Source organism: Mycobacterium sp. NGS49, from assembly GCF_059812565.1.
On sequence record NZ_JCALCX010000001.1, the window covers coordinates 1 to 115343 of the forward strand.

Here is a 115343-nt window from a genome sequence, read left to right on the forward strand (position 1 = left end):
TAGGCGAGCACCGCAGCGATCTCGGCCGCCGCGTCCTCGCCGTACGCGCCGGCCAACCGGGCTGTGGCGGTCGACCGGTCCCACTGCCATTCCTGCGTCCCGGTCGACTCCAGCACCAGCACGGCTACCAGCGACCCGAGTTGGGCTGAGCGCTCCAGGTTCAGGCCCGCGCTGCGTCCGGTCAGGAAACCTGCGCGGAAGGCGTCGCCGACACCGGTGGGGTCGGTCTGGCTGGTCTCCGGCACCACGCCGACGTGCACTTTGGCGCCGTCACGTTCGAAGATGTCGACGCCGTCAGCGCCCAGCGTGGTCACCCGCAGATCCACCTGGGCCATCACGTCTGCTTCGGTCCAGCCGGTCTTGGACAGCAGCAGGTCCCATTCGTAGTCGTTGGTGAACAGGATCGTGGCGCCGTCGATGAGCTGCTTGATCTCCTCACCGGACAGCCGGGCCAGCTGCTGAGACGGGTCGGCGGCAAAGGGCAGGCCGAGCTTGCGGCACTCCTCGGTGTGCAGGGCCATCGCCTCGGGATCGTTGGCTCCGATGATCACCAGCTCCGGCGTACCGATGGCCGTCACCACGTCCGCCAGCTTGATATCACGGGCCTCGGACATGGCACCCGGGTAGAACGACGCGATCTGGGCCATGTCGACGTCGGTGGTGCAGGTGAAGCGTGCGGTATGCGCGGTCTCCGAGAGCCGGACGTGGTCGCAGTTGACCCCGTGGGCTTTCAGCCAGTCCCGGTAGTCGGCGAAGTCGGCACCGGCGGCACCGATCAGTGCGACGTCACCGCCCAGCACACCGATGGCGAAGGCCATGTTTCCGGCCACTCCCCCGCGATGCACCACCAAGTCGTCGACCAGGAAGCTCAGCGACACCTTGTGCAGGTGTTCGGGCAGCAGCTGCTCGGAGAATTTGCCGGGGAAGCGCATCAGATGGTCTGTCGCAATAGAACCGGTCACCGCGATGGTCACGAAAAATCCACCCTTCGTTTGTCAGTCGTATAGCCTCTCACGAACGTCAGCCCGGCGACGAACGCTGTCGCAGCAAGGCTGACACTCGAGGCGGCCCGCAGCCCTTGCGCTAGCCTGCCTAGAGACTCACCTGGTTGCCGCGGCTGGACACTCGGACGGCAACCCCTTCGTCGCCTCGTCCACCAGCGTAGGAGAACACCCATGGCCGGTCCGCACCCGCCGAACCCTGCTGCTGGCGGTGAGGGCACTCGACAAGTGCAGCCCTACCCGGGGCCGGGCGCGCCCGAGACTCTGGACTTTCCGCACAACGAACCGGCCTACGGTTCCCGTGACGCGGGCGGACCCGCGGCCGGCTACGGCCCGCCGCCCCCGGCGAAGCGACGGCCCAGGCGCCTGCTGATCGGCATCCTGCTGGCACTTGCGCTGGTCGCCGCGTTGACCGCCGCCATCGTGTACGGGGTGCGCACCAACGGGGCCAGCGCCGGCGGCTCCCTGTCGGAAGCATCCGCCAAGACCGCGGTTCAGAATTACCTCAACGCGCTGGCCCACAAGGACATCGACGTCATCGTGCGCAACACGTTGTGCGGCATCTATGACGCCGTCAAGGACAAACGCTCCGACCAGGCCCTGGCCAAGCTGAGCAGCGACGCCTTCCGCAAACAGTTCTCAGAGGTCGCGGTGACCTCGATCGACAAGATCGTCTACCTGTCGCAGTACCAGGCCCAGGTGCTGTTCAGCATGCAGGTGACCCCTGCCACCGGCGGGCCGCCGCGCGGTCAGGTGCAGGGCATCGCCCAGCTGCTGTTCCAGCGCGGGCAGATCATGGTCTGCTCCTACGTGCTGCGCACCGCCGGTCAGTACTGACGCAAACGGCCCGGCGGCGTCAGTTGAACGAGTCCCCGCACGCGCACGAACCGGTGGCATTCGGGTTGTCGATGGTGAAGCCCTGCTTCTCGATGGTGTCCACGAAGTCGATCGACGCACCTTCGACGTAGGGGGCGCTCATCCGGTCCACCGTCAGCGTCACGCCGCCGAACTCCACCGTCAGGTCGCCGTCCAGGGTGCGGTCGTCGAAGAACAGGTTGTAGCGCAGCCCTGCGCATCCGCCCGGCTGGACGGCGATGCGCAGCGCCAGGTCGTCACGTCCCTCCTGGTCCAACAGCGACTTCGCCTTCGCAGCAGCAGCCTCGGTCAGGATCACGCCGTGGGTCGCGGCGGTCGGCTCGTTCTGCACCGTCATTGCTTCTCCTACATGCTCATTGTCGGGTGGGCCTGGCCAGCGATAAGTCTGCGGCCTGCTCACGGGAAACCCACTACGTCAACGGTACCCTGGCGGGCCGCTATTCCCGAGTCGTGCCGCGGTCTCAGAGGCCAGTCCCATCAGCTGATTGGCCGCATCGGCCAGCGCCAACCGCACCGAGCCAGCGTATTCGCTCATAGCCAGGGCGGACATGATTCCCGACACGCGGGTAGTCGCCTTGTCCACCGAGACCTGACCGGCCAGCACGATCACCGGGATACCGAGCTGACGAGCGGCCGCGGCGATCTCGCCGACCACCTTGCCGTGCAGCGACTGCTCGTCGAAGTGACCTTCGCCGGTGACGATCATGTCCGCATCTTCGAGATCGTCGGCGAAGTTGGTGAGTTCGGCGAAAATCGCGGCACCGGATTCGCAACGGCCCCCCAGGGCGAGTAAGCCCGCTCCGATTCCCCCGGCGGCACCTGCGCCGGGCTCGGCACTCACGTCGCGTCCGGCGACCGTGTCCAGCACCAACGCCCACGCCTCGAGGCGGAGCTCCAACTTGGCGACTGTGGCCGAGTCCGCGCCTTTCTGCGGAGCGAACACCCGCGCGGCGCCCCACGGCCCCAGCAGCGGATATTCCACGTCTGAGGCGGCGATCAGCTCGATACCGGACAACCACTGCCGAGCGGTGTCCAGGCCGCCCAGCTCATGGATCATCCCCTGGCCCCCGTCGGTGCACGCACTGCCGCCCAGTCCCACCACGATCCGCACCGCGCCGGCCTTCAACGCGGCAGCGATGAGTTGACCGACGCCCTTGCTGTGCGCGGCCATCGCGGTCTCCGGGGTCGGCGGACCGCCCAGCAGCGCCAACCCGCACGCCTGGGCACACTCCAAGTAGGCCGTTCTGGAGCGCTCGTCGAAAACCCATTGGGCGCTGACGTCGGTGTCCAGCGGCCCGGACACGCGCAGCCGCCGCAATCCCCCGATCCGATTGGCCAGCACTTCGACGAACCCCGGACCGCCGTCGGATTGAGGTGCGACGATGAAGGAGTCACCCGGGCGGGACCGAGTCCAGCCGGTGGCGATGGCCGCCGCGGCCTCCACCGCCGACAGGCTGTCGCCGTAGCAGTCCGGAGCCACCAGCACCCGCATGGCGGGCAACTGCAGCCTGCCGGGCCCGAAGCCACCGGCAGCACCATCCCCCGCCTGCGCCCCGTTCATCAAGGCCAGCGTAGGTGTACCGGCAGATTGCCGTAGGCAATACAGCCGCAATTAAGCAGGCTCACACCGGCGAAGTAACCTGACGACTGTGAAGCTGCTGGGCCGCAACAAAGGCCAGGACGATGGTGACGACGCGCCTTCCGCACAGGACCGGGACTCCCTGTCGGAGGAGGCGGCGTCCCGGAATACCCGCACCGGCCCCAAGGGGCGGCCGACACCCAAGCGCAACGAGGCTCGTCGTCAGGGCAGGAAAGGCCCCGTCGCGCCGGCGCCGATGACGGCGGCCGAGGCCCGGGCCCGGCGCAAGTCGCTGGCCGGCCCCAAGCTCAGCCGCGAGGAACGTCGCGCCGATCGCACGGCCAGCCGGGCCCGCATGTCGGAGCGCCGGGAACGAATGATGGCCGGTGAAGAGGGTTACCTGCTGCCGCGCGACCAGGGGCCGGTACGCCGCTATGTCCGCGATGTGGTGGATGCCCGACGCAACGTCCTGGGTTTGTTCATGCCGTCGGCGCTGGTGTTGCTGGCCGTCATGTTCGCGGTGCCGCAGCTGCAGTTCTACATGTCCCCGGCCATGTTGCTGCTGATGGCGCTGATGACGATCGACGGCATCATCCTGGGACGCAAGGTGGGCCGGATGGTGGACGCGAAGTTCCCGAAGAACACCGAAAGCCATTGGAAGTTAGGTCTTTACGCCGCCGGGCGCGCTTCGCAGATGCGGCGGATGCGGGCTCCGCGACCCCAGGTCGAACGCGGTGCCCATGTCGAGTGATCAATTGAAAGCCGCCTGATCTGACGTGCGCACGCTGGTACTCGGCGGCATCAGGTCGGGAAAGTCCCGGTGGGCGGAGGACGCCATCGCCGGCGCGGTCGCGCCCGATCAACCGGTCCGCTATCTGGCCCCCGGCCCGCTCGACGGGGCCGACCCGGACTGGTTGCAGCGGATCGCCACGCATCGCGACCGTCGCCCAAAGCACTGGACGACGGAGGAAAGCGACGACATCTCCCGGATCCTGCGGCAACCGCCGTCGGTCCCCACGCTGGTCGACGACCTCGGCACGTGGCTTACCGGAGCGCTCGATCGTCACCACGGGTGGGACGGCGGCTCAGTGGACGCGCCGGTCCAGCAGTTGCTGTGCACGCTCGACGCCTTCGCGGCGACGCTGGTGCTGGTCAGTCCGGAGGTGGGGTTGACCGTCGTGCCCGCCACGGCCTCCGCACGCCGTTTCGCCGACGAGTTGGGCCGCCTCAACCAGCGGGTGGCCGCGCTGTGTGACCGCGTGGTGCTCGTGGTGGCGGGACAGGCGCTGACGATCAAGGCGCCGGCATGATCGGGTTCGCGCCGGTGTCGCCACCCGACCCGGGCGCCGAAGCAGCCGCCCGCGCCCGCCAGGACACGTTGACCAAGCCGCGCGGTGCGCTGGGCCGGCTCGAGGACCTGGCGGTCTGGGCCGCGGCATGCCAGGGCGAGTGCCCGCCGCGGCAGTTCGAGCGGGCGCGAGTGGTCGTCTTCGCCGGGGACCACGGTGTGGCCCGCTCGGGAGTATCGGCATATCCGCCCGAGGTGACCGCGCAGATGGTGGCCAACATCTCAGCGGGCGGAGCGGCCATCAATGCGCTGGCTGACGTCGCGGGCGCGACGGTGCGAGTGGTCGACATCGCCGTCGACTGCGAGGACCACCTGATCGCGGCGTCGGACAAGTTCAGCGACAAGATCCGTCGTGCCAGCGGGGATATCGCCGTCGAAGACGCCCTGACCGAAGACGAGACCGCGCGGGCTATCGCGGCCGGTCAACAGATCGCCGACGACGAGGTCGACGCCGGCGCCGATCTGCTCATCGCCGGCGACATGGGGATCGGCAACACGACTCCGGCCGCGGTTCTGGTGGCAGCGCTGACTAACGCCGAACCGGTGGCGGTGATCGGCTTCGGGAGCGGGATCGACGACGCCGCCTGGTGCCGTAAGACGGCCGCGGTGCGCGACTCCCTGTTTCGGGCGCAACCGATCATCGATAACCCGGTGGCGTTGCTGCGCTGCTGTGGCGGCGCGGATTTCGCGGCGTTGGCCGGCTTCTGCGCGCAGGCCGCGGTACGACGAACCCCGCTGCTGTTGGACGGCATGGCCGTGACGGCCGCGGCCCTGGTCGCCGAACGGCTGGCGCCCGGTGCGCGGCAGTGGTGGCAGGCCGGCCATCGGTCCACCGAGCCGGGCCACACGCTGGCGCTGGCGGCCCTCGAGTTGGAGCCGATTGTGGACCTGCGGATGCGGCTCGGCGAGGGCACCGGCGCCGCGCTCGCATTACCGGTGCTTCGCGCCGCGGTCGCCGCACTGTCCTCGATGTCCACGTTCACCGAGGCCGGGGTCGCCGGTGCGGTCGACCCCGCCGACCCCGAAACCCCGTGATCCGTTCGCTGGCAACGGCTTTCGCCTTCAGCACGGTGCTGCCAATCCCTGGTCGGGCGGCCGGTTCGATGGGGCGAGGCGCGCTGACCGCACTGCCGGTGGTCGGCGCCGCGCTTGGCGCGCTCGCCGGCACCGTGACGTGGGGCGGCGCGGCAGTATTCGGCCATTCCAGCGCAATGCCGGGCCTGCTCGCCGTGGCAGCGCTGCTACTGGCCACCCGCGGCCTGCACATCGACGGGGTGGCAGACACCGCGGACGGACTGGGCTGTTACGGACCGCCGCAGCGCGCGCTGGCGGTGATGCGTGACGGGTCCTGCGGGCCGTTCGGCGTCGCCGCCGTCGTCTTGGCGATCGCCTTGCAGAGCGCGGCGTTCACGACACTGGGTGTGCCCGCGATCGTTCTGGCGGTGTTCGCCGGCCGGGTCAGCGCGGTGCTGGCGGGTAGACGCTCGGTGCCCGCGGCCGAGGGTAGCGCACTGGGCGTGCAGGTTGCGGGGACCCAGCCGGCGCCCGTGGTGGCGGCGTGGCTGGCCGTTCTGCTCGCCGGTTCCGTGCTGGCCGGTACCCGGCCGTGGCAGGGACCGGTGGCTGTGCTGGTCGCGGTGAGCTGCGGGGCGGGTCTGGTAGCGCATTGTGTGCGACGATTCGGTGGCATCACCGGTGACGTGCTGGGCGGCACGATCGAGCTGACGACGACGGTCTGCGCGGTGCTGCTGGCGGGCCTCACGCCCCTGTGACGCTTGCCGAGCGTGAAGCCGGCTGCACGTTCGCGTCTCAGCGTGAAGCCGGCTTCACGCTCGGCGAGACGGACTAATCGAGTCGCGACATCCAGCCGTGGGTGTCGGCGAAGGTGCCGCGCTGGATCCCGGTCAACGTGTCGCGCAGCGCCATCGTCACCTCGCCGGAGTGTCCGTCGGCGATGGTGAACTCGCCGTCGCCGTACTTCACCCGCGAGACAGGTGTGATGACCGCCGCGGTGCCGCAGGCGAACACCTCGGTGATCTCACCGGAGGCGGCCTTCTTCTCCCACTCATCGATGTCGATCCGACGTTCCTCGACCGCAAATCCGGCATCAAGGGCCAACTGCAACAACGAGTCTCGGGTGATGCCGGGTAGCAGCGAACCGGACAGCTCGGGGGTGACCAGGCGCGCCGAACCACCACTGCCGAGCACGAAGAACAGGTTCATCCCGCCCATCTCTTCGACGTAGCGGCGTTCCACGCCGTCCAGCCACACCACCTGGTCGCAGCCGTGTTCGGCGGCCTGAGCCTGAGCCAGCAGCGAGGCGGCGTAGTTACCACCGAACTTGGCGGCTCCGGTGCCGCCCGGACTGGCCCGCACATACTCGGTGGAGACCCACACGGTCACTGGACTGATGCCGCCCTTGAAGTACGCGCCGGCCGGCGAACCGATCAACAGGTAGCGGTACTCCTTTGCCGGCCGGACGCCCAAGCCGGGCTCGGTGGCGATCATGAACGGCCGCAGATAAAGCGCTTCCTCGCCGCCGGCCTTGGGCACCCATTGGTTGTCGACGGCGATGAGCTGGCGCAACGATTCGAGGAACAGCTCGTCGGGCAACTCCGGCATCGCCAGACGCCGCGCCGACGAGCGCATCCGCGCGGCGTTGGCGTCGGCCCGGAACGCCACCACGGACCCGTCGGCCCACCGGTAAGCCTTGAGCCCTTCGAACACTTCCTGCGCATAGTGCAGCACGATGGCCGACGGGTCCAGCTCGATGGGGCCGTAGCCGAGGACGCGCGCGTTGTGCCAACCCTGGCCTTCGACGTAGTCGATCGAGACCATGTGGTCGGTGTGGTAATTGCCGAAACCCGGGTCCGAAAGGATCGCTACCCGCTCGGCCTCGGAGGCGGGATTTTCCGCGCGCGAAACCGTGAACTCGAGTGGGCCGCTGGTCATGAGGCTGATTCTATAACCGCACGCGAACAGGTTTTTGCCACGCGAATCGGGCTCTACCGCGTCTTCAGCTCGACGAACGGCGGACGTACCACTTCACACTCGACCGCTCGTCCGCGGACGTCGACGGTGATTTGCTGGCCGTCCTGTACGCCGGCGTCGGAGTCGATCAGTGCCAGCGCGATACCCAGCTGCAGGGTCGGCGAAAACGTGCCCGAGGTCGTAATGCCGATTGCCTTGTCGGCATCGAGCACGGTGAGGCCGGGCCGCAGCACCCCGCGGCCGGTGGTGCGCAACCCGCGCAACAGCCGTCGCGGACCGGCTTCCTTCTCGGCCAGTAGCGCCTCGCGGCCGAAGAACGCGTCCTTCTTCCAGCCAATGGCCCAACCGCAGCGGGCCTGCAACGGCGAGATGTCCAGCGACAGTTCGTGCCCGTGCAGCGGATAGCCCATCTCGGTGCGCAGGGTGTCGCGTGCGCCCAGACCGGCCGGCTGGCCCCCGGCTTCAGCGACGGCCGCGACCAAGGCGTCGAAAACGACTCCCGCCGAGTCCCACGGAGGCAGTAGTTCGTAGCCGTGTTCGCCGGTGTAACCGGTGCGGCAGACCCGAACGGGCACACCGGAATACGTCGCGTCGGCGTAGCCCATGTAGTCCATCTCGGTCGGCAGCCCCAGCTCGGCGAGTACCTCGGCGGACCGGGGCCCCTGAACGGCCAGCACCGCATAGTCGCGATGCAGGTTGGTGATGGTGAGTTCGGCGGGTGCGGCCCTGCGCAGCGCCTCCACCACGGCGGCGGTGTTGGCCGCGTTGGGCACCAGGAAGATCTCGTCGTCGTCGACGTAGTAGGCGATCAGATCGTCGATGACCCCACCGGTGTCGGTGCAGCACAAGGTGTATTGCGCCTTGCCCGGGCCGATTCGGCTCAAGTCGTTGGTGAGCGCGGAGTTGACGAAGTGCGCCGCACCCGCGCCGCGCACCGATGCCTTGCCCAGGTGGCTCACATCGAACACCCCGACGGCGTTGCGGGTGGCGTTGTGCTCGCCGACGGTGCCGGCGTACGAAACCGGCATCAGCCAGCCGCCGAACTCGGCGAAACTCGCACCAAGCTCGCGGTGGCGTTCTTCCAACGGTCCATGTAGCAGATCTGCGGCGTCGCTCACGGCGTCCCACCCTAGCTCGGCGACGATGGCCGCCGCGCAGCGGCGGCAGGAGGAGCCGGGCATCTCACCAATGCGCGTCGCTGCTGGCACACTTGGGCAGGTGTTCGATTGGGATGCGATGGAAGCCGCCGGAATCGCTAACCCGCGTGAGCGCGCCGATCTGATCAAGTATCTGGACGACCTCGGCTTCACCTTGGATCAGATGGTGGAGGCCGAACGGCGTGGCCGTTTGTTCGGGTTGGCCGGTGACGTTCTGCAATGGTCCGGCGCCCCGGTCTACACCGTGGCGGCGGCCGCCGAACAACTCGGATTGTCGCCCGAGCAGGTCGCGCACGCCTGGGCGCTGCTGGGCCTGACGTTTGCCGGTCCCGACGTTCCGGCGCTGAGCCAGGCTGACGTCGACGCGCTGGCGACCTGGGTCGCCCTCAAGCAGGTGGTGGGTGAGGACGGTGCACTGGGCCTGCTGCGGGTGCTCGGTGCCGCGATGGCCCGGCTCGCCGAGGCCGAGTCGACGTTGATCCGCGCCGGCACGCCGGATATCCAGATGACCCACACCAACGACGAGTTCGCCACCGCGCAGGCCTATCGCTCGGTCGCCGAGTTCGTTCCCAGATTGGGAGCGCTGATCGACATCGTGCACCGTCACCATCTGACCAGCGCACGTACCCACTTCGAGGGCGTCATTCGTGACTCGTCGTCAAGTGTGGTGTGCGGCATCGGTTTCGCCGACCTGTCAGGTTTCACCGCACTCACCCAAGCACTCACGCCCGCCCAGCTGTCGGCGTTGCTCAATGAGTTTGCCGGTGCGGTGTCTGACGTCGTCCATGCCGACGGCGGCCGGGTGGTGAAGTTCATCGGTGACGAGGTGATGTGGGTGAGTGCCTCGCCCGAACAGTTGGCCAACGCCGCCGTCGATCTCGTCGACCACCCAAAGGCGCGCGAGGAAGGCCTGCAGGTTCGCGCCGGCCTTGCCTACGGCACGGTCCTGGCCATCAACGGCGACTACTTCGGCAACCCCGTCAACCTGGCCGCCCGCCTGGTGGCAGCCGCCGCGCCCGGGCAGATTCTTGCCGATTCGGCGCTACACGACCAGCTGCCGAATTGGCCCGCGACACCACATGGGCCGTTGACACTCAAGGGCTTTGACCAGCCGGTGCCGGTCTTCGAACTCCGCGCGGGCGGCGGGGAGCACGACGACGGCCAGGCAGGGTTGCGCTGTGCCAGGTAGCCACATCGACTCGCACGACTAGTCCCGACTGTCGGGCTCCTCACCGGCCGCTCACGCGCCCGCCTTCGTCGCACGACTAGGCCCGACTGTCGGGCTCCTCACCGGCCGCTCACGCGCCCGCCTTCGTCGCACGACTAGGCCCGACTGTCGGGCTCCTCACCGGCCGCTCACGCGCCCGCCTTCGTCGCACGACTAGGCCCGACTGTCGGGCTCCTCACCGGCCGCTCACGCGCCCGCCTTCGTCACACGACTAGGGTTATTCGCCGTGACCACCACCGCTTCGGGCTACCAGGCTCCCACCGTCAACGTCGCGACCTCCCTGCCCAAACGGGGTGTGGGCGCCTCGGTCCTGCTGGTGCCGGTCGTCTCGACCGGAGAGAAGGACGAACCGGGCGCCACCGTCGCCGCCGGCTCTTCGCTGCTGCCCGCCGATGCGGTCGCCGAAATCGAGGCCGGCTTGCGGGCTCTGCGCGCCACCGGCAGCGCCGAGCAGGTGCACCGGCTGGTGGTGTCGTCGCTGCCGGTGGCCAGCGTGCTCACGATCGGGCTCGGTAAACAGCGCGAAGAATGGCCGAGCGATCTGATCCGTCGCGTAGCCGGCGTCGCGGCCCGATCCCTCGGCACCGCCGACGCCGTGATCACCACGCTGGCTGACCTGCCCGGCGCAGAGATCTGCGAGGCCGTGGTCGAGGGCCTGATCCTGGGCAGCTACCGCTTCAGCGCCTTCCGCAGCGCCAAGACGGCACCCAAAGACGCCGGGCTGCGCAAGATCACCGTGCTGTCGTCCGCCCGGGACGCCAAGAAGCAGAGCGCGCACGGCGCGGCCGTCGCCACCGCCGTCGCCACCGCCCGCGACCTGGTCAACACCCCGCCCAGCCACCTGTTTCCCGCCGAATTCGCAACGCGGGCAAAGGCTTTGGGTGAGTCGGCGGGCCTCGAGGTGGAGGTGCTCGACGACAAGGCCCTGAAGAAGGCGGGCTTCGGCGGCGTGATCGGGGTGGGTCAGGGTTCTTCGCGGCCACCACGCCTGGTACGGCTGATCCACCGTGGTTCGCGACTGACCAAGAACCCTAAGCGGGCGAAGAAGGTCGCGCTGGTGGGCAAGGGCGTCACCTTCGACACCGGCGGGATCTCGATCAAGCCGGCCGCGCAGATGCACCACATGACCTCAGACATGGGCGGCGCCGCGGCGGTCATCGCGACGGTGACGCTGGCTGCCCAGCTGCAGTTGCCGATCGACGTGATCGCGACGGTGCCGATGGCCGAGAACATGCCGTCCGGGACGGCGCAGCGACCTGGGGACGTGCTGACCCAGTACGGCGGAACCACGGTCGAGGTGCAGAACACCGACGCCGAGGGCCGACTCATCTTGGCTGACGCCATCGTGCGGGCATGCGAAGACAACCCCGACTACCTGATCGAGACCTCCACACTGACCGGCGCACAGACGGTGGCGCTGGGCGCCCGAATCCCCGGGGTGATGGGCAGCGACGAATTCCGCGACCGCGTTGCCGCGATCTCCCAGCGGGTGGGCGAGAACGGCTGGCCCATGCCGCTGCCCGACGAACTCAAGGACGACCTCAAATCGACGGTTGCCGACCTCGCCAACATCAGTGGTCAGCGTTTCGCCGGCATGTTGGTGGCCGGGGTGTTCCTGCGTGAGTTCGTCGCCGACTCGGTGCAGTGGGCGCATATCGACGTAGCCGGGCCGGCCTACAACACCGGCAGCCCCTGGGGGCACACCCCCAAAGGCGCCACCGGCGTGCCTACCCGCACCATTTTCGCGGTGCTGGAGGACATCTGCCAGAACGGTTAGCAACGCGTCACTTGGTCAGCAGCGAGAAGACGGCGCGCCTCGCCGTGCGCCGCGGCCACCCGTGCCAACCGTCGGCGGCCAGGGCCGCGTTGGCCGCATTACGCCCGCACGCGCCGTGCACCGAGCCGCCGGGCGTCGCCGACGCGCTGCCCAGATAGAGGCGTTCGATCGGCGTTTCGGCTCGGCCCATGCCGGGAGCGGGACGGAAGATCAGCATCTGCTGCAACTGCGCGGTACCGCCGTTGAGCGCACCTAGGTGCAGGTTGGCGTCGCTGGCTTCCAGGTCCGACGGACGTTGCACGAACCGGTGCACCACACGGGCCCCGAAGCCCGGCGCATGCTCCTCGATGACGTCGTCCATTGCGTTGGCCAACTGTTCGGCCGACTCGTCGTCGTGCACATTGCGCGGCAAATGCGTGTAGGCCCAGACGCTTTCGGTGCCCTTCGGCGATCTGCTCGGGTCGGCGGTGGTGGTCTGGCCCAGCAGCATGAACGGGCGCTGGGGCACCATGCGGGTGTTGATGTCGGCCATCCAGCGGACCAGCCCGTGCCCGTCGGCACCCAGGTGAACGGTGCCGACGCCGGCCAAATTTGTGGCGCGCCAGGGGACCACGCCGTCCAGGGCGTAATTCACCTTGACTACCGGCGGATCCCAGACGAAATGCTCGAGATCGCTGAGCAACGAACTCGGCAGCGCGTCCGCCGGCAGCATGTCGCAGAACAGGCGCGGCGCGGTCACGTCAGCTACGACTGCGCGGCGGGCCTTGACCACCCGACCTCCGGTGGTGGTGACACCAACCGCCCGCCCGCCCCGCACCTGGATTCGGGATACGTTCTGGGCGTACTCGATTCGGGCGCCCGCCGCACAGGCCCGGTTCACCAGGGCCGCGGTGAGCTGACCGGAACCGCCGACGGGTACCGGCCAGCCACAATCCTGGGCAAGCATGCACATCAGAAAGCCCATCACACCGCTCCCGGGTGCATCGAGCGGAATGTCGGCGTGCAACGCGTTGCCCAGCAGCAGGGTCTTCGGCGCCTCGCCGTCGAACAGTCGATCCGCCATCGTGTTCGCCGGCTGCACAAGAAGATTGGCCAGCCGGATCGCCTCGGCGCTGCCGAGCTTGGTGAGCAGCTGAGCAAGCGGGAGCATCGGCGGGAAGGGCGCCAACAACGCCTTCATCAACGGAGCCTTGATCTTCTCCCACAACTCCACCGCGCGTAGCCAGTTGTCGCCATCGGCTCGCTCGCGGCGACCGAATTCCGCCGCGGTGCGGGCGGGGTCGTGGTAGATGATCGCCGGATCCTCATCGGCGGCATTGAGTGGATGACCCACCACTGCCGGCGCGTGCGACCACCGCAGTCCGTGATCTTCCAGCTGCAGGGCCGCGATGGCCGGCGAGGCCACCGTCATCGGGTAGAACGAGCTGAACAGATCGGTGATGTAGCCCGGGGTCAGCTCGGCGCTGCGCACCGCGCCACCGGGTTCGGGCTGGGCTTCGAGCACCAGCACGTCCCAGCCGGCATCGGCCAGCATCGCCGCGGCAACCAGTCCGTGGTGTCCCGCCCCGATGACAACCGCGTCCACCGCGTCCACTGTTACTTGACCTGGCTGGTCTTGAGGCGTTCGGCCAGGGCACCGAGACGCCACAGGCATTCGCGGTTGCGTGGATATACCGCTGCCAGGGCGACCCGGTCGGGCAGCAGGCTGGCCGGCCCGTTCACTGGCACCTCGATCATCTCGATCCGGCACCCGTCGGGAATATCGCTGAGGCGCAGGGTGATTCGTGCTGCACCAAAAAGTCCGACGCGAGCCTTGAGCACCAGTTCCTCGCCCGGCGTGCAGCTTTCCGACTCCGTCTTGTCGTTGATCACCAGAGGCCAGACACCCACCGAGTGCTTGATCGCGGAGCCGGGCTCCGGCCAATTCGAGTCGACCGCACGCGTACGGCTGTTGCCGACCACCCATTGCGAGTAGGTCCAGCCATTGGCGATCACCTCCCACACCGCCTCGCGGGACGCCGAGACGTCTCTGATAGTCGCCAATTCCTTCGTCAGTGTCATGACAAGTCCTTCCGCATCAGAATCACCAACGCGGAGTACCCCCGCCGCCGGAAACTACCGCGCCAAGTGCGCTGGGTAACGCGCCACCGTGGCACCAGGCCAACCGCCGGCAAACATCTGCCGGTTTAGCTGCAGACGGCCGCGGCTATTAATGCAGCAGCAAGATCCGCCTCGGGAAAGGTCGAAAAGTGACAGTACGACGGTTGATCATCGCGGTAAGCGCCGTGTTGTTGGTGGCCGGCGTGATTGGCTTGCTGGTGCCGGTGCAGGTATCCAACAGCAACGGCGGAACCGTTTCCTGCGGGAACGGGATTGCCACGGACCTGTCCGGAGCCCGAGCGGCCAACGACCGTAACGGCGCCAACATCCCGATTCTCAACGAGATCATTCCGCACACCGACTTCGTGGCTCAGTGCGAGTCTGCGGTGTCGAGCCGACGAATGTGGACGATCCCGCTGACGGTGATCGGCATTGCCGGCATCGCCGGGGCGCTGCTGGTGCGACGCACCCGGGGCGCACCGGTTGAGGTTTAGATCACCTTCATTCGGGCGGTGCTGCGCAAAGCCTGCGGCAACGCCCGGGACACGCCATACAGGGCATAGGCCTCGAAGGTGACCGGCCGTATCGGCTTGTTCTTCTTGACCGCGGACACGATGGCGTTGGCGACCTTGTCGGGCCCGTAACTGCGCAGGTCGAACATTCTGTCCAGCTGCCCGCGTCGGCCGTCGACCTTGTCGTCGTCCTTGCCTGCGGCGTCGAACCGGGTGGTCGCGACGATGTTGGTATCGATGACGCCAGGGCAGATCGTGGTCAGCCCGACATCGGCGGCGTCCAGTTCGGCCCGCAGGCAGTCGGAGAACATGAATGTCGCCGCCTTGGAGGTGCAGTACGCATTGAGCGACTGCAACGGCGCGTAAGCCGCCATTGACGAGACGTTAACGATGTGACCGCCGGTGCCGCGCTCGACCAGGCGCTTGCCGAAAGCCCGGCAGCCGTTGACCACTCCGCCCAGATTGACATCCAGCACGCGGTCGAACTGCTCGGCCGGGGTGTCCAGGAAAGCGCCGGCCTGGCCGATGCCGGCGTTGTTGACGACGATGTCGGGCACCCCGTGCTCGGCACAGACCCTTTCGGCGAAGGCCTCGACCGCGTCGGAGTCGGACACGTCGAGCACGTAGGCGTGGGCGACGCCGCCGCGCGCGGCGATCTGGGCGGCGGTGTCCTTGACGGTGGCCTCGTCGATGTCGCTGATGACCAGCTCGGCGCCCTCCCGGGAGAAGGCGATCGCGGTTTCACGGCCGATGCCGCTGCCGGCCCCTGTCACCGACACCAGTGTGTCGCCGAAGTAGCCGCGCGGGCGGCCGACTTGTGCCCGCAACATCGCCCGGCTCGGTTGCTTGCCCTCGCTGAAGTCGGCGAAGTCGTGCACCGCGGCGGCCATCACCTGTGGGTGCGACATCGGCGAGAAATGGCCGGCCCGGATGTCGCGCCGCCACAGCCGCGGCACCCAGCGGGCCGTCTCGTCGTATCCGTGCGGCCGCACGTACTTGTCCTTGGTGTTGACGATGAGTTGCACCGGCGTGTCGATGATGTGCACACCCCGGCGGCGGAAGTCACCGGAGAACGAGCGCCAGTAGTTGGCGGGATACGTCTTCACCGACGTCGCAGCGTCACTGGGCAACTTGTCGGAGTGGTGTATCTGTTCGGCGGGGATGTTGTCGACGATGTTGCGCCGCACGGCCGCGCTCGACAGCGCCAGCCGCAGCACCAATGGGGCCAACACCGGGATCGAGAAGAAAGCCATATAGGTCAAGCGCAGCACCTGACTCACCGCCCGGCCCAGACGCCGCACGCGCCACGGCCGGCGCAGAGCACCGAAGATGAAGCTGACCAGTTGGTCCTGAGCCGGGCCGGACACCGATGTGAACGACGCGACGCGATCGGCGGCGCCGGGACGGCTGAGGTATTCCCAGACCGCCACCGAGCCCCAGTCGTGGGCCAGCACGTGCACCGGCTCACCGGGACTCAACTCGGCGATGACCGCGGCGAAGTCGTCGGCCATCCGGGCGGTGCTGTACGCGGACACCGGCTTGGGCGCCGAGGACAGGCCGACCCCGCGGTTGTCGAACCGCAGAATCCGAAACCGTTGAGCCAACAGCGGAACCACGCCGTCCCACAACACATGTGAGTCCGGCCAACCGTGCACCAGCACCACGGTCGGTCCTTCGCGTTTGCCCTCCTCGTAGACAGCGATGCGGACACCGTCCGCGCTGTCGACGAACTGCTGGGGTGCATGTTGTGTTGCCGGCATCGAACCTCCGCCGCCTGCGACTTGCCGTTGGGGAACAGTTGCCACACCGTAGCAAGCCCTACCGTCAGGACACGCCCCCGAAGTCGCCGCGCCCTGAATGTAGGTCGCCGGTGGCAGAGTGAAAGGATAAGTTTTGACCTCGGCATGGGTTGCCCACCTGTTTCTTGACGGTGTGGTAAGCCAGAGGTCGACCTGCGCCGATCCGACGACCGTCCGAGGAGTCAACAGAGATGGCCTTCTCCGTCCAGATGCCGGCACTTGGTGAGAGCGTCACCGAGGGAACGGTCACCCGCTGGCTCAAGCAGGAAGGCGACACGGTCGAGGTCGACGAGCCACTCGTCGAGGTTTCGACGGACAAGGTTGACACCGAAATCCCCTCGCCCGCTGCGGGCGTGCTCACCAAGATCATCGCCCAGGAGGACGACACCGTAGAGGTGGGTGGCGATCTGGCCATCATCGGCGACTCCGACGACGACGGGGGCCAAGACGAGGGCGACCAAGAAGGCGGCCAAGAATCATCGCAGCCGGCCCAGGAGCAGTCTCAGGATGAATCCGAGCCGGCGGCCGAAGAGGAACCGGCACCCGAACCCAAGCAGGAGAAGGCCAGCGGGTCGGGCGGCGGCGACGGGACGCCGGTGCTGATGCCGGAGCTGGGCGAATCGGTTACCGAGGGCACCGTGACCCGGTGGCTGAAGAAGGTCGGCGACTCGGTCCAGGTGGACGAGCCGCTGGTGGAAGTGTCCACCGACAAGGTCGACACCGAGATTCCCTCGCCAGTGGCCGGTGTGCTGGTCAGCATCACCGCTGAAGAGGACGACGTCGTGCAGGTCGGCGGGGAGCTGGCCAAGGTGGGGAGTTCCGATGCCGGCGGGGGTTCGGCCAAGCCGAAAACCCAGCCGAGTGAGGAAAAGGCAGCGGCCGAGCCCGAGCCGGAACCGGAAAAGCAACCCGAGCCAGAGCCAGAGCCAGAACCAGAACCAGAACCAGAACCAGAGGCCAAGAAAGAACCGGAACCCGAGCCCGAACCCAAGCAGGAGCCCAAGCCGGAACCACAAGCCGAAGCCGCGTCCGACGGCGGCCCGTACGTCACGCCGCTGGTACGCAAACTGGCCGCGGAACACAACGTCGACCTGTCCGAAGTCACCGGCACCGGTGTGGGCGGGCGGATCCGCAAGCAGGACGTTCTGGCAGCCGCGGAGAAGAAGAAGCAACCGAAGGAAGAGGCCAAGCCGGCCGCCCAGCCCTCGGCTCCCCCGGCAAAGCCGGCTGCCGCGGCCGCACCGGCACCGTCGCTGGCCCATCTGCGGGGGACCAAGCAGAAGGCCAGCCGGATCCGTCAGATCACCGCCGCCAAGACCCGCGAGTCCCTGCAGGCCACAGCGCAGCTCACCCAGACCCACGAGGTCGACATGACCAAGATCGTGGCGCTCCGGGCCCGGGCAAAGACAGCGTTTGCCGAGCGTGAAGGGGTGAACCTGACGTACCTGCCGTTCATCGCGCGGGCTGTCATCGACGCCCTGAAGATCCACCCGAACATCAACGCCAGCTACAACGAGGAAACCAAGGAGATCACCTACTACGACGCCGAGCACCTCGGATTCGCCGTCGACACCGAACAGGGACTGCTCTCCCCCGTCATCCACAACGCCGGCGACCTGTCCCTGGCCGGCCTGGCCCGCGCTATTGCCGACATCGCCAACCGCGCGCGATCGGGCAACCTTAAACCCGACGAGTTGTCCGGTGGCACCTTCACCATCACCAACATCGGCAGCCAGGGCGCACTGTTCGACACGCCGATCCTGGTGCCGCCGCAGGCCGCCATGCTTGGCACCGGCGCCATCGTCAAGCGTCCGCGGGTGATCGTCGACGACATGGGCAACGAATCCATCGGTGTCCGGTCGGTCAGCTACCTGCCGCTGACCTACGACCACCGGCTCATCGACGGCGCCGACGCCGGACGGTTCCTGACCACGATCAAGCACCGGCTCGAAGAGGGCGCCTTCGAGGCCGACCTGGGGCTTTAAGGGAGGGCTGCCGAACCGTGGCCAAACCGGTTATCGCGATTGCGGGTTCGTCTGGCTTGATCGGTTCGGCTTTGACCGCGGCGCTGCGCGCGGCTGACCACGACGTGCTGCGGATCGTCCGTCGCACCCCGGCGAACTCCGAAGAGCTGCACTGGAACCCCGAAAGTGGCGGGTTCGATGCCGACGCCCTCGTCGACGTCGATGTGGTGGTCAACCTGTGCGGAGTCAACATCGGCCAGCGCCGATGGTCGGGAGCCTTCAAGCAAAGCCTGCGCGACAGCCGGATCGCGCCGACCGAGGTGCTGGCCGCCGCGGTCGCCGATGCCGGGGTCGGCACGCTGGTCAACGCCAGCGCGGTGGGTTATTACGGCGACACCAAGGACCGTGTGGTCGACGAAACCGATGCCGCCGGGCGCTCCTTTCTCGCCCAGCTGTGCGTGGACTGGGAGGCCGCCACGCTGCCGGCGCAGTATGAAGGCACCCGGGTGGTGTTGGCCCGCACCGGCCTGGTGCTGGCGCCCTCCGGCGGGGCCCTGCGGATGATGCGGCCGGTGTTCTCGCTGGGCTTGGGCGCCCGGCTGGGCAGCGGCCGTCAGTACATGTCGTGGATCAGTCTCGAAGACGAGGTGCGGGCGCTGCTCTTTGCGATCTCGCATCCGAGCTTGTCCGGCCCGGTGAACCTTACCGGCCCCGCGCCGGTGACCAACGCGGAGTTCACCACCGCGCTGGGCCGGGCGATCAACCGCCCCACTGCCATGGTCATGCCGGGTTTCGCCGTGCGCGCAGCACTCGGCGAATTCGCCGACGAGGGCCTGCTCACCGGCCAACGCGCCATTCCGACAGCGCTCGAGGATGCCGGTTTCCACTTCCACCACAACACAATTGGCGAGGCGCTGGACTACGCGACCGCACGTCGCGAGCAGGACTGAACACCCGTGCCGAACCCATTTCGCGGCCGCGCGTATTGAGGTATCTTGCTTCCGGCGCGTTACCAGCCGACACGACCGACGATGGAGAAGCGTGACTGCCTCGATTTTCCATGACATGAAATCAGAGGGCCCGCTCTATGCGCTCTTTCTGAATTGCACTTTGAAGAAGGGTCCGGAGGTCTCCAACACCGAGGCACTGTGCAATCTGCTTATCGAACGTCTGCGGGCCCATGAACCGGACATCGAAACCGAAATCGTCCGAGTGGTGGATTACAACGTCAAGCCCGGCATCGGGAACGATGAGGGCGAGGGCGACGAGTGGCCGGCGATCTTGGAAAAAGTCAAGCGCTGCAACATCATCGTGCCCGCGATGCCGATCTGGATGGGGGTGCGTTCATCGGTGATGCAGCGGGTGATCGAGCGTCTGGACGGCACCACGAAAACGGTGATGTGCGAACGTACCGGGCAATTCCCGCTGTATGGATCGGTGGCCGGCTGTGTGGTGACCGGCAACGAGGACGGCAGCCACGACTGCGTCGCCAACACTTTCGCCAACCTGTTGCATTTCGGCGTGACGGTGCCACCCAACACCGACGTCTACTGGGTCGGTGATGCCGGGCCGGGTGCCAGCTATATCGAGGCGGGCGGCGAACTGTCGCCCTATGTGCGGCGCAACGCCGAACTGGCGGCGCTGAACCTGCTTTTCGGCGCGAAGCTGCTGAGAGACAACCCCTACACCATCAACATCGCCGAGCACAACGCGACGATGATGCGGCGCAACGAGGTCAAGGCTGCGGCGATGAACCTTGCCATCACATACATGCGCGACAACATGCCGAACTGATCGTTTGCCGACTGACCGACACAGCAATGCAGGGCGATCCGCTCCCCAGTATCAGCGAGGCCGAAGCGACCGGGCACATGGCCGAACTTTACGACGACATTCGGAAGACACTGGGGATGTCATTCGTCAATCTGGTGTGGCGCCACCTCGCATCGATCCCCGGCGGCCTGGACTGGACCTGGGCGACGATGAAGCCGCTGTACGGCAACGGCGCCGTGTACTCGGAGGCCGACGCGCTGCGCGCCGCCCCCGAACTGCCTCCGGTGCCCCGGTTCACCACTGCAGCGCTCCGGTCGATCGGCATCGAGGAAGATCACGAAACAACGATCAGGGCAACGCTTTTCGGCTACGACAGGGGCAACCCTTTGAACACCGTGGCGTTCTGCGCGGTCCTGGCCCGTCTGCACGGAATCCCACCACCGCCGTGCCCGCCGGTGCGCCCGCCGTCCCGTGCGCCCTCGGCATCACCCGTGCTTCCCCCGCTGAACTTCGACGAGATGCCACCCCACGTCGCGGAAATGGTGCGCAGCGTCAACCTGATCGGAGCTCGCGGGCAGGGGCGGGCCCTGCAGGTCAGCCTGCCCCGAAATCTGGCTCGCTGGCCCGCCATGTTGGTCCTCTACTACGCAGCCCTGCAGCCGCTGCATGACAGCGGATCGCTGCTGGCCGCCGTGGACTGCGTGGTGCAGGACGGCAGACGGCGCGGCGCCGCAGTCAGCGGAGCCCTGGGCCCTACCGGCCTCCCCGATGTCGCGACGGCGGCGGCCGTGCGAACTTCGCTGGAACAGCTGATACCCCACGCGATGGGGCGCATGATTCCCGTGGTGAGCCTGCTGCTTCGGATGCTGCCCGTTGGTCCGACAGGATTTATCCGTTGATTGGAGAGGTGAAGGCATGAAGCTGACCGAGTTGGTTGCGGGTCTCGGAGTCGCCGATGTGGTCGACGCGATGACGATGACGCACGCGCACCGCGCGCACATCATCGAACTCGACAGCCCAGATCCCAGCCGGGTACTCATCGGCCCGGCGGTGACGATCTCCTACCTTCCGGTGCGCAAGGACCTGATGGACCCGGAGAAGCACAGCCTCGGGCCGGCCATCTACCGGGCCGTCGCCAAGCATGACCCGGCCGGAGCGGTGCTGGTCATGGCGTCCAACGGCTACCCGCACACGTCGCTGGGTGGCGGCACCAAGCTCAGCCGGGTGGAAAACCTCGGTATGGCAGGCATTCTCGCCGATGGCAAACTGCGGGACTACGAAGAGCTGAACACCTATCGGTTCGCCACCTACAGCCGGGGCGAAACGGTGCGCGCGGGCGGCAACGAAGTCCAGCCCTACCTGGCCGACGTCCCGATCGCCGTGGGTGGGGTCACCGTCGTGCCCGGCGACGTCATCTTCGCCAAAGGTTCTACGGCCGTGGTGATCCCGGGCGCAGAGGCCGAAGCCGTCCTGACCAAGGCGCGCAACATCATGCACAAGATGGACGCCGCCAAGGAGAGCCTGAAGAACGAAGACCCCCGGACCGTCCTCCGTCAGGGCAGCGGCGAACTGTGAACACACCGGCTGACACCAGCGAGCAGTTGGTCAGCGCGCTGGTTGCCGAAGGAGTCGAATACGTCTTCGGGATCCCCGGCGATGAGAACCTGCACTTTCTGGAGGCACTGCGCAAAGACGGGCGGATCACCTTCATCCTGTTCCGCCACGAGCAGGCCGCGGGCTTCGCCGCGGCAGCGTACGGGCGGCTGACCGGCAAGCTGGCAGTTGCCATGTCGACACTCGGCGCCGGTGCGATGAACCTGACCACGCCAGTGGCGCACGCGTATCTGGCGGCCATGCCGATGCTGGTGCTCACCGGCCAGAAGGCGGTGCGCGACAACAGGATGGGCCAGTATCAGCTGGTCGACGTGGTCGACGTGATGCGCCCCATCACCAAGTTCGCCGCCAAGATCCCGTCCGGCGCGATGGCCGGGTCGCTGCTGAGGCAGGCAATGATGTCTGCGCTGGGCGGGCGACAGGGCCCGGCGCACTTGGAGCTGCCCGAGGATGTGGCCCGCGACACCGACCTCGGCCCGTCCGTTGCGTGCCGGCACAGCGACATACCCGTCGCCACACAGGAGAGCATCGACGCGGCAGCGGATCTGATTCAGCGGGCCGCCCGGCCACTGATCATGGTCGGCGGTGGCACCCGCGCCAATCGACCGGAGGTCGCGGCGGCGGTGCGTGCGCTGATCGACAAGACCCAGATCCCTTTCGTCGTCACCATGATGGGCAAGGGGGTCGCCGACGAGGACCACCCGCTGTACGTGGGTTGTTCGATCATGCCCGCCGATTATCCGAACTGCGCCATCCAGGCGGCCGACCTGATCCTCAACGTCGGCCATGACGTCATGGAAAAGCCCACCCTGTTCATGCAGGCCGACGGCAAGCAAACCGTCATCCACCTCAATCCCTTTGCCGCCCAAGGCGACAACAGCTACTTCCCGCAGGCTCAGATCGTCGGCGAGATGGCCGACGCGCTGCGCCGGCTCACCGCGCAGCTGACCCCGAATCCCGCCTGGGACCACGCCGAGTTCCACCAGTTGGCCGAGGCGACGCGGCACAGCATCGCCCGCTCGGCGACCGACACGTCATTCCCTGCCAAACAGGGCCACCTCATCGCGACGCTGCGCGAGTTCATGGCCGACGACGACATCCTGTCCCTCGACAACGGCATCCACATGATGTGGGCGACAAGGAATTTCAACGCCCGCCAGCCCAACACCATGCTGATCGATCACGCGCTCGGATCGATGGGCATCAGCCTGCCCGCGGCGATCGCGGCCAAGCTTGTGCATCCGGAACGCAAGGTGGTGGTGCTGACCGGCGACGGCGGTTTCGCGATGAATGTTCAGGATCTCGAGACCGCGGTGCGGCTACGGCTGGACCTGATCGTGGTGGTGTTCAACGACAAGAGCCTGGGCATGATCGCGATGAAACAAGTCGCCGATGGGTATCAGCGCTACGGCGTCGACTTCGGCAATCCCGACTTCGTCGCCCTCGCCCGCAGCTACGGCGCCACCGGACATCGCCTCGACGATCCGGCACAGTTCGGTGCCCTGCTCGACGAGGCTGCCGCCGCGGGCGGCGTGCACATCATCGACGCCCCGGTCGACCCGCACGCGAACATGGCCCTGATGCAGGAGATGCGGTCGGTCGACTGTTCGCGCGCCGGCGGTTAGCTCACGCGACGTCCGCCTTCGCATCGGCCTCCCGCCACGGCCATTTGCCGGTCATTTCCACGGTCAGCGAGAGGCTGAGGAAAGTCCGGATCGCCACGACGCCGGCCAGGGCCGCGACGTGTTGCGCGTTGGGCGTGACGACGATTGTCTTGACGATGTCGCCGGCCACCAGGAATTCCAGCCCGATCAGAATCGACCGTCCCAGGTTGTTGCGCAGGTCGCGATAAGCCTCGTCCGGCTGTCGCGCCACCCGGGCAAGGAACAGCGAACAGGCGATTATGCAGCCGATGACGATCACCGAGACACCTGCGACATCGATGGCCGAACCGACGTGGTCCACGATCTGCAGCAGACTCATGGCAGGCAGATTAGCTGCTGGTCGAGCCGTCGGGGCAGCGCTTCGCGTAACGTCGCTGAGGTGACGGGTTCAATCCGGTCCAGCGCCGCCACGATCGACGTACGGCAGCTCGCAACCATCGACTACCAGGACGCCTGGCAGCTGCAGCGCGACCTGGCCGATGCCCGGGTCGCCGGCGGAACCGACACCCTCCTGCTGCTGCAGCACCCGGCCGTCTACACCGCCGGCCGGCGCACCGAACCGCACGAACGTCCGTTGGATGGCACCCCCGTCGTCGACACCGACCGGGGCGGCAAGATCACCTGGCACGGCCCCGGGCAATTGGTCGGGTATCCGATCATCGGTTTGGCCGAGCCCCTCGACGTGGTGAATTACGTTCGGCGTCTCGAGGAGGCCCTGATCAAGGTGTGCGGCGATCTAGGCCTGGAAACCGGACGGGTGGACGGACGCTCCGGGGTCTGGGTTGCCGGCCGGCCCGCCCGCAAGGTCGCCGCGATCGGGGTGCGGGTGGCGCGCTCGACGACGTTGCACGGGTTCGCGCTGAACTGCGATTGTGAACTGTCGTCGTTCACTGCGATCGTGCCGTGCGGCATCAGCGATGCCGGCGTCACCTCATTGTCCGCCGAACTCGGCCGTCACATCGCGGTGGACGACGTCAGAGCCGCCGTTGCCGATGCCGTGTGCGAGGCCCTGGACGGGTCGTTGCCGGTCCGGGATCAGTTGCCCGGCCGCGTAGCATCGAGCATGTGACTGTCGCTCCCCAGGGTCGGAAACTGCTGCGCCTCGAGGTGCGCAATGCCGAGACTCCGATCGAGCGCAAGCCGCCGTGGATCAAGACTCGGGCCCGGATGGGACCGGAGTACACCGAGCTCAAGAGCCTGGTCCGGCGCGAAGGCCTGCATACCGTGTGTGAGGAGGCCGGCTGCCCCAACATCTTCGAATGCTGGGAGGACCGGGAGGCGACATTCCTGATCGGCGGCGACCAGTGCACCCGCCGCTGTGACTTCTGCCAGATCGACACCGGCAAGCCCGCCGAGCTGGACCGCGACGAGCCTCGCCGGGTGGCCGAGAGCGTGCAGACCATGGGGCTGCGCTACGCCACCGTCACCGGTGTCGCCCGCGATGACCTGCCCGACGGCGGGGCCTGGCTGTACGCCGAAACGGTACGGGCCATCAAGGAGCTCAACCCGTCGACCGGCGTTGAACTGCTGGTTCCGGACTTCAACGGCGAACCCGCCCGGCTCGCCGAGGTGTTCGAGTCCCGCCCGGAAGTGTTGGCGCACAACGTCGAAACGGTGCCGCGCATCTTCAAGCGGATCCGTCCCGCTTTCACCTACCAGCGCAGTATGGATGTGCTCACGGCGGCGCGGGACTTCGGCCTTGTCACCAAGAGCAACCTCATTCTGGGCCTGGGGGAAACTCCCGACGAAGTGCGCACGGCGCTGGCCGACCTGCACGACGCCGGCTGCGACATCGTCACCATCACGCAGTATCTGCGGCCGACGGCGCGGCATCATCCGGTCGAACGCTGGGTGACACCGGATGAGTTCGTCGAGTTTGCACGGTTCGCCGAGGCTCTGGGCTTCGCCGGCGTTCTGGCGGGGCCGCTGGTTCGCTCGTCCTACCGGGCCGGCCGGCTCTACGAGCAGGCCCGCGCGGCGCGAACCTCGACGCCTGGATAACCGGCGCGTACGTATCCTTAGTGACTATGGCGAAATCCCGATCTGCTGCGGAGAACAAGGCCGCCAAGGCCGAGGCGGCGGCCGCCCGAAAGGCGGCCGCCAAACAACGCCGGGCTCAGCTGTGGCAGGCGTTCAACATGCAGCGCAAGCAGGACAAGCGCCTGCTGCCATACATGATCGGCGCCTTCGTGTTGATCGTGGCCGTCAGCGTGGCGATCGGTGTCTGGGCCGGCGGGCTGACCATGATCATGATGATCCCAATCGGTCTGCTGCTGGGCGCACTGGTGGCGTTCATCATCTTCGGCCGACGGGCCCAGCGCAGCGTCTTCAAGCAGGCCGAGGGCCAGACGGGCGCCGCCGCATGGGTGCTGGACAACCTCAGGGGCAAGTGGCGGGTGACCCCCGGGGTGGCCGCCACCGGCCACTTCGACGCGGTGCACCGGGTGATCGGCCGACCCGGTGTCATTCTGGTCGGCGAGGGTTCGGCCACGCGCGTCAAACCGTTGCTCGCTCAGGAGAAGAAGCGCACGGCGCGGGTGGTCGGGGAAGTGCCGATCTACGACATCATCGTGGGAAACGGCGAGGGTGAGGTGGCGTTGGCCAAGTTGGAGCGCCACTTGAACCGCCTTCCCGCCAACATCACGGCGAAGCAGATGGATACATTGGAGTCCCGGCTGGCTGCGCTCGGTTCGCGGGCCGGCGCCGCGATGATGCCTAAAGGGCCGCTGCCCAACTCCGGCAAGATGCGCGGGGTTCAGCGCACGGTGCGCCGTAAGTAATTAGCGCTGTCCCGCTGGGCCTGCCGACAATTCGGTGAATTTAAATCAATCGACCGAAATGCGCCATGCCCCAGTGGTCGTCCGCGCGCCGGCAGTCGCGGCCACCGGCCTGCGACCGTGCTGCCAGCAGGTTCTGTGACCGCCGGGCTCTATCGCGTTGTAAAGCTGATTTACAGGGAGTCCCACAAATGGCGACTATTCGCCATTCTGTATAACGACTTAACATTGACGACGAGGGAAATAAATAGCTTTATAACAGTTTGATAAACAAGCGTGAATTACGTCATACTCCCCCGTACGTTTGCCCGTGATATTCCGGGCAATTCAGCGCGACTCGTCGGAAGCCGGGTCTCGACGGTGGGAGGACAGCAGTGTCGTTTGTGATCGTGTCGACGGAGACTGTGGCAGCGGCGGCGTCGAATCTGGCAAGTATCGGGTCGGCCGTCAGCACGGCCAACGCAGCGGCGACGACATCGACGACAGAGCTGGTGGCAGCGGGTGCCGATGAGGTGTCAGCGGCCGTGGCGGCGCTGTTCAACGGGCACGGCGAGATGTATCGCTCCGTCAGCGCCCAGGCGACGGCCTTTCACGAAGAATTCGTGCGCATCCTGAGCGCGGGCGGGATCGCCTACGGCAGCGCGGATGCGGTGAACGCCTCGTTGCAGACGATCCAGCAGAACCTGCTCGGCGCGATCAACGCCCCCACCCAGACGCTCTTGGGACGCCCGCTGATCGGCAACGGCGCCAACGGATTGCCCGGTACCGGCCAGAACGGCGGAGCCGGTGGGCTGCTGTTCGGCAACGGCGGCAACGGCGGATCGGGGGCGGCGGGCCAAAAGGGCGGCAGCGGTGGTGCTGCCGGCCTATTCGGCAACGGCGGGTCCGGCGGCGCCGGCGGCACCGGTGCGAACGGTGGTGCCGGAGGCGCCAGTGGGTGGTTGTACGGCAACGGTGGGTCCGGCGGTATCGGCGGACTGGGCCTCGGTGGATCCGGCGGGGCCGGTGGTGCCGGTGGCAACGCGATGGGGCTGATCGGAACCGGCGGCGCGGGCGGAACCGGCGGGCTCGGCACCGTCGGGGGCGCCGGCGGCAGCGGCGGCAGCGGCGGCCTGCTCTTCGGTGTCGGGGGCAACGGTGGCGCCGGCGGGGTCGGAGCCGGTGGGGTCGGCGGAGCCGGCGGTCACGGCGGCAACGTCTTCGGGCTCATCGGCAACGGAGGCGCGGGAGGTGTCGGCGGACAAACCGGCGACGGGACCGTCGCGGCGCCGGCCGGTGGCAACGGCGGTACCGGCGGCTGGCTGTTAGGCAACGGCGGCGCGGGCGGCGCGGGCGGATACAACATCTTCGGTGGCCCGGGTGGCGCAGGTGGCGCCGGTGGCAACGTGCTCGGCCTCATCGGTGACGGCGGCGCCGGTGGCGCCGGCGGATACACGACGACCGGCGTGGCCGGGGCCGGCGGCGCCGGCGGCGGCGGCGGGCACCTGCTGGGCAACGGCGGAAGCGGGGGAAACGGCGGCATGGCGACCGCCGCCGGCGGCACCGGCGGGGCCGGCGGCGCGGGCGGCAACGCGCTCACCGTCATCGGCAACGGCGGAGCCGGCGGTCTGGGCGGCAACGGTGTCGCGGGTAGCGGTGGAGCCGGCGGCAGCGGCGGCAACGGCGGCCTGGTGATCGGCTTCGGCGGTAACGGCGGAGCCGGCGGCCTCGGTGCCGCAGGGGTCGGTGGTGCCGGCGGCAACGGTGGCAATGCCATCGGGCTGATCGGCGACGGCGGCGCCGGTGGCGTCGGCGGGCAGAGCGCTACCGCGGTCACCCAGGCGGCCGCCGGAGGTAATGGCGGCACCGGCGGCCTGCTGTTCGGCAACGGCGGCACCGGAGCCGCCGGCGGGTACAACACCCTCGGTGGCGCGGGTGGCGCCGGCGGTCGCGGCGGCAGCGTGCTGGGGCTCATCGGCGACGGCGGGGCCGGCGGCGCCGGCGGGGCCACCACGAACGGAACGGGCGGCACCGGCGGCGGCGGTGGCGTCAGCGGGCGGCTGTTCGGCAACGGCGGACTGGCCGGCAACGGCGGCACCGCAACCAGCGCCGGAGGCACCGGCGGGGCCGGCGGCACCGGCGGCGACTCCGTCGCGCTCGTCGGCAACGGCGGAGCCGGCGGGGTCGGCGGTTACGGCGTCTTCGGCAGCGGCGGGGCCGGCGGCAGCGGCGGCACCAGCGGTCTGTTGTTCGGCTTCGGCGGCAACGGCGGACTCGGCGGACTCGGCGGCGGCGTAGCCGGGGTCGGCGGGGCCGGCGGCAACGGCGGCAGCGCGGTCGGGCTCATCGGCAACGGTGGCAATGGCGGGCTGGGCGGCTTCGGCTTCACCGGCGGCGCGCACGGCGGTGGCGGCGGCAACGGCGGCGTGCTGTGGGGCAACGGCGGTGACGGTGGCGGCGGCGGCCAACTCGGCGGTGCCGGCGGCAACGGCGGCAACGCCGGCATGTGGTTCGGCAACGGCGGGGCCGGCGGTGACGGCTATGCCGGCGACAACGGCGTCATCAAGGGCGGTAACGGCGGCAGCGGCGGTCGTGCCGCCTCCGGCATCGGCTTCGGTGGCAACGGCGGCAGCGGCGGTCTCAACGGGGGTGCCGGCGGCGGCACCGGGGGTGCCGGCGGCCAGGGCAGCGCGCTGCCGGGCACATCCGGCAGCGCCGGCGCCAACGGGTGAGTTTCAGCGGCGTAGCACCGCGGTCCTGGTCAACCGGTCCTGCAAGCCTCGGCCGTCCGTATCGGTGAACAGCGGCGGGACCACCAAGAAGATCAGCAGTCCGCGGGCCAAGGCGCGACCGATGCCGATCGGCAATCGGCCATCGGTCGCCGCCACCTGGATCCGCAGCGCAAGCTGGCCGGGCGAGAACCCGAACAGTCGCACCGACACCGCGCCGATCACCAGCCACACCACCGCTTGCACCGTCGACAACAACGTGTCGGAGATCGCGCCGAACGTCAGCGCCAACAGCGCCAGCCCGCCGGCGATCAACCAGTCGACCAGCAACGCCAACAGGCGGCGTCCCATCGGCGCCACCGAACCCGGACCGGTCTGCGGCAGGCCGAGCGTTTCGCCGGGGTAACCGGCAGATGATTGCGGTGTCATCGCACATGTCCGGTGATCTCGGGTGTCCCCGGATGGCATAGCCCATTCAGCATCGGCGGCGGACCAGTTACGATCTTGCGGGCCATGGCCTTCACAATAGGGCCCGGCGGTCACCCGGGTGCTGTTGCGGCCGCCGTGGTACGTAACGTCTGCGCAACACGGGGTTGACTGACGGGCAACAACTGCTCCCTAGCGTCGGCCGCGAATCACCAAGTAAAGGAGCCTTCCTGTGACGGATAAGACGCCCGACGACGTCTTCAAACTTGCCAAAGACGAAAACGTCGAGTTTGTCGACGTCCGTTTCTGCGACCTGCCCGGCATCATGCAGCACTTCACCATTCCGATCTCGTTCTTCGACGAGAGCGTGTTCGAGGACGGCCTGGCCTTCGACGGCTCGTCGATCCGTGGTTTCCAGTCGATCCACGAGTCCGACATGTTGCTGCTCCCGGACCCGGAAACCGCGCAGGTCGACCTGTTCACCCAGGCCAAGACGCTGAACCTCAACTTCTTCGTACACGACCCGTTCACCCTCGAGCCCTACTCCCGCGACCCGCGCAACGTCGCCCGCAAGGCCGAGAACTACCTGATCAGCACCGGCATCGCCGACACGGCGTACTTCGGCGCCGAGGCCGAGTTCTACATCTTCGACTCGGTGAGCTTCGACTCGCGCACCAACGGCTCGTTCTACGAGGTCGACGCGATCTCGGGCTGGTGGAACACCGGTGCGGCCACCGAGGCCGACGGCAGCCCCAACCGCGGGTACAAGGTGCGCCCCAAGGGTGGCTACTTCCCGGTGGCGCCCGTCGACCACTACGTCGACCTGCGCAGCAAGATGCTGCAGAACCTGATCGCGGCCGGCTTCAGCCTGGAGAAGGGCCACCACGAGGTGGGCACCGGCGGACAGGCCGAGATCAACTACAAGTTCAACACCCTGCTGCACGCCGCCGACGACATGCAGCTCTACAAGTACATCGTCAAGAACACCGCGTGGGCGAACGGGAAGACCGTCACGTTCATGCCCAAGCCGCTCTTCGGTGACAACGGCTCCGGCATGCACACCCACCAGTCGTTGTGGAAGGACGGCAGCCCGCTGATGTACGACGAGACCGGGTACGCCGGCCTGTCGGACACCGCCCGCCACTACATCGGTGGCCTGCTGCACCACGCACCGTCGCTGCTGGCTTTCACCAACCCGACGGTGAACTCCTACAAGCGACTGGTGCCCGGCTACGAGGCCCCGATCAACCTGGTGTACAGCCAGCGAAATCGGAGTGCGTGCGTCCGTATTCCGATCACGGGCAGCAACCCCAAGGCCAAGCGGCTGGAGTTCCGCTGCCCCGACTCGTCGGGCAACCCGTACCTGGCGTTCGCGGCGATGCTGATGGCCGGACTGGACGGCATCAAGAACAAGATCGAGCCGCAGGCTCCGGTCGACAAGGACCTCTACGAGCTGCCGCCGGAGGAGGCCGCGAACATCCCGCAGGCCCCCACCCAGCTGTCGGCGGTGATCGACAAGCTCGAGGAGGACCACGAATACCTCACCGAGGGCGGCGTGTTCACGCCGGACCTGATCGAGACGTGGATCAACTTCAAGCGGGAGAACGAGATCCTGCCGGTCCAGATCCGGCCCACCCCGTACGAGTTCGCGCTCTACTACGACGTTTAGAGGACGTCTGAAGACGGCTGAACGGGCCCGCCCGCTCGGCGACGAAACCGGTCGCTGAGCAGGCGGGCCCTTCGGCATCTGCAGCAGATCGCACGATTTCTGAGATTGCCAGGCAAGTTGGCGTTAGTTTGGGTGCTGCCCTGTTGGCATCAGCTGCCGCGGTGACGGCTTCTCGCATGGAGAGTGATCGTGCCCAATTTCGCCATACTGCCACCCGAGATCAACTCGGCGCTCATGTTCGCCGGCGCCGGGTCCGAGCCCTTATTGACGGCAGCGGTCGCCTGGCAGTCGTTGGGCGATCAGTTGAGCTCGTCGGCCGCCTCGTTCTCCTCGGTGACCTCGACCCTGACAACCGGCGGCTGGCAGGGCGCGGCGTCGGCCTCGATGGCTGCGGCGGCCGCCCCGTATACCGCGTGGCTCAACGCTGCGGCGGCACAGGCGACCGGGACGGCGGGCCAGGCCCAGGCGATCGCCGGGGTGTTTGAGACAGCGCGGGCGGCCATAGTCAGCCCGGTGGCGATAGCGGCCAACCGGTCTCAGATCGTGTCGCTGGTGTTGACGAATCTGTTCGGGCAGAACGCCCCGGCAATCGCGGCCATCGAGGGCATCTACGAGGAAATGTGGGCCCAGGACGTGACGGCCATGTCCGGGTACCACGCCGCCGCCGCTGCCGCGGTCGCGCAGTTGGCGCCCTGGCAGCAGGGCCTGCAGAACCTGCTGGCCACCGCCGGACTGGACAACTTGGGCATCGGCAACAAGGGCAACTACAACGTGGGCGCCGGAAACACCGGTAACCAAAATATGGGCAACGGCAACATCGGCGACTCCAACGTCGGCAGCGGGAACACCGGCAGTGCGAACATCGGCAGCGGCAACACCGGCAATTCAAACCTGGGCAGCGGAAATCACGGAGACGGGAACGTCGGCGGCGGCAACCGCGGCACCGGCAACGCCGGCGGCGGCAACAACGGCACCCAGAATGTGGGTTTCGCCAATTCGGGTAACGAAAACATCGGCGGCGGCAACAAGGGCGACGGAAATCTCGGGTTCGCAAACATCGGGCCGACCAATACCGAGGCACGCGCGAACATCGGTAGTGCCAACACCGGCAGCTTCAACCGAGGTTCGGGAAATACCGGCGACGGCAACTGGGGTTTCGGCAACACGGGCAACGGCAATATCGGCTTCGGCAATACCGGCAACGGGAACATCGGTTTCGGGCTCACCGGCAACAACCAGATCGGCATCGGCGGTTTCAACACCGGCAACGGCAACATCGGCTTCGGTAACTCCGGCAGCAACAACATCGGCTTCTTCAACTCCGGCTCCAACAATGTCGGCATCTTCAACTCCGGCTTTGCGAACATAGGCTTCGAGAACGCCGGAACCAACAGCACCGGTTTCCAGAACATCGGCGGAACCAACACTGGCTTCTGGAACACCGGCCTAGAAGGCACCGGCTTCGCAAATACCGGTGGCGAAGCAACGGGCGCCTTCAACTCCGGCCGCTACAGCACGGGCTTCTTCAATTCCGGCGATCAGGCCACCGGCATGTTCAACTCCGGTCGCGCCGACACCGGCTTCTTCAATTCGGGCCGGGGCAATTCGGGGTTCTTCAACGCCGGCTCGTTCAACACCGGCTTCGGAAACTCCGGTGACATCAACACCGGCGGCTTCAATTCCGGCAATGTGAACACCGGTTTCGGCAGCTCCAGCAACGGACCCGGTGTCAGCTCGGGTTTCGGTAATACCGGCGTTGGCACGTCGGGGTTCTTCAATCAGGGCAACAGCGCATCGGGATTCGCGAACGCCGGCGACGAAACCTCGGGCGCCCGCAACGGTGCACCCGACACCTCGGGATTCGAGAACTCGGGATTCGGAGGTTCGGGTTTCCGCAATTCCAGCGATAGGGGCTCGGGCTTCTTCAACGGCGACAACAACGGCGCGGGCTTTCAGAACTCGGGCTTTTTCAACATCGGTATCCGCAACTCCGGCATCGGCAATGTCAGCGACTTCGCCATCGCCGATTTCGGGCACTCCGGCTTCTTCCACAGGTCACCCCCGCAGTAACCCTGTCAACGAGTCCCGCGGCCTCAGCCGTCGAGCGCCAGGTCTTTACGGAAGCGCGCCAGCCCGTCGATCTTCTCGGCCAGGCCGGCGTCCGGTCCCGTGTAGAACATCCACGGCATGGTGATGATGCCGGTGATCCCCGCCTCTTCGGCACGCCGGTAGTCGGCCACGGTGAACGCGTCGGTCAGCGGGGTCAGGACGGTGAAATCCTGCATGGACAAACCGTTTTCCGCGCGCAGCTCCCGCAACCTGCCCACCGCATCGAGCGCGCGTTCGGTCTTGATCAAGTCCCCAATCCAGCCGTCGTAGCGAGCCGCCCGGCGCAGCGCGATGTCACTGAGCCCGCCGACGTACACCGGGATCGGCGGCGGAGTCGGCTGCATCTCCAAGCGCGGCGCCTGGTAGAAGGAGCCGTCGAACTCGGTCCAGCCCGGCGACCACAGCTCACGCATCAGGCCGATCATTTCCTCGGTGCGCTTGCCGCGTGCCGCGAACCGCTCCCCCATCAGCTCGAACTCCTCGCGGCACCAGCCCACGCCGATCCCGAGCTCGATCCGGCCGGACGCCAGAACCGCCGCGGTGCCAATCGCTTTCGCCGCCGCATAGGGGTTGCGCATGGCCGGAATGTAGACCGTGGTGACGAACTTCAGCCGCGTCGTCACCTGGGCGAGCGCACCGACGAGCACCCACGGGTCGGGCCAGTCGGTGAACGGCTGCCACCGACGTTGTCCGTCCTTGGTGTACGGGTAGGGCGTCTGCAGCGTCTCCAGGTTGACGACGTGGTCGGGAATGCCCAGGCCGTCATAGCCCAGTTCATCTGCGGCTCTTGCAATTTCGATGATGTCCTGGGTGTTCAGGAAGGCGCTGCTGACGTAGAACTTCACTGCCCGTCCCGCGCCCACGCCGGTTCGATGAAGACCCCTTCAGATTCGACCGTTATTCCCTCGGAATCGGAGATAAATCCGCGCGCAAACACTTTTACACCTTCCCGACGATCGATCCAGGCTTCGGAGCGCAGCGGGCCCAACGGCGTGCCACGCAGGTATCGCACCGTGATCGTCCCGGTGAAACGCGCCTTGGACAGCCCTTCGCTGGCCGCCTCGCCGAGCATGTGGTCGAGCACCAGGGCACTGACGCCGCCGTGCACCAGCTTCGGCGGCCCTTCGTAGGCCGCGCCGAGCACGAACTCGGCGCGGCACCGTCCGCTGCCGTCGTGGTGTACGACGAGCGGCGGCGCGATCGGATTACACACGCCCACAACGGCATTGCCCAGCGGCAGCGGACGCCCGTCGACGCGGTAGCTCACCCCGAGGGGCCGGGTGCGTTGCCGCAGCGAGCGGGTGACCGTCTCGATCGCGGCCCGGGCCTGGGCGACGGTGTCCTCGTCGACCTCGGTGCGCACGGTCACGTCGAGGAGGTCGCGGACGGCATCGGCGAGCGGAGCGTATATGGCCGTCACCCGGTCAGCTTCGGACGCGCTCAACAGCTCGAACAGCGCTCCGAGCGCGCCGGCATCTTGGGTCAACTTCCGAACACCTTGCGCACCACAGCTTTTGCCCGCCTCGTCACTCGAAGGTAGTTGTCCAGGAACTCCCCGCCGTCGTCGTTGTGCCAACCGGCGGCGACCGCGACCGCGTTGAGCTGACGCCCCGGCCCGGGCAGCTGATCGGTGGGCTTGCCGCGGACCAGGACCAGCGCGTTGCGGGCCCGGGTCGCCGTCAGCCACGCCTGCCGTAGCAGATCGACCTCGTCCTGGGCCACCAACCCGTTTTCGGCGATGACGTCCAGGGACTCCAGCGTCGAGGTGTTGTGCAGCGCCGGGATCTCGTGCGCATGTCGCAGCTGCAGCAGCTGCACCGTCCATTCGATGTCGGCCAGTCCCCCGCGCCCCAGCTTGGTGTGGGTGTTGGGGTCGGCGCCGCGCGGCAACCGCTCGGACTCGATGCGCGCCTTGATGCGGCGGATCTCGTGCACGGCCTCGGCCGAGACGCCATCGGGCGGATAACGGGTCTTGTCGACCATCTCCAGGAAGCGGCGGCCCAGCTCCAGGTCGCCGGCCACGGCGTGCGCCCGCAGCAGCGCCTGGATTTCCCACGGCTGCGCCCATTGCGCGTAGTAGGCCTCGTAGGAGGCCAGCGTGCGCACCAGGGGGCCGTTACGCCCCTCCGGCCGCAGATTGGCGTCGACCTCCAGCGGAGGATCAACGCTGGGCTGGCCCAACTCTTTTCGGACCTGCTCGGCGATCATGTTGGCCCACTTCACCGCCTGTGCATCCGTGGCGCCGTCGGCCGTCTCGCAGACGAACATCACGTCGGCATCCGAGCCGTAACCGAGCTCGGCGCCGCCGAGCCGGCCCATCCCGATGACCGCGATCGCCGCCGGGGCGCGGCCGTCCTCGAGAAGGTGCGCCCGGATCGTCGCATCCAGAGCCGCTTGCAGCACGGCCACCCAGATCGAGGTCAGGGCCGCGCACACGTCGGTGACCTCGAGCATGCCCAGCAGATCGGCGGAGCCGACGCGGGCCAGCTCGCGACGGCGCAGGGTACGCGCGGCGGCGATGGCCCGGACCGGATCGGCGTGGCGGCCGGCCGAGGCGACCAGTGCCCGGGCCACCGCGGCCGGCTCGGCCTCCAGCAGCATGGGACCCGACGGGCGGTCGCCGTAATTCTGGATGACTTCCGGTGCGCGCATCAGCAGGTCGGGCACGTAGGCCGACGTGCCCAGCACGTGCATGAGCCGCTTGCCCACGGTCGGCTTGTCGCGCAGCGTCGCCAGGTACCAGCTCTGTGAGGCCAGCGCTTCGCTGAGCCGTCGGTAGGCCAGCAGCCCGGTGTCCGGGTCGGGGGCGTAGGACAGCCAGTCCAGGAGTCGCGGCAGCAGCACCGACTGCACCCGGCCGCGGCGGCCACTCTGGTTGACCAGCGCCGACATGTGCTTCAGTGCCGTCTGCGGGCCTTCGTAGCCCAGTGCCGCCAGCTGACGTTCCGCGGCTTCCGAGGTCATTCGGCCGCCGACGAGATCGAGGCCGGCGTGGCCCACCGATTCCAGCAGCGGCTGGTAGAACAACTTGGAGTGCAGCCGGGACACCCGGACGTTCTGGTGTTTGAGTTCCTCGCGCAACACACCGGCCGCATCGTGGCGGCCGTCGGGTCGGATGTGCGCGGCGCGCGCCAGCCAGCGCACCGCCTCTTCGTCGTCCGGCTCGGGCAGCAGATGGGTGCGCTTGAGCCGCTGCAGCTGGAGCCGATGCTCGAGCAGGCGCAGGAACTCGTAGGAGGCGATCATGTTCGCCGCGTCTTCGCGCCCGATGTAGCCGCCCTGACCCAACGCGGTCAGAGCGTCGACAGTCGAAGCCACGTGCAACGACTCGTCACCGCGTCCATGCACCAGCTGCAGCAGTTGGGCGGCGAACTCCACATCGCGCAGGCCACCACTGCCCAGTTTGAGTTCACGGCCGCGGATGTCGGCGGGCACCAGTTGCTCCACCCGCCGCCGCATGGCCTGCACCTCGGGGACGAAATCCGCACGCTCGCAGGCGGTCCACACCATCGGCGTCAACGCCTCGAGGTAGCGCTGCCCGAGTTCGGCGTCGCCGACCGCGGCGCGGGCCTTCATCAGCGCCTGGAACTCCCACGTCTTGGCCCAGCGCTGGTAGTAGGCGACGTGCGATTCGACTGTGCGGACCAGCTCCCCATGGCGTCCCTCCGGGCGCAGCGCGGCGTCCACCTCGAAGAACGCCGAGGACGCCAGCCGCATCATCTCGCTGGCCACCCGGGTGGTGATCGCGTCGGCGCGCTCGCCGACGAAGATCACGTCGACGTCGCTGACGTAGTTCAGTTCCCGCGCACCGCATTTGCCCATCGCGATCACCGCCAGTCGCGGCGGGGTGCGGTCGCCGCACACCGAGTCCTCGGCCACCCGCAGTGCCGCGGCCAGCGCGGCGTCCGCGGTGTCGGCCAACTGGGCGCCGACGGTGACGAACGGCAGCACCGGCTCATCCTCGACGGTCGGCGCCAGATCGAGTGCGGCCAGCACCAGCAGCTGGTCGCGGTAGACCGCGCGAAGTTGGTGCACGATGGTGCCCGGCGCACCCGAGCATTCCTCGACGCAACGCATGAACGTCTGTTGGAGTTGCTCGTGGGTAGGCAATCTGACGTTGCCCCGCAACAACTTCCACGAGTGGGGGTTGGCGATCAGGTGATCACCGAGCGCCAGTGAGGAACCCAGTACGGCGAACAGCCGACCGCGCAGGCCGCGTTCGGCGAGCAGCGCCGCGCTCAGCTCACCCCAGTCGGTGTCGGGATTCTCCGACAACCGGACCAGCGCGCGCAGTGCTGCGTCGGCGTCCGGGGCGCGCGACAGCGACCAGAGCAGGTCGATGTGCGCCTGGTCGTCGTGCTTGTCCCAGCCCAGCTGCGCCAACCGGTCGCCCGCCGGGGGATCCATCAAGCCCAGCCGGCCGACGCTGGGCAGCTTGGGTCGCTGCGTGGCGGGCCTGGTCACGTCATGCGCCCACGTCGCATCGCGAAGCGATGAGGAAGAGTGGCGCCCACGGCATTGACGGTAGCGCAAGCGCTCCGGCGCAGCGGGCGCCCGGGTTACAGCGACAGGTAGGAGCGCAACTCGAACGGGGTGACGTGACTGCGGTAGTTCTCCCACTCGGTGCGCTTGTTGCGCAGGAAGAAGTCGAAAACGTGCTCGCCCAAGGCCTCTGCCACCAGTTCCGAGGACTCCATGGCACGCAACGCGTTGTCCAGACTCGACGGCAACTCGCGGTAGCCCATGGTGCGGCGTTCCTCGGGTGTCAGGTCCCAGACATTGTCCTCTGCCTGCGGGCCCAGCACGTAACCCTTCTCCACCCCGCGCAGCCCGGCGGCCAACAGCACCGCAAACGTCAGGTACGGATTGCACGCCGAATCGGGGCTGCGCACCTCGATGCGCCGTGACGAGGTCTTGTGCGGTGTGTACATCGGAACCCGAACCAGAGCGGAGCGGTTGGCCGCACCCCAGGATGCCGCGGTCGGCGCCTCGCCGCCGTGCACCAGCCGCTTGTAGGAGTTGACCCACTGATTGGTGACGGCGCTGATCTCCGAGGCGTGCTCGAGGATCCCGGCGATGAAGGACTTGCCGACCTCCGACAACTGCAGCGGGTCGTCGTCGCTGTGGAAGGCGTTGACGTCACCCTCGAACAGGCTCATGTGGGTGTGCATCGCCGAACCCGGGTGCTGTCCGAACGGCTTGGGCATGAAGGTGGCGCGCACGCCCTCGTTCAGCGCGACTTCCTTCATGATGTAGCGGAAGGTCATCACGTTGTCGGCCATGGACAGCGCGTCGGCGAACCGCAGGTCGATCTCTTGCTGTCCCGGCGCGCCTTCGTGGTGGCTGAACTCGACCGAGATGCCCATGAATTCCAGCGCCTCGATGGCGTGGCGGCGAAACTTCGACGCTGACTCGTGCACCGCCAGGTCGAAGTAGCCCGCATTGTCGATCGGAACAGGCTCGGAACCGTCCTCGGCCCCCGGCTTGAGCAGGAAGAACTCGATCTCAGGGTGCACATAGCAGGAGAAGCCGAGGTCGTTGGCCTTCTGCAGCTGGCGCCGCAGCACGTGGCGCGGGTCGGCCCAGGACGCTGAGCCGTCCGGCATGGTGATGTCGCAGAACATCCGCGCCGAGTGGTGGTGGCCGGCCTTGGTGGCCCAGGGCAGCACCTGGAACGTCGACGGATCGGGGTGCGCGACGGTATCGGATTCCGAAACCCGGGCGAAGCCCTCGATGGACGACCCGTCGAAGCCGATGCCTTCTTCGAATGCGCCCTCCAGCTCAGCCGGCGCGATCGCGACCGACTTCAGGAACCCGAGCACGTCGGTGAACCACAGCCGGACGAAACGGATGTCGCGCTCTTCCAGCGTGCGGAGGACGAACTCCTTCTGCCGATCCATACCCGCACCCTAGGCACGATCTGTTAAATCAATGTTACGGATGCTTAGCCAGACTGGGGCCAGGCACGTTGCGATGCTCATGCCTGGCACCGCAGGTTGGCCGGCGGCAGCGTCAGGTCCACGAAATAGCGCACGATCGCGGTGTCCACGCACTGGTTGCCGTCGAAGGTGACGGTGTGTTGGGTTCCGTCGAAGGACACCAGCGAGCCGCCCAACTGCCGGGCCAGGTCCACCCCGGCCTGATACGGAGTGGCCGGGTCGTGGGTGGTAGAGACGACGACAACCTTGCCCGGCGGGGCCGGTGCGGCGGCATGTGGCGTCGACGTCGCCGGGACCGGCCACAGCGCGCAGATGTCGCGCGGGGCGGCACCGGTGAACTGCCCGTAGCTCAGGAACGGCGCCACCTGCCGGATCCGCTGATCGGCGGAAACCCAGGACGCGGCGTCCGTCGGCGTGGGCGCGTCGACGCATCGAATCGCGTTGAACGCATCCTGCCCGTTGTCGTAATGACCCTGTTTGTCGCGCCCGTTGTAGTCGTCGGCCAGCAACAGCAGGTCGCCCGCGTCGGTGCCACGCTGCAATCCGAGCAGCCCGCTGGTCAGGTACTTCCAGTGCTGCGGCGTGTACAGCGCGTTGATGGTGCCGGTGGTCGCGTCGGCATAGCTCAGGCCGCGTGGGTCCGAAGTCTTGCCCGGCCTGGTCACCAGCGGGTCGATCAGGCTGTGGTAGCGAGCGATCCACTGAGCCGGGTCGGTGCCCAGCGGGCAGCCCGTCGACTTGGCGCAGTCGGCGGCGTAGTCGTTGAAGGCGGTCTGAAAGCCCGCCATCTGATTGACCGTCTCGTCGATCGGACCGATCGTCGGGTCGATGGCCCCGTCGAGCACCATGGCCCGCACGTGGGGCGCGAACCGCTCGATGTAGGCGGTTCCCAACTCGGTGCCGTAGCTGTATCCGAGGTAGTTGATCTGCTCGTCGCCCAGCGCCTGACGGATCATGTCCATGTCACGCGCAGCCGATGCGGTGCCGGTGTTGGCCAGGAAGGGCAGCCCCATCCGCTCGGCGCAATGCTGGGCCAGCTCGCGGTACACCTGCTCGATGTGAGCCACGCCGGCCGGGCTGTAATCGACCATCGGGTCGCGCCGATAGGCGTCGAACTCGGCGTCCGAGCGGCACCGCAGAGCCGGTGTCGAATGACCCACGCCGCGCGGGTCGAATCCCACCAGGTCGAAGTGACGGCTGATCTCGCTGTCCTTGAGATCGGGCGCCATCCCGGCCACCATGTCGACCGCCGAAGCCCCCGGCCCACCGGGGTTGACCAACAGCGAACCGATCCGCTGGCCGGTGGCCGGAACACGGATCACGGCCAACTTCGCCTGTGCGCCAGTAGGTTTGTCGTAATCGACCAGCACCGACACCGTCGCACAGCGGGCGGTGGGAATGTCGGCGGTATCGCTGACGAAACCATTGCAGGGGCCCCAGGTCTGTGGCGTCGCGACGGACGCCGCAGGCACCTGGGTCTGCCCGGTGCCAGTGTCGGGTTCGGGGGTCGCGGCGGCGAGCGGAGGTGCCGCCGACTGCATGAGCACCAGTCCCGACGACAACAGCGCCGAGCTCACCAGTCTCAGGCGCAACATGGCGGAAATCGTCTCATTTACCAATACCGCAGTTGGACGCGGAATGATCACGCCTTGGTCTCTAATCGATACGGCCGGGCGCGTCGCGACGAGTGTGGATCTCCCGACGGACGCGCCGGGCCGTCGCGAGGTTCACGCTCGGCAGTCAGCAGGTTGCGCCGCTGGGCGGTGTGGCCCCATCGATCAGGTAGGCCGTGATGTAGTCGTCGACGCAGCTGTCGCCCTGGAAAACCACGGTGTGCTGGGTTCCGTTGTAGGTCAGCAGCGAGCCGCCCAGTTCTCTGGCCAGGTCCACCCCTGCCTGGTACGGCGTGGCCGGGTCGTGGCTGGTCGATACGACGACGGTCGGGGCCAGCCCGGGCGCGGAGACGACATGGGGCCGGCTGGTCGGCGGCACCGGCCAGAACGCGCAGGTACCCAGCGGCGCGTCACCGGTGAATTTGCCGTAGCTCATGAACGGTGCCAGCTCACGGGATCGGCGGTCTTCATCGATGATCTTCGCGCGGTCGGTAACCGGTGGCTGGTCAACGCAATTGATCGCCACGCGCGCGTCGGTCGAGTTGTTGTAGTGCCCCTTGGCGTCACGGCGCATGTACATGTCGGCCAGCGCGAGCATGGTGTCGCCGCGGCGTTCGTCGGCCAGTTCCTTGAGCCCGTCGGTCAGGTGATGCCAAAGATTGGGCGAGTACAGCGCCATGATCGTGCCGACGATGGCATCGCTGTAGCTCAGGCCGCGCGGGTCCTTGGTCTTCGCCGGCCTGCTCACCGCGAGGTTGTCCGGGTCTACCAGCGGGTCGACCAGGCTGTGGTAGACCTCGACGGCCTTGTTCGGATCGTTGCCCAGCGGACAGCCCGAATCTTTGGCGCAGTCGGCGGCGTAGTCGTTGAACGCGTCCTGAAATCCCTTGGCCTGCCGTAGATCCGCCTCGATCGGGTCGGCGTTCGGGTCCACCGCACCGTCCAGGATCATCGACCGCACGTTCTTGGGGAAGGCCTCCGCGTAGGCCGACCCGATCCGGGTTCCGTACGAGTAGCCGAGATAGGTCAGTTTCGCATCACCCAGGGCCTGACGGATCGCGTCCAGATCCTTGGCGACGTTCACGGTCCCGACATTGGCCAGGAAATTCTTGCCCATCTTGTCGACACAGCGCTGCACGAACTGCTTGGTCTCGTTCTCGATGCGTTCCACGCCCGCCCGGCTGTAGTCCACCTGCGGTTCGGCACGCAGCCGGTCGTTGTCGGCGTCGGAGTTGCACCAGATCGCCGGCCGGGAACCGGACACCCCGCGCGGGTCGAAGCCCACCAGGTCGAACCGTTCGTGGACCCGCTTGGGCAGGCTCTGGAATACGCCCAGCGCGGCCTCGATGCCGGACTCGCCCGGGCCGCCGGGGTTGATGACCAAGGAGCCGATCTTGTCACCGCTGGCCGGGAACCGGATCATCGCCAGCGACGCGGTGCCGGCGTCGGGGTGTTCGTAGTCGACGGGCACGGCGAGCTTGCCGCACATGGCGTGGCCGGGAATCTTGGCGTTCGGATTCGAGCTGCGGCAGGGCGTCCAGACCACCGGCTGTCCCAGCCGTGGTTCGGCCATGTGCGCCCGCCCGGCGACCACCCGCACACAACCCGCCGCAACCAGCACCACGACAGACAGCGCGGTCCAAATCAGCAGGGTGCGCGCGAAATTGCCGCGGCGAGACAGGCACATGGCACCATATCGTGCCAGAGCGCACATAAGACGCTGGTGAGCGGCCGATTGCCGGGCCGCAATCTCGCGCCGGTCCGAGCTTCAGGCTTCGGCGCCGCCGACCTCAGGCGGTGCACATCGCGGGTAATGCCGAGATGGTCGTGATTGGGTGCCCTCCAGCTTTCAACGACTCCGGAGCGAGGCACCGTGGCGAACCACACGGTGCATCTGAGCGCACGAGATGGCAGACTGGATTGGTCAATCGAACCCGGGGACCCAGGGAAGGGCCACGAGGATCGACCCGACCATCACCAAGGGACAATGATGTCTGAGTACGTTTACGGTTCGAGCCCTGCCGCCGCTTCAGCCGCTGGGGCGCCACGCCCCAAGATTCGCACTCATCACCTGCAGAAGTGGAAGGCCGAAGGCCACAAGTGGGGCATGCTCACGGCCTACGACTACTCCACTGCGCGGGTGTTCGACGATGCGGGCATTCCGGTGCTGCTGGTGGGAGACTCAGCGGCCAACGTCGTCTACGGCTACGACACCACCGTGCCGATCTCGATCGACGAGCTGATCCCGCTGGTCCGAGGCGTGGTCCGAGGCGCCCCTCACGCATTGGTCGTCGCCGACCTGCCCTTCGGCAGCTATGAAGCGGGCCCGTCGGCTGCACTGGCCGCCGCCACCCGGTTCATGAAGGAAGGCGGCGCGCATGCCGTGAAGCTCGAAGGCGGCGAGCGGGTTGCCGATCAGATCGCGTGCCTGAGCGCGGCCGGCATCCCGGTCATGGCGCACATCGGTTTCACCCCGCAGAGCGTCAACACCCTCGGCGGTTTCAAGGTGCAGGGACGCGGCGACGCCGCCGAGCAGACCGTCGCCGACGCCATCGCCGTCGCCGAAGCCGGTGCGTTCGCCGTGGTGATGGAGATGGTGCCGGCCGAACTGGCCACCCAGATCACCGGCAAGCTCACCATCCCGACGGTCGGGATCGGCGCCGGCCCCAACTGCGACGGACAGGTTCTGGTCTGGCAGGACATGGCCGGCATGAGCGGCGGCAAGACCGCGCGCTTCGTCAAGCGGTTCGCCGACGTGGGCGGTGAACTCGGGCGTGCGGCAAGGCAATACGCCGAGGAAGTGGCCACCGGCGCCTTCCCCGCCGAGGAACACTGCTTCTAGCTACGGCGCGGGGGCCGGCGCCCCGCACCGGGCGCGAAAGTCCGCAATCGGCTGCCGGATGTTCTGCAGTTCGGCGTGCGTCTGCGGGTTGGCGTCCATGTACTGCTGGAGTTGCTGACGCATGTCCTCTCGCGGCTGACCCTTCAGACCGGTGAAGAACTCATTGACGTCGGGGTGGGCAAACAGGTACGCCGAGGTCGCCGCTGCCACACCGGCCGAGATTCCGGCCAAGTCGGCCGCGGTGCAGTTCGGCGGCGCCGGGTCGGGGTCCGCCCATGCAGACCCCGAGGCGCCGAGAAGCATTGCGCCGCTTATCCCGCCAACGGCAATCGCGCCGGCTACCACTCGGAATTTGAACATAGACAGCTCCTTCTTCGTTCCGACCGGTGTCCGCAAACGCGGTACCACTTCGGACACGATAGGTGTTGGCGCCGACCCGTCGATGCGAACATGCCGTAAGCGGCTCCGTAACCTCGGTGTGGCACTCTATGGGTGCCTGTCGTTGGACGCTGGCGGACGTTCCGGATCCGCAGCGACACGCTCTCACGGAGAAGAAGATGCCTGCTAAAGCGCCGAAGACGGCGCGACATCTCGAAGTCGAGCGCAAGTTCGACGTGGTCGAGTCGACGGTGTCGCCCTCGTTCGAGGGCATCGCGGCAGTGGCCCGCGTCGACACATCCCCGATTCAGGAGCTCGACGCGGTCTATTTCGACACCCCGAAGCAGGATCTGGCGCGCAACCGGATCACCCTGCGGCGCCGCACCGGCGGTCATGACGCCGGATGGCACTTGAAGTTGCCTGCCGGAGCGGACTCGCGCACTGAGGTGCATGCCCCGATCGACGCGTCCGACGACGCCGCCACCGTGCCGGCCGAACTGTTGGACGTGGTGCTCGCCATCGTCCGCGACCGCCCCGTCGAACCGGTCGCACGCATCACCACCCGCCGCGAAAGCCAGATCCTCTACGACGCGGACGACACGGCGCTGGCCGAGTTCTCCAACGACCACGTCACCGCGTGGTCGGCGGCCAACGGCTCTGCTCCCGCCGAGCAGCAGTGGCGCGAGTGGGAGCTCGAAATATTGGGCACCGACGCCGAAACGGCCAAGGCGAAAGACCGGAACGCCAGCCACGAGCTGCTGAACCGGCTGAGCAATCGGCTGCTGGACGCGGGTGCCTCACCCGCGGGCCACGGATCGAAGCTGGCCCGGGTGCTGGAGTCGACCAGCCCGGCCAAGCAGACCGCGGCTGCCGCGCCGCCGTCCGACCCGGTACATCGCGCGGTGGCCCAGCAGGTCGAGGAACTGCTGACCTGGGACCGCGCCGTGCGCGCCGACGCCTATGACGCCGTCCATCAGCTGCGGGTCACCATCCGCAAGATCCGCAGCCTGCTCAAAGACTCCCAGGATTCGTTCGGATTGGTCGATGGCGCATGGGTTCTCGACGAATTGCGTGAGCTGGCCGGGGTCCTGGGTGTGGCGCGCGACGCCGAGGTGCTCGCCGAGCGTTACCAGCGTCAATTGAGCCGGTTGGATCCCGATCTGGTTCGTGGGCCGGTCAGCGAACGTCTCGTTAATGGTGCCCAGCGGCGCTACCAGCTCGGTCATCGGCGCTCGTTGGCCGCCATGCGGTCCAAGCGGTACTTCCGACTGCTCGACGCACTCGATGCGATGGTGGCCGAGCCACCGGCCGTGACCGCGTTCGGCCAGGAGCCCCGTCCGGTGACTATCGATGCGGCCTACCGGCGCGTCCACAAAGCCGCCAAGGCCGCCAAGGCCGCCGAAGTCGCGCAAGCCGACCACGCCGACGAGGCCCTGCACGTGATCCGCAAACGCGCCAAGCGGCTGCGCTACACCGCCGCGGCCACCGGGGTGGACAAAGTTGCCCAGCAAGCCAAGGCCATTCAGACGTTGCTCGGCGAACACCAAGACAGCGTGGTCAGCCGTGAACATTTGCTGGCTCAGGCTCAAGCCGCTCATCTGGCCGGGGAGGACACCTTCACCTACGGTCTGCTCTACCAGCAGGAGAGCGACCTCGCCGAAAACAGCCGGGAGCAGTTGGATTCCGTGCTGCGCAAGCTCGACAAGGCGGTGCGCCGCAGCCGGCGCTGAGCCTATTCGGCTACCGCGCGGAGGAGTTAGGGCTGCAGCCGGAATCTGTTTCTCGGCGTCGACCATCCCTTTGGACGCCGTTGCGGTGCCTTCAGCCGTCTACCCGAATCCCCGATAGTGGCGCCACCCCGGCAACGCAATTCGTTCTCAATCCACTACCCCTCATCAATTCGAGATGAATTGGTGAAGAAAACGTTGACTGATACTGCGTTCGAGAGTGAAGATCTCATCATTTAAATTGTCACGTCAGCCGCGTGGAGTCGCAATCACACCGAAGGAGATTAGGATGCGCACCGATCCTCGTAGTGTCGTGCTCGCCTGCTGCGGCGCGTTGGTGGTGGTCATGTCGGCGGTAGCCGGCGTGAATGTGGCTCTGCCGGACATCGCGGTAGACCGAGGCGCAAGCGCGACCGATTTGACCTGGATCGCCGACGCATACACCGTCGCGTTGGCGGCACTGGTATTACCGGCCGGCGCCATCGGTGACGACTTCGGCCGCCGGCGGACGCTGATCGGCGGCACATTGGTGTTCGGGCTGGCCAATGCGTGGGCAGCGGCCGCAGGGTCACCGTCCGCCATCATCCTTGCCCGCGTCGTCATGGGCATAGGCGCGGCGTTCATCATGCCCAGCACGCTGTCGACCATCACTTCAGTGGTCCACCCCGATCACAAGAGCCGCGCCGTGGGCATCTGGACCGGATTCGCCAGCGTCGGATCGATCATGGGCCTCATGCTCAGTGGCTATCTGATGGAGCATTACACTTGGCGGGCCACCTTCATCGGCACCGCGGCGATGGCCGCCGTATCGCTGATTGTCATCGCGTTGCTGGTGCCTAACACAAGAAGCGGAGAAGAGCCCGCACCGGACCTGCCGGGTGGCGGTTTGAGCGCGATCGCCATCGGCACTTTGATATACGGCATCATTGAAGGCGCCGACCAGGGATGGACACACTCGACCGTGATCGTCGCGTTCGTTACGGCCTTGGTGGCAATCATTCTCTTCGTATTGCACGAGCTGCGCACGGCACGCCCCATGCTGGACCCACGCCTGTTCACCGACAGCGGCTTCAGTTCGGGCACAGCCGCGTTGGTCATTCAGTTCCTGGGCACCTTCGGCTTCTTCTTCGTTGGGCTGCAATACATCCAGCTGATGCTCGGCTATGCACCGCTCAAGTCGTCGTTGGCGATGTTGCCGATGGCCGCCGTGGTTCTTCCGGTTTCCGCAATTGCACCGAAACTTGCCTTGCGACTTGGCAATCGAGTGGTCATCGTCGCGGGACTGAGTTGCATGGTGGCCGGTTTCATGCTGCTGGCCCGGCTCGACAGTGGCTCCACATACTCGAATCTGTTGGTCGGAATGCTGATCTTCAGCGGTGGCCTTGCCTTATCCGCCACTCCCGCCACCAACATCATCGTCGACTCGCTGCCGCCGGAAAAGCAAGGTGTCGCCTCCGCGATGAATGACGTCACTCGTGAGCTCGGGGCGGCACTCGGGATCGCGCTACTCGGTTCGCTGTTCAGCGCAGGATACCGAGACGCTCTCAAGCTGCCTGCCGCAGTGCCCCAGCAAGCCGCCGGCACGATCCGGGAATCCCCCGCCGCGGGCATGCATGTCGCCGCCGACCCACAACTCGGCGCGCTCGGTCCAAGCGTTAACGACGCGGTGCGCGACGCCTTTGTCACCGGCCTCTCGCACGCCTTCATCGGGGGTGCGGCCATTACCGGCCTGACTCTAATTCTGTTGGTGCTCTTCCCGATACCGCGCCGAGGACGGCACCGCAAGGCGCGCCGCTTGCCCGCACCGCCCAATCCGTCGTGGTGGCTACCGTTGCTGCGCGGACAGCTTCAAAAGATTCCAACACCTGCAAAATCGACTACGTGACGTTGAGCGGAGCAGTGCGATGTCTTTTGTGAGCACAGCACCTGAGCTCATTTCGGCAGCGGCGACGCGGCTGGTCGATCTCGGGTCAACGCTTAGTGCGGCCAATGCAGCCGCTGCGGCGCGGACCACCGAAGTGGCCGCAGCGGGTGCTGACGAAATCTCCGCGGCGATCGCGGCATTCTTCGAGTCGCACGGCCAGAGCTATCAGACCCTCAACGCCCACGCGGACTGGTTCCATCAACAGTTCGTTCAGGCGTTGGACGCAGGCGCGACGTCGTACGCCCAGGCCGAATCGACCAGCAACTCGATCCTGGAAGGTTCCGTCAACGCGGTGAACTCCCGAACGCAGGCCCTGCTGGGTCGGCCGCTGATTGGCAACGGCGCCAATGGAGCACCGGGACACGACGGAGGAGACGGCGGTCTCCTGTACGGCAACGGTGGCGCGGGCGGGTCCGGTACCAGCCAACATCCGACGGGGGGGCATGGTGGGTCTGCAGGGCTGATCGGCAATGGCGGGCCCGGCGGTTCCGGGGCCGACACCGGAGCCGGCGGCCGAGGCGGCACCGGAGGGTTGTTGTTCGGCAATGGCGGTGCCGGTGGTTCCGGCGGGTCTGGCGCGGCCAACGGCAACGCCGGGTCCGGAGGGAACGGCGGTGACGCCGGGTTGATCGGCAACGGCGGCCCCGCCGGATCCGGGGGCAACGGCACCAATGGACTCGATGCCGGTGGCGACGGGGCACCGGGCGGCAACGGCGGGCATGCCGGCCTGTGGTTCGGCAGCGGCGGCCCGGCAGGAGCCGGCGGCAACGGGGGTAACGCCCCCAACGGCAGTGCCGGCAACGGCGCCCCAGGCGGCAACGGTGGCGACACCGGGTGGATCGGCAACGGCGGCCCCGCCGGAGCCGGCGGCAACGGCGGCAACGGACAGACGGCCGGGCATGGCGCGGCGGGTGGTGCCGGCGCGAACAGCGGCCTGTTGATCGGCAACGGCGGGCCGGCGGGAGCCGGCGGCAACGGCGGCAACAGCACGAGCGGTAGCGGTGGCAACGGATCGCCCGGCGGCAACGGCGGATTGGCCGGACTCTGGTACGGCAACGGTGGCCCGGCCGGAGCCGGCGGCAACGGCGGCAGCAGCGCAACCGGCCTCGGCGGCAACGGCGCGGCGGGCGGTAGCGGCGGCGCCGCCGGGTTAATCGGAAACGGCGGCCCGGGTGGGGCCGGCGGCAACGGCGGCAACAGCGCAACCGACGAAGGCGGCAACGGCGCCGCCGGCGGCCAAGGCGGGCAAAGCGGACTGCTGATCGGGGACGACGGGCCCAACGGTTCCGACGGCAACAACGGCAGCAGCGGCTAGCCAGCCAGGGTTGTCGAGAGCATGAGGCGGACGAGTTGGCCTGTAAGCCGGAAACCGGCTCTCGGCATTTTTCCAGTTCACCACGGTTTGGTGCTACTAGTGGCAAGTAGCAGCTAGCTGTTTGACTTTGCAGTTCAGCGCCTATATTCCGGCCCACCTCATGCTGCCACCAGTGGGTGCAGAGGGGTGCTGTGCGTAGCGTCTGCGTAGTGTTGATACCTGCTCTGCGTTCGATCCGCCACACAAATGCGCAAGCGACCTCGGCAGGGCAAGCGCCTGGGCTGCGGGGCCACCCACCCGGCACGAGCCGCGCTCCGGTGTGACCGATAGTGCATCAGTGTGACTGGTAAACCGCCCAGACAACCCGCTCCCCGCGCCGAATAGGTCCGCCTACCTCTTCTGTGGCCTGTTCGTTTGTAAACTCGGCAGGAACGTTCGCGTGACCTCACATAGCGTTGCTGACGGACATAGCAAGGGGAAGCCCCGGATGCAGACATCCAGCGGTTACGGACGAAACGCTCCGGCTCAAGCCGGTGTCTCCGGCGGCACGAAGCTGTTCAGCGTCGACAAAGACCAGATCAAGCACCCCGACCGGGTTCGCGAACTCGCGGAGGTGTACACCCACTACCGCGAAGTGACAGCCATGCTCGACATGGTGCCGGACATGTTTCCGACCGCTGACGACCCTGCTAACCACGACCGTACGTTCCTGGAACCGGCGTGTGGGCACGGCAACTTCCTGGTGGAAATCCTCCGGCGCAAACTCCGCACCGTCACGCACGAACGGTACGGAACCGGCGACCGCTACGAACACCGCATCCTCCGGTGCCTGGCATCCGTCTACGGCATCGACATCGACCCCGGGAACGTTGAGGACTCGCGGCGACGAATGCTCGCCGTGATTGCCGCCCACGTAGGTGATGACCCCTCCTCCCGCTCCGGAAATTTCTGGTCCGCTGTGGACGCGATACTTACGACCAACATCGTGCGGGCAGACACCCTCGCCGATGCTCAAGTCATCGAACTGGTCTCGTACAAACCCGGAAACGACTGCACATTCATCCGCGAGTGGTCGACCCTAGACGAGCCGGAGGCGGATTCTCAACTGAATCTGTTCTCCGCGCTGCCGGGGGAACGGCAGCGAGACGAGGTGCCGGTGCATTATTCGGAGCTAGCCGCTAATCCGAAACCTTTGGCGGCAAAGCGGAGGAAACGATGACGGGGGTCTTGCATCGAAGATTCGGCAATCATGTGCCAGACATCCTGGACTGTCTTGCGCAATTGTCCAACGACGAGGTACCTACACCGCCGCGCATCGCGCGGGAGATGCTGAACTTGCTGCCCGCCGAGGTTTGGTCCAACCCGGACTACAAGTGGCTTGATCCGTTCAGCAAGTCCGGCGTCTATCTCCGGGAGGTGGCGGCGCGACTTCTCGAAGGATTGTCCCAATGGGAGCCAGACTTTGGCATGCGCCGCGAGCACATTTTTCGAAACATGCTCTACGGGACGGCGATCACCACGATGACTGGGATGATTGCCCGGCGCTCGCTGTACTGCGCTCGCGATGCCTCCTCGGAGATGTCGGTCGTAAGATTCGAAGACCCTAACGGCAATCTGCCCTTCATCCCCTCCGAACACACCTGGTCCGGCAACACATGCGCCGTATGTGGCGGTCCCCGCTCCCTCGAGCGTGAAGGACGCGAGAACTACGCCTACGCGTTCATCCACGGCGCGTATCCCACCGAGGAGATGAAAGACATGAAGTTCGATGTGATTCTCGGGAACCCGCCGTACCAAATCGACAGTGACGGCAACACCCGCACCCGCGCCGTCTATCAGTTGTTCGTGGAACGTGCAATCGACATGCAGCCCAAGCATGTTCTGATGATTACACCGTCGCGTTGGTTCGCTGGAGGACTCGGTTTAGACAGCTTCAGAGCGCGGATGTTGTCTGACTCGCAGATCGCCCAGATCGTCGACTACCCCCTGTCGAAGGACTGCTTTCCCGGCGTCAAGATTCGCGGTGGGGTGAGTTACTTCCTCTGGACCAACGGACATACCGGTGGCTGTACCGTCCGCACCGGACGCGGATCCGAGGTCGGCCCTCCGATGGTCCGCAAACTCGACGCCTACGACGTTTTCGTTCGATTCAATGAGGGTGTCGGAATCGTCGAGAAGGTTCGCGCCAAGAAAGAGCCGACGATGGACCAGCGGGTCTCGTCACTTAGACCCTTCGGGATCTGGGCGAGGTTCCGGGACTACGTGCCGCAAGACACCCCAGGTGCTATCGCTTTGCACATCATGGGACGCAAGGTTGAGTGGACGCACGAGGAGGCGGTCACTGCCTCCCAAGACCTCGTGCCAAAGTACAAGACCTTAATGCACCGTGCCTACGGCGAAGACCACGATGGCCCCTACTCCGTGGTTGCGAATCCGTTTGTCGCCGGACCGAACTCGGCCTGCACCGACACCTATCTGGTCATGGGATCATTCGACACAGAGAACGAAGCGCGGAACCTCGCCGGGTTCTTGCGGACAAAGTTCGCCCGCTTCCTCATATGGCTGCGCATGAACACCCAGGACATCCGCAAGGACCTGTTCGCATTCGTCCCTGATCTGGACTGGAAGCAGCCGTGGACGGACGCCGAACTCTACGCAAGGTACGGGCTAACCGACGAAGAAATCGGCGTCATCGAGTACCAAATCCGAGAGATGAAGACGCCGGATGCGGGAGCGCCGGCCGACGACCCCGGCGAGAACGTGACAGAGGACGATGAGTGACCACGGTCGACGAGGCGTCACTGCCTTCGGACGAAATCGAGACGGTCGGCTCCGCTGCCATTCCGCGCCGTATCTACGCCTATACGTTGCCAGGCAAGGACTCTCAACAGTGGGAGCGCAACGTGGGGGCGACCCAAGTCAGCGGCACCGGTCTCATCAAGGTCGGTGACACGACCAAGACCGACGTACACGAGCGCATCAAACAGCAACTGGGGACCGCATACCCGAAACTCAAGGGCGTCACACTGCTGCTGGACACCGAGGCGCAGCGAACAGACGGCACCCCGTTCCGAGACCACGATGTCCACCGCGCACTGGTGGCAAAGGGCATCCGCAAGGACGCGGAATGGTTCGAGGCAACCGTCGACGAGGTGCAAGCCGCCATAGTCGCGGTCCGCAACGGCAAGCCATACGACGGCACCCGAACCGCAGATTTCGGGATGCGACCTGAGCAGGAAGAGGCCGTTGCCCTCACCGCCGGGTATTTCCGTTCCCACGCCGCCGACGGCAAAGCACCACGGTTCCTCTGGAACGCAAAGATGCGCTTTGGGAAGACGTTTACCACCTACCAGCTTGCTCGCGAGATGGGGTGGAAGAAAGTTCTGGTGCTCACCTACAAACCCGTCGTTCAGATGGCGTGGAAAGAAGACCTCCTCACCCACACCGACTTCGAGGGTTGGCGGTTCGTGGACCGGGAGTCCACACCCGAGGACCGTGACGCGGCCGCCGGTACTCCGGAACCGGTGGTGTGGTTCGCTTCGCTTCAAGACCTGCGGGGCAAGGACGCTGGCGGAAACATCAAGAAGCACAACGAGTCCGTCCACCGGATCGAGTGGGATTGCATCGTATTGGACGAGTACCACTTCGGTGCATGGCGGGACTCCTCTCGCGAACTGTACGACCCCACAGAGGCGGAAATCGCCGAGGCAGAAGAACCCGATGAGTCGATCACTGAGGACGATATCGGCCTGAGTAGCTGCCACTACCTCTATTTGTCGGGAACACCGTTCCGCGCCATCACCAACGGAGAGTTTACCGAGGACCAGATATTCAACTGGACCTACACCGACGAGCAGCGAGAGAAAGAGCACTGGGACGACGCCCAAGGCGCGAACCCGTATATCGACCTGCCGGGTATGCAGATCTTCTCCTACGACATCGGCGGCGATGCCGAGGAGTGGGCAGAGGATGGGGAGTTCAACGGCTTCAGCCTTAACGAATATTTCAAAGCAAGAAAAATCGACCCGACGAGCAAGACGACGGCTCCCGGCTCCTACATGTTCGAGGACGATGACCGGGTCCATGAGTTCCTAGAGATGCTCCGGGGCACTCTGCCAGACCAGATGAAGATCCAGATCATCGCGGGGCAGAAGCCACCGTTCCCATATCAAGCAGCGGTGTTCGCTAACGCCATCACACACTCGGTCTGGTACTTGAATGACGTGGCCGCGTGCTTCGCCATGCGCGACGCACTACAGAAGCATCCTTACTTCTCAACTTTCGAGATTGTCGTGGCAGCAGGGACGGGGGTTGGTACGGGTGCCGCTGCCAAGCCTCCGGTCGATGCGGCCATTGCTAAGGCAATCAAGGACGGGACCGGCTCCATCAGCCTGACCTGCGGCAAGCTTATGACGGGAGTCACGATCCGCGAGTGGGGCGCGATCCTCATGCTGCGGTCACTCAAATCGCCGGAGACCTACTTCCAGGCGGCTTTCCGGGTGCAGTCGCCATGGTCGAAACGGCTACCGGACGGCACTGTAGAGGTGCTCAAAGACCCGGTATGCGTGTTCGAGTTCGACCCCAACCGTGCGCTGACACTCGTCGGGGAGTACGGCATGCGGTTGGGTGCTCTTGGCGACCTAACGCCCCAGGAAGCCATCGAGCAACTTCTTAATTACCTCCCGATCTTCGCCTTCGCCGGCGGGGTTATGACCGAGCTGAACGCGGCAGACGTACTGAACTGGGCGACAACGGGAATAGGTGCCACCGCTCTAGCGCAAAGGTGGAACTCCCCGCTGCTAGTCAATATCAACGAGCAAACGCTCACCAAGCTATTGGACTATCCGGACTTGTTGGAAGCACTCGGGAAGATCGAAGACTTCCGCAACCTCGCCCAAACCGCCGAGCAGATCATCACCTCATCCAAGCTACTCAAGAAGGCGAAGCGGGAGAATGACAACAAGCTCAACAAGGAGCAAAAAAAGGAGCAGACCGAGACGGCAAAGCGGCGCAAGGAGATCCGCGAGAAGCTTCAGAAGCTGCTCGCCAAGATTCCCGTATTCATGTACGTCACGCAGATTCGAGAACAGGCTCTCAAGGACATCATCCTGGGTGTAGACGGTCCCCTTTTCGAACGCGTTACCGGGCTGACTGTCGAAGACTTCAAGCTGCTCAACCAGATCGGAGTGTTCAACCCGATTCATATGAACGCTGCGATCTACCAGTTCAAGGCGTTCGAGGACTCGAGCCTCGAATACGCCGACGATCCGAGCGCACCGCACAAGCAGCGTCCCATTGGGTTGTGGGACACGGTGATGCAGCCGGGGGACACCATCGAAGATGTTCTCGAGCGGGCTGCCCGTGACAATCCGACTCCTGAGAAGACACGGCCTACTGCGAAAGCCAAAAAGAAGCGGACGCGGAAACGGAAGAAAAAGAAGTAGTCGTCCCACATCGCCGGGCAGATCTACCCGCGAGCAGCGTCCCGGACTCGCTGCGCTTCTGGACTATGCACGCGAGGGTGACGCCATCGTCGTTGTCGGCATCGACCGCCTCGGCCGCAATGCGGCTGCGGTTATGACGACCATTAGGGAACTTGGCGAGCGTGGGATTTGCCTGCGGCCCCTGTTCGAAGGTATCGACACCTCGAAAGCGGCAGGCCAGATAGTAGCGGAAGTTTCGACGAGTCTTGCCGAGCTTGCATTGGAACTGGGACGAAAGCGACCAGCCACATCGCGAGAAGCCCCTCGCGCGCGAGGACAGTCCGTTGGACGCCCGAAGCACTTGACGAAGCGAAGACCGCCTTAGCTTGCCGGATGCACGCCGCCGGCGAAAGTGCCTCGACGATTGCCGCTGCGCTCGGCGTATCCCGAGCCACCATCTACCGTGTCCTCAACGAGCAGCAGATTTGAGGGCTCAACTTCATCCGCGATTGATGACCCCAGACAGACCCTCGTTAACATCTGATGATGGCCTCCGGAGCGCAAGACCTCTCCGTCCGCAGTGAGAGCGTCCAGAGAATGTACGACCAATACCTGTCGGACCGTTTCCAAGTCAACCGACGGTACCAACGCAAGCTCGTTTGGAGTGTTGAGGAGAAGGAAAAACTCATCGACTCTATGTTTCGCGCTCTACCGTTGCCCTTGTTTCTCGTCGCGGAGTTGGTCGGCGACGGCACGTTTACATATGAATTAATTGACGGTTTACAGCGACTCAACGCCATCTTCGCATTTCTAGAGAACGAGTACTCGGTAGGTGGTTTCTACTTTGATCTTGACTCCTTAGCCGATACAAAGCTGCGCAAGGATGAAGGCAAGCTTGCCCAACGGCAGCCGATACTAAATCGCGAGCAGTCGACTGCGCTCGCTAACTACACGGTTGCGTTATCAGTGTTTCGCGCCGCCAATGAAGACAGCGTTGAAGAAGTCTTCCGACGAATAAACTCGGGTGGGCGACGCCTCTCCCGACAGTCTCTGCGGCAGGCCGGCACCATTTCATCAATCGCCGATTTGGTTCGCATCGTTTCCTCGCGAATCCGTGGCGACACTTCTCCGAGCGAATCTGTCCCACTAAGAAGAATGCCTCAGCTCAGTATTACCAATTATAACTTGGACTACGGCGTAAATGTTGACGAGATATTTTGGGTGATTAACGGAATTTTGCGTCGCGAAGATGTTCGCGAATCGCTCGATGAGCAACTGGTTCTCGACATATTACTCGACTGTTTAATCGAGCCCATACCTACTTCGGGCACGAGGATAAGGGATGACTATTACAACTATGGCGATCCAGACGTCGGCGTAAGTAAAGAGTCACTCGCGATAGCCAATGCAATTGAAACTGCCGGGGTCGACAACGTTGCCGACGCCTTCATGCGTGTTTACGACGAAATTAGGTCGGTGCTCGCAGCCAGCGGTCAAAAGTTTTCATTGCTTATCGCCGCCGGCAGTGGCGGCCGCGCTCCCCGTTACTATCACGGTGTATTCATGGCATTCTACGAATTGCTTGTCAAAGATCGGCTTAGAGTCAGGGATTATTCGGAAGTCGCCACTTCTTTAACGAACATCGGGTCTGGCTCAATGAACGTGCCAGGCGGTGGCGGCGACTGGACTGGGCTGACAAAGCGAACCACTATCAACGCCGTTAAGGGAATTATTCGAGGCGCTTTCGAAGGCCCAGTCGTTGGCGATAACTTGGCCGCATTCGGCTACGCAAGCCAGCTAGAAACTATTCTGAGCAACGCACTAGTAGAGCAGCAATTATTTGATTGCAAGCAGGGGCTGTACAACTTAGCGCCGACGCGAAGTTTCGATGAGGACAACTTCAAGAAGATTGCTAGGACAATGTCAGCGATGGCTAATGGAGGTAAACAAAAGGTCGGCTACGTAGCTATAGGAATTGCGGATACCGATGCAGATGTGCAGCGGATCGCTCAAGTCGACGGAATTACTGCTGTACTCTATCGCGGTTTTCGCGTCGTAGGGATTGGCCGTGAGGCTATCCTCCGAGGCGTTGAGTTAAACGATTACTGGCATTGGTTGATCCAAAAGCTTCCGTCCACCGGCCTGGACCCATCACTTGCGTCGGCCATAGCCAGCAGCGCAAGGCTTGTTCCGTACCATCAGCACGCTGTCGGCCTATTCAAGGTCGAGGCCGGCGTTAGTCCGAACTTCTTCGAAAGCAAAATTTACGAGCGCTCTGGCTCGGACACAGTCCTAGTCCCCAACGAACAGTATGTCCGCATATTCGACGCTTTCCGTTGAGCGGCGAAGCCGTGGGCGAACCGGCCGAGGCGGGTTGGCGGTACGGTCTAGTCGTAAGGGTCGACTTGCGTAGTAGCGTTAGGTGCTCATGTGGTTGAAAGTCCTGGTGACGGCGATTTCGAGGACGTTATCGAGCCTTCCGAAGATGACGACCTCGAGTTCCCAGAAGAGGTAGTAGAGTCGGCCGCTTACGGTGACGACGAACCGATGGCAACCCAGGAGATTTTGGAGCTACTCGACAATCAGGCAGCGATCCTGGTGACGACGAGCACCAACCGAGACGCAAAACCGGAGGATTACAACCGTAAGTACAAGCGTGGTCAGCGGGAGTTGAACGAAGCGCTCCAACATCTGGGTGTTGATGCTCCGTTTCCCTACGACGATCTATTCGAATGGCACGGCCACTGGTCAGGCGGGGAGCTTCCGTCATATCACTCGCGCCGACAGCACGTAAAAGACCTTGGCCGGCCGGCTCGAGACGCGCTTGAGAAAGTACTTGCGGGTGTCCAGCTCAACGATCCAGGCTCTACCGGGCAACCAACTTGGTCGGGGGTCGACGCCAGGATCGAGGCCGTCACAGCGAAGCTTCGCTCCGCTAAATCGCGTGACGACTTCCAAGACATTGGGCGCAGATGTCGCGAAATCTTGATTGATGCTGCCGAGCTGTTGGCCGACTCGTCGATGGTGCCCGAAAATTCTGAATCGCCAAAGAAGGCGGACGCCCAGCAATGGTTAGAGCTAATTCTGGATCACCATACCGGAGGAAGCGCGCGGAAGCGGTTTAGGGCACTCATCCGTCCGACCTGGGCACTCTCGCAGCAGGTTACGCACCAAGGCGACCGTGTCGAGACATATGCGGCAGCGCAAGCGACGATCCTCATCGTCCGCACCCTGCAACAACTCGGCTGAGACGCACAGGGAGATCTACCCGTTCAAAAATGTGGAGCACGAAATTCGCTCAGAACGAAGCCTCATTTCTGGTCGACGACGTGATTAGAAATCGTCGCAAATGGGGGTGGGGGGTATCCCCACCATACGATAAAGTCCGCCTCACACGGCCAGCGACGCCTCTCTCTCGGAGAATCAGCCTGCCGCAGATAGCAAAGCTTCTCTCCTACGCCTAGTGCTGGCTGCTACAAAAGTTGATTCTTCGAGTACCCTTCGGCTAAACCGGCTCGGCGGACAGCTACCTCGTTTACGGTTCCATCACCTTCAGTGAGCAGCTTGTCAACTTGCCCGTCGTACCATTTCTGACATGAAATCGCGCTGCCCCCATTTCGCTGCGACATGCGATTTTCCATGCTTCCAGGTTTCGATGAGCGTTCACCCTGAACCGACCGTTCACCCATCTTGACCTGCGGTGACAGCCATTGAACGGGCTGTTCACCCTGAACGGGTGTCGCGAACTCATAACGGGTGCCGCCGGATACCGAGACAGTGATGACACGACGGTCGTCAGCTAACTCCTCAAGAGCCTGCGGAAGCAGCTTGCGACGGTGCGGCTTCCCCATTGCCGAGTTCAGATCGCTGCGCGACGCGCTGCCACCTCCCTTGATCATCGTGGCAATGACGCTACTCTTCACCGACTCGACCGCGTGACGCTCTCGCGCCTCGTTACGGATCATGTCGCGCCGCCCGCTCTCGCGGATAGCGTTGTCCCGTAGCTCAGCCTCTCGCTCAAGCAGCATGTCGCGAGTCTGATTCGAAACCGTCATGATCGCAGCAGAAAGTTCCCAGTCCCATACGGTGACTTCGACCCGTTGGTGCATGATCGCGAGCAGAGCGGCAGCCTTGCAGCGCGTCAGCAGGGAGTGTCCGTCGAGTGGATCACCCTGACCGCGAACGCGGGCGAGAGCATTGTCCAGAATCGACTGTTCGATCTCTGGCACGTCGTAGATGATTTCGACGACACCATCGTCTCCGGGAGTCCAGAGCGGCGACGTCGTATTCAACGGCTCAGGTTGTGGGAATCTCCCGTCAGGAGTGGTCGGATCGTTCACGGGTGCCCAAAGGAATCGTTGGGGCGTTCCACCAGTCGTGTCTCTGAACAGAACTTGGGTATGACCTGGCTGGGCACCCACCGCAACACACGCCCGGTACGAATGCTCAGGGACGATTCGCCGCGAATCCTTAGTGGCGTTAGCCTGCCCTAGCTGTTCCCCCATTGCCAGACTCTTTAGTGTCGGCAGGAGAACACTTCCTTGCGCGCCGGTCAAGCCCGTAAGCGTGTCGATTTCCGGGATGTCAAAGATAATCGGGTCGATTTCAACTCCGGCCTTCTTCACGAACATTTCGGCAATGCCCTGACCGGAACCGACGGGCAGTATGCAAATGTCACGCGGCCATGCTAAGGTCGCCACTTTCATAGCAGCGCCCTTACCGTCCCCAGACCTGCCCACGAATGCGCCAAGCAAGTTAAGGCTGGCCCGGCCACCTCTAATTCCAGGCAACTGCACGTACGGAGGCACGCTGGCCGATACGCGGAGTAACACCCCGAAGAACACTGCCCAGGGTGCAACTACTCGGGCACGCGCCCATCCGTGAATCTTCTCCAACTGGTCACTACCAGAGTTCAGAAAGAACTCATCAATCTTGTTCATACTCGGTCTACGCTGCGAACATTGAGCCGAAGTGCTGCTCTATCTCTATACGTTTCCACACTCGCCTACGGCCAATTTTCGCGGACGGCGGCAATTGGCCTAGCCGTTCCCAATAGCGAATGGTGTCGATGCTCCGACCGCTGTATTTAGCGATACCGGCAGCGTCGATAAAGGGACTCTCAGACATGACTAGCTTTCTTTGTGGCAACAAAAACCCGCCGCCTTTAGGTACCCGCTCACTGGTTGAGCACTGGACGCTTGCGGAATCAACCGCCCAAGTTTCGTTGCATGTCTGAGTGCTGTGCGCGTCCACTTGGTGGCGATACGTTAGCACAGATGTTCGACCGGAGCGGGACAAAGACTCGGCGTGTCGGGTCTACTGCTGCGGTGTTGCTACATGAGCACTGAGTCGATCGCGTCCCGCGTCCGGTCGTCCGAATCAGGCCACAGGTGCGAATAGGTGTCCAACGTCTCCGCAGCAGACGCATGACCCAAACGGGCCTGCACCGTCTTGACAGACTCCCCGTACCGGATGAGCAGGCTTGCGTAGTAGTGCCGTAGCGAATGCAGGCCGCTCCGTGGCGATAACTTCGCAGCTCGCGCCGCCACGTTCCAGTGGTAACCAAACGACGAACGGGGAATAGGTTTGCCGCGCCATGTGAAAACCACGCCATCCGGGCCGGGCGCAAACTGTTCGAGATGTTCCCGTAGGGAGCCCACCACTACATCCGGCAGCGGTATCGTCCGATAGCTCGCCTTCGTCTTCAGCGGGCCGAACTGTAGGGGGTTTGGCCGGACAAGTTGCTGGTCGACCTTCACCGTGCCGCTACGGTCGCCGGGCCTCTCGGGCAGATGCAGCCGGTCTACAACCAGGCCGAAGCACTCCCCTTTCCGCATTCCGGTACCGGCGGCGAACGTCGCCAGCGCTTGCAGCTCAGCGGGCAACCTGCTCCGAAGGATCTCGAATTGTTCAGTCGTCGGCGGCACAACCTTCTTGGGTTCCGATTTCGGAAGCTTGGTGCCGTCGCACGGATTAGACCCAATGCACTTGTCGCGCAATGCATCGCGGAGGATGCCGTACACGATGCCGTGCAGAACCGCGACACTCGACGGTGCCAGCTCAACCCCGGCAATCCATGCCTGTATCTCACTCGGGAGAATGGCGGATATCGGGCGGTCACCGAGCACCGGGTAGGCGTGGAGTCGTAAGCGGCTCTCTACGTGCTCCGCTGAGCTGTCTCGGTGGACCTGGCGCTTGCGCCATGCCTCCGCGTAGTCGCGGAAGGTGACCTGACCCGCAGCGGGGTCGATGTAGCTGCCGGTGTGCAAGTCGGAATCGACTCGCCTTTTATGTGCGTCTGCGTCGGCGCGCTTCTCGTAGGACGCCGTGAGTTCCTTGCCGTTCGGATCGACCCACCGGCAGCGCCACCGCCTGCCTTTGCCGTGGAGCTTGGTACACACCGCGCTGCCAGGGGTTCTGAAATGGGTGCGGTCAGTGCACCACAGTGGCCCATCTGAGTTATCGGCGGGGTAGAACACCTGCTCACCCTTACGGGGTGCCCGGTGCCATTGATCCTCCACACCTGACCGCGCGGAACGTTTCATAAACGGATCGTACGCTGTCCTGCGTAGCACCTGCGTAGCAACAGGACTAGATGACCGAGTAATCCCTGGTGAAATGTCATATGCGGACGAGTTGGCCTGTAAGCCGGATTCTGTTCCCCACCGCCACGGCTTTAATCCACGGCGGCACGGCGGCGACCATCCATCTGGACACACCGTTGCCGGGTGCCTCGAGCGGCCCACCCGCAGACTCGGGCGAGCAACCCTCGAACGTCTGCGCGACCGCACTTTTGGTGCGGCCTTCTTGGCCTTGCTTCGGGTGGGGTTTGCCGAGCCACCCCGGTCACCCGGGATGCTGGTGCGCTCTTACCGCACCGTTTCACCCTTACCACCGCAATGGTGGCGGTCTGTTTTCTGTGGCACTTTCCCGCGAGTCACCTCGGATTGCTGTTAGCAATCACCCCGCTCTGTGAAGTCCGGACTTTCCTCGACCCGGCGACGAACCTCCGAAACGAAGGTCCGACTCGAGCCGCGGCCGCCCGGCCAACTCGTCCGCGACGAACACGGTACCCGTTGCACAGGGCACAGGCCAGGTCCGGTCTCTATCGTTGACTGCACGCAACGACGGGAGGCAGCCGAATGACCCGGTGGGACACGCGCGTGGACGCCGGTGATTGGGACGCCATCACGGCTGAACTCAACGACTACGGCGGCGCGTTGCTGCCGCGGCTGATCACGCCCGGCGAAGCAGCCCGGTTGCGGCAGCTGTACACCGATGACACCCTGTTCCGCAAGACAATCAACATGGCGCCCAAGCGCTATGGCGCGGGGCAGTACCGCTACTTCCACGCTCCCTATCCCGAGGCGATAGAACAACTCAAACAGGCGCTGTACCCGCGGCTGGTACCGATCGCCCGCGATTGGTGGGCCAAGCTGGGCCGGCCCGCCCCGTGGCCGGACAGCCTCGACGAGTGGCTCAGCGACTGCCACAGTGCGGGGCAGACCCGCTCGACCGCGCTGATGTTGCGCTACGCCGCCGACGACTGGAATGCACTGCATCAGGACCTCTACGGGGACTTGGTCTTTCCGCTTCAGGTGGTGATCAATCTCAGTGACCCGGGGGTGGACTACACCGGTGGCGAGTTCCTGCTCGTCGAACAGCGGTTCCGGGCCCAATCTCGTGGCACGGCAACGCAATTACCGCAAGGTCACGGCTACGTCTTCACCACTGGCGACCGGCCGGTGCGTTCGGTCCGCGGGTGGTCGGCCGCACCGGTGCGCCATGGCATTTCCACCGTGCGATCCGGCGAACGCTATGCGCTGGGCTTGATCTTCCACGACGCAACGTAGCTCGGTCACGCTCGGCGAACCGCTGCCGTCAAGTGCCGCAACACCCTTCGCGCCACCTCGATGTCAGCAGCCGAGATATCGCCGCTGATCGCCGGGCGGGCGGACGACGCGCGACTCGTGATGGAGGCCAGCGCGCGGCGTCCGGCAGGGCTCAGCGTCAGCAGTGGCGAGGCGCGGTGATCGGGGTTGGGCAGCCACTGCGCCAGTTCGTCGTCGACAAGGTTGTTGGCGATGCGTTGCACGCTCTGCCGGGAAACCCCGAGGCGGCGGGCAGCGCGGGGCACGGAAACGGGGGCCTCGGAAATTACGCTGAGCAGCTGCCAGCGGGCCTGGGTCTGGCCTGCGGTTCTTGCGACGGCCTCTCCGGACCGGCGCAGGGCGCCCGCCGCCTCGTAGATGTCGGCTACGAGCAAAGCGATGTCGTCGGCCATCCGGCTCCTTTTTGACAATTTGTTGTCAATTCAGCAATATGCTGCGCACGGCTTTCCCTACCTGGCCGAGGTGCTACGCCAGGCTGGGGTCAACCGGTATCACCACTCGATTCCGGCGGCCACCACCCTCTATCTCACCGACACCGGGCCCGTCGTCATGCAAGGCGATCCCCTGGTGCTCGGCATGGCCGACGTGGCGTCCTGGAACCGGGATGCCGTCGTCACCGCGATCCGCACCGATCAAGCCGGCAAGACCAGCTACCCACAGTTCGCCGGGGCCTGCTGGGAAGCCGGTGTGGTGCACTACGAGGTTGACCTGCTGGGCCGCACCTTCACCTACGCGGGCGCCGCGGGCGAGCGCTACGTCGAGGAGTACCCCACTGTCGACGTCGGTGCTAATCAGAGATAGCCGGTCTGATTGACCAGGCGCACCGACGAGGCTCCGTCGGGATAAAACTCGGCAATGCTCAACGACGCCAGGTCCAGATGGAGCCGGTACAAGATCCCCGACCCCGCATCCAGCGCCATGCGCAGCATCGACTTGATCGGCGTGACATGGGAAACCACCAGGATGTTCGAGCCGGGGTGGGCGGCGACGATGCGATCGCGGCCGCGACGGACCCGCCGCAGCACGTCGTCGAAACTTTCACCACCCGGCGGCAACGCACCGGTGTCATACAGCCAGCGGCGGTGTAGCTCCGGGTCGCGCGCGGCGGCTTCGGAGAAGGTCAGGCCTTCCCATGCCCCGAAGTCGGTTTCGATGAAGTCCTCGTCCACGGTCACGTCCAGGCCCAATGCCCTGGCCGCCGTCGTCGCGGTGTCGTAGGCGCGCTGCAGCGGTGACGAGATCACCGCGGCGATGCCGCGACGCTGGGTCAGGTACCGTGCCGCCAAACCCGCTTGACGCCAACCGATTTCGTTCAGTGGCGGATTGCCCCGCCCGGAGTAGCGTCGTTGTGCCGAGAATTCCGTCTGCCCGTGCCGCAGTAACAGCAAGCGGGTCGGGGTGCCGCGCGCTCCGGTCCATCCCGGCCCCTTGTTGGAGTCGGCCGAGGTCTCCTCCATCGCCGCCTTGCGGGCGGAGTCGGTGACCGGCACGGGGACCTTGTCCACCCGTCGATCCGTCTGGGCCGCCGCATCCATCGCCTCGTTGGCCAGCCGGTCGGCGTAGGCGTTCTGCTCGCGCGGGATCCACGAGAAAGTGATCCGGCGGAATTGCGACGCGAGCGAACACGCCTGGGCGTGCAACTCCACCAGGTCGGGGTGCTTGACCCGCCACCGCCCCGACATCTGCTCGACCACCAGCTTGGAGTCCATCAGCACCGACACCTCGCCGGCCCCCAGGGTCAAGGCGTCGTCCAAGCCGGCTATCAGGCCGCGATATTCGGCGACGTTGTTGGTGGCGCGTCCGATGGCCTGCTTGCTCTCGGCCAGCACGGTCCTGCGGTCCGCGCTCCACACCACCGCTCCATACCCGGCGGGACCCGGGTTACCCCGCGACCCGCCATCGGCCTCGATGACGACTTTCACTGCCCAAAGTCCTTGACCCGCAACAGAATCGCACCGCACTCCGGGCAGCGCAGCACCTCGTCCTCGGCTGCGGCGGTGATGCGCGCCAACTCGCCGCGACCGATCTCGATCCGGCAGGCGCCGCACCGGTGTCCCTGCAACTGCCCGGCACCCGGCCCTCCCCCGGCGCGCAACCGTTCGTACAGCGCCGAGAGATCGGGGTTGAGCGCGGCACTCAGGGCTTCCCGTCGCGAGGACTGTTGGGCCCGGGTCGTTTCGAGATCCGCGAGAACGGCGTCGAGAGCCTGCTGCGCCTTGGCCAGCTCGCCCGCCAACTCGTCGGCGGTCCCCGACTCGACGGCCTGCTGTGCCTGCAATTCCTCGCGCCGCTCCATCAGCTCCAGTAGCGAGTCCTCCAGGCTGGCCTGCCGGCGTTGCAGGGTTTCCAGCTCATGCTGCAGGTCGGCCTGATGCTTGGCGTCGGTGGCACCCGAACTGAGCAACGACCGGTCCCGGTCCTCGCGCTTGCGCACCGCATCGATCTCGGCCTCGAAGCGTGCGATCTGTGCGTCCAAGTCCTCCAACGCAATTCGCACGGCGCCCAGCCGGTCGCCGGCGGCGGTATGCTCGCCGCGCACCCGTTCATACGCTGCGCGCTCGGCCAGGTGGCTGCTCCGATGAGCGAGCCGGGACAGCTCAGCATCCACCTTCGCCAGGTCCAGTAGCGAACGCTGCTGTGCTACATCGGCCTTCATCACTGGTCTCCAGCTCTCTTTCTCAGCACGGTGTTCTCAGGTTCCACGGGTCGGTGCGCAGCGTGGATACCCGCACCGGCAGCGATCCGAATCGGGACCTCAGCACCTCGGCCGCTTGCCCGCACCACGGGAACTCACTGGCCCAGTGCGCGACGTCGACGAGGGCCACCTCCGAGGCGCGGCGATGCTCGTCGGCGGGATGGTGCCGCAGATCGGCCGTGACGTAAGCCTGCACGTCCGCCGCGGCTACCGCACCCAGGAATGCATCCCCGGAGCCGCCGCACACCGCCACCCGGGTCACCGGCAGGTCCGGGTCACCGGCCGCCCGGACGCCCCAGGCCGTCTGCGGCAGGGCGGCGGCGACACGTGAGACGAAGTCGGACAGCGGCTCGGGCCGTGGCAGCGTGCCGATACGGCCCAGCCCGGTTCCGGCCGGGGGCGGCACCAGCGCAAAGATGTCGAACGCAGGCTCTTCGTAGGGATGCGCCGCGCGCATCGCTGCCAGGACGGCGGTCCGCGCCCGTGCGTGGGCGATCACCTCGACCCGGTCCTCAGTGACCTGCTCCACCGCGCCGACACTGCCGATCGCCGGCGAAGCACCCTCGTGCGGCAGGAACTGACCCGTGCCGGTGACGGTCCAGCTGCAGTGCGAATAGTCCCCGATATGTCCGGCACCGGCCGAAAAGACCGCTTCCCGCACCGCTTCCGCGTTCTCCACCGGCACGTAGATGACCCACTTGTCCAGATCGGAAACACTCGGCGAAGCGTCCAGGACGCCTTCGACGGTCAAGCCGAGAGCATGCGCCAATGCGTCGGAAACCCCCGGCGCCGCCGCGTCGGCATTGGTGTGGGCGGTGAACAGCGAGCGACCCGTGCGAATCAACCGGTGGATCAGCGCACCCTTGGGCGTGCTGGCCGCCACCGTGTCGACCCCACGCAACAGCAACGGGTGATGGGCCAGGAGTAGCCCGTTGTCGGGTACCTCGTCGACCACGGCTGCCGTCGCATCGACCGCGATGGTGACCGATTCCAGTTCGTCCGCGGGGTCGCCGCACACCAGACCCACCGAATCCCACGACTCGGCCAGCCGCGGGGGGTATGCCGCGTCCAGCACCTCAATGACATCGGCCAGCCGCACTTTCATCGCCGACTCCCGGCCAAAGCGATCGACTCGACCAACTCCGGCCACTCCGGACGCACCGCCGCCCGCAGGTAATGCTCGTCCAGGCCGACGAACGTATCACACCGCCTTACCGCAATCCCTTTGTCGCGCAATCGATTCCTGATCGACGCACCGTCGGCGCCGCGGAACAGCACGAAGGGGGCCCGGCCCTCGACCACCTCGAGTCCCACCGACTCCAAACCGGCCACCATCGCCGCGCGCAGCTGCACCGAGCGGTCGGCCTCGGCGGCGGCCTCGGCGACGGCCTGCGGCGTACAGCAGGCGGCGATGGCGGCAAGCTGCAACGTGCCCACCGGCCAGTGCGCACGCTGTGCGGTCAGCCGGGCCAACAGCTTCGGCGCGCCGAGCGCATAGCCCACGCGCAGCCCGGCCAGCCCCCACGTCTTGGTCAAGCTGCGCAGCACCAGCACGTCGGGCGGCGCGTCACCGGCAAGTGAGTGCGGCTCGCCGGGAATCGAGTCGGCAAAGGCCTCGTCTACCACGACGATCCGTCCGGGCCGGCGCAGTCCGAGCACCTGCTCACGCGTGTGCAGCACCGACGTCGGGTTGGTCGGGTTGCCGATCACGACCAGGTCCGCCCCGTCGGGCACATCCGCCGCGTGCAGGGTGAACGGGGGCTGCAGGACGACGTGGTGCAGCGGGATCCCGGCCGCGTGCAGCGCCGCCTCCGGTTCGGTGAAGCAAGGCGCAATGACCGCCGCCAGCCGCGGACGCAGGTTGCTCAGCAACGCGAAACCCTCGGCCGCGCCGGCCAGCGCCAACACCTCGTCGCCGGCCCGGCGGTGGCGCGCGGCCACCGTTTCCTGCGCGTGGTGCACGTCGGCGGCGCTCGGGTAGTGAGCCAGATCCGGCAGTCGCGCGCTCAACAGCTGTACCAGCCACGACGGCGGTTGTGCGCGACGGACGTTGACGGCGAAGTCCAGCATCCCCGGCAGGACGTCTTGATCACCGTGATATCGCGCGCGCGCAACACGACTCGGTGTGCTCGGATCAAGACCCGCCATCACAGAAACACTAGTGCGCGCATGCCTATGTCAGACATCCGGCGGGCCACTCGCCCGGCCGCCTACGGGATGAGGCTCTCGATATCTTGGATGTTGATCAAGACGGCTTCCCCCGCGGTGAGGCCGCCGAGCAGGGCCGCCATCGACAGCAGAGCGATGTTGGCCGCAATCGGATCACCGATCGCGTTGATCACGTTGCCCTGTGCCAGTGCTCCGACGATCAGGCTGAGGTCGTACGCGGGCAGGCTTACCAGGACCGACGTGGCGATATCGGCGGCCGGAAGCAGCAGCCCGTAATTCGTCGACGCGATCGATGCCACCACGTTGGCGATGTTGATCGGCGTCGGCGGGACCTTGGGCGGCGCGGGCGGAATGATCGAGCCCAGGGGGTGCGGTTGCGGTGCTGCGCCCAGCAGCAACGGCTGCGGCGACGTCGCTCCCGGTAGTTCGGTGAGGAAGTCCTGCACGCCCTGCTGGGTGCCCGCCGCCAGTGCGTTGACGACAGTCTCCGGGCTGACCGGCGGGAAGAGCCCGAACGGCGTCGGCACGTTCGCCGGGCCGGTGGAGTACCCGTACGCGGGGTGCCCGTAGCCCAGGTTGACGATTACCCGCAAATCGGGTTGCACCAGGGCGGCCAACGGCTTTCCTACGACGGGAATAGCGCGCACCGGGTCCAGCAGGGGCAGGTTCGGCGTCGGAATGATCTTGTAGGTGGTCATCGTCGGCCCCTCGGTCGGCAACGTGATCGAGGCGTCCACCTGCTCCGGAGTGAGTTGCGCGTAGCCGAAATGCACCGTCCCGACACCGGCGAAGGCGTTGAGGACCGAGACGAAATTCAGCGGGTACTGGGGAAAGTCGGCGAACCCGTCGTATTCGCGGGTGTATATCGTCGTGGGATAGACGTTGTCGGGGGTGGCCCCGTAGAAGTTCAGGCCCAGCGCGGGCAGGGTCAACCCCGCGAAACGCTGGAAGATACCGCCGTTGGGATTCATCAGATTGCCGATCAGCACGAAGTCCAGGTCGGCTGGGCTGGGGGCGCCCGTGCCCAGGGCGGCGAGATCGCGCATTACCAGTGAGGCGACCACCGCGCTCTGGGAGTAGCCGAACACCGTGACGTGGTTGCCGGCGGCGAGTTGCTCTCTGATGCCGGCCTCGAGGATGCCGACCCCTTGGCGCACCGAGGTGTCCAGCAGCAGGCTTCGGACGCCGGTCACCGGATACAACTGTTCGGGTGTGAACAGCGCCTGGGGGACGGCGGTCGGCTGGGTGCGCCCGATGAACAGCGTGGTGACGGCGTCCAGGTAGCTCTGCGGCGGCAGCGGGTCACCCGTGCCCCCCATGACCAGTGCCACGGCGGGGCCCGCGGTCGCAGACAGCGCTGCCGCGCCGGCGGTTTCGGCCTGCTGGTAGGTGGCCGCCGCCGAGGCCAGTGACCGCGCGAACTGTTCGTGGAAGGCCACTGCCCGCAGCAGCAGGGCTTCACACTCTTGTGCATAGCCGCTGAACAACCTCGCGGCCGCGGTCGACACTTCGTCGGCGGCGGCCGCCACCAGGTCGGTGGTAGGCCCGGCCGCGGCGGCGTTGGCCTGGCCGATCGCCGAGCCGATCCCCGACACGTCCAGGGCAGCGGCCTGCATCGACTGCGGTTGTATGGCCAGAAGCGTCACCGGCCGTCCCTCCCTGCTTTGCCCGGGCGACTGCAGTCAAGCTAAGGCCAACCCGGCCCCGGCTGTCCGGCGTTTGGCCCAATCACATGCCGCAAGTCCGCTTGCGGAACGATCGACGACAATATGACCGTGACGAGTTCCAAGGCGGCCGAGGGACCGCAGCTGGTGATCTTCGACCTCGACGGCACCTTGACCGATTCGGCGGTCGGCATCGTGGCCAGCTTCCGGCATGCCCTCACCCACATCGGTGCGGCGATCCCTGAGGGGGATCTGGCCGCCCGGATTGTGGGCCCGCCGATGGACGAGACCTTTCACGCCATGGAGCTGGACGGGCGCGCCGACGAGGCATTCGCCGCGTTCCGGGCCGAGTACGGCAGCCGGGGCTGGGCGATGAACAGCCTTTTCGACGGCATCGCGCCGCTGCTGGCCGATCTGCAGGCCGCCCGCGTTCGTTTGGCGGTGGCGACCTCCAAGCTGGAACCCACGGCCCGGCGCATCCTCGCCCACTTCGACCTCGACCAGTATTTCGAGGTGATCGCCGGTGCCTGCCCGGACGGCACCCGCAAGTCCAAGACCGAGGTGTTGGCGCACGCGCTGACACAACTGGAGCCGCTACCCGAGCGCGTGCTCATGGTCGGCGACCGCAGTCACGACGTCCATGGAGCGGCCGCACACGGCATCGACACGGTAGTGGTCGGCTGGGGCTACGGGCGGGGCGACTTCGCCGAACCGATCACATTGACCGGGGTGACCCACGTCGAGACGATCGACGAGCTGCGGAGGGCATTAGGTGTCTGATCCACGGCTGCATGTGACGTTTGTCTGCTCGGGCAACATCTGCCGGTCGCCGATGGCCGAGAAGATGTTCGCTCACCAGATTTCCGAACGCGGTCTCGGCGATGTCGTGCGCGTCACCAGTGCCGGCACCGGCAACTGGCACGCCGGCGAAGGGGCCGACGTGCGGGCCAGACGGGTACTGCGCGACCATGGCTACCCCACCGGGCACCGCGCGGCCCAGGTAGATGGCGACCACTTGTCGGCGGATCTTGTGATCGCCCTGGGGCGCAACCATCAGCGGCTGCTACGGGAACTGGGGGTCGAGGACAGCCGCCTGCGCATGCTGCGTTCGTTCGACCCCCGTTCGGGCGCGCACACCCCAGACGTCGAAGACCCGTATTACGGCGACCACAGCGACTTCGAGACCGCTTTCGTCGTCATCGAGGCGGCGCTGCCGGGTCTGCACGAGTGGGTCGACCAGAGACTCGCCCAGAACGGGTCCGGCTGATGACCCGGCGCTTGGCTTTCCTGCTGCGACCGGGCTGGGTGGCGCTGATCCTGGTGTGCGTCGCGTTCACCTACCTGTGCTTCACGGTGCTGGCGCCGTGGCAGTTGGGCAAGAACACCAAGACCTCGCGAGAGAACCAGCAGATCACCGATTCCCTGAACACGCCGCCAGTAGCACTGAAAACGCTTCTCCCGCATCAGGATTCATCGGCCGCGGGAGCGCAGTGGCGCCAGGTCACCGCCACCGGCCACTACCTGCCGGAGGTGCGAGTGTTGGCCCGGCTGCGCGTGGTGGACGGTGATCAGGCCTTCGAGGTGCTGATGCCGTTCGTCGTCGACGACGGGCCCACCGTGCTGGTCGACCGGGGCTACGTGCGGCCCGAGCAGGGTTCCCACGTTCCGCCGATCCCGCCCGCGCCCACCCAGACGGTGACCGTCACCGCGCGCCTGCGCGACTCCGAGCCGGTGGTGCAGGGCAAGGAACCGTTCACCAGAGATGGCTACCAGCAGGTGTATTCGGTGAGCACCGAACAGGTCGCGGCGTTGACCGGGGTGCCGCTGGCCGGGTCCTATCTGCAGTTGGTGGAGAACCAGCCAGGTGGACTCGGCGTCATCGGAGTACCGCACCTGGACGCGGGACCATATCTCTCCTACGGCATCCAGTGGGTGTTGTTCGGCGTGCTGGCACCGATAGCGCTGGGCTATTTCGTCTACTCCGAGCTTCGCGCCCGGCGCCGCGACAAGCAGCAGGCGCCGCCCTCCACCGACGAGAAGCCGCCGGCGGTGACGGTGGCGGACAAGCTCGCCGACCGCTATGGCCGCCGCCGTTAGCCCTGACGCCGTCGACCCATGGCCGCGCGGGCCAGAGCCACCGCCGCAACCGCACCCGCCTGCACCACCCGCGACAGCGTTACCGCGCGCCGCAGATCGGCCACCGTGGGTGGCCGGCCGTCGCCCAGCGTCGCTCGGATCTGCAACTCGTGGCGGTACTGAGTGGGGCCGCCGAGTCGCACACCCAGCGCGCCCGCGAACGCGGCCTCCACGACGCCGGCGTTGGGGCTGGGATGCCGGCCGGCGTCGCGCCGCCATGCCCGCACCGCGCCGGCGGGCGATCCACCGATCAATGGCGCGCAGGCCACCACCAGCCCGGCCGTCACCCGCGCGCCGACGTAGTTCGCCAGATCATCCAATCGTGCTGCGGCCCAACCGAATCGGAGATAACGCGGCGATCGGTAGCCGACCATGGCATCGAGCGTGTTGATCGCGCGGTACCCCAGCACCGCGGGCGCCCCGCCGACTGCGGCCCACAACAGGGGTGCCACGTGCGCATCGGAGGTGTTCTCCGCCACCGATTCCAGCGCCGCGCGCGTCAGACCTGCCTCGTCGAGCGCGGCCGGATCGCGTCCGCACAATTCCGGCAGCAATCGTCGTGCACCGTCGATGTCACCGCCGTCCAGCAACCCGACCATGCGACTGCCGATGCGGGCCAGCGATGTCCCGCCCAGCGACACCCAGGTCGCCGCCGCGGTGGCCGCGACTTCTCCGGCCCGACGGTGCAGGGCCGCGCCGAGCAGCAAGACCAGGCCGACGAGCAGGCCGGCGTGCGCCGCACCCGCGGCCCTGCTGTCGCGGTAGGCGACCCGTTCGATCGTTGCTGCCGCCGTCCCGAACAGCGCGACGGGATGGCCGCGCTTCGGGTCGGCCAGCGTGAGGTCGGCCAGATACCCGGCGAGGACGCCGAGCAGTCGGGGCTGCGGCGTCACGAACACCCCGGCAGCGTCTCACACCGGCGCTAGATCACCACTACGACGATGAGCAGCGTGACGAGGGTGACGAACTGCGCGGCAAGCATCCACCACATCTCCGGGATGGAGTTGTACGCGACCTGCGAGCGCCCGATTCGGAACGGATTCGGCAACTTGCCCGCCGACTTATCGGCGTGGCCCGACGGCGGTTCGATCGACATGTGTCCAACATGCCCGTTTTTAGCCTGCCTAATCTCCGTCCGCGGTGAACTCGATCACACTCGCCCGACCACCCGGGCGTGGTGTACTCGATGACATGAGGCAGGATCCGCAATGAAGCGGCCGGTCAGCAGGGTCGCCGACCTGTTGAACCCCGCGGCTGTGTTGTTGCCGGCCGCGAATGTGATCATGCAGCTGTCGCGGCCGGGCGTCGGTTACGGCGTGCTGGAAAGCCCGGTGGACAGCGGCAACGTCTACAAGCACCCGTTCAAGCGGGCCCGGACCACGGGCACCTACCTGGCGGCGGCCACCATCGGCACGGACTCCGACCGCGCCGTGATCCGCAAAGCCGTCGACAGCGTGCACCGTCAGGTCCGGTCGACCCCGTCGAGCCCGGTGCCGTATCACGCTTTCGACCCCGCGTTGCAGCTGTGGGTGGCCGCCTGCCTGTACCGCTACTACGTCGAGCAACACGAGTTCCTGCACGGACCGCTCGACGACGCGGCGGCGGACGCCGTCTACCAGGACGCCAAGCGGCTGGGTACGACGTTGCAGGTGCCCGAGCAGCTGTGGCCGTCGGACCGGTTTGCTTTCGACGAGTACTGGAAGCGGTCCCTGGACGAACTGCGGATCGACCCGCCGGTGCGCGAGCACTTGCGGGGGGTGGCGTCGATGGCGTTCCTGCCCTGGCCGCTGCGGGCACTGGCCGGACCGTTCAATCTGTTTGCGACGACGGGCTTCCTGGGGCCGGAGTTTCGGGCGATGATGCGGCTGGACTGGTCGGAGTCCCAACAGGCCCGGTTCGAGTTGCTGCTCTCGGCGCTGCGGGTCGCCGACCGGCTGATCCCGCACCGGGCCTGGCTGCTCGGCTATCACATTTACCTGTGGGACATGAGGTTTCGCGCACGCCGCGGTTGGCGGGTGGTCTGACACCCGCTTGCTCCGGCACCCTCTTGCGCCGAGAGTGAAATCCCCGACACCCGCCCGGCGTGTCGCGTCGTCCGATTCACACTCGGCAACCAAGGCACCCGGCGGAAACGGCGACGCACTCAGCGCACGGTCGCGAAAAACTTGCGCACATCGGCGACGAACAACTCCGGTTGCTCGAAGGCGGCGAAGTGCCCGCCGCGGGGCATGGTCGTCCAGTGGGTGATGTTGAAGTTCGGCTCACACCAGCGACGCGGCGCGCGCAGGATCTCCTTCGGGAAAGACGCTATCCCGGTGGGCAATTCGACGCGGGTGGTATCACCCCACTTCTTGAAGCTCTCCCAGTACAGACGCGCTGAGGACGCCGCGGTTGCGGTTACCCAGTACATCATCACGTTGTCCAGCAACTCATCTCGAGTGAGCACGTTCTCGGGGTGTCCGTCGCAGTCCATCCAGGCCCCGAACTTCTCGACGATCCAGGCCATTTGACCCACCGGCGAATCGACCAGCCCGTAGCCCACCGTCTGCGGCCGCGTCGACTGCTGCTTGGAATATCCGGTGCCGTTCTTGCGGTGTTCGGCCAGCGCGGCCAGCGCCGCCTGCTCCTCCGCCGTCGGATTGGCCATCGTCTCCGCGGTGGGCATGCCCAGCGGCATGTTCAGGTGGATCGCCGCGCAGTTAGCGCCCCCCGGACCGCCGTTGCGGCCGATCTGGCTGGTGACGGCCGAGCCCCAGTCACCACCCTGGGCGCCATAGCGGTTGTAGCCCAGGCGCGCCATCAGCTCATCCCACACCAGCGCGATCTTCTCCACCCCCCACCCGGTGCGGCCCGGTTTCCCGGAGAACCCGTAGCCCGGCAGCGACGGGCACACCACATGGAAGGCGTCCTCGGCGCGGCCGCCGTGGGCGGTCGGGTCGGCCAACGGTTCGATCACTTTGTGAAACTCGACGATCGAACCAGGCCAGCCGTGGGTGATCAGTAGCGGGAAGGCATCGTCGTGCGGCGAGCGCTGGTGGATGAAGTGGATATCCAGGCCGTCGAACTGGTCGACGAATTGGTCGAAGCGGTTCAACGCCCCCTCGCGCGCCCGCCAGTCGTAACCGTTGGCCCAGTACGCGGCGAGGTCCTGGGTGTAGCGCAGCGGTATGCCCTGGCTCCAGTCGTCCACGCATTCGGCTTCCGGCCACCGGGTGCGCGTCAACCGCGCGCGCAGATCGTCGAGAACGTCGTCGGCAACGTCGATGCGAAACGGCTTCACCCGTTCGACCCTACTTCTGCGTCGCGTCCTTGATCAGGGTGCTGATCTGCTCGAGCAGTTCACGCATGTCGGCGCGCATGGCATCCACCGCGGCATACAGGTCGGCCTTGGTCGCCGGCTGCTGGTCCGACGACAAGGGCCGTACCGGTGGCCCCGCTTTCTGGCGTGCCGCGCTGTCGCTCTGAGAACCAGATAGGTCGCTCACATCGTTGAGCGTGCCATACCCGGTCAAACACGTCCAAAAAGGGCGCGCCCGGCTGTGCGTCACCGACGCCGGAAGCATCGGGGGCAGGGGCCGCCCAACTGCGGATAGTCTGGTCTGAGCCCGCGCGTGCGCGCGGATGGCGGCAATCTGAAGGAACGAAGATGCCCAACAGCCGATTGGACCGATCGGCGGCGGCGACCAGGCCCGGTCACGATGGCCGATCCACTCTGGCCGATCTGGCTCCCGGTCGGGGCGCCGATATCGTCGCGTTCGATTCCGCCATTCCGGCCGATGTGGCGATCCGGCTGCGCCACTTGGGGTTTCGGCCCGGTGTCCGCGTCACCAAATTGCGCACCGCCCCCATGGGCGATCCCTCGGTGTACCGGCTCCTCGGCTATGACACCTGCCTGAGGCGAACCGAAGCGGCTCACATCGAGATCGCCGAACCGTCATGACTGCGTCCTGCCACGGCGACGGTGGCGCCGTCTCCGCCCCGGTGGGCCTGCCCCGAACGGCCCTGATCGGCAGCCCCAACGCCGGCAAGACCACCGTGTTCAACCACCTCACCGGGATGCGGGCGCGCACCGGCAACTATCCCGGCGTCACCGTGGCCCGCCGGGTGGGAACGGGCCGCTTCCGGTGCGGAGACGAGACGAAGACGTTCCTCGTCGAGGACCTTCCGGGGTGCTACAGCCTGCACCCGGTCAGCCCCGACGAGCAGGTGGTCGCCGACCTGCTGCGCGGGGAGTTGCCCGATATCCCGGCGCCGGACGCGCTCGCCGTGGTGGTCGATGTGACCGTGCTCGAGCGGTCCCTGTCCCTGGTGGCGCAGGTACTCGCGCTGGGCAGGCCGACCATGGTGGTCCTCTCCATGGGCGACGAGCTGGCAGCGCGCGGCGGACGGCTCGACACCGAGCGCTTCGCCGCGGCGCTCGGGGTGCCGGTGGTGGGAGTCATCGGCAGCCGCGGCAAGGGATTCGAACCGCTGCGGGCACTGTTGGCCTCGCCCGCGACCTGGCCCCGCGTGGCCATCCCACCACCGTCCGACGACGCCGAGTACCGCAGCTGGATCGCTTCGATACTGAATTCCGGCCGCTACCGGGCGCCCGAACCCGACCATCGCAGCACCCGAATCGACCGCGTCCTGTTGCACCCCGTATGGGGGACGCTGGCCTTCATTGCGGTGATGTTCGGGTTCTTCCAGATCATCTTCACCGTCGCGGCGCCGCTGCAGGACGCGATCGAGAAGTTCTTCAGCCGGCTCGGCAACCTGGTGGACGACAACGTTGCCAATGGCGCGGCGGCCGGCCTGATCGGTCACGGGGTCATCGGCGGCGTGGGCGCCGTGCTGGTCTTCATCCCGCAGATCGTGCTGATGTTCGTGCTGATCTCGCTGCTGGAGAACATCGGCTACATGACGCGCGCCGCTTTCCTGGTGGACCGCATCATGGCTACCACCGGGCTAGACGGACGAGCCTTCGTGGCGATGCTGTCCTCGCTGGCCTGCGCGGTGCCCGCGATCATGGCGACCCGCACAATTCCGTCGTCGCGAGACCGGATCGCCACCTGCATGGCGGCGCCGTTGATGACCTGCTCGGCGCGGCTGCCGGTGTACATCCTGCTGATCGGGATGCTAGTCAGCCCGCAGGCGCGGTGGGGGCCGGTGTCCATGCAGGGCGCGGTGATGTTCGCCATGTATCTGCTGGGCGGCGTCACGGCCATGTTCACGGCCTGGCTGTTCAAGTCGGTGGTGCTGGGCGGTGACCTGCTGCCCTTCTACATGGAGATGCCGCCGTACCGCTTCCCGTCGGCCAAGTCGGTGCTGATGACGGTCTGGGACTCGGCGAAGGTGTTCCTGCGCAAGGCCGGAACCATCATCCTGGGCACTTCGGTCGTGTTGTGGTTCCTGCTCAACCTGCCCGCGCGCAGCGCGCAGACCGCCGGCATGGATCAGGCCGCAGCCACCGCCTACGTCGTCAATCACTCCTTCGCCGCCGGCCTGGGCAAGGTTCTCGAACCGCTGTTCGCGCCACTGGGTTTCGACTGGCGCGTCTGCATCGGCCTGATCGGCGCGATGGCCGCGCGCGAGGTGTTCGTGGCCACCCTGGGCCAGATCTTCGCCACCGGCGAATCCGGCGACCTGGTCGCAGCCACTCACTCCGCGGTGTTCACCTCCGGCCCGCACCAGGGTGAGCTGGTCTTCACCGCGCCCACGATCATCGCTCTGCTGGTGTTCTTCGCCTACGCCCTGCAATGCATGTCCACCATCGCCACTCTGCGCCGCGAGACCAACTCGTGGCGCTGGCCGCTGGTGGCCTGGGGTTACATGTTCGTGCTCGCCTGGATGGCGGCGTTCGCAGCGCGCCACCTCGTGATGTGGCTGACGGGTTGACGACGGTGTCGGTTCCGTTGCTGCACCCGCAGGCCACCGACGACCCCCGCCTCATACGGTGGTTGACCGGGACACAGCAACTGTCCGGCATTGGGCCCCAGGTGTCCGCGCTGATCGACGAAGGGGTGTTGGAACGTGCCGAAGTGGGTGCCGGTGAGGTGCGAACGTGGTTGGGAAGCAACCGATCCTGGGAGGTCGATGGTCCCCGCGTGCGGTCTGCGCTGTTCGAGACGCTGCGCCGGGAGGCCGACCACAGCGGCCTGACCGAGGACGAGCTGCGGGCCGGCATCGACGAGATCCTGGCGCGTGACGTGGCGCCGGTCGCCGCTTCACACGGCGGCTCGATCAAGGTGCACTCGGTGCATGACGGTGTGCTCACCGTGGAGCTGACCGGGGCATGCCTGGGCTGCCCGCTGAGTGGGCGCACCCTCGGCGATGTCGTGACGCGCAGCGTGCAGGCCCGCTTTCCGCAGATCCGCGAGGTCAAGGCGACTCCGCCGCGTCGGATGTGGCTGAAACGCAATCGCAGCTGACGGCGCCGCAGCCGCCGAACTGGGTGTGGCACTCGATCCGCTTGACGATCCGGCTCAGCACTAGGTGGCGGGACAGCCTTCGCGGTTGGCCCCGCCGAGTGCCTTGGGGGCGTCCTCGATCGCCTTGTGCAGGACGTCGAGCACTTGCGGGTCCCAGGTGAGCGCGCTGTTCCAGTCCAGGCCGGCGGCGTCGGACACGTAGATGCTGTGGGTGTCGTCGAAGGTGTAGCAGCGCCGGTGTGGCAGCACCGGGTCGCCGATGTCCTTGGCCAGCGCGCTCTGTAACGCCACCAGCCCGTCGTTGGGCCACACCGCGGGGTTGACCTGGCCGGGCTTGCTGAACTTCTTGCCGCCGATGAGCACGACGGGGACCTTGTCCAGCACACCGGACTGAAAGTCGTTCCAGCCGTTCTCGCCCATCAGGAAGGTCTGGTTGACCTCACGGCAGCACCTCTTCCTTGAATCCCTTCATCGCGTTCTCGCAGAACGTGTCACCGAGGCAGTCGGTCAGCGGAAGGATGCCGTTGGCATAGTCGGACAGGTACGACCCTTGCCATGGTGTGCCGATCGTGGTCAGCGACCGGATGTACACGGCCGAGTTGGTGGTCGCAAGAACTCGGATCGCGGCACGTGCGTACAGCCCGCCCATGGAATGGGTGACCAGGTCGACGTCGGTGACGGCCTTGTCGGTGTGTAGGTAGTTGAGAAACCGGGCGAGGTGCTCACCGGCGGTGTCGATACTTCCGGTGGAGTTGACGGTCATGTTCTCCGGCAGTGTGACGGGGCAGACGCCGAAGGGGCCGAAGCCGGTTTGGTCGACCACTTGCCCGCGGCCGGCCATCGCCGGCGAGGTATAGACGGTGTAGCCCTGCTTGAGCAGGTATTCGCGGATCGCGGTGTCGGTGTTGCCGGCGGCCAGTCCGGTGGCGCAGGCCTGGTCGGGGCCGGTGAACGGGCTCGTGGCAGCTCCACCGGAGACGATGACCACGGCCTGCGACGCTGGGCGCTTGTCGGATACTGCCGCTTTGCCCCCGCAGCCGGCGAGCACCGTCGCCGCCACCGCGGTCAGCGCCAATACTCGTCGCACGCAACAGGATGCTAGACCCGTTTGCCGTCGCCGTCAGCGGGCGGCTCAGATCCAGGCACGCGGTAGGTGCGCCAGTACTCGATCGTTCAAATACCAGCCGCCGCAGTGCTTTCAGTGGACTGTTGGGGACATCGAGGGACGCACCGCGCCCGGCGCCGGCGCAGTGCAATCAGAGAACTCAGCGAAACGCGCGATTGCCGTATCGGTCGAGCGACACGAAGTCCCCGACAGGCCCACGCGTGGTCGGGCCGTATTTGCCCATCGGCCAACCCATCGGGATGACCGCGCAGGGCGTGACGTTGCGCGGCAGGCCCAGCACGCGCTTCGCTGCGAACGTGCTCCACAGCGGCATGGTGATCAGGGCCGCGCCCAGCCCGGCCGCACGCGCCGCCAGCAGGAGGTTTTGCACGGCGGGGTAAATCGAGCCCCAGGCGCTACTGGCAGCCACTATCGGGTAAGGCGCAATGACCCCCTTGAGGCATGCCACCACGACGACGGGGATGTCGTCGAAGTGGTCAGCCTGCCATCGCACAGCCTTCTCGATGCGAAGCATCTTGTCGTCCATTCGCTTCGCCAGGGTGCGCCGGTAGATGGGACCGAACACGTTCAGGGCGGTGCGGTTCAAGCGGCCCAGCTTCGCAACCACCTCCCGGTCCTTGACGACGATGAACTCCCAGTTCTGCGCGTTCGAGCCGGTCGGCGCCTTCATCGCCAGTTCGAGAATGTGCAGTATGAGGGAATCGTCGATCGGATCGCTCTTGAGGCGACGGATGGCACGTTGAGTACGCATCGCCTCTTCGAGCGGCATGTTCAGGGGTTCGTGTTGAGTCATGACCCTGATTGCAGCACGTGGAGTGGGCCAGGGCCACTGCCCGAGTCAGACGGTGTCCGATCCGGGCACGCGCGCCGCCGCCGAGCCGACATGGTTCATTCGCCGGATGATCGCGTACTTGTGGACCTCGGTGGGCCCGTCGTAGAGCCGGAATCCGCGGATGTCCCGGAAGATCATCTCGATCGGCGTTTCGTCGGTGACACCGATTCCACCCATGACCTGTATGCAGCGGTCGACAACCTTGAACAGCTCCTCGGACACGAAGGCCTTGCTGATCGAACTCTCGTGTCGCCCCTTGTGCCCCTGGTCGAGAACCCAGGCCGTGTACCAGATCGCCAAGCGGCACTGGGTGAGCGCGATTTCGTTGTCCGCCAGCATGAATCCGACGCCCTGGTGGTCGATGATCGGTCCGCCGAACGCCGTTCGGGTCTTCGCATGCTCCAGGGCGATGTGCTGGGCACGTGCGGCGGCGCCCAACCAGCGCATGGCGTGGGTGAGACGCGCCGGGGCTAAGCGCATCTGCGCGTAGCGCATTGCTTCGCCGACTTCGCCGAGCACGTTCGCCGCGGGCACCCGCAGGTCGTCGAAGACGACCACGCCGTGTCCTTCGACGTAGTTGCGGTCCATGGAGTTCATCACCCGCTCGATGACGATGCCCTCGTCATCGCCCTTGGCCAGGAACAACGTCGGTCCACTGCGGCCTCCGCCGTCGTCAACCACGTTGGCCATGACGATCCAGGTGCCCGCACCGTTGGCGCCGGTGATCAGCCACTTGCGGCCGCTGATGACATACGAGTCGCCGTCGCGTCGCGCCTCGGTGAGCAGTTGCGACGGATCCGAGCCCGCGCCGCCGGGCTCGGTCATTGCGAAGACTGACCGGACGGTGCCGTCGAGAACGGGTTTCAGGAACACTTCGGCCTGCTCGTCGGTCGTCAGCTTGTCGAGCAGGAACATGTTCCCCTCGTCGGGCGCGGCGCAGTTCATCGCGACGGGCCCGAGCGTGGACCATCCGGCCGCCTCGTAGATCACCGACTGCTCGATGTGCGAGATACCTTTGCCGCCGAATCGCGGGGAGGCCTGCGGGGTCAGCAGTCCTTCCTCACGAGCCAATTCGACCAGCTCCTGCCGCAACTCGTCGTTGGGGCCGTGCTGGGTGAGCCGCGGATCGCGCTCGTAGGGAAGGATCGCGTCGATGACGAATCTGCGGACCCGTTCGCCGAGTGCCGTCAATTCCGGAGGTACGGAGAAGTCGATCACGAAAGCCATCCTCGTGGGTAGTGGGCGGACGATCAGATGTGTTCTGTCGAAAGGGAATCGGCTGTCACCGTCAAGACGGACGTCGCAATGCGGTGAAACGCAGCGTACTTCGGACCGACGAGCGCCCCACGTTGATGCAGCACGAACAACTGCTGCCAGGCGATCGCCAGCCGGAGCCGGCCCAGCGCCAGATAGAAACCGACCGGCACCGCCTCGCGGCCTGCGGCGGCGAAGTACTTCGCCGCGAGCGCTTTTCGGTCCGGGAAACCCGGCTGCAGCGACGGAGCCAACCCGAGGTCGCGAATGACGTCCGGATCGTCGGCCTGCGCCCAGTAGGACAGCGTGACACCGAGATCGAAGAGTGGATCGCCCAGCGTCGACATGTCCCAATCAATCACCGCCGCAGCCGATCCCGATGCATCGAAGATCACGTTGTCGAACTTGAAATCATTGTGCAGCACCCTGGGTTTGATCGACGGCTCGGGCGCAGCGGTGCCCAGCCAGGACACGATGTGCTCGACCGTCGCCGGCGGGGATCCGTCGAACGCATTGTGCGCCCGCCGATTCCAGCCGGCAATCTGTCGTGTGATGAATCCATGGGGCCGTCCGAGCTCTCCGAGCTCAGGATGCGCATCGAGGTCGATCGCGTGCAGATCGGCCAGGGCGGTCACGAATTCGTCAGCCAGCCGACCGCTGGGGATGTTGGCGAGTTGCTCGGGGATCGTGTCGGACACCACCGCGCCCGGCCGGTATTCGATCAGCTGAAAGGGGCTTCCGAGTACCGAGGCGTCCTCGCAGAAGGCGATTGCCTGCGGCGCGCGGCGGTAGTGCGCGTGCAGTCGGCTCAGTACCCGAAATTCGCGGGCCATGTCACTGGCACCCTCGGCCAGCTGTCCGCCCGGTGGCCGACGCACGACCACAAGCCGGCCGTCGACCGAGATCAGGTAGTTCAGATTAGCCAGGCCGTTGGCGAACTGGCGGGGCTCCACGGCGTCGAGCACCATCCCGCGACCGCGCAACCAGACGCCCAGCGCTTCCCAGTTCTGCGGCGAGCAGTCAGCACGGAAGCTCTGTTCTTCGAGGGCGGTGCCGGCGACGCTGTGATCGTGGTGTGCGGTCATCGGGCTCCTTCTGACAGATCGCGTCGATCGCGTCATAGGGACACTACGTCTGAGGGATTACGGTGGCGGCGATGGCCGTCTGCTCTTCCGTCGCTAGCTGACGTGCCGTGCGGCTTCCTGCGCGAGCTGCACCCGCGAGGTAAACGCCAGCTTGGTGTAAATGTGGGTCAGGTGCGCCTGCACTGTCCGCGGTGAGATGAACAGCCGCGCGGCGATGTCCTTATTACCCAACCCCTCACCGATCAGCTTCGCCACGTCCAGCTCCGCGCGGGTCAGCGAACCCCAGCCGCTGCTGGCGCGCTTGCGTTCCCCGCGCCCGCGCAACGCGTAGGCAACGGCATCCTCGTTCGACAGCGCTGCACCCTCGATCCTTGCTGCTTCGAAATTGTTGTCTCCCAAGGATTTTCGCAACGAGGCCAGCGTCGCCTGGTCGTCAGCCTCGAGGACCTTGAAGCGCACCATGCCCATGCGCCGGTACGCCGCGTCCGATGCCCCGAACAGCCGCGTGGCCAACACAAGGCTGTCCGCCCTGGCCGCCGTGGTGGCCAGGCAGTCGAGAGCGACGGGAACGAGAAGGTCGCCCTGAAGACGCCCCGCCAGGTCGAGGCCTTCGTAGGCGTCGCGCTCGGCGGCGTCGAACGCGCCCTGCACCATCTCGACCCGAGCGCGGGCCAGCAAGGCCGCCGCGTAGCTCCAACCACTCGTTGCGGACACGACCTCATCGGCCCAACGGCGGGCCGCGGCAATGTCACCGCACGCCAAGGGCGCCAACGCCGCCCACAGGTGCATCGCCGCCAACTGCGGGTCCATCCTGGTGCGCTCGCGCGCCGCCTCCCACAGCTCGCACGACTCGGCCGCATCGCCCGCGGCGAGGTGCACGAATGCCGATGCTGCGTAGACGATTCCCGTGTAGGCGTCGAACATGTCGGCTAGGCGCTGGAAGGCGATTTCGGCCGCTGTCCGAGCGGACGCAATCTGGCCCTGGTAGGCAAGCGCCATGGCTCGCAACGACGACGAAATCATCGCGTACAAGGCGTCGCCGGCCGCGATGCACTCCTCGTCGACGTCACTAAGCGCGCTGGTCGCCGCGGTCAGCTCACCGTGCAGCACCTGCGCCCAGCACAAGATATAGCGGCACTGCCGAGCCACGAACGTGTCGCCGATTGCCACGGCAATTTCCAAACCCTCCGCGGCGGCCGCCGGTACCCCGACCGGGTCGCCGAACAGCAGTCCGAACGACGCCTCCAGTGCCAGGGTCTGTACCAGCCACCATGAGTCGCCGCAGGTGCGGGCGAGGTCCGCCGCCTCGGTGAAGTAGGCGACGGACGATGCGCGGTCGTCGGCGGCACGACAACCACAGGCGGTCAGCGCACGCGCCGTCAGCGCGGGGTCACCCATTCTTCGCGCCGCCGCGAGAGTTCGTTCGGCTTCATCGCGATCGATGGTCATGGCGCGGAAGGACTCCAGTAGGGCCTTGGCCACCGACGCCCTGACCCAGGTCTCCCGCGCCTCGCTGCCGACGTTGTCTATGTCCGCGAGCGCCGCGCTCAGCCAGTTCCACCCTTCCTGCATGAGGCCATGCGACAGCCATAGCGGGAGCAGCGAAGAACCCAGTCGCATTGCCGAATCGGTGTCTGAGATTTCCCGGCTCCAGGAGAATGCCGCACGCAGGTTGTCGAGTTCGATTTCTGCCTGTTTGATGCGCCGATCGTGCTCCGCACCGACTTGGGCGTCGAGCAGAGCGGCCATCGCGGCGTAGTGGTCACGATGGCGGGTGCGGATATCGTCGCCCTCCCGCGACTCGTGCAGCTTTTCCTGTGCGTACTGACGGACAGTCTCGAGCAGCCGGTAGCGAGTGCCGTAAGGGGTGTCATCGGCGACGACGAGCGACTTGTCGACGAGCAGTGTGAGCTGGTCGAGCACCTGGTAGCGCTCCGCTCCGCCCCCGGCGACGGCCACTGCGGCATCGAGGTCGAATCCGCCATAGAACACGGCCAATTGGCGGAACAGCACCTGCTCGGGCTCGCTCAATAGGGCGTGGGACCAGTCCACGGATGCGCGCAGTGTCTGTTGGCGGCGCACCGAAGTACGCGCTCCGCCGGTGAGCAATCGGAAGGTGTCGTGCAGGCTGGTGAGCAACTCGGTGGGTGACAGCGCGCGGATCCGCGCCGCAGCGAGCTCGATGGCCAACGGCAGCCCGTCGAGCCTGCGGCAGATTTCCATAACGGTCTCGGCGTTATCTGAGGTGAGGCGGAAATCGGGCTTGGTGCGACGTGCGCGATCGGTGAACAACTCGATCGCTTCGTCGGCGAGCGACAGTGAGGGCACCCGCCAGCTCACCTCGCCGGCTACGCCGATGGGCTCGCGGCTGGTCGTCAGCAAGGTCAGCGCCGGGCTCCGGGCCAACAGAGCGGTGATCAGCTCGGCGGTGGCGTCAAGCAGATGTTCGCAGTTGTCCAGCAGCAGGAGCAGCCGGCGACCACGGAGGAACCGCCCCACGGTGTCAATCATCGGTTGGTCGGGTTGGTCGGGCAGGCCCAGTGCGCGTGCGACCGTCATCGGCACCACGTCCGGATCGGTGATCGGCGCCAGATCGACGTACCAGACGCCGTCGGCATATTCGGCGGCCACGCCGGCGGCGACCTGCACTGCGAGCCGCGTCTTGCCCGCGCCGCCCGCTCCGGTCAGTGTGACGAGCCGGTTGTCGCCGAGCGCCTCGCGGATACCTTCGATCTCCCGCTGGCGCCCGACGAAACTGGTCAGGTGTACCGGCAGGTGCTCGGCCGCAACAGCATTGGCGACGCGCAAGGGCGGGAAATCGTTGCGCAGATCCGGATGGCAGAGCTGAATGACTCGTTCGGGGCGGGGCAGGTCACGAAGCGGGTGGGTGCCCAGGTCTCTCAGCGTGACCTCGGGCAGAAGCTGGTCGACGACAAGGGGTTCCGTCGCACCCGAAAGCACAGTCTGTCCGCCATGGGCCAGATCACGTAGCCGGGCGGTGCGGTTGATCGTCGGACCGATGTAGTTGCCTTCGTCGCGCAATTGAATGTCGCCGGTGTGTATTCCGATGCGCAGCTTGATCGGTGCCAACGGCGCGTGTTGTAAGGCCAGGGCGCAGCCGACGGCGTCGACGGCGCGAGCGAATGCGATCACGAAGCTGTCACCCTCGCCTTGCTCGACCGGCCGCACTCCATTGTGGTTGGTGACGGCGTCCGACAGTGCCGCGTCGAGGCGCGCGACGGCCGCCTTCATCACCTCGGGTTGGCTCTCCCAAAGCCGGGTCGAACCCTCCACGTCAGCGAGCAGCAACGTCACGGTTCCGGTCGGAAGCTCGCTCATGGCCACGTCGCTCCAGCTTGTTTCGCTCATGCTAGCCAGAATGGGGTGACCTGCGTCACATCGCATCAGCGAAATCGCCGATGTTTTCGGTCTGGGCATGCGTACGTACGCGTCCGGACCGGGCGGAATTAAGCAGTAAGCCCGATGATTGCGTGCCGTCGAAAACGAATAGTCAAGTCATGACCATCGACATCGCACTGCCCACCCTCGCCTACACCGTGGACACCGGCCGCGACGAACTCCGTGCACTCCTCGCCGAGGCTCAAGAGCAAGGGCCGCTCGCGCTCGGACCCTACGGGCCCGAGGTCCTCCGTTACGACCTGGTCCGCACAATCCTGCGCGACTCCCGATTGCTCATTCCGCAGGGAATGACCTTGGCCGTGCAGGGCATCGTGGCCGGCCCGATCTGGGACCGGGTCACCAAGCTGTTGGTCAGCATCGACGGCACCCAGCATCAGCGGCTGCGCCGTCTCGTCGCACGATCCTTCACTCCGCGCGCGGCCGAACGGATGCGCGGTGCGTGTGTGGAGGTCATCACCGAACTCGTCGACCGGCACGCCGGAACCGGCCGCTGCGACTTCGTCGCCGACATCGCCGATCCCTACCCCATTCCGATCATCTGCGCCCTGCTCGGTGCCCCCCGTGAGGACTGGCACCTGTTCTCGGCCTGGGCTACCGACATCAGTAAGGCGTTCGGCTGCAGTGTCGCCGAGAACGAGTCGTTGATCCTTCGGGCGTGGGCGGGTTTAGAGGGTTATGTCGAGGAGCTGATCGCCACGCGTCGCCGGTCGCTGAGCGACGACTTGATTTCCGAGTTGATCCGCGTCGAGGACAACGGCGACCGGTTGAGCCACGAGGAGCTGGTCAACCTCGCCGTCCTCCTGCTCAACGCCGGCACCGACACCACCCGCAACCAATTGGCCGCGGCCGTGCAGACGTTGGCCGCACACCCTGAGCAGTGGGAGTTAGTCGCCGAACATCCGGAATTGGCGCCGCAGGCCGTCGAAGAACTGATGCGGCATTCGCCGATCGTCCTGGGAGCACTGCGCAAGGCCGCGGTGGATGTCGAACTCGCCGGCGTGCAATTCCCCGCGGGTTCGTTGGTCATCGCCAATACCGCTGCGGCAAACCGGGATCCGGCCGTATACGACCGGCCGGAGCGGCTCGACATCACGCGTCGGGAGGCGCCGGCGATGCTGTCCTTCGGAGGTGGCATGCATTACTGCCTCGGCGCACACCTGGCCCGTCTCGAGATGGCCGAAGCGCTGCGCGTGATCACCGCCCGGATGGCCAACGTCCGCTGCACCGGCGCGGCGCCATGGAAGCCGATGACCGGCATATCCGGACCAACCACGCTTCCGTTGGCATTCGACACCCGCTAACGCCGCGAGCAACAGTGGGCGCGGACGGCATCGTTACGGCGCTTGCGCGAGGGCAAACGTCGTCGGCGCGATCAACACACCATCTGCGCGTGATTGCCATCGGCCCCGGCTCAACTCTTTCGCCCGGGGTCGGCCACGGATCCCGGACTACGGCCTTTCAAGGGTTCGCTTCATCGTCCGGTCCGCGAGGCTGATCTGGACCGGAAACGCATCCAGAAACGGTTCAACGGAGAAGAACATGAGCTTGGACAACATTTCGCATCTTGGTAGGCCGGCGCTCGACGAGTTGGTCCCGTCGCGCTACGCGGTGCAGGTCGGCAACATCGAGGTGGTGGTGATCAGCGACGGGGTGCTACCGATACCAACCGCGACGATGGCCACCAACGCCGACTCCGCCGATCTGGCGAGCTGGTTGGACGACATGTTTTTGCCGTCGGACCTTCTCGACTGGCCGCTCAACGTGGTCGTGGTACGTAGCGGCGACCGGACCATACTCGTGGACGCTGGGCTGGGAGTAGAGTTCCCGGACTTCCCGCGAGCCGGGCAGACCGTCCACCGACTGGAGGCCGCGGGTATCGATCCCGCGTCCGTGACCGACGTGGTGCTGACCCACTTACACATGGACCACATCGGTGGGCTGCTCACAGACGGACTGAAAACCCGAATACGGCCAGACCTGCGAGTCCACCTCGCGACCGCCGAGGCCGAATTCTGGGCGGCGCCCGATTTCTCCCGCACCTCCATGCCGCCGGGGATACCGGAGGCGCTTCGATCGGCGGCCTCGCGGTTCTTGGACGAGTACCACAGCCACCTGCAACCGTTCGAAACCGAGTACGAGGTGGCACCGGGAGTTGTCGTCTGCCGCACCGGCGGCCACACCCCCGGGCACAGCGTGGTCCGTCTGGCTTCCGGCGGCGACCGACTGACATTCGCCGGCGACGCCGTGTTCCAGGTCGGGTTCGACCAACCGGAGTGGCAGAACGGCTTCGAACACGACCCCGAGGAGGCGGCGCGCGTACGGGTCCGTCTGTTGCAGGAGATCGCGGCGACCGGCGAGTCTCTCGTTGCCACCCACCTGCCATTCCCCTCCGTCTGCCGGGTGGCAGCCGCCGGCAACGTGTTTCGGTGCGTACCCGCTGTCTGGCAGTACTGACTCAACGTTGAACAACTGTCTGTACATGCGCCTCGTGCGCACCGTCGAGGAAGGCTCAAAATGAGAATCGTTGTCATTGGAGGAACTGGCCTGATTGGGTCAAAAGTCGTGCAGGCCTTGGCCGAACGCGGTCATGATGCCGTCGCTGCAGCTCCCTCGACGGGTGTGAACGCCGTGACCGGCGAGGGTTTGTCCGGCGCGCTGGCCGGCGCGTCAGTGGTCGCCGACGTGTCGAACTCTCCGTCGTTCGAGGACGCCGCAGCGATGGAATTCTTCACCAGGTCAACGACGAACTTACTGGCTGCCGAGGCCGAAGCCGGTGTGACGCATCATGTTGCGCTGTCCGTGGTGGGCACTGATTTTCTTGCGCCGCAGAGCGGTTACTTTCGGGCGAAGCAGGCGCAGGAAGATCTCATCACCGCGGGGCCCATTCCCTATTCGATCGTGCACGCAACGCAGTTCTATGAGTTTCTCAACTTCATTGCCGACTCCGCGACCGAAGGGACCACGGTGCGCCTGCCCTCGGCCCTTATCCAGCCAATGGCCGCGGCCGACGTCGCCGAAGCGGTTGCTTTCGCAGCGGTCCGTGACCCGGTGAACGGCATCAGCGAAGTTGGCGGGCCCCAGGCGTATCGCATGCCCGATCTCGTTTACACGGTATTGACCGCCCACGGAGATAGCCGGGAGGTTATCGTCGATCCCGCCGCGCGCTATTGGTACGCCGAAATTGAAGAGCGCACGCTCGTTCCCGGTGACGGCGCGATTCTTTTCGAAACGAGGTTGGAGGACTGGATTCTCGAAACGGCCGCGAAGAGATAGTCGAAACGATGCCGACCATGGACGTTTACGAAGCGGTCACGAGCCGACGAGCAGTGCGCGGGTTCACCGATCAACCCGTCCCGAAAGAGGTGCTGAAGCGTGTACTTTCCGCCGCGGCCTGGTCCCCGTCAGGCTCTAACCTCCAACCGTGGCACATCTACGTTCTGACCGGTGCGCCGCTGGAGCAGATCAAAGCGCTCGCAGTGCATCGCGTGGGGGCCGGCGACCCCTGGGACGAGCGCGAGTTCGAAATGTACCCAATGGATTTGAAGTCGCCCTATCGTGAACGCCGGGCGGCCTTTGCCAAGCAGCGCTACGGCGCGCTCGGCATTGCACGCGAGGACTTGGAGGCTCGTCAGCGGGCCGCGATCGCTAACTGGGACTGTTTCGGCGCGCCCGCCGCCCTGTTCTGCTACATCGATCGCGATATGGGCCTTCCCCAATGGGCAGACCTCGGCATGTATCTGCAAACCGTGATGCTGCTGCTGCGCGCCGAGGGATTGCACAGTTGCCCGCAGATGGCGTGGTCGCAGACCCGCAAGTCCGTAGCAGAGGTCGTGTCACCCCCCGACGAGCGCATCCTCTTCTGCGGCATGTCGATTGGGTACGAGGACCCGACAATTGGTTACGCGCGTACAGGGCGGGCGCCGCTCGACGAGACCGTAACGTTCATCCAGGGTTAGAGCTCGGGTCGACCATTGCGGGCCGCAACGGTCGACCCCAGCCGAAGCGCTCGCTAGCATCAGGTGCGGACCAGCTGCCATTGGCGAACAGCAAACCGGGTGAGGGGCACTGGGACCAGACGCGGTGGTGACTATGTCGAGCCAAGGTCAGGAACAACGTCTGCGCGGTCGCGCCGCCGAATGCGGGACGCTGCGCGGCATGGTCGCGACCGTGCTATCGGGCAGCCATCAAGTGCTGGTTATTCGTGGCGAAGCGGGGGTCGGCAAAACCGCCTTGCTGACGTACGTGTCAGAGCTCGCAACCAGGTTCCGCTGTGTCCAGGTGGCAGGCGTGGAGTCGGACATGGAGCTCGCATTCGCCGGCCTGCAGCAGCTATGCGCCCCGCTGATAGATCGATTCGATGAGTTGCCCCTACCGCAGCGCGAGGCACTGAACGTCGCTTTTGGCCGCGGTGTGGGACCGGCACCCGACCGTTTCCTGGTCGGATTGGCAGTGTTGAGCCTGATGACCGCCGCCGCCAACGACCAACCCCTGCTCTGCATCATCGATGATGCGCAGTGGCTCGACCAGGTATCGGTGCAGACACTCGCCTTCGTCGCGCGGCGTCTCTTGGCCGAGCCCGTCGCGTTGATCTTTGCGGTCCGCGATGGCGGCGCATCGCCGTTGGCCGGCCTGCCGGAACTCGCGATAACCGGCCTGGCTGACCGCGAGGCTCGGGATCTGCTGGACTCGGTCATGCCTGCGCGGATCGACGAGCGGGTGCGAGACCGCATTGTCGCTGAGACGCGGGGCATTCCGTTGGCACTGCTCGAGATGCCGCGAAACCTGTCCGCGGCAGAGCTTGCCGGCGGCTTCGGGAATCTGACTGCGCACCGTTCGGCGGGACAGCTGGAGGAAAGTTTTGTGCAACGAATCCAGTCCCTTCCGGCCGACACTCAACGATTGCTGCTTGTCGCCGCGGCCGAGCCAGTCGGCGATGCTGCGTTGTTTCTTCGTGCGGCAGCCAATTTGGGCATCCCGGTCGACGCGCTCGCGCCGGCACAAACCGACGGATTGATCGAATTCGGTCCGCGCATGCGCTTTCACCACCCGTTGATGCGGTCAGCGGCCTACCGCGCCGCGGATCTGTCTGAACGCAGGGCTGTACATCGCGCATTGGCCGACGCGACGGATCCGCAGTCCGACCCCGACCGTCGGGCCTGGCACGCCGCGAGCGGCTCGGCGGGACCCGATGATGCGGTGGCCGCCGAACTAGAAGCCTCCGCGGGCCGTGCGCAGAGCAGGGGCGGCATCGCCGCGGCGGCAGCTTTCTTGGAGCGCGCAACCGCGCTGACATCGGATCCGGGCCGGCGCGGTTCGAGAGCCATTGCTGCGGCGCAGGCCAAAGCCGATGCGGCAGCCACCGAGGCTGCGTACGACCTCCTCGCAGTCGCCGAATTAGGCCCGCTGTCCCATCTTCAGCGCGCCCAAGTGGCTCGATTGCGTGCCCAGATGGACTTCGCTCGCAGCCGCGGCGGCGGTACCGGTGCGCCCCGACTTGCCGATTCCGCATCGCAGTTGCTTAGCGCCGCCAAGAGCCTGGAAACCTTTGACGACGAGCTGGCCCGGGAGACCCATCTCGAGGCCCTTGCCGCAGCCATGTACGCCGGGCGACTCGGCGAACTCGACGCGATGGCAAAGGCCGCCGAGACTGCCCGCGCTGCGGTTGACCGGGTGCCGAAGCTGCAACAACCGATGGATCTGCTGTTGAGCGGCGTGACCAACCGAATCACGAGTGGTGTCGACGGCGGTGGCGCCCTGCTGCGTACAGCAATGGAGCTCATCTGCACGCAAACGGAGCAGAACGACAGCCAGGCGCTGCGCTGGATGTCGCTGGCCTTCCCAGTCGTGCAGGAGTCCTTCGCGGCCGAAATATGGGACGACGCGATCTACCGGCAACTGGCCACCGACATCGTCGGGCACGCTCGTGACGCCGGTGCGCTGGCTGTCCTTCCGCGGGCGCTCGCATACCGGGCGAGGGCCCACGTATTAGCAGGCGAATTCGCCTCGGCAGCAACGCTTATCGAAGAGGCAGCCTCGATCACCGCATCAACCGGCTATACGCCGTTCAAATACGACGCACTGCTGCTGGCCGCCTGGCGGGGAACACCAGATGCGGCAGGGTTAATCGAGGCAGCCTCCGCAGAGGGAACCGCCAGAGGCGAAGGCCGACTGTTCGGCTTGGCCGGGTATGCCGCGGTGCTGCTGTACAACGGGCTCGGCCGATACGAGGAGGCATTCGCCGCCGGTCGCCGGGCGTGTGAACACGAAGACCTCGGCTTCTACGGGTGGTGCTTGACCGAACTGATCGAAGCCGCGGCACACACTGGCGAACAAGAGGTGGCCGCAGCGGCCATAGGTCAGCTCTCAGTACGCGCCGGCGCGAGCGGAACCGACTGGGGTCTGGGTGTTTTAGCGAGTGCGCGGGCCCTGATCGCCGACGATGCGATCGCCGAGGGTCTCTTCGCCGAAGCCATCGAACGCTTGGAGCGCACCACCATCGTCGTACAGTTGGCGCGCACGCATCTGCGTTACGGGGAGTGGCTGCGCCGGGTGAACCGGCGACTCGATGCACGTCGACACCTCACCGAGGCCCATTCGATGTTTACCCGAATGGGCGCGAACGCCTTCGCAGAACGGGCCCGCCGGGAACTCACTGCCATCGGTGGAAAAGTGCGCAAACAACCGCTCCGCTCCGGTGATGAGCTGACGGCGCAGGAAGAACAGATCGCACGACTGGCCGCGGAGGGGCTGACGAATCAGGAGATCGGCGCGCAGTTGTTCATCAGCACGCATACCGTCGAATGGCACCTCAGGAAGGTGTTCGTCAAGCTCGGGATCACTTCGCGTCGGCAACTCCGGACCGTGTCGTGGGCCAGCTAAAGCCTGATCGCAACTGGGCCGGGCGGGGCTCGAACCTGCGGCCATACCCGCCGCACATCGTCGCCGCCTGGCATGGCCACGACCGGGCGCCGCTGTCCATCTATGCCGATGTAAAAGCCGACGAGCTGAGCGTCGTTGGCGCGTCGCTGCTCGGCTTGCCACCACCACCTGTAACAGCCGGGATCGTCCGAGCGACCAGCGCCGGATCGTCAAACATGGGGTTATGACCGACGCCGGGCCGAACAGTCCACGTCGCGCCGGGCATCAATTCGCGTGCCAACCGTCCGTATGGTTCGACGGGGACGATTCGGTCGATTTCGGACCACGCCAACGTGATCGGACAGGGCAATGGGTCCAGGGGCTCAGCCGCATCGTCCCAACCCGCCGCGTCATCCATGACCGTGCAGGCCTCGCGTCTTCAAAGTACAGCTCGTGGGCTCGCGCAGCGCTGAGCCGCTCGCCGTGACACACGATGTTATGCAATACGATACGGCGACCCGTCGCCGATCTAAGCAGGACCGGCGCCAAAGGATTTAGCAGGCGAATAGTCACAACACCGACGCGAATCAGTCGATGCACCCGGCGAGCGGCTGCACCGGTATTGTCCGGCCAGAGCCCGCCCGGCGACAGAGCGCATACGGAGGCTGTCCGCCCACGGCGGGCCAATTCGACGCCGCTGAACCGCCGCCGGAATTTCCAACAAGGTGAGGCCGGTCAAACCCATGCGCATCAAGGTAAGCCTCCGCCGAGTCAACAACGTCTTTGGACGTTACGGGGCGACGCTGCGGCACCGGCCCGCCACGGTGCCCTAAAAGCGTCGGCGTGTGTACTTCGTGATAGGCGGACAGCATGGGCTCAAGCTCCCGCCACACGCGCGCAGAACTTGTCGCCGGATGCAACAGGACTAATGCCGATGTCGCAGAGGTCACGGCGACAGATACTGAAGTCGGAGCAACCTTCTAAGACGGCAAGGCTAACCCGTTGTCCCACCGCTCGCCCGCCGGGGCACTCTTGGGCAACTGGCGGGCCACCGCCTCAACTGGTGCGACGTCACGCCCTGACCCGCCAGCCAACACGCCTTATGCCCATACGGTTGCCGCTGGTACGCATAAACGAATTCAACGATCTCAGCCGCCGTAAAACCCGTTGTAACCGACACACCCACTCCCTGCCGTGGTAGCAACTGACTCACAACCAGCCAGACAAAGAGGGAAATGGGTGATTTTGCGTCTGCTCGCCACCACAACAGTGGGCGCGGCTGGGCCGTCGCTTGTGTCCGCCAATCCGGCCCGCCCGGCGGGACGACGGTAGTAGCGTCGGTCCTGAGTCAGAAGTGGATCGCCGTAACCGGCGATGGCTTGACTGACTCCCCGAGCGCCGAGGGGGACGATGGGCACAATCGGTAATGACTGGACAAAGCCCGCCGCGATGGCAATCCCGAAGGAGGGATACTTCGACCTCGAGCGGGGCCGCTACGGACCTGTCTTCCCCCGCACACCCGCCTGCTACGGCTTCTCCATCATCGCCAAGGTGAAGGAAGGGCGCGAGGAAGCCGTCAGGGCGTACGGGAAGACCATCGAGGAGACGATCGCGGCGACCCCGGAGGCGCTGGCACCGCTGCGGCTGCACTACCTGCGCTGGCTGCTATTCGATGTCGGTTCGGGGTTGCACTTCCAGTATCAGGGGATCTTCGACACCGACTTCGACAAGTACACCGAGGACGCTGTCCAGCTGTTCAGCGCGACCGGTATCACCACGGTGTTCACCAACCTCGAGGGCTTCCCGGAGGACTGGAGGGAGAATCCCGAGGCATTCGTGAAGTTCGTTCGCGAACACCAGGTTCCGAGCTTCCTCGAATACGGTGAATACCCCTACGTGACTGCTGACGAGATCAAGAAGGCGCTGCGGCTCAAGGCCTCGTTTTCCACCATGCTTGACCAGATGCAATGACGCCGTCCAGGGGGCGCAGGTCACGCCGACGGGCGCGCACTTCACCGTCGCCCTTCGTCGCCTGACGACAGGCTGGCGGATCGCGGCCTGGACATGGACGAAAGGTCACCATTACCAATGACTTTGATGTCGGATGAGCTGGAAGGCGACGACATTCAGCATATCCTGCTGACCCGCACGCCGGCGATCACCGGACGCTATGAGTTCCTCACCTTCGACACCCCGGCCGGCGGTCGCGCCTGGCTCGCCGCGCTGCTCGACAAGGTCCAGTCCGCGGCAGATGTCCGCCAGACGATGGACAGTTCGGATCGGTGGGTAACGCTTGCGTTCACGTGGCAGGGTCTGCGTGCGCTCGGAGTCCCGGACGAGTCACTGGCGACATTTCCCGACGCCTTCCGTGAGGGCATGGCCGCTCGCGCCGGCATCCTTGGCGACACCGGCGCCGCCGCGCCCGAACACTGGCTCGGCGGCCTCGCGGGAGATGACCTGCACGCCATCGCGATCCTGTTCTCCCGCACCGACGAGCAGTACCAACAGTCCGTCGCCAACCACGATGCCCTGCTTGCCCGCACTGACGGCGTGCGCAGCCTGTCGCACCTCGACCTCAACGCAACGCCGCCTTTCAACTACGCACACGACCACTTCGGCTTCCGGGACCGGCTGTCCCAGCCGGTGATGAAGGGCTCCGGTGACGAGGCCACGCCAGGCTCCGGCGACCCCCTGGAGCCTGGTGAGTTCATCTTGGGTTATCGCGACGAGAACGGCCCCGTCTCTGGCCTGCCGCAACCCGACGTCCTGTCCCGAAACGGCAGTTACATGGCCTACCGCCGACTCGAGGAGCACGTCGGGCTGTTCCGCGACTACCTGAAGGACAACGCGGAGACCCCCGAAGGGGAAGAGCTGCTCGCCGCGAAGTTCATGGGCCGGTGGCGAAGTGGCGCGCCACTCGTCCTTACGCCAGACAAGGACGATCCCGAGCTCGGTGCAGACCCGATGCGCAACAACGACTTCAACTACCAGCAGATGGATCCGTTCGGGTATGCGTGCCCACTCGGTTCGCACGCCAGACGGCTCAACCCGCGTGACACCGCCCACTACATGAATCGACGCCGAATGATCCGCCGCGGCGCGACCTATGGTCCCGCGCTACCGGAAGGTACGCCCGACGACGGCGCCGAACGCGGCATCGCCGCCTTCATCATCTGCGCCGACCTGGTGCGGCAGTTCGAGTTCGCCCAGAACGTCTGGATCAACGACAGGACCTTCCACGAACTCGGCAACGAACATGACCCGATCGCCGGGACACAGGACGGAACGCTGGACTTCACCGTGCCCAAACGCCCGATCCGCAAGGTGCACAAGGGAATTCCAGCTTTCACTACCGTGCGCGGCGGCGCTTACTTCTTCCTGCCGGGGATCAGCGGCTTAGGGTATCTGGCCACACTGGGAGAAACTTCATGAGCGAACGGCCACGCACCTACAACCAGAGCCACATCGCCCGAGCCCACGATGGCCGCAGACGCATCAGCATCTACTGGACGTGGAGCTATCCCTGGGAAGCTCAGCGCGACCCCGCCGAACTGTACAACCGGTTCTCCACCATGACAGAAGTCCGAAATGCGTTGTGGCCGAATTACGAGACCGTCGAGTACGACCAAGCCCATTTCCTGCAGGGCATCGCCGGAACCCTAGAACTGTTTCACCGTTCGACCTTGGCCTTCCAGACGCTGGCCGGAGAAGTCACCGGCCATCCCGTGGCGGTCTTCCAGCGCATCGATCAGGCCGGCTATCTGCTGCCGATCGACGAGCGCATCCTCGACGACACCGACACGCTGATGGTCTTCGGCCTCGACCACCTCCTGTCTGAACAACAGGCCACCGCCGATGAGATCACGGCGATCACGCAGTGGCTGCAGCGAGAGGGCACCTGCCTGCTATTGGCACCGCACCACGACGTCGGCTTCACCGACGACTTCGACCAACGAGCGATGGAGTATGCGCACCACGGCGATCCGCTGGTGCCACGCCAGCAGCGGTTCGGCCAGTACACCCGCTCGCTGATGAACGCGCTCGGCGTCCCGGTCCATAACACGTGGGGTCTGCGGCCGGCCGTCGTCGAAGGCACCCGAGAGATCGCGCCGCTGACAGGCTCGCATGACCTCGACGAGGTGAAGCTTCTCGACAACGTCACGACCTTCAATTTCCACCCCCACCTGCCCCACTACAAGCTGACGGCTCCCGAGAGTGACGGCCTGCGAGTGCTGGGCCGACAGCGCGTTGACCCCAACCGCCCGCACCCCTTCACCGCCGACGGCAACACCGAATTCAACGCGCTGATCTGGATGCCACCTGCCGGCGAGCGCGACGGCGACATCGTGCTCATCGACTCGACGCACTTCACCACTTTGTTCGGCGGCACCGACAGCCTGCGCAACCTCTGGCACAACCTCGCCACCATGCGCTAGGTGATGCCCTTGCCTGGCCCGGCCGCCCGCTGACGCCGCGAGCAGACGCAAAATCGCCTCATTTCGGTACCGAAATGGGCGATTTTGCGTCTGCTCGCCACCACAAAAGTGGGCGCGGACGGTATCGAACCGCCGACCGCTGGTGTGTAAAACCAGAGCTCTACCACTGAGCTACGCGCCCTTATGCCCCGGGCAGGCTACACGCCCGGGCCTCCACACCTCAAAACGCTCAGGCCTGCAAAGCGGCCAGCGCCTGCCGCCACACCCCCTGATCACGAGCCTCACCGGGCTGCTTCATCTCGGCGAACCTGATGATCCCACTCTTGTCGACCACGAAGGTGCCCCGGTTGGAGATGCCGGCCGCGTCGTTGAACACCCCGTAAGCCTGGCTCACGGCACCGTGCGGCCAGAAGTCCGACAGCACCGGAAACAGGAAACCGCTCTGCACCGCCCAGATCTTGTGGGTGGGCGGTGGTCCCACCGAGATGGCCAGCGCCGCGCGGTCGTCGTTCTCGAACTCCGGCAGGTTGTCGCGCAACGCATCCAGCTCGCCCTGGCAGATCCCGGTGAACGCCAGCGGGAAGAACACCAGCAGCACGTTCTTGGCCCCGCGATAGTTGCTCAGGGAGACGGGCTGCTGGTTCTGGTCGCGCAGCGTGAAGTCGGGGGCGGTGGCTCCGACGTCAAGCATTAGCGCTTACCGGTCCGCGACTTCGGCTGCACCAACCTGCTGGCCGCCCAGTTGCCCAGGTTGACCGACGACGTCGGCATCAGCCCCGCCGTCGGCGCGGCCTCCGCGATGTCGGCGGGCAACACATGACCGGGCCGGCCGGTCTTGGGCGTCAGCACCCAGATGACGCCGTCCTCGGCCAGCGGGCTGATCGCGTCCATCAACAGGTCCACCAGGTCTCCGTCGCCGTCCCGGTACCACAGCAGGACGACGTCGACGACCTCGTCGGTGTCCTCGTCAAGCAACTCGCCGCCGCAGGCATCCTCGATATCGGCGCGGATATCGTCGTCGGTGTCCTCGTCCCAGCCCCACTCCTGGACGACTTGGTCCCGTTGGATGCCCAGTTTGCGAGCGTGATCCGCCGCGACCACAGTGGAACCTCCTAAACAACGAAGAGCAAGACAACCGAGAGCGACGAACGTAATCGTCGCACAGGCCTACCCAGCTTCATACGGCTAGCCCACGCACATTTTCAACGCCTTGGTCTTGGCGTCGTTGAGCCGGTCGACGCGGCGGTTGAACTCGCCGGTCGGGGCGTGGGTGCCGATCGCGTTGGCAACCTGCCGAGCAGCGTCGTTGTAGCTGTTCATCGCGTCGCGCATCTGGCCGGGCAACGCGTCGCTGTAGCTGTTCTCCACCGCGCTGGCGCTGGAGTTGAGCGCGTCGATGGCCGGACCTTCGGTGGGACCGGTGTTCTTGCCGCTATTGAAGGCCGCGACGAACGCGTTGACCTTGTCGATCGCTTCCTTGCTGGTGGTGGCCAGTGCGTCACACGAGGTGCGGATGGCCCTGGTGGTCACCGAGGCGATGCGCTGCGATTCCCGGACGCTGGAGGTCACCGACGACGCCGACACCGACGCCGACACCGAGGACCGGTAGGCGGGGGCGACGTTGGTGTCGGGCGCTCCGGTTCCGTCGGTGAGCTTCGTACAGCCGACAATCCCTATCGCCACCACGGCGATGGACCCGAGAGCCAAGGCGCCTCGCCTGGGGAAGGTCCCCACGCGCCTGCGAGGGACGGCACGCCATCCGATGAGCACGGGGTCTGACGTTACCGGGTCGCGATCCCATCTGCCCCACGAGCACCGACTTCGGTGTGGCACCTCCGACCGGTACACGGGTACCCGCCGGGGACGCCCGTGCGGCACGATAGAGGGACGATCACTCGAGCATCACCCCTGCCATCTACAGGAGCGGAAGTTGACCACCGAGTTCGCCCGCAACGATCTGGCCAAAAACTCAAGCAGCACAAGCGAACCCGATCGCGTAAGGGTGATCCGCGAAGGTGTGGCGTCGTATCTGCCCGACATCGATCCCGAGGAAACCTCGGAGTGGCTGGAGTCCTTCGACGATCTGCTTGCGCGGTCGGGGCCCGCGCGTGCGCGCTACCTGATGCTGCGAATGCTCGAGAGGGCCGGCGAGCAGCGGGTCGCAATCCCCGCGCTGACGTCGACCGACTACGTCAACACCATCCCCACCGAACTGGAACCGTGGTTTCCCGGTGATGAGGACGTCGAGCGCCGCTACCGCACCTGGATCAGGTGGAACGCGGCGATCATGGTGCACCGGGCGCAGCGGCCGGGGGTGGGCGTCGGCGGCCACATCTCGACGTATGCGTCCTCAGCGGCGCTCTACGAGGTCGGCTTCAACCACTTCTTCCGCGGCAAGTCGCATCCCGGCGGCGGCGACCAGGTGTTCATCCAGGGGCACGCCTCCCCGGGCATCTACGCGCGGGCTTTCCTGGAAGGACGCCTGAGCACCGACCGACTTGATGGCTTCCGCCAGGAACACAGCCACGCCGGCGGCGGATTGCCGTCCTACCCGCATCCGAGGCTGATGCCGGACTTCTGGGAGTTCCCCACGGTGTCGATGGGCCTGGGCCCGCTCAATGCCATCTATCAGGCCCGGTTCAACCACTACCTGCACGACCGGGGCATCAAGGACACCTCCGACCAGCACGTGTGGTGCTTCCTGGGCGACGGCGAGATGGACGAGCCGGAGAGCCGCGGGCTGGCCCACGTGGGCGCGCTGGAAGGCCTGGACAACCTGACTTTCGTGGTCAACTGCAACCTGCAGCGCCTCGACGGCCCGGTGCGCGGCAACGGCAAGATCATCCAGGAGCTGGAGTCGTTCTTCCGCGGCGCCGGCTGGAACGTCATCAAGGTGGTGTGGGGCCGCGAGTGGGACGCCCTGTTGCACGCCGACCGCGACGGCGCGTTGGTGAACCTGATGAACACCACGCCCGACGGTGACTACCAGACCTACAAGGCCAACGACGGCGCCTATGTGCGCGACCACTTCTTCGGCCGCGACCCGCGTACCAAGGCGCTGGTTCAGAACATGACCGACCAGGAGATCTGGAACCTCAAGCGCGGCGGGCACGACTACCGCAAGGTTTACGCCGCCTACCACGCCGCCATCGCCCACAAGGGACAGCCGACGGTGATCCTGGCCAAGACCATCAAGGGTTACTCGCTGGGCGCTCACTTCCAGGGCCGCAACGCCACCCATCAGATGAAAAAGCTTGCGCTGGAAGACCTCAAGCGGTTCCGGGACTCGATGCGGATCCCGATCAGCGACGCGCAGCTGGAAGAGGACCCCTACCTGCCGCCGTACTATCATCCCGGCCCGGACGCCCCGGAGATCCGCTACCTGCTGGATCGGCGGCGCACCCTGGGCGGGTTCCTGCCCGAGCGCCGGACCAAGGCCAAGACGCTCAAGCTGCCCGGCAGTGACGTGTACAAGGTGCTCAAGAAGGGATCGGGCAACCAAGAGGTCGCCACCACCATGGCGCTGGTGCGCACCTTCAAAGAGTTGTTGCGGGACAAGGAGATTGGTCACCGTATCGTCCCCATCATCCCCGACGAGGCGCGCACCTTCGGGATGGACTCGTGGTTCCCGTCGCTGAAGATCTACAACCGCAACGGCCAGCTGTACACCGCCGTCGACGCCGAATTGATGTTGGCGTACAAGGAAAGTCAAAAAGGGCAGATCCTGCACGAGGGCATCAACGAGGCCGGATCGGTGGGCTCGTTCACCGCGGTGGGCACCTCCTACGCCACCCACAACGAGCCGATGATTCCGGTCTACATCTTCTACTCGATGTTCGGATTCCAGCGCACCGGCGACGGCCTGTGGGCCGCTGCCGACCAGATGGCCCGCGGGTTCGTGTTGGGTGCCACCGCGGGACGCACCACATTGGTCGGCGAGGGCCTGCAGCACGCCGACGGGCATTCCCTGCTGTTGGCGGCCACCAATCCGGCCGTGGTGTCCTACGACCCCGCGTTCGCCTACGAGATCGCCTACATCGTGGAAAGCGGCCTGGCCCGGATGTTCGGCAAGAACCCGGAGAACGTCTACTTCTACATCACCCTCTACAACGAGCCCTACCCCCAGCCGCCGGAGCCGGAGAACTTCGACCCCGAGGGGCTGCTGCGCGGCATCTACCGCTACCGCGCGGCCTCGGAAAAGGATAAGGAAAAGCGCTCCTTCACTGCGCAGATCCTGGTGTCCGGGGTCGGGATGCCCTCGGCGTTGAAGGCGGCCGAGATGCTCGCCGAGGAGTGGGACGTGGCCGCCGACGTGTGGTCGGTGACCAGTTGGGGCGAGCTGAACCGCGACGGCGTGGCAGTGGAGAAGCAGCGGCTGCGCCACCCCGACAAGCCGGCGGGTGAGGCCTATGTGACGACGGTTCTCAAGGAGGCCAGGGGCCCGGTGGTCGCCGTCTCGGACTGGATGCGCGCGGTTCCCGAGCAGATCCGGCCGTGGGTGCCGGGCACCTATGTGACGTTGGGTACCGACGGGTTCGGCTTCTCCGACACCCGGCCCGCCGCACGGCGCTACTTCAACACCGACGCCGAATCGACGGTGGTCGCCGTGCTGGAAGCGCTGGCCCGCGATGGCGAAATCGACCCGTCGGTGGCCGTCGCGGCCGCCCGTCAGTACAAGATCGACGACGTCCAGGCCGCCCCCGAGCAGACCTCCGACCCGGGCGTGGCGTAATTCCGGCCGCCGAGCGTGAAGCCAGCCGCACACTCGCGGACCAGGCAGCCGAGGCCCCTTTAGCAGACTCCAACAGAAAAGGGGCGTAGCTTTTAGGAGTGAACGACAACACGATCGCTCAGCAGCTGGGCCGTCCCCGCTCACCGCTCGAGCTTTTGGACACCGTGCCCGATTCTCTGCTGCGCAGGTTGAAGCAGTACTCGGGCCGGCTGGCGACCGAAGCGGTCTCCGCCATGCAGGAGCGGCTGCCGTTCTTCACCGACCTGGAGGCCTCCCAGCGCGCCAGCGTGGCGCTGGTCGTCCAGACCGCGGTGGTCCACTTCGTCGAATGGATGCAGGACCCGCACAGCGACGTCAGCTACACCGCGAAGGCGTTCGAACTGGTGCCTCAGGACCTGACCCGGCGCATCGCCCTACGGGACACCGTGGACATGGTGCGGGTCACCATGGAGTTCTTCGAGGAAGTGGTGCCGCTGCTGGCCCGCACCGAGGAGCAGTTGACCGCGCTGACCGTCGGGATCCTGAAGTACAGCCGCGACCTGGCGTTCACCGCCGCCACTGCATACGCCGACGCCGCCGAAGCACGTGGCGCGTGGGACAGCCGGATGGAGGCCAGCGTGGTGGACGCGGTGGTCCGCGGTGACACCGGCCCGGAACTGCTTTCCCGGGCGGCCGCGCTGAACTGGGACACCACCGCACCGGCCACCGTCATCGTGGGAACACCGGCACCCGGACGCACCGGTTCCAACGGGCAAGGCGAAGGCGGCAGCGGGCGGGCCAGCCAGGACCTCCGCGATATCGCCGCCCGCCACGGCCGGGCGGCGCTCACCGACGTGCACGGCACCTGGCTGGTGGCCATCGTCTCCGGTCAACTGTCGCTCACCGACAAGTTCCTCAAGGACCTGCTGGTCGCCTTCGCCAATGAGCCGGTGGTGATCGGGCCGACCGCTCCCATGCTCACCGCGGCGTATCACAGCGCCAGCGAGGCCATTTCGGGGATGAACGCGGTCGCCGGCTGGCGCGGGGCCCCCCGCCCGGTGCTGGCCCGGGAACTGCTCCCCGAACGCGCCTTGATGGGCGATGCGTCGGCGATCGTGGCACTGCACACCGACGTGATGCGGCCGCTGGCCGACGCCGGACCGACGCTCGTCGAGACCCTGGACGCTTTCTTAGATTCGGGCGGCGCGATTGAGGCTTGTGCCAGGAAGTTGTTCGTTCATCCAAACACCGTGCGGTATCGGCTCAAGCGGATCACCGATTTCACCGGTCGTGATCCCACGCAACCACGCGATGCGTACGTGCTGCGGGTGGCCGCGACGGTAGGCCAGCTCAACTACCCGACGCAGCCGTCCAACGCCGCCAACGTGGCGGTGCCACAGCTTCCGTCGCCGGTCAGAGGCGGTTCTGGGCCCACTTCGGGCCGATAGTGATTTAGATGACAGGTAGCGGCCTGATCTCAAACATGTAGCTTACGGAGCTATTTTGTGGGATCTATACAAAAACTTAAGACGAGGTTCATAATCTGTTACACCCCGCAAATCCGTCTTCACAGTGTTCTCTTAGACACGTGATCGCTTTGCTTGCACCCGGACAGGGCTCCCAGACCGAGGGAATGCTGTCGCCGTGGCTGGAACTGCCAGGCGCAGCAGACCAGATTTCGGCGTGGTCCACGGCCAGTGGCCTGGACCTGGCGCGGCTGGGCACCACCGCGTCGACCGAGGAGATCACCGACACCGCGATCGCCCAACCGCTGATCGTCGCGGCCACCCTGCTCGCTCACCAGGAGCTGACCAGGCGCGGCCTGCTGTCCGGCCAGGACTTCGTCATCGCCGGCCACTCCGTCGGTGAGATCGCCGCCTACGCGATGGCCGGGGTGATGGCCGCCGACGACGCCGTCATGCTCGCCGCCACCCGCGGCGCCGAGATGGCCAAGGCGTGTGCCGCCGAACCCACCGGTATGTCCGCGGTACTCGGCGGAGACGAGTCGGAGGTGCTGACCCGCCTCGAGCAGCTCGACCTGGTCCCCGCCAACCGCAACGCCGCCGGGCAGATCGTCGCCGCCGGCCGGCTGACCGCCCTGGAGAAGCTTGCCGAGGACCCGCCGGCCAAGGCCCGGGTGCGCGCGCTGGGTGTGGCCGGAGCGTTCCACACCGAGTTCATGGCGCCGGCCCTGGACGGCTACGCCGCGGCGGCGGCCGGCATCGCGACCGCCGAGCCCACCGCGACGCTGCTGTCCAACTACGACGGAAAGCCGGTCGCTTCCGCCGAAGCTGCGATGAAGACTCTGGTTTCGCAGCTGACCCGGCCCGTGCGCTGGGATCTGTGCACCGCGTATCTGCGTGAGAACAATGTCACGGCGATCGTGGAGTTCCCGCCCGCGGGCACTCTCACGGGCATCGCCAAACGCGAACTTCGGGGGGTTCCGACGCGAGCCGTCAAGTCACCCGCAGATCTGGACGAGTTGGCGAATCTCTAGCCGCCGCCTCTGTCCAGAAACTTAAGAGCACGTCAAATCGGTTTACACACAACATATTACGAAGGGAACTCACTGTGGCCGTCAGTCAGGAAGAAATCATCGCCGGTATCGCCGAGATCATCGAAGAGGTCACGGGTATCGAGCCCTCCGAGGTCACCCCGGAGAAGTCGTTCGTCGACGACCTGGACATCGACTCGCTGTCGATGGTGGAGATCGCCGTGCAGACCGAGGACAAGTACGGCGTGAAGATCCCGGACGAGGACCTCGCCGGTCTGCGTACCGTCGGTGACGTCGTCGCCTACATCCAGAAGCTCGAGGAAGAGAACCCCGAGGCTGCCGAGGCGCTGCGTTCGAAGCTCGTGTCGGAGAACCCCGAGGCTGCTGCGAACGTGCAGGCGAGGCTGGAAAGCAAGTGAGCAAGCCTTCCACTGCTAATGGCGGTTACCCCAACGTTGTGGTGACCGCCGTCGCGGCGACGACCTCGATCGCGCCGGACATCGAGAGCACGTGGAAGGGCTTGCTGGCCGGCGAAAGCGGCATCCGCGTCCTCGAAGACGAGTTCATCACCAAGTGGGACCTACCGGCGAAGATCGGTGGCCACCTCAAGGAACCCGTCGACACTCATATGGGCCGTCTCGATCTGCGGCGCATGTCCTACGTCCAGCGGCTGGCCAAGTTGCTCAGCGGGCAACTGTGGGAGACCGCGGGAACCCCCGAGGTCGATCCCGACCGCTTCAGCGTCGTGGTCGGCACCGGCCTGGGCGGTGCCGAGCGGATCGTGGAGAGCTACGACCTGATGAACGAGGGTGGCCCCCGCAAGGTGTCGCCGCTCGCCGTTCAGATGATCATGCCCAACGGGGCCGCGGCGGTGGTGGGCCTGCAGCTCGGGGCCCGCGCCGGAGTGATCACTCCGGTGTCGGCCTGTTCATCGGGCTCGGAGGCCATCGCCCACGCGTGGCGTCAGATCGTGATGGGAGACGCGGACTTCGCCGTCTGCGGCGGGGTCGAAGGGCCCATCGAGGCGCTGCCGATCGCGGCGTTTTCGATGATGCGGGCCATGTCGACGCGAAACGACGAGCCGGAGCGCGCGTCGCGACCGTTCGACAAGGACCGGGACGGCTTCGTGTTCGGTGAGGCCGGGGCGCTGATGATCATCGAGACCGAGGAGCACGCCAAGGCACGCGGCGCCAAGCCGCTGGCCCGGTTGCTGGGTGCCGGCATCACGTCGGACGCCTTCCACATGGTGGCTCCGGACCCCAACGGCGAACGCGCCGGCAAGGCCATGACCCGGTCGATGGAGCTGGCGGGCCTATCCCCCAGCGACATTGACCACGTCAATGCGCACGGAACCGCGACGCCGATCGGCGATGCTGCCGAAGCCAACGCACTCAGGGCGGCCGGTTGTGAATCCGCCGCTGTGTACGCGCCGAAATCGGCGCTCGGGCACTCGATCGGCGCCGTTGGCGCGCTGGAATCGGTGCTGACGGTGTTGACCCTTCGGGACGGAGTCATACCACCGACATTGAATTACGAGACCCCAGACCCACAGATTGACCTGGATGTGGTCGCAGGCGAGCCTCGCTACGGCGAGTACCGCTACGCGATCAACAACTCCTTCGGGTTTGGCGGTCACAACGTAGCGCTCGCGTTTGGGCGTTACTAGGACGGAAGGAACGGTTCGCAAGAGCCATGACAGAGCTGGTTACCGGGAAAGCATTCCCGAATGTGGTCGTTACCGGCATTGCCATGACGACCGCCTTGGCCACCGACGCCGAGAACACGTGGAAATGTCTGCTCGACGGCCAAAGTGGGATCCGCACCCTCGAGGATGATTTCGTCGAGGAGTTCGACCTGCCGGTCAAGATCGGCGGGCACCTGCTGGAGGAGTTCGACAGTCAACTGACGCGTGTCGAGCTGCGCCGGACGGGCTACCTGCAGCGGATGTCCACCATCCTGGGGCGACGGGTGTGGGAGAACGCCGGCTCACCGGAAGTCGACACCGACCGGTTGATGGTGTCGGTCGGCACCGGACTGGGTTCGGCTGAGGAACTCGTCTTCGGATACGACGAGATGCGGGTGCGCGGCTTCCGCGCGATCTCCCCGCTGACCGTGCAGAAGTACATGCCCAACGGGGCGGCCGCGGCGATCGGCCTGGAGCGCCACGCCAAGGCCGGTGTCATGACGCCGATCTCCGCATGTGCTTCCGGGGCCGAGGGCATCGCCCGCGCCTGGCAGCAGATTGCGCTCGGTGAGGCCGACATGGCGATCTGCGGTGGGGTGGAGACCAAGATCGAGGCAGTGCCCATCGCCGGGTTCGCCAACATGCGCATCGTGATGTCCACCAAGAACGACGACCCTGCCGGTGCGTGTCGCCCGTTCGACAAGGACCGCGACGGCTTCGTGTTCGGCGAGGCCGCCGCGTTGATGGTGATCGAGACCGAGGAGCACGCCAAGGCCCGCGGCGCCAACATCCTGGCCCGCATCATGGGTGCCAGCATCACCTCGGACGGCTTCCACATGGTGGCGCCCGACCCCAATGGAATCCGGGCCGGACACGCGATCACGCGGGCGATCGAGCTGGCGGGTCTGACTCCCGCCGACATCAGTCACGTCAACGCCCACGCCACCGGCACTCAGGTCGGTGACGTGGCCGAGGGCAGGGCCATCAACAACGCGCTGGGCAGCAACAAGCCGGCGGTGTTTGCACCTAAGGGCGCTCTCGGCCACTCGGTGGGTGCGGTCGGGGCGGTGGAGTCCATCCTGACTGTGCTCGCATTGCGGGATCAGGTGATCCCGCCGACACTGAACCTGGTCAACCTCGACCCGGAGATCGACTTGGACGTGGTGTCGGGTAAGCCCCGGCCCGGTAATTACGAGTACGCGATCAACAACTCGTTCGGCTTCGGCGGTCACAACGTGGCGATCGCCTTCGGGCGTTACTAGACGGCGTCTTTAGAGAACACCAAGTACCACCGGATAAACCAGAGCAACACCCGGAAAACAGGAGACCTGCGATGACAATCATGGCCCCCGAGGCGGTTGGCGAGTCGCTCGACCCTCGCGATCCTCTGTTGCGTCTGAGCAACTTCCTCGACGACGGCAGCATCGAGCTGCTGCACGAGCGCGACCGCTCAGGGGTGCTTGCCGCCGCAGGCACCGTCAACGGCGTCCGCACCATTGCGTTTTGCACCGACGGCACGGTGATGGGTGGCGCCATGGGCGTCGAAGGATGTGCCCACATCGTCAACGCCTACGACACCGCCATCGAGGAGCAGAGCCCGATCGTGGGCATCTGGCACTCCGGCGGCGCCCGGCTGGCCGAGGGTGTGCGGGCACTGCACGCGGTGGGGCAGGTCTTCGAGGCCATGATCCGCGCGTCGGGCTACGTCCCGCAGATCTCGGTGGTCGTCGGCTTCGCCGCCGGCGGCGCCGCCTACGGGCCCGCCCTGACCGACGTCATCGTGATGGCGCCCGAAAGCCGGGTCTTCGTCACCGGACCCGACGTGGTCCGCAGCGTTACCGGCGAGGACGTCGACATGGCTTCTCTGGGTGGGCCCGAGACCCACCACAAGAAGTCCGGGGTGTGCCACATCGTCGCCGACGACGAGCTGGACGCCTACGAGCGTGGCCGCCGGCTGGTTGGATTGTTCTGCCAGCAAGGGCATTTCGACCGCAGCAAGGCCGAGGCCGGCGACACCGACATCAGGGCGCTGCTGCCCGAGTCGTCGCGACGGGCGTACGACGTGCACCCGATCGTCGCCGCAGTGCTCGACTCGGACGCGCCATTCGAGGAATTCCAGGCCAAGTGGGCGCCGTCCATGGTGGTCGGCCTCGGCCGGTTGTCGGGTCGTACGGTCGGTGTGCTGGCCAACAACCCGCTGCGGCTGGGCGGCTGCCTGAACTCCGAAAGTGCCGAGAAGGCAGCGCGTTTCGTGCGCCTGTGCGACGCGTTCGGCATCCCGCTGGTGGTCATCGTCGACGTGCCGGGGTATCTGCCCGGTGTCGACCAGGAATGGGGTGGCGTGGTGCGACGCGGCGCCAAGCTGCTGCACGCCTTCGGCGAGGCGACGGTTCCGCGCGTGACCCTGGTGACGCGAAAGATCTACGGCGGGGCCTACATTGCGATGAACTCCCGCTCACTCAACGCGACGAAGGTGTTCGCGTGGCCGGACGCCGAGGTCGCGGTGATGGGCGCCAAGGCCGCCGTCGGCATCCTGCACAAGCGCAAGCTGGCCGCCGCACCGGACCACGAGCGCGAGGCGTTGCACGACGAGTTGGCCGCCGAGCATGAGCGGATCGCCGGGGGCGTGGACAGCGCCATCGACATCGGTGTGGTGGACGAGAAGATCGACCCGTCGCACACCCGCAGCAAGCTCACCGAGGCGCTGGCTCAGGCGCCGGCGCGCCGTGGCCGCCACAAGAACATCCCGCTGTAGTCCCAGGCTCTCTACCGCGGGGTCCCCTTCCCCTGGCGAGCAGTCGCAAAATCGCACGTTTCCGGCCGGAAACGTGCGATTTTGCGTCTACTCAGCAACCTCGGCCAGGGCGCGGGCTTCGGCTTCGGTCTCGACCGCGGGACCCGACCCGGGTAGCGGCTTGCCGGCGACCTCCGGCGTGAACAACAGCGTCAGCACACCCACCACCCCGGCGAATATCAACATGTAGGCCGGCACCATCGGGTTGCCGGTGCTGGTGATCAGCGCCTGGGCGATCAACGGGGTCACGCCGCCGACGGTAGAGATCGACAGGTTGTAGGAAATGGCCAACGCCCCGTAGCGCACCCTGGTGGGAAACAGCGCCGGCAGCGCCGACGGAGTCGTGCTGTCAAAACACAGTTCCATCAGGCCGATCAGCAGCACACCGACGAACACCACGGGGTAGGCACTGCCGAAACGCATCAACAGGAAAGCCGGGATGGACGCCACGACAAGCAGTACGCAGCCCGCCCGCATGATCGGCTTGACGCCGATCCGGTCGGACAGTTTGGCGACGAACACGATCGTCGCCATCAGGATGGCCAGAGTAGCTACGATCATCACCAAGGCGGCCGTTTCTCCCACGTGCACAACCGTTTTCAGATAGGTCGGCAGGTAGCCGGTGACCATGAAATCGGCGACCTGGGAGGTCAGCACCAGGGCGGCGCAGATCAGCATCGGCCGCCACTGCTCGACCACCGTGTGCCGGAACTGGTGGCGCCGACCCTCTTCCCGCACGTCCGCCTCCAGCTGTGCGAACGCGGGTGATTCGCCCAGCCGCAGCCGCATATACAGCGCGACCAAGCCCAGCGGCGCGGCCAGCAGCAGCGGCACCCGCCAGCCCCACGCCAACCAGTCGCGCGCCGGCAGCCACGCCTGCAGCCCGGTCACCAGGAACCCGGCGACGACGAAACCGATCAGGTTGCCCAGGGGCAGAAAGCCGACCAGCATGCCGCGCTTGCGGTCGGGCGCCTGCTCGACCAGGTAGGTCATTGCGCCCACGAACTCACCGCCGGTCGACAGACCCTGAAAGACGCGGGCCACGACGAGCAGGATCGGCGCCCAGATGCCGATCGCGCTGTAGCCGGGGAGCAGGCCGCTCATCGTCGTGCCTGTCGTCATCATCAGGATGGTGATCACCAGCACCCGCTTGCGGCCGATGCGGTCGCCGAGCGGGCCGAAGATCATTCCGCCGATCGGACGCACCACGAACGCCGCCGCCAGGGTGCCGAAGGTGGCGATCAGGTGGACTGCGCTGGCGCTGTTGCCGGGGTAGAAAAGCTGCGCGATCGTGGTGGCGATGTAGCCGTAGACGCCGAAGTCGTACCACTCCATGACGTTGCCGATAGCGGTGCCGGTGATGGCCCGAGACATCGCGGCGCGATCCGTGACGGTGATCTCGTCGAGCGACCACTGCCGCGAACCTTCGGTATTCATCGACACGTCTGTTACCCGAACGAGGTCGGGCCGAACCAGTGGCGCGTGATCAACCCACGCCGGCCAGGAATTCCCCGGCGGCACTGAGCGCCCGCTCCCGGTCACGCGGCACCAATCCGATGCGGGTGCGCCGATCCAGAATGTCACCGACGTCCAGCGCGCCCTCGTGGGTGACCGCGTACTCGAACTCCGCCCTGGTCACGTCGATGCCGTCGGCGACCGGCTCGGTAGGCCGCTCGCACGTTGCCACCGCGACAACGTTGGCGGCCTCGGCGCCGTAGCGCGCCACCATGGACGCCGGCACGCTCCCGGGTCCGGCCGCGGGTCCCGGATTGGCCGCCGCGCCGATCAGCGGCAGGTTACGGGTGCGGCACTCTCCGGCGCGCAGCTTCCGCTCGGCGATCGCCCGGTTGAGCACATCCTCTGCCATGTAACGGTATTCGGTCAGTTTGCCGCCGACCACGCTGAACACGCCGGTCGGCGACTCGAAGATGGCGTGATCGCGCGACACGTCGGCGGTACGGCCCTCGCCGGTGTCGATCAGCGGCCGCAGGCCGGCGTAGGAGCCGATCACGTCGGACGGTCCGACGGCGGCGCCCAGTGCGGTGTTCACCGTGTCGAGCAGGAACGCGATCTCGGCCGCCGAGGGTTCGGGGACGTCGGGAATGGGCCCGGGTGCATCTTCATCGGTGAGCCCGAGATAGATCCGGCCGAGCTGCTCGGGCATGGCGAACACGAACCTGTTCAGTTCGCCAGGGATCGGAATCGTCAGCGCCGCGGTGGGATTGCCGAACGCCGCCGCGTCGAACACCAAATGTGTTCCGCGGCTTGGCCGCAACTTCAGCGCCGGATCGATGTCGCCGCCCCAGACCCCGGCCGCGCTGATCACCGCTGCCGCCTTCACCTCGAACGACTCCCCGGTGCGCTGGTCGGTGAGCCGCACCGAGGTGGCGGTGGCCTCCGAGGCGGCCACGTAGGTAAGGATCCTGGCGCCGTGCTGGGCCGCGGTGCGGGCCACCGCCGTCACCAGCCGAGCGTCGTCGATCAACTGCCCGTCGTAATTGAGCAATCCCCCGGCCAGGCCCTCACGCCGCACTGTCGGCGCCAGCTCCATAACCCGGCGCGATGAAATCCAGCGCGACCGCGGCAGCGTCGACGACGATGTGCCCGCCATCACCCGCAGCGCGTCGCCGGCCAGAAAGCCCACCCGCACCAGCGCGCGCTTGGCGTGGTTCATCGACGGCAGCAACGGAACCAGCTGCGGCATCGCGTGTACCAGATGAGGAGCGTTGCGCGACATCAGAATTCCGCGCTCGATGGCGCTGCGCCGGGCGATGCCGACGTTGCCGCTGGCCAGGTAGCGCAGACCGCCGTGCACCAGCTTGGAACTCCAGCGGCTGGTACCGAACGCCAGGTCGTGCTTTTCCACCAGCACCGTCCGCAGTCCCCGGGACGCGGCGTCCAGGGCAATGCCGGCGCCGGTGATACCCCCGCCGATGACGACGACGTCGACCTCCGAGCCGTCGGCGAGTGCGGTCAGGTCGGCGGTGCGTCGTGCGGCGTTGAGAGCGGTCGGGTTCTCCATCAGGACAGGTATCCGTTCAATGTGTAGGTGAGTTGGGTGGCCAGGGCCTCGTCGTCGAGGATCGGTTTGACGATGTCGGCGGATTGGATGGTCGACTGGGCGATCAGCAGGATCATGGTCGCGAGCTGACGGGGGTCGCCCGGCCGGACGCTGCCGGTGCGTTGGGCGGCTTCCAGCCGACCGACCAACCCCTCGATCAGGATGAGTTGGCTCGCGCCCAGGCGCTCGGTGATGTAAACACGGGCCAGCTCAGAGTGCATCACCGACATGATCAGGTCGTCCCGGCGCAACCGATCGGCCACCGCGACGATCTGTTGCACCAGGGCTTCGCGGTCATTGCCGTCGAAGGGCACGTCCCGCATCGCGTCGGTCACGTGGTTGGTCAGCAACGTCGACATGATCGACTGCGTGTCCGGCCAGCGGCGGTAGACCGTCGGGCGGCTCACGCCGGCACGGCGGGCAATCTCGGCGAGCGTCACCCGGTCGGCACCGAAATCGACCACGCAGCTGGCTGCCGCGGCTAGGATTCGATCCCCGGTATCCATGTTTGGGTCATTACTCATTGACACCATGTGTAATACTGTAACGCATGACGCACCTCGATGAACTCCTTCCGCCGATGAAATGGAACGCGTGGGGGGATCCCGCCGCGGCCAAGCCACTCTCCGATGGGATCCGCGGCTTGCTGAAGCAGGTCGTGGGCCTTGAGGATTCGGATGAGGCCGAGCTGCAGCCCGACGAGGTGAAACTGCGGGCGTGCGCCCTGTCGCAGACCGATCAGGACGGGCTGGCCAAGATCGTCGGCGCGGAATTCTTGCGCACCGGCGACCGCGACCGCCTCCTGCACGCCGGCGGCAAGTCCACCCCCGACATGCTGCGCCGCAAGGACCGCGGGGTCCAGGATGCGCCCGACGCGGTATTGCTGCCCGGTGACGACGACGTGGTGCTGGAAATTCTGCGCTACTGCTCCGACCACGGCATCGCGGTCGTCCCGTTCGGTGGGGGCACCAACGTCACCGGCGGACTGGACCCCACCCGTGGGCGGTTCGGCGCCGTGATTTCGCTGGATCTGCGCCGCTTCAACCAGTTGCACTCGATCGACACCGTGTCCGGCATCGCCGAATTGGGCGGCGGCGTCACCGGTCCGGAGGCCGAGCGTCTGCTGGGCGAGCACGGCTTCTCGCTCGGACACTTCCCGCAGAGCTGGGAGTACGCCACCATCGGGGGCTTCGCCGCGACCCGCTCGTCCGGCCAGGATTCCGCCGGCTACGGCAGGTTCAACGACATGATCCTGGGGTTGCGGATGGTCACCCCGGTGGGCGTGTGGGACCTGGGCCGGGTGGCGGCCTCGGCGGCCGGCCCGGATCTACGCCAACTGGCGATCGGTTCGGAAGGCACCCTGGGTGTCATCACCAAGGTGCGACTGCGGGTGCACCCGGTCCCGGAGACCACGCGCTACGAGGCGTGGTCCTTTCCGGACTTCGCCACCGGAGTCGCCGCCCTGCGGGCCATCACCCAGACCGGCACCGGCCCCACCATCGTGCGGCTTTCCGATGAGGTGGAGACGGGTGTCAACCTCGCCACCCACGAGACGATCGGCGAAAGTCAAAGCGCCGGCGGATGTCTGGGGCTGACCCTGTTCGAGGGCACCCCCGAACATGCCGAAAGCCGGCACGCCGAAACCCGTGCGCTGCTGGAAGCCAACGGCGGCACCTCACTCGGTGAAGGCCCGGCCAAGACCTGGGAGCACGGCCGGTTCAGCGCGCCCTACCTGCGCGACTCGCTACTGGCCGCCGGCGCACTGTGCGAGACGCTGGAGACGGCCACCGACTGGGCGAACATCCCCGCCCTGAAGGCCGCCGTCACCGAGGCGCTGACCGGTTCGCTGGCCGAGTCGGGCACCCCGGCGCTGGTGATGTGCCACGTCTCGCACGTCTACCCGACGGGGGCTTCGCTGTACTTCACCGTGGTCGCCGGGCAGCGCGGCAATCCGGTCGCACAGTGGTGGGCCGCCAAGAAGGCCGCGTGCGACGCGATCATGGCCACCGGCGGGACCATCACCCACCACCACGCCGTCGGCGCCGACCACCGGGCGTGGATGCGCGACGAGGTGGGCGAACTCGGTGTGCAGGTGTTGAGTGCGGTCAAGGCCGCCCTGGATCCAGCCGGGATTCTCAATCCCGGCAAGCTGATTCCGTGACGCAGGAGCACTCCCCCGTCCTGAGCCGGCGCGAGATCGGCAAGGTGACCGCGCTGACGAATCCCCTGTCGGGGCACGGTGCCGCAATCGAGGCCGCGCAACGCGCGATCGCCCGGTTTCACAAGCACGGTGTCGAAGTCGTCGAGATCATCGGCGACGGTGCCGAGGACGCGCGCTTCCTGGTCGCCGCGGCGCTGGAGAAGGGCACCGATGCGGTCGTCGTCACCGGCGGTGACGGCGTCATCTCCAACGCCTTGCAGGTGCTCGCGCAGACCGATGTACCGCTGGGCATCATCCCGGCGGGCACCGGAAACGACCATGCGCGTGAATTCGGTATTCCCACAAAGGATCCCGAGGCGGCAGCGGACGTTGTGGTGGACGGGTGGACGGAAACGATTGACCTGGGCCGGATCCGCGATCAGCACGGCGTCAACAAGTGGTTCGGCACTGTGGCGGCAACCGGATTCGACTCCCTGGTGACCGACCGGGCCAACCGCATGACCTGGCCACACGGGCGGATGCGGTATTACATCGCGATGTTCGCCGAGCTGTCCCGGCTGCGCCTGCTGCCGTTTCGGCTGGTGCTCGACGGCCAGCAGGTGATCGAGGCCGACCTCACCATGACCGCCTTCGGCAACACCCGCAGCTACGGCGGCGGGATGCTGATCTGTCCCAACGCCGACCGGTCCGACGGCCTGCTCGACCTCACCATGGTGAAGTCGGAGTCTCGGATGAAGCTGGCCCGCTTCTTTCCCACCGCTCTCAAAGGCACTCATGTGGAGCTCGACGAGGTCACCACCGCGCGGGCCAAGACCGTCGAGGTGGAGTGCCCCGGCATCAACGTGTACGCCGACGGCGACTACGCCTCTCCGCTGCCGGCGGAGATCTCCGCGGTGCCCGCGGCGCTGCAGGTGCTGCGGCCCAAGCAGATGTAACAACCCGGTCACCGGACGCGACATGTTCAGCATGTCGCGTCTTGCCAAGACAACAGTGGCCGCCGCAGCGGCCCTAGTGGTTCCGCTGTGCGTGGCGCCGATGGCGCACGCGGGTGAAGTCGCCTCCTGGAACGGCGAATACATTCTCGTGCTCGGCGCCAACGCGAAATCCGGTACCAGCGTGGCGGCCGGTCAGCCGGAGTTCGCCCACCGCTCCAGCGTCTCGCTGACCTCGAGTTGCACCGCGGGCGTTTGTGTCGCCACGATCGAGAACCCTCCCCCGCCCAAGCACGAATCGATGCCGCGCACCATCGAATTCACCTGGAACGGCTCGCAGTGGGTACGCGAAATGACCTGGAAGTGGGACTGCCTGTTGCCCGACGGCACCGTCGAATACGATCCGGCGAAGTCGATAACGGTATACACCCCAGGGCAGTACGGCATCCTCACCGGCGTCTTCCACACCGATATCGCCAGCGGCACATGTCAGGGCAATGTCGATATGCCGGTGTCGGCCAAACCCGTGTCAGTGCCGGTCACCTGACCACCGCCGAGCAGACGCCAAATCGCACCGGAACACGTGTTCCGGTGCGATTTGGCGTCTGCTCGCGGGAGGTGGGCTAGCCGACGCCCCGGCTCAGCCACGTCACCTCGCCGGCGTCGCCGCCGTCGCGGTACGGCTCGAGGGCGTCATCCCACGCGGTGCCCAGGACCGAATCCAGTTCGGCGGCAAGGGTATCGGCACCCTGGGCCATCAACGTCCGCAATCTCATCTCACCGACCATGATGTCGCCGTTGGCGCTCATCGGCCCGCTCCACAGCCCCAACTGTGGGGTGTGGCTGAACCGATGGCCGTCGACGCCCGGGCTGGGGTCCTCGGTGACTTCGAACCGCAGCACCGACCACGAGCGCAACGCGTTCGCCAAGCGGGCACCAGTCCCGACGGGCCCCACCCAGTTGGTGACCGCGCGCAGCTGCCCCGGCATGGCCGGCTGTGGCGTCCACACCAAATTCGCCTTGGCTTGCAAGGTCGACGACAACGCCCACTCGACATGCGGGCACACCGCCGCCGGCGAGGCGTGGACGTACACCACACCGGCCGTCACGTCGGCGAATTGATTCGACGCATGCATCTTCTTGCTCCTTCGGTTCCACGAGGGACGTCTTCCCCAACGACCTGGTGAACCCGCTCAAGCAAAAGTTGCTGCGTATCAAATTTTGTGTCTTGCGTGTCTATTGTGCCCTGTGATGCCTGTGTTGCGCTAGTGTGCATTTTCGTTTCATGCGTGGGCT

At 66.2% G+C, this 115343-nt stretch carries 101 protein-coding genes, 1 tRNA gene, 1 other RNA gene and 1 pseudogene (1 of these 104 running past the window's edge); 57 read left to right on the plus strand and 47 right to left on the minus strand.

Annotated elements, in window-relative coordinates:
- On the minus strand, positions 1-974 hold a 974-nt coding region (locus tag AC5Y7D_RS00005; protein WP_499920272.1), incomplete at its 3' end, for a carbohydrate kinase family protein.
- Positions 975-1175: 201 nt separating this feature from the next.
- Between AC5Y7D_RS00005 and AC5Y7D_RS00010 the strand changes: the two genes are divergently transcribed.
- Positions 1176-1838: an Rv0361 family membrane protein gene (locus tag AC5Y7D_RS00010; protein WP_499920274.1), complete on the plus strand. Its 663-nt coding sequence runs from the start codon at positions 1176-1178 to the stop codon at positions 1836-1838.
- Positions 1839-1857: 19 nt separating this feature from the next.
- Here AC5Y7D_RS00010 and AC5Y7D_RS00015 read toward each other — a convergent pair whose 3' ends face one another.
- Together AC5Y7D_RS00015 and AC5Y7D_RS00020 are read right to left on the minus strand one after the other, a co-directional pair.
- Positions 1858-2214 (minus strand): iron-sulfur cluster assembly accessory protein, encoded by a 357-nt coding sequence (locus AC5Y7D_RS00015; RefSeq protein ID WP_065133487.1) that lies wholly within the window; start codon positions 2212-2214, stop codon positions 1858-1860.
- Between the two features lie 78 nt (positions 2215-2292).
- Positions 2293-3369, minus strand: coding sequence for a glycerate kinase family protein (locus tag AC5Y7D_RS00020; RefSeq protein WP_499920911.1), 1077 nt, complete (start codon positions 3367-3369; stop codon positions 2293-2295).
- 229 nt (positions 3370-3598) lie between these two features.
- Between AC5Y7D_RS00020 and AC5Y7D_RS00025 the strand changes: the two genes are divergently transcribed.
- The 4 genes from AC5Y7D_RS00025 to AC5Y7D_RS00040 are packed head-to-tail and all read left to right on the plus strand — an operon-like array spanning position 3599 to position 6576.
- Entirely contained in the window at positions 3599-4207 is a 609-nt protein-coding gene (locus AC5Y7D_RS00025; RefSeq protein ID WP_499920913.1) for a DUF3043 domain-containing protein, read from the plus strand.
- A gap of 25 nt (positions 4208-4232) precedes the next feature.
- Positions 4233-4766: a bifunctional adenosylcobinamide kinase/adenosylcobinamide-phosphate guanylyltransferase gene (locus AC5Y7D_RS00030; protein ID WP_499920276.1), complete on the plus strand. Its 534-nt coding sequence runs from the start codon at positions 4233-4235 to the stop codon at positions 4764-4766.
- Entirely contained in the window at positions 4763-5839 is a 1077-nt protein-coding gene (cobT, locus tag AC5Y7D_RS00035) for a nicotinate-nucleotide--dimethylbenzimidazole phosphoribosyltransferase (protein WP_499920278.1), read from the plus strand. Before AC5Y7D_RS00030 ends, cobT begins: the two co-directional genes overlap by 4 nt.
- On the plus strand, positions 5836-6576 hold the full coding sequence (locus AC5Y7D_RS00040) for an adenosylcobinamide-GDP ribazoletransferase (protein WP_499920280.1): 741 nt from the start codon (positions 5836-5838) through the stop codon (positions 6574-6576). The genes cobT and AC5Y7D_RS00040 overlap by 4 nt, the downstream gene beginning before the upstream one ends.
- Before the next feature lie 73 nt (positions 6577-6649).
- Here AC5Y7D_RS00040 and AC5Y7D_RS00045 read toward each other — a convergent pair whose 3' ends face one another.
- Positions 6650-7756: a branched-chain amino acid aminotransferase gene (locus AC5Y7D_RS00045; RefSeq protein ID WP_499920283.1), complete on the minus strand. Its 1107-nt coding sequence runs from the start codon at positions 7754-7756 to the stop codon at positions 6650-6652.
- A gap of 53 nt (positions 7757-7809) precedes the next feature.
- A complete protein-coding gene (gene gcvT / locus AC5Y7D_RS00050; protein ID WP_499920286.1) occupies positions 7810-8913 on the minus strand; it encodes a glycine cleavage system aminomethyltransferase GcvT in 1104 nt (367 codons plus the stop codon).
- Between the two features lie 70 nt (positions 8914-8983).
- Here gcvT and AC5Y7D_RS00055 point away from each other — a divergent pair, with 70 nt between their 5' ends.
- Complete coding sequence (locus tag AC5Y7D_RS00055) at positions 8984-10141, plus strand: adenylate/guanylate cyclase domain-containing protein (protein ID WP_499920915.1); 1158 nt, start codon at positions 8984-8986, stop codon at positions 10139-10141.
- Between the two features lie 265 nt (positions 10142-10406).
- Positions 10407-11957 carry a leucyl aminopeptidase gene (locus AC5Y7D_RS00060; protein WP_499920288.1) on the plus strand — a complete coding sequence of 517 codons (1551 nt, stop codon included), beginning with the start codon at positions 10407-10409 and terminating at the stop codon, positions 11955-11957.
- A gap of 7 nt (positions 11958-11964) precedes the next feature.
- On the opposite strand, the gene AC5Y7D_RS00065 is transcribed toward AC5Y7D_RS00060, so the two are convergent.
- The gene (locus AC5Y7D_RS00065; RefSeq protein ID WP_499920290.1) at positions 11965-13611 is read right to left on the minus strand and encodes a phytoene desaturase family protein; all 1647 of its coding nucleotides are present in this window, start codon (positions 13609-13611) and stop codon (positions 11965-11967) included.
- Entirely contained in the window at positions 13554-14018 is a 465-nt protein-coding gene (locus AC5Y7D_RS00070) for an SRPBCC family protein (RefSeq protein ID WP_499920292.1), read from the minus strand. The genes AC5Y7D_RS00065 and AC5Y7D_RS00070 overlap by 58 nt, the downstream gene beginning before the upstream one ends.
- A 188-nt stretch (positions 14019-14206) precedes the next feature.
- Here AC5Y7D_RS00070 and AC5Y7D_RS00075 point away from each other — a divergent pair, with 188 nt between their 5' ends.
- Complete coding sequence (locus AC5Y7D_RS00075) at positions 14207-14551, plus strand: aminopeptidase (RefSeq protein ID WP_499920294.1); 345 nt, start codon at positions 14207-14209, stop codon at positions 14549-14551.
- On the opposite strand, the gene AC5Y7D_RS00080 is transcribed toward AC5Y7D_RS00075, so the two are convergent.
- Entirely contained in the window at positions 14548-16329 is a 1782-nt protein-coding gene (locus AC5Y7D_RS00080; RefSeq protein WP_499920296.1) for an SDR family oxidoreductase, read from the minus strand. The two genes, AC5Y7D_RS00075 and AC5Y7D_RS00080, sit on opposite strands and share 4 nt — an antisense overlap.
- Positions 16330-16559: 230 nt before the next feature.
- Between AC5Y7D_RS00080 and sucB the strand changes: the two genes are divergently transcribed.
- From sucB to AC5Y7D_RS00110, 6 genes are all read left to right on the plus strand, one after another.
- On the plus strand, positions 16560-18353 hold the full coding sequence (gene sucB, locus AC5Y7D_RS00085) for a 2-oxoglutarate dehydrogenase, E2 component, dihydrolipoamide succinyltransferase (RefSeq protein ID WP_499920299.1): 1794 nt from the start codon (positions 16560-16562) through the stop codon (positions 18351-18353).
- 17 nt (positions 18354-18370) lie between these two features.
- Positions 18371-19282: a TIGR01777 family oxidoreductase gene (locus AC5Y7D_RS00090; protein WP_499920304.1), complete on the plus strand. Its 912-nt coding sequence runs from the start codon at positions 18371-18373 to the stop codon at positions 19280-19282.
- 115 nt (positions 19283-19397) lie between these two features.
- Positions 19398-20126, plus strand: a complete 729-nt coding sequence (locus tag AC5Y7D_RS00095; protein WP_499920307.1) for a flavodoxin family protein — start codon at positions 19398-19400, stop codon at positions 20124-20126.
- 26 nt (positions 20127-20152) lie between these two features.
- Positions 20153-21004, plus strand: coding sequence for a hypothetical protein (locus tag AC5Y7D_RS00100; protein WP_499920309.1), 852 nt, complete (start codon positions 20153-20155; stop codon positions 21002-21004).
- 16 nt (positions 21005-21020) lie between these two features.
- A complete protein-coding gene (locus AC5Y7D_RS00105) occupies positions 21021-21680 on the plus strand; it encodes an RraA family protein (protein ID WP_499920312.1) in 660 nt (219 codons plus the stop codon).
- Entirely contained in the window at positions 21677-23344 is a 1668-nt protein-coding gene (locus AC5Y7D_RS00110; protein WP_499920314.1) for an acetolactate synthase large subunit, read from the plus strand. Before AC5Y7D_RS00105 ends, AC5Y7D_RS00110 begins: the two co-directional genes overlap by 4 nt.
- A gap of 1 nt (position 23345) precedes the next feature.
- On the opposite strand, the gene AC5Y7D_RS00115 is transcribed toward AC5Y7D_RS00110, so the two are convergent.
- A complete protein-coding gene (locus tag AC5Y7D_RS00115) occupies positions 23346-23702 on the minus strand; it encodes a DUF1622 domain-containing protein (protein ID WP_499920316.1) in 357 nt (118 codons plus the stop codon).
- A gap of 60 nt (positions 23703-23762) precedes the next feature.
- Between AC5Y7D_RS00115 and lipB the strand changes: the two genes are divergently transcribed.
- From lipB to AC5Y7D_RS00135, 4 genes are all read left to right on the plus strand, one after another.
- Positions 23763-24452, plus strand: coding sequence for a lipoyl(octanoyl) transferase LipB (gene lipB / locus AC5Y7D_RS00120; protein WP_499920318.1), 690 nt, complete (start codon positions 23763-23765; stop codon positions 24450-24452).
- A complete protein-coding gene (lipA, locus tag AC5Y7D_RS00125) occupies positions 24449-25384 on the plus strand; it encodes a lipoyl synthase (RefSeq protein WP_499920320.1) in 936 nt (311 codons plus the stop codon). The genes lipB and lipA overlap by 4 nt, the downstream gene beginning before the upstream one ends.
- 26 nt (positions 25385-25410) lie before the next feature.
- The gene (locus AC5Y7D_RS00130; RefSeq protein ID WP_499920322.1) at positions 25411-26163 is read left to right on the plus strand and encodes a DUF4191 domain-containing protein; all 753 of its coding nucleotides are present in this window, start codon (positions 25411-25413) and stop codon (positions 26161-26163) included.
- Between the two features lie 371 nt (positions 26164-26534).
- On the plus strand, positions 26535-28871 hold the full coding sequence (locus tag AC5Y7D_RS00135) for a PE family protein (protein ID WP_499920324.1): 2337 nt from the start codon (positions 26535-26537) through the stop codon (positions 28869-28871).
- 3 nt (positions 28872-28874) lie between these two features.
- Here AC5Y7D_RS00135 and AC5Y7D_RS00140 read toward each other — a convergent pair whose 3' ends face one another.
- A complete protein-coding gene (locus tag AC5Y7D_RS00140) occupies positions 28875-29297 on the minus strand; it encodes an RDD family protein (protein WP_499920328.1) in 423 nt (140 codons plus the stop codon).
- Between the two features lie 229 nt (positions 29298-29526).
- On the opposite strand from AC5Y7D_RS00140, the gene glnA (AC5Y7D_RS00145) reads away from it, so the two are divergent.
- A complete protein-coding gene (gene glnA, locus AC5Y7D_RS00145) occupies positions 29527-30963 on the plus strand; it encodes a type I glutamate--ammonia ligase (RefSeq protein WP_499920330.1) in 1437 nt (478 codons plus the stop codon).
- A gap of 189 nt (positions 30964-31152) precedes the next feature.
- The gene (locus AC5Y7D_RS00150; RefSeq protein WP_499920333.1) at positions 31153-33033 is read left to right on the plus strand and encodes a PPE domain-containing protein; all 1881 of its coding nucleotides are present in this window, start codon (positions 31153-31155) and stop codon (positions 33031-33033) included.
- A 23-nt stretch (positions 33034-33056) separates the two neighbouring features.
- On the opposite strand, the gene AC5Y7D_RS00155 is transcribed toward AC5Y7D_RS00150, so the two are convergent.
- The 6 genes from AC5Y7D_RS00155 to AC5Y7D_RS00180 form a co-directional block, all read right to left on the minus strand.
- Complete coding sequence (locus AC5Y7D_RS00155) at positions 33057-33917, minus strand: TIGR03619 family F420-dependent LLM class oxidoreductase (protein ID WP_499920336.1); 861 nt, start codon at positions 33915-33917, stop codon at positions 33057-33059.
- Positions 33914-34558 carry a PaaI family thioesterase gene (locus AC5Y7D_RS00160; protein WP_499920340.1) on the minus strand — a complete coding sequence of 215 codons (645 nt, stop codon included), beginning with the start codon at positions 34556-34558 and terminating at the stop codon, positions 33914-33916. The genes AC5Y7D_RS00155 and AC5Y7D_RS00160 overlap by 4 nt, the downstream gene beginning before the upstream one ends.
- Entirely contained in the window at positions 34555-37479 is a 2925-nt protein-coding gene (locus tag AC5Y7D_RS00165; RefSeq protein ID WP_499920917.1) for a bifunctional [glutamine synthetase] adenylyltransferase/[glutamine synthetase]-adenylyl-L-tyrosine phosphorylase, read from the minus strand. Before AC5Y7D_RS00165 ends, AC5Y7D_RS00160 begins: the two co-directional genes overlap by 4 nt.
- A gap of 152 nt (positions 37480-37631) precedes the next feature.
- The gene (gene glnA / locus AC5Y7D_RS00170; protein WP_499920342.1) at positions 37632-38972 is read right to left on the minus strand and encodes a type I glutamate--ammonia ligase; all 1341 of its coding nucleotides are present in this window, start codon (positions 38970-38972) and stop codon (positions 37632-37634) included.
- A gap of 77 nt (positions 38973-39049) precedes the next feature.
- Positions 39050-40615, minus strand: coding sequence for an alpha/beta hydrolase (locus AC5Y7D_RS00175; protein WP_499920919.1), 1566 nt, complete (start codon positions 40613-40615; stop codon positions 39050-39052).
- Between the two features lie 136 nt (positions 40616-40751).
- Positions 40752-42311: an alpha/beta hydrolase gene (locus AC5Y7D_RS00180; protein ID WP_499920344.1), complete on the minus strand. Its 1560-nt coding sequence runs from the start codon at positions 42309-42311 to the stop codon at positions 40752-40754.
- 303 nt (positions 42312-42614) lie between these two features.
- Between AC5Y7D_RS00180 and panB the strand changes: the two genes are divergently transcribed.
- Positions 42615-43466, plus strand: coding sequence for a 3-methyl-2-oxobutanoate hydroxymethyltransferase (gene panB / locus AC5Y7D_RS00185; RefSeq protein WP_499920346.1), 852 nt, complete (start codon positions 42615-42617; stop codon positions 43464-43466).
- On the opposite strand, the gene AC5Y7D_RS00190 is transcribed toward panB, so the two are convergent.
- Positions 43467-43826 carry a heme-binding protein gene (locus AC5Y7D_RS00190; RefSeq protein ID WP_499920349.1) on the minus strand — a complete coding sequence of 120 codons (360 nt, stop codon included), beginning with the start codon at positions 43824-43826 and terminating at the stop codon, positions 43467-43469.
- Between the two features lie 197 nt (positions 43827-44023).
- Between AC5Y7D_RS00190 and AC5Y7D_RS00195 the strand changes: the two genes are divergently transcribed.
- The 9 genes and pseudogenes from AC5Y7D_RS00195 (at position 44024) to AC5Y7D_RS00235 (ending at position 57482) form a co-directional block, all read left to right on the plus strand.
- Entirely contained in the window at positions 44024-45574 is a 1551-nt protein-coding gene (locus AC5Y7D_RS00195; protein ID WP_499920351.1) for a CYTH and CHAD domain-containing protein, read from the plus strand.
- Positions 45575-45917: 343 nt separating this feature from the next.
- Positions 45918-47456, plus strand: a complete 1539-nt coding sequence (locus AC5Y7D_RS00200; protein WP_499920921.1) for an MFS transporter — start codon at positions 45918-45920, stop codon at positions 47454-47456.
- Positions 47457-47475: 19 nt separating this feature from the next.
- The gene (locus tag AC5Y7D_RS00205; protein ID WP_499920353.1) at positions 47476-48810 is read left to right on the plus strand and encodes a PE family protein; all 1335 of its coding nucleotides are present in this window, start codon (positions 47476-47478) and stop codon (positions 48808-48810) included.
- Positions 48811-49297: 487 nt separating this feature from the next.
- Positions 49298-50029 carry a type III restriction endonuclease subunit M gene (locus AC5Y7D_RS00210; RefSeq protein WP_499920356.1) on the plus strand — a complete coding sequence of 244 codons (732 nt, stop codon included), beginning with the start codon at positions 49298-49300 and terminating at the stop codon, positions 50027-50029.
- Complete coding sequence (locus AC5Y7D_RS00215) at positions 50026-51591, plus strand: Eco57I restriction-modification methylase domain-containing protein (protein ID WP_499920359.1); 1566 nt, start codon at positions 50026-50028, stop codon at positions 51589-51591. The genes AC5Y7D_RS00210 and AC5Y7D_RS00215 overlap by 4 nt, the downstream gene beginning before the upstream one ends.
- Positions 51588-54254: a GIY-YIG nuclease family protein gene (locus AC5Y7D_RS00220; RefSeq protein ID WP_499920361.1), complete on the plus strand. Its 2667-nt coding sequence runs from the start codon at positions 51588-51590 to the stop codon at positions 54252-54254. The genes AC5Y7D_RS00215 and AC5Y7D_RS00220 overlap by 4 nt, the downstream gene beginning before the upstream one ends.
- A pseudogene (locus tag AC5Y7D_RS00225) lies at positions 54172-54722 on the plus strand (recombinase family protein). Before AC5Y7D_RS00220 ends, AC5Y7D_RS00225 begins: the two are co-directional and overlap by 83 nt.
- A gap of 57 nt (positions 54723-54779) precedes the next feature.
- Positions 54780-56573 carry a GmrSD restriction endonuclease domain-containing protein gene (locus AC5Y7D_RS00230; RefSeq protein WP_499920362.1) on the plus strand — a complete coding sequence of 598 codons (1794 nt, stop codon included), beginning with the start codon at positions 54780-54782 and terminating at the stop codon, positions 56571-56573.
- A gap of 90 nt (positions 56574-56663) precedes the next feature.
- Positions 56664-57482, plus strand: coding sequence for a hypothetical protein (locus tag AC5Y7D_RS00235; RefSeq protein ID WP_499920363.1), 819 nt, complete (start codon positions 56664-56666; stop codon positions 57480-57482).
- Positions 57483-57706: 224 nt separating this feature from the next.
- Here AC5Y7D_RS00235 and AC5Y7D_RS00240 read toward each other — a convergent pair whose 3' ends face one another.
- The 3 genes from AC5Y7D_RS00240 to rnpB form a co-directional block, all read right to left on the minus strand.
- Complete coding sequence (locus AC5Y7D_RS00240) at positions 57707-58939, minus strand: hypothetical protein (protein ID WP_499920365.1); 1233 nt, start codon at positions 58937-58939, stop codon at positions 57707-57709.
- Positions 58940-59566: 627 nt separating this feature from the next.
- Positions 59567-60778, minus strand: coding sequence for a tyrosine-type recombinase/integrase (locus AC5Y7D_RS00245; protein ID WP_499920368.1), 1212 nt, complete (start codon positions 60776-60778; stop codon positions 59567-59569).
- Positions 60779-60861: 83 nt separating this feature from the next.
- Positions 60862-61287: RNase P RNA component class A (gene rnpB, locus AC5Y7D_RS00250), an RNA gene on the minus strand.
- Positions 61288-61375: 88 nt separating this feature from the next.
- On the opposite strand from rnpB, the gene AC5Y7D_RS00255 reads away from it, so the two are divergent.
- A complete protein-coding gene (locus AC5Y7D_RS00255) occupies positions 61376-62086 on the plus strand; it encodes a 2OG-Fe(II) oxygenase (RefSeq protein ID WP_499920370.1) in 711 nt (236 codons plus the stop codon).
- 5 nt (positions 62087-62091) lie between these two features.
- On the opposite strand, the gene AC5Y7D_RS00260 is transcribed toward AC5Y7D_RS00255, so the two are convergent.
- Complete coding sequence (locus AC5Y7D_RS00260) at positions 62092-62517, minus strand: MarR family winged helix-turn-helix transcriptional regulator (RefSeq protein WP_499920373.1); 426 nt, start codon at positions 62515-62517, stop codon at positions 62092-62094.
- On the opposite strand from AC5Y7D_RS00260, the gene AC5Y7D_RS00265 reads away from it, so the two are divergent.
- A complete protein-coding gene (locus tag AC5Y7D_RS00265; RefSeq protein WP_499920375.1) occupies positions 62504-62926 on the plus strand; it encodes a DUF1398 family protein in 423 nt (140 codons plus the stop codon). The genes AC5Y7D_RS00260 and AC5Y7D_RS00265 overlap by 14 nt on opposite strands.
- Here the strand turns inward: AC5Y7D_RS00265 and AC5Y7D_RS00270 are convergent.
- The 5 genes from AC5Y7D_RS00270 to AC5Y7D_RS00290 all read right to left on the minus strand — a co-directional run bounded on the left by AC5Y7D_RS00270 (position 62917) and on the right by AC5Y7D_RS00290 (position 68635).
- Positions 62917-64047 carry a bifunctional RNase H/acid phosphatase gene (locus AC5Y7D_RS00270; RefSeq protein ID WP_499920377.1) on the minus strand — a complete coding sequence of 377 codons (1131 nt, stop codon included), beginning with the start codon at positions 64045-64047 and terminating at the stop codon, positions 62917-62919. The two genes, AC5Y7D_RS00265 and AC5Y7D_RS00270, sit on opposite strands and share 10 nt — an antisense overlap.
- Complete coding sequence (locus tag AC5Y7D_RS00275) at positions 64044-64781, minus strand: zinc ribbon domain-containing protein (RefSeq protein ID WP_499920379.1); 738 nt, start codon at positions 64779-64781, stop codon at positions 64044-64046. The genes AC5Y7D_RS00270 and AC5Y7D_RS00275 overlap by 4 nt, the downstream gene beginning before the upstream one ends.
- Before the next feature lie 22 nt (positions 64782-64803).
- The gene (locus AC5Y7D_RS00280; RefSeq protein ID WP_499920380.1) at positions 64804-65925 is read right to left on the minus strand and encodes a Nif3-like dinuclear metal center hexameric protein; all 1122 of its coding nucleotides are present in this window, start codon (positions 65923-65925) and stop codon (positions 64804-64806) included.
- Positions 65922-66968 carry an Rv2231c family histidinol phosphate aminotransferase CobC gene (cobC, locus tag AC5Y7D_RS00285; protein ID WP_499920382.1) on the minus strand — a complete coding sequence of 349 codons (1047 nt, stop codon included), beginning with the start codon at positions 66966-66968 and terminating at the stop codon, positions 65922-65924. The genes AC5Y7D_RS00280 and cobC overlap by 4 nt, the downstream gene beginning before the upstream one ends.
- Positions 66969-67030: 62 nt before the next feature.
- Positions 67031-68635, minus strand: a complete 1605-nt coding sequence (locus tag AC5Y7D_RS00290) for a PE family protein (protein WP_499920386.1) — start codon at positions 68633-68635, stop codon at positions 67031-67033.
- A 165-nt stretch (positions 68636-68800) separates the two neighbouring features.
- Here AC5Y7D_RS00290 and AC5Y7D_RS00295 point away from each other — a divergent pair, with 165 nt between their 5' ends.
- From AC5Y7D_RS00295 to AC5Y7D_RS00305, 3 genes are read left to right on the plus strand one after another with little or no spacing between them, the layout of a single operon-like run.
- Positions 68801-69433: an HAD-IA family hydrolase gene (locus tag AC5Y7D_RS00295; RefSeq protein WP_499920923.1), complete on the plus strand. Its 633-nt coding sequence runs from the start codon at positions 68801-68803 to the stop codon at positions 69431-69433.
- The gene (locus AC5Y7D_RS00300) at positions 69426-69920 is read left to right on the plus strand and encodes a low molecular weight protein-tyrosine-phosphatase (RefSeq protein WP_499920391.1); all 495 of its coding nucleotides are present in this window, start codon (positions 69426-69428) and stop codon (positions 69918-69920) included. Before AC5Y7D_RS00295 ends, AC5Y7D_RS00300 begins: the two co-directional genes overlap by 8 nt.
- Positions 69920-70750: an SURF1 family cytochrome oxidase biogenesis protein gene (locus tag AC5Y7D_RS00305; protein ID WP_499920395.1), complete on the plus strand. Its 831-nt coding sequence runs from the start codon at positions 69920-69922 to the stop codon at positions 70748-70750. The genes AC5Y7D_RS00300 and AC5Y7D_RS00305 overlap by 1 nt, the downstream gene beginning before the upstream one ends.
- Here AC5Y7D_RS00305 and AC5Y7D_RS00310 read toward each other — a convergent pair.
- The gene (locus AC5Y7D_RS00310; RefSeq protein ID WP_499920397.1) at positions 70747-71688 is read right to left on the minus strand and encodes a cobalamin biosynthesis protein; all 942 of its coding nucleotides are present in this window, start codon (positions 71686-71688) and stop codon (positions 70747-70749) included. The two genes, AC5Y7D_RS00305 and AC5Y7D_RS00310, sit on opposite strands and share 4 nt — an antisense overlap.
- A gap of 23 nt (positions 71689-71711) precedes the next feature.
- The gene (locus AC5Y7D_RS00315; RefSeq protein WP_499920398.1) at positions 71712-71885 is read right to left on the minus strand and encodes a hypothetical protein; all 174 of its coding nucleotides are present in this window, start codon (positions 71883-71885) and stop codon (positions 71712-71714) included.
- 112 nt (positions 71886-71997) lie between these two features.
- Between AC5Y7D_RS00315 and AC5Y7D_RS00320 the strand changes: the two genes are divergently transcribed.
- On the plus strand, positions 71998-72813 hold the full coding sequence (locus AC5Y7D_RS00320) for an oxygenase MpaB family protein (RefSeq protein WP_499920400.1): 816 nt from the start codon (positions 71998-72000) through the stop codon (positions 72811-72813).
- Positions 72814-72932: 119 nt separating this feature from the next.
- On the opposite strand, the gene AC5Y7D_RS00325 is transcribed toward AC5Y7D_RS00320, so the two are convergent.
- Both AC5Y7D_RS00325 and AC5Y7D_RS00330 read right to left on the minus strand, forming a co-directional pair.
- Complete coding sequence (locus AC5Y7D_RS00325; protein ID WP_499920403.1) at positions 72933-74069, minus strand: epoxide hydrolase family protein; 1137 nt, start codon at positions 74067-74069, stop codon at positions 72933-72935.
- Between the two features lie 10 nt (positions 74070-74079).
- Positions 74080-74274, minus strand: a complete 195-nt coding sequence (locus AC5Y7D_RS00330) for a hypothetical protein (RefSeq protein WP_499920405.1) — start codon at positions 74272-74274, stop codon at positions 74080-74082.
- A gap of 161 nt (positions 74275-74435) precedes the next feature.
- Here AC5Y7D_RS00330 and AC5Y7D_RS00335 point away from each other — a divergent pair, with 161 nt between their 5' ends.
- The 3 genes from AC5Y7D_RS00335 to AC5Y7D_RS00345 are packed head-to-tail and all read left to right on the plus strand — an operon-like array spanning position 74436 to position 77199.
- Positions 74436-74729: a FeoA family protein gene (locus tag AC5Y7D_RS00335; RefSeq protein ID WP_499920407.1), complete on the plus strand. Its 294-nt coding sequence runs from the start codon at positions 74436-74438 to the stop codon at positions 74727-74729.
- Positions 74726-76666 carry a ferrous iron transporter B gene (gene feoB, locus AC5Y7D_RS00340; protein ID WP_499920409.1) on the plus strand — a complete coding sequence of 647 codons (1941 nt, stop codon included), beginning with the start codon at positions 74726-74728 and terminating at the stop codon, positions 76664-76666. The genes AC5Y7D_RS00335 and feoB overlap by 4 nt, the downstream gene beginning before the upstream one ends.
- Positions 76651-77199, plus strand: coding sequence for a NifU family protein (locus tag AC5Y7D_RS00345; protein ID WP_499920411.1), 549 nt, complete (start codon positions 76651-76653; stop codon positions 77197-77199). The genes feoB and AC5Y7D_RS00345 overlap by 16 nt, the downstream gene beginning before the upstream one ends.
- A gap of 60 nt (positions 77200-77259) precedes the next feature.
- On the opposite strand, the gene AC5Y7D_RS00350 is transcribed toward AC5Y7D_RS00345, so the two are convergent.
- The 6 genes from AC5Y7D_RS00350 to AC5Y7D_RS00375 form a co-directional block, all read right to left on the minus strand.
- Complete coding sequence (locus AC5Y7D_RS00350) at positions 77260-77619, minus strand: hypothetical protein (protein ID WP_499920413.1); 360 nt, start codon at positions 77617-77619, stop codon at positions 77260-77262.
- A 19-nt stretch (positions 77620-77638) separates the two neighbouring features.
- On the minus strand, positions 77639-78286 hold the full coding sequence (locus tag AC5Y7D_RS00355) for an esterase/lipase family protein (RefSeq protein ID WP_499920414.1): 648 nt from the start codon (positions 78284-78286) through the stop codon (positions 77639-77641).
- A 178-nt stretch (positions 78287-78464) separates the two neighbouring features.
- Positions 78465-79118, minus strand: a complete 654-nt coding sequence (locus AC5Y7D_RS00360; protein WP_499920416.1) for a nitroreductase family protein — start codon at positions 79116-79118, stop codon at positions 78465-78467.
- A 45-nt stretch (positions 79119-79163) separates the two neighbouring features.
- Positions 79164-80375 (minus strand): acyl-CoA dehydrogenase family protein, encoded by a 1212-nt coding sequence (locus tag AC5Y7D_RS00365; RefSeq protein WP_499920925.1) that lies wholly within the window; start codon positions 80373-80375, stop codon positions 79164-79166.
- Between the two features lie 32 nt (positions 80376-80407).
- Positions 80408-81496: a phosphotransferase family protein gene (locus AC5Y7D_RS00370; RefSeq protein WP_499920419.1), complete on the minus strand. Its 1089-nt coding sequence runs from the start codon at positions 81494-81496 to the stop codon at positions 80408-80410.
- Between the two features lie 93 nt (positions 81497-81589).
- Positions 81590-84865 carry a LuxR family transcriptional regulator gene (locus tag AC5Y7D_RS00375; RefSeq protein ID WP_499920421.1) on the minus strand — a complete coding sequence of 1092 codons (3276 nt, stop codon included), beginning with the start codon at positions 84863-84865 and terminating at the stop codon, positions 81590-81592.
- Between the two features lie 149 nt (positions 84866-85014).
- On the opposite strand from AC5Y7D_RS00375, the gene AC5Y7D_RS00380 reads away from it, so the two are divergent.
- The 5 genes from AC5Y7D_RS00380 (at position 85015) to AC5Y7D_RS00400 (ending at position 91795) form a co-directional block, all read left to right on the plus strand.
- Complete coding sequence (locus tag AC5Y7D_RS00380; protein WP_499920423.1) at positions 85015-86217, plus strand: cytochrome P450; 1203 nt, start codon at positions 85015-85017, stop codon at positions 86215-86217.
- 238 nt (positions 86218-86455) lie between these two features.
- Positions 86456-87370, plus strand: a complete 915-nt coding sequence (locus AC5Y7D_RS00385) for an MBL fold metallo-hydrolase (RefSeq protein WP_499920425.1) — start codon at positions 86456-86458, stop codon at positions 87368-87370.
- Positions 87371-87430: 60 nt separating this feature from the next.
- Positions 87431-88189 carry an SDR family oxidoreductase gene (locus AC5Y7D_RS00390; RefSeq protein WP_499920427.1) on the plus strand — a complete coding sequence of 253 codons (759 nt, stop codon included), beginning with the start codon at positions 87431-87433 and terminating at the stop codon, positions 88187-88189.
- A 17-nt stretch (positions 88190-88206) separates the two neighbouring features.
- Positions 88207-88872: a nitroreductase gene (locus AC5Y7D_RS00395; RefSeq protein WP_499920927.1), complete on the plus strand. Its 666-nt coding sequence runs from the start codon at positions 88207-88209 to the stop codon at positions 88870-88872.
- A 133-nt stretch (positions 88873-89005) separates the two neighbouring features.
- A complete protein-coding gene (locus AC5Y7D_RS00400) occupies positions 89006-91795 on the plus strand; it encodes a helix-turn-helix transcriptional regulator (RefSeq protein WP_499920429.1) in 2790 nt (929 codons plus the stop codon).
- A gap of 100 nt (positions 91796-91895) precedes the next feature.
- Here the strand turns inward: AC5Y7D_RS00400 and AC5Y7D_RS00405 are convergent, their stop codons facing one another.
- Positions 91896-92192, minus strand: coding sequence for an alpha/beta fold hydrolase (locus AC5Y7D_RS00405; protein WP_499920431.1), 297 nt, complete (start codon positions 92190-92192; stop codon positions 91896-91898).
- Between the two features lie 169 nt (positions 92193-92361).
- Positions 92362-92646 (minus strand): alpha/beta fold hydrolase, encoded by a 285-nt coding sequence (locus AC5Y7D_RS00410; protein ID WP_499920433.1) that lies wholly within the window; start codon positions 92644-92646, stop codon positions 92362-92364.
- A gap of 538 nt (positions 92647-93184) precedes the next feature.
- Between AC5Y7D_RS00410 and AC5Y7D_RS00415 the strand changes: the two genes are divergently transcribed.
- The 3 genes from AC5Y7D_RS00415 to AC5Y7D_RS00425 all read left to right on the plus strand — a co-directional run bounded on the left by AC5Y7D_RS00415 (position 93185) and on the right by AC5Y7D_RS00425 (position 96210).
- On the plus strand, positions 93185-93745 hold the full coding sequence (locus tag AC5Y7D_RS00415; RefSeq protein ID WP_499920435.1) for a hypothetical protein: 561 nt from the start codon (positions 93185-93187) through the stop codon (positions 93743-93745).
- Between the two features lie 117 nt (positions 93746-93862).
- Positions 93863-95206 carry a Dyp-type peroxidase gene (locus AC5Y7D_RS00420; RefSeq protein ID WP_499920437.1) on the plus strand — a complete coding sequence of 448 codons (1344 nt, stop codon included), beginning with the start codon at positions 93863-93865 and terminating at the stop codon, positions 95204-95206.
- Entirely contained in the window at positions 95203-96210 is a 1008-nt protein-coding gene (locus tag AC5Y7D_RS00425; RefSeq protein ID WP_499920439.1) for a hypothetical protein, read from the plus strand. Before AC5Y7D_RS00420 ends, AC5Y7D_RS00425 begins: the two co-directional genes overlap by 4 nt.
- A 109-nt stretch (positions 96211-96319) precedes the next feature.
- On the opposite strand, the gene AC5Y7D_RS00430 is transcribed toward AC5Y7D_RS00425, so the two are convergent.
- The 4 genes from AC5Y7D_RS00430 to AC5Y7D_RS00445 all read right to left on the minus strand — a co-directional run bounded on the left by AC5Y7D_RS00430 (position 96320) and on the right by AC5Y7D_RS00445 (position 97980).
- Positions 96320-96391: transfer RNA gene (locus tag AC5Y7D_RS00430), tRNA-Val, on the minus strand.
- A gap of 48 nt (positions 96392-96439) precedes the next feature.
- The gene (locus AC5Y7D_RS00435) at positions 96440-96901 is read right to left on the minus strand and encodes a peroxiredoxin (protein ID WP_499920441.1); all 462 of its coding nucleotides are present in this window, start codon (positions 96899-96901) and stop codon (positions 96440-96442) included.
- On the minus strand, positions 96901-97311 hold the full coding sequence (locus AC5Y7D_RS00440) for a DUF3052 domain-containing protein (protein ID WP_499920443.1): 411 nt from the start codon (positions 97309-97311) through the stop codon (positions 96901-96903). The genes AC5Y7D_RS00435 and AC5Y7D_RS00440 overlap by 1 nt, the downstream gene beginning before the upstream one ends.
- An 84-nt stretch (positions 97312-97395) precedes the next feature.
- A complete protein-coding gene (locus tag AC5Y7D_RS00445) occupies positions 97396-97980 on the minus strand; it encodes an Rv2240c family protein (RefSeq protein WP_499920445.1) in 585 nt (194 codons plus the stop codon).
- Between the two features lie 160 nt (positions 97981-98140).
- Between AC5Y7D_RS00445 and aceE the strand changes: the two genes are divergently transcribed.
- The 7 genes from aceE (at position 98141) to AC5Y7D_RS00480 (ending at position 107854) form a co-directional block, all read left to right on the plus strand.
- Positions 98141-100942 carry a pyruvate dehydrogenase (acetyl-transferring), homodimeric type gene (aceE, locus tag AC5Y7D_RS00450; RefSeq protein ID WP_499920447.1) on the plus strand — a complete coding sequence of 934 codons (2802 nt, stop codon included), beginning with the start codon at positions 98141-98143 and terminating at the stop codon, positions 100940-100942.
- A 113-nt stretch (positions 100943-101055) separates the two neighbouring features.
- The gene (locus tag AC5Y7D_RS00455) at positions 101056-102369 is read left to right on the plus strand and encodes a PucR family transcriptional regulator (protein WP_499920929.1); all 1314 of its coding nucleotides are present in this window, start codon (positions 101056-101058) and stop codon (positions 102367-102369) included.
- A 140-nt stretch (positions 102370-102509) separates the two neighbouring features.
- Entirely contained in the window at positions 102510-103418 is a 909-nt protein-coding gene (locus tag AC5Y7D_RS00460; RefSeq protein ID WP_499920449.1) for an ACP S-malonyltransferase, read from the plus strand.
- A gap of 74 nt (positions 103419-103492) precedes the next feature.
- A complete protein-coding gene (gene acpM / locus AC5Y7D_RS00465) occupies positions 103493-103834 on the plus strand; it encodes a meromycolate extension acyl carrier protein AcpM (RefSeq protein WP_499920451.1) in 342 nt (113 codons plus the stop codon).
- Complete coding sequence (kasA, locus tag AC5Y7D_RS00470; RefSeq protein WP_499920453.1) at positions 103831-105081, plus strand: 3-oxoacyl-ACP synthase KasA; 1251 nt, start codon at positions 103831-103833, stop codon at positions 105079-105081. The genes acpM and kasA overlap by 4 nt, the downstream gene beginning before the upstream one ends.
- Positions 105082-105107: 26 nt before the next feature.
- Entirely contained in the window at positions 105108-106361 is a 1254-nt protein-coding gene (gene kasB / locus AC5Y7D_RS00475) for a 3-oxoacyl-ACP synthase KasB (protein WP_499920455.1), read from the plus strand.
- Between the two features lie 71 nt (positions 106362-106432).
- On the plus strand, positions 106433-107854 hold the full coding sequence (locus tag AC5Y7D_RS00480; protein WP_499920457.1) for an acyl-CoA carboxylase subunit beta: 1422 nt from the start codon (positions 106433-106435) through the stop codon (positions 107852-107854).
- An 87-nt stretch (positions 107855-107941) separates the two neighbouring features.
- On the opposite strand, the gene AC5Y7D_RS00485 is transcribed toward AC5Y7D_RS00480, so the two are convergent.
- The 3 genes from AC5Y7D_RS00485 to AC5Y7D_RS00495 form a co-directional block, all read right to left on the minus strand.
- Entirely contained in the window at positions 107942-109267 is a 1326-nt protein-coding gene (locus tag AC5Y7D_RS00485) for an MFS transporter (protein ID WP_499920931.1), read from the minus strand.
- 112 nt (positions 109268-109379) lie between these two features.
- The gene (locus AC5Y7D_RS00490; RefSeq protein WP_499920459.1) at positions 109380-110915 is read right to left on the minus strand and encodes a glycerol-3-phosphate dehydrogenase/oxidase; all 1536 of its coding nucleotides are present in this window, start codon (positions 110913-110915) and stop codon (positions 109380-109382) included.
- The gene (locus AC5Y7D_RS00495; protein WP_499920461.1) at positions 110915-111487 is read right to left on the minus strand and encodes a TetR/AcrR family transcriptional regulator; all 573 of its coding nucleotides are present in this window, start codon (positions 111485-111487) and stop codon (positions 110915-110917) included. The genes AC5Y7D_RS00490 and AC5Y7D_RS00495 overlap by 1 nt, the downstream gene beginning before the upstream one ends.
- 47 nt (positions 111488-111534) lie before the next feature.
- On the opposite strand from AC5Y7D_RS00495, the gene AC5Y7D_RS00500 reads away from it, so the two are divergent.
- The 3 genes from AC5Y7D_RS00500 to AC5Y7D_RS00510 are packed head-to-tail and all read left to right on the plus strand — an operon-like array spanning position 111535 to position 114594.
- Positions 111535-113115: an FAD-binding oxidoreductase gene (locus AC5Y7D_RS00500; RefSeq protein WP_499920932.1), complete on the plus strand. Its 1581-nt coding sequence runs from the start codon at positions 111535-111537 to the stop codon at positions 113113-113115.
- A gap of 20 nt (positions 113116-113135) precedes the next feature.
- Positions 113136-114050, plus strand: coding sequence for a diacylglycerol kinase (locus AC5Y7D_RS00505; RefSeq protein WP_499920934.1), 915 nt, complete (start codon positions 113136-113138; stop codon positions 114048-114050).
- Positions 114051-114081: 31 nt separating this feature from the next.
- A complete protein-coding gene (locus AC5Y7D_RS00510; RefSeq protein WP_499920463.1) occupies positions 114082-114594 on the plus strand; it encodes an Rv2253 family sensor-like surface protein in 513 nt (170 codons plus the stop codon).
- A gap of 76 nt (positions 114595-114670) precedes the next feature.
- On the opposite strand, the gene AC5Y7D_RS00515 is transcribed toward AC5Y7D_RS00510, so the two are convergent.
- Entirely contained in the window at positions 114671-115183 is a 513-nt protein-coding gene (locus AC5Y7D_RS00515; protein WP_499920465.1) for a DUF3145 domain-containing protein, read from the minus strand.
- Between the two features lie 147 nt (positions 115184-115330).
- Positions 115331-115343 carry the end of a serine hydrolase domain-containing protein gene (locus AC5Y7D_RS00520; protein WP_499920467.1) on the minus strand. It continues 806 nt past the right edge of the window, so 13 of the gene's 819 nt are visible here — the last part of the coding sequence; its start codon lies beyond the right edge, outside the window — the gene reads right to left on this strand; the stop codon is at positions 115331-115333.

Coding starts and splice junctions, on each gene's coding strand:
- AC5Y7D_RS00010 (WP_499920274.1), top strand. CDS start 1,176: ATGGCCGGTCCGCACCCGCCGAACCCTGCTGCTGGCGGTGAGGGCACT.
- AC5Y7D_RS00015 (WP_065133487.1), bottom strand. CDS start 2,214: ATGACGGTGCAGAACGAGCCGACCGCCGCGACCCACGGCGTGATCCTG.
- AC5Y7D_RS00020 (WP_499920911.1), bottom strand. CDS start 3,369: ATGCGGGTGCTGGTGGCTCCGGACTGCTACGGCGACAGCCTGTCGGCG.
- cobT (WP_499920278.1), top strand. CDS start 4,763: ATGATCGGGTTCGCGCCGGTGTCGCCACCCGACCCGGGCGCCGAAGCA.
- AC5Y7D_RS00045 (WP_499920283.1), bottom strand. CDS start 7,756: ATGACCAGCGGCCCACTCGAGTTCACGGTTTCGCGCGCGGAAAATCCC.
- AC5Y7D_RS00055 (WP_499920915.1), top strand. CDS start 8,984: ATGCGCGTCGCTGCTGGCACACTTGGGCAGGTGTTCGATTGGGATGCG.
- AC5Y7D_RS00065 (WP_499920290.1), bottom strand. CDS start 13,611: ATGCCTGTGGCGTCTCGGTGCCCTGGCCGAACGCCTCAAGACCAGCCA.
- AC5Y7D_RS00070 (WP_499920292.1), bottom strand. CDS start 14,018: ATGACACTGACGAAGGAATTGGCGACTATCAGAGACGTCTCGGCGTCC.
- AC5Y7D_RS00080 (WP_499920296.1), bottom strand. CDS start 16,329: ATGCCGGCAACACAACATGCACCCCAGCAGTTCGTCGACAGCGCGGAC.
- sucB (WP_499920299.1), top strand. CDS start 16,560: ATGGCCTTCTCCGTCCAGATGCCGGCACTTGGTGAGAGCGTCACCGAG.
- AC5Y7D_RS00095 (WP_499920307.1), top strand. CDS start 19,398: ATGAAATCAGAGGGCCCGCTCTATGCGCTCTTTCTGAATTGCACTTTG.
- AC5Y7D_RS00100 (WP_499920309.1), top strand. CDS start 20,153: ATGCAGGGCGATCCGCTCCCCAGTATCAGCGAGGCCGAAGCGACCGGG.
- AC5Y7D_RS00105 (WP_499920312.1), top strand. CDS start 21,021: ATGAAGCTGACCGAGTTGGTTGCGGGTCTCGGAGTCGCCGATGTGGTC.
- AC5Y7D_RS00115 (WP_499920316.1), bottom strand. CDS start 23,702: ATGAGTCTGCTGCAGATCGTGGACCACGTCGGTTCGGCCATCGATGTC.
- AC5Y7D_RS00130 (WP_499920322.1), top strand. CDS start 25,411: ATGGCGAAATCCCGATCTGCTGCGGAGAACAAGGCCGCCAAGGCCGAG.
- AC5Y7D_RS00140 (WP_499920328.1), bottom strand. CDS start 29,297: ATGACACCGCAATCATCTGCCGGTTACCCCGGCGAAACGCTCGGCCTG.
- AC5Y7D_RS00165 (WP_499920917.1), bottom strand. CDS start 37,479: ATGGATCCCCCGGCGGGCGACCGGTTGGCGCAGCTGGGCTGGGACAAG.
- glnA (WP_499920342.1), bottom strand. CDS start 38,972: ATGGATCGGCAGAAGGAGTTCGTCCTCCGCACGCTGGAAGAGCGCGAC.
- AC5Y7D_RS00180 (WP_499920344.1), bottom strand. CDS start 42,311: ATGTGCCTGTCTCGCCGCGGCAATTTCGCGCGCACCCTGCTGATTTGG.
- panB (WP_499920346.1), top strand. CDS start 42,615: ATGTCTGAGTACGTTTACGGTTCGAGCCCTGCCGCCGCTTCAGCCGCT.
- AC5Y7D_RS00190 (WP_499920349.1), bottom strand. CDS start 43,826: ATGTTCAAATTCCGAGTGGTAGCCGGCGCGATTGCCGTTGGCGGGATA.
- AC5Y7D_RS00195 (WP_499920351.1), top strand. CDS start 44,024: ATGCCTGCTAAAGCGCCGAAGACGGCGCGACATCTCGAAGTCGAGCGC.
- AC5Y7D_RS00200 (WP_499920921.1), top strand. CDS start 45,918: ATGTCGGCGGTAGCCGGCGTGAATGTGGCTCTGCCGGACATCGCGGTA.
- AC5Y7D_RS00205 (WP_499920353.1), top strand. CDS start 47,476: ATGTCTTTTGTGAGCACAGCACCTGAGCTCATTTCGGCAGCGGCGACG.
- AC5Y7D_RS00210 (WP_499920356.1), top strand. CDS start 49,298: ATGCAGACATCCAGCGGTTACGGACGAAACGCTCCGGCTCAAGCCGGT.
- AC5Y7D_RS00215 (WP_499920359.1), top strand. CDS start 50,026: ATGACGGGGGTCTTGCATCGAAGATTCGGCAATCATGTGCCAGACATC.
- AC5Y7D_RS00230 (WP_499920362.1), top strand. CDS start 54,780: ATGGCCTCCGGAGCGCAAGACCTCTCCGTCCGCAGTGAGAGCGTCCAG.
- AC5Y7D_RS00240 (WP_499920365.1), bottom strand. CDS start 58,939: ATGAAAGTGGCGACCTTAGCATGGCCGCGTGACATTTGCATACTGCCC.
- AC5Y7D_RS00245 (WP_499920368.1), bottom strand. CDS start 60,778: ATGAAACGTTCCGCGCGGTCAGGTGTGGAGGATCAATGGCACCGGGCA.
- AC5Y7D_RS00255 (WP_499920370.1), top strand. CDS start 61,376: ATGACCCGGTGGGACACGCGCGTGGACGCCGGTGATTGGGACGCCATC.
- AC5Y7D_RS00265 (WP_499920375.1), top strand. CDS start 62,504: ATGTCGTCGGCCATCCGGCTCCTTTTTGACAATTTGTTGTCAATTCAG.
- AC5Y7D_RS00260 (WP_499920373.1), bottom strand. CDS start 62,517: ATGGCCGACGACATCGCTTTGCTCGTAGCCGACATCTACGAGGCGGCG.
- AC5Y7D_RS00275 (WP_499920379.1), bottom strand. CDS start 64,781: ATGAAGGCCGATGTAGCACAGCAGCGTTCGCTACTGGACCTGGCGAAG.
- AC5Y7D_RS00280 (WP_499920380.1), bottom strand. CDS start 65,925: ATGAAAGTGCGGCTGGCCGATGTCATTGAGGTGCTGGACGCGGCATAC.
- cobC (WP_499920382.1), bottom strand. CDS start 66,968: ATGGCGGGTCTTGATCCGAGCACACCGAGTCGTGTTGCGCGCGCGCGA.
- AC5Y7D_RS00305 (WP_499920395.1), top strand. CDS start 69,920: ATGACCCGGCGCTTGGCTTTCCTGCTGCGACCGGGCTGGGTGGCGCTG.
- AC5Y7D_RS00315 (WP_499920398.1), bottom strand. CDS start 71,885: ATGTCGATCGAACCGCCGTCGGGCCACGCCGATAAGTCGGCGGGCAAG.
- AC5Y7D_RS00320 (WP_499920400.1), top strand. CDS start 71,998: ATGAAGCGGCCGGTCAGCAGGGTCGCCGACCTGTTGAACCCCGCGGCT.
- AC5Y7D_RS00335 (WP_499920407.1), top strand. CDS start 74,436: ATGCCCAACAGCCGATTGGACCGATCGGCGGCGGCGACCAGGCCCGGT.
- feoB (WP_499920409.1), top strand. CDS start 74,726: ATGACTGCGTCCTGCCACGGCGACGGTGGCGCCGTCTCCGCCCCGGTG.
- AC5Y7D_RS00350 (WP_499920413.1), bottom strand. CDS start 77,619: ATGGGCGAGAACGGCTGGAACGACTTTCAGTCCGGTGTGCTGGACAAG.
- AC5Y7D_RS00360 (WP_499920416.1), bottom strand. CDS start 79,118: ATGACTCAACACGAACCCCTGAACATGCCGCTCGAAGAGGCGATGCGT.
- AC5Y7D_RS00370 (WP_499920419.1), bottom strand. CDS start 81,496: ATGACCGCACACCACGATCACAGCGTCGCCGGCACCGCCCTCGAAGAA.
- AC5Y7D_RS00375 (WP_499920421.1), bottom strand. CDS start 84,865: ATGAGCGAAACAAGCTGGAGCGACGTGGCCATGAGCGAGCTTCCGACC.
- AC5Y7D_RS00380 (WP_499920423.1), top strand. CDS start 85,015: ATGACCATCGACATCGCACTGCCCACCCTCGCCTACACCGTGGACACC.
- AC5Y7D_RS00385 (WP_499920425.1), top strand. CDS start 86,456: ATGAGCTTGGACAACATTTCGCATCTTGGTAGGCCGGCGCTCGACGAG.
- AC5Y7D_RS00390 (WP_499920427.1), top strand. CDS start 87,431: ATGAGAATCGTTGTCATTGGAGGAACTGGCCTGATTGGGTCAAAAGTC.
- AC5Y7D_RS00395 (WP_499920927.1), top strand. CDS start 88,207: ATGGACGTTTACGAAGCGGTCACGAGCCGACGAGCAGTGCGCGGGTTC.
- AC5Y7D_RS00400 (WP_499920429.1), top strand. CDS start 89,006: ATGTCGAGCCAAGGTCAGGAACAACGTCTGCGCGGTCGCGCCGCCGAA.
- AC5Y7D_RS00405 (WP_499920431.1), bottom strand. CDS start 92,192: ATGGATGACGCGGCGGGTTGGGACGATGCGGCTGAGCCCCTGGACCCA.
- AC5Y7D_RS00410 (WP_499920433.1), bottom strand. CDS start 92,646: ATGCTGTCCGCCTATCACGAAGTACACACGCCGACGCTTTTAGGGCAC.
- AC5Y7D_RS00415 (WP_499920435.1), top strand. CDS start 93,185: ATGGGCACAATCGGTAATGACTGGACAAAGCCCGCCGCGATGGCAATC.
- AC5Y7D_RS00420 (WP_499920437.1), top strand. CDS start 93,863: ATGACTTTGATGTCGGATGAGCTGGAAGGCGACGACATTCAGCATATC.
- AC5Y7D_RS00425 (WP_499920439.1), top strand. CDS start 95,203: ATGAGCGAACGGCCACGCACCTACAACCAGAGCCACATCGCCCGAGCC.
- AC5Y7D_RS00435 (WP_499920441.1), bottom strand. CDS start 96,901: ATGCTTGACGTCGGAGCCACCGCCCCCGACTTCACGCTGCGCGACCAG.
- kasB (WP_499920455.1), top strand. CDS start 105,108: ATGACAGAGCTGGTTACCGGGAAAGCATTCCCGAATGTGGTCGTTACC.
- AC5Y7D_RS00480 (WP_499920457.1), top strand. CDS start 106,433: ATGACAATCATGGCCCCCGAGGCGGTTGGCGAGTCGCTCGACCCTCGC.
- AC5Y7D_RS00485 (WP_499920931.1), bottom strand. CDS start 109,267: ATGTCTCGGGCCATCACCGGCACCGCTATCGGCAACGTCATGGAGTGG.
- AC5Y7D_RS00490 (WP_499920459.1), bottom strand. CDS start 110,915: ATGGAGAACCCGACCGCTCTCAACGCCGCACGACGCACCGCCGACCTG.
- AC5Y7D_RS00495 (WP_499920461.1), bottom strand. CDS start 111,487: ATGGTGTCAATGAGTAATGACCCAAACATGGATACCGGGGATCGAATC.
- AC5Y7D_RS00500 (WP_499920932.1), top strand. CDS start 111,535: ATGAAATGGAACGCGTGGGGGGATCCCGCCGCGGCCAAGCCACTCTCC.
- AC5Y7D_RS00510 (WP_499920463.1), top strand. CDS start 114,082: ATGTCGCGTCTTGCCAAGACAACAGTGGCCGCCGCAGCGGCCCTAGTG.
- AC5Y7D_RS00515 (WP_499920465.1), bottom strand. CDS start 115,183: ATGCATGCGTCGAATCAATTCGCCGACGTGACGGCCGGTGTGGTGTAC.